We start from the raw sequence: 112357 nt of genomic DNA, 5'->3' as shown, positions 1-112357 counted from the left end.
CCTTCAGCAGATACACGCGGTCAACGAGAACGCCCACCGCTTCCTGGCCCTCTACCAGACGCTCGCCACGGCACTGGTCACCGCGGCTCTCGCTCTCTTCGTCGGCTACCGCAAGTGGAGCGTGCCGCCCGCCACTGCCCGAGGCGGAGTCATCGGGCTACTGACCCTCGTCACCATGGTCGCCGCGTTCACCAGCACGCTCATCGTGGTGGGTGCCCTGGCCTGGCTCGACTTCCGTAACGAAGAGTGTGACATCACCGACGAGATGGTCGGCCCCGGCTTCCGGAAACGACCGCGTCCCGGCAACTTCCTTCGTTGGTACGAGACTTACGTGCTGCTCTTCATCCTCGTCTCGGTGATCACCATGTGGATGCTCGCCGCGTTCCTCCTCCTGCCGGCAATGAGGTGATCGTCCCCGGTGTCAGAGCACGACTACACCAGTACACCCCTGTGGCAGGACACCCTCGCCCCGCGTCCGAGCGGCGACGGCCAGGCCGAACAGCGCGAACGACTGCGGACGTCGTACGTCGAACTGCGTAGGAAGGCTGCTGTACTCCTCAAGGAGAACGAGCGCAGCATGCCCGACTTCACGGTGCACGACATCAGCCATGTCGATGCGCTGTGGGAGACGGCTGATCTCGTTTGCGGACGGCAGGTGACGTTGAATCCTGCCGAGGCGTATGTGCTGGGCTGTGCCTTCGTGCTGCACGATGCGGCGATGGGGGCGGCAGCGTACCGGACAAGTGTGCGCGACGCGCTGGGTGAGAAGCGGTGGCGGGACTTGGTATCGGTGGAGTACTACCACCGGAAGGGATGCTGGCCGGACCAGAGGGCGCTGAACGCGCCGCCCACCGAGATCGCCGATGCCTGTCGGGCAACCGCGATCCGTGAGACGCACGCTGAGCAGGCACGACGTCTGGTGGACCAGCCCTGGCGGTCCAGCACTGGGAACGAGATCTTCCTCATCGAGGAAGTCCAGTTGCGCGAGGTCTACGGCCCGCTGATCGGCGATCTGGCGGCCAGCCACTGGTGGCCGGTAAGCCGACTGGCAGGCGAATTCGGGCACACCATAGGCTCGTTGCCCTGGCAGCCCAGCGAGTGGACCATCGACCCGCTCAAACTGGCCTGCGTGCTCCGGCTGGCCGACGCGACACAAATCGACAGCCGCCGTGCTCCAACCCTGCTGTTTTCCCTACGCAGTCCGAGGGGCACGGCGCGCGAGCACTGGCGGTTCCAGGAACACATCAGCCGCCCGCATCTGCATGGCGATCGGGTGCGGTACACCTCGCTGCGCCCATTCTCCTCGCGGAACGCGACCTCCTGGTGGCTGGCTCTGGGCTATCTGCGCGATATCGATGCCGAGTTGAAGTCGGTTGATTCCCTGCTTCACGACCTCGGCCGGGAACGGCTCGCCGCACGTGCGGTCGCCGGAGTCGACTCTCCCGAGCGCTTCGCAGAACTCTTCCGTGTGCAGGGCTGGCGCCCCATCGACGCGACTGTCAAGGTCACCGACGTCCCCGCCCTGGTCAAGAGCCTGGGAGGGGAGCAGTTGTACGGCGACGAGCCCGAGGTTGCGGTCCGAGAACTGATCCAGAACGCCCAGGATGCTGTCCAGGCCCGCTGCTCCCTCCAACCCGGCTTCACAGACGGGCGCATCGAGGTACGGCTGACCGAGACCGGCGAAAACTGGTGCCTGGAGATCTGCGACAACGGCATCGGCATGGACGAGGAGACCCTCATCCACGGTCTGCTCGACTTCGGTACGAGCGGCTGGAGTTCACCGAAGATCCGCAACGCGCTCCCCGGACTCGCCGACGGCGGCTTCCAGCCTGGCGGCCGGTTCGGTATCGGCTTCTTCTCAGTCTTCCTGCTCGGCGACCGGGTCGAACTGACCACCCGCCGCTACGATTCCTCCACCCAGGACGCCCGCCGCCTCGCCTTCGACGGCCCTACCGCTCGCCCCCTGCTCACTCCGCTACCCACCGCAGACTGGGTCCCGGAGGGCACGACCGTGCGCGTCACGCTCAAGCGCAGTCCCAACGACGTGAAGGGTCTGCTCTACAGGACCGAGGACGACCGGCTCAGCCAACTGGTCCGGCGGCTGGCGCTGGAGAACGCGGTACCCATCCACAGCTGGGAGCCCGGCGCCGCGGCCCCGGACATCCTTGCCCCGTTCTCTCTCGCCGCCGGATCACCGGAGGAGGTCTTCGATCGCCTTTATCCGCCCGATCCCGACAACCGGCGCGTCGGAGAGGAGAAACAACGTCTCCAGTTGCGGGACGAGTTCATCGGGCGGGCCACCGAGCTGCTGGACGACAACGGACGGCGAATCGGACTGGCTACGCTCTGGAAGGACATGTACTACTTGTCCCGGCGCAACTTCCAGGGTGTCGTCACGGTGAACGGCCTGCTCGCCGACGAGTCGATCTCCTTCTCGGGATACCTCGCCGGCCGACCCAGCCGAGCCTCCCGCGATCGTGCAGGCCTCATCGCGAACCAGGATCAGGTCCGGCTGTGGATGCGTCGACAGGAGGAGCAGCTGCGTGGCAATGGGCAGTTCGGGGACGCAGTGCAACTGGAGCTAGCTCACACTCTCAACAACGCGTTCGGCGAACTCACCAGCGACATCGCGTTCGCCCTCACAGCGGAGGGCGTCCTTCGCCCGGCCGACGTAGTTGACTGGGCCGCTGGCAAGAACGAGGTCTTCATGGCCACCGGTCTGCCCCTGGCCTTGCGAAGCAGACCTCCGGAGGTTTACCACTACCTGTCCGGCCAGACGGTACGGCTACCCGACGACTGGATCATGATAAGCGTCTGGGTCCTCAACCCACCGCTGAACGAGGTCTTCCCAGACGTCGCAAACCGTGACCCCGCCTACGAGTACGCACGCAACGACACTGTTCTGACCTGGCAGAAGGAGTGGTGGCGACTGTCCGGCGGCCTCTACGGCGTCTTCCTGCGCGCCCTTTGCCAGACATGGGCGTGCACAGTCGAGTCCCTGCTCGCTCCCGTCGAGCAACGCAACTGGTCCGATGCCCGCCACCTCAACAAGGAGACCCCAGCCTCCATTTCGGGCTACCTCCTTACTCGACCGCCCACCTGAAGACACTGGAGGAGTGCTACAAGGGCAGCGGGGTTCAGCGGAAGTATTCGACCTGAGTCCTCGCTCTCGCGGAGCAGCAACGAGGCGTCACCGCAGGCAAGTTCCACGCACGAGTTGCCGTCAGCGCCACCGGAGAACGACGACTTCTGCCACTCGGTCACGACTCACAACTCCTTCAGCAGGTGGTGAATGAACTCCGTGGACCGAACCGGGTCCAGGGAAGCCTCCTCCACCCTACGGAAGAGCATTCGCATCGAGGCAAGTTGGGCAGCGGCATCAACGAAGGCTGAGCCGTACGGCATGTCCCTGTGGACGGTGTCCAGCGCCGGGACAGAGCCACCCGCATAGATAAGTGCCGTGCTCGCCCCACCGAAGCCATCCACATCAAAAGGAATCAGGCGGACGGTGACATTGGCACGCTCCACCAAGCTCAGAATCTCTTCGAGCTGAGCCCGAGCCACACGACGGTCGGCGACACGGGTGCGCAGCACGGACTCATGCAGAACCGCCGTGTACGGGACCGCCCCTTCTCGTGTAAGCACCAGTCGGCGGGACCCACGATGCTCCACCCTTGGCTCAAGCTCGCTCTCCGGAAGATCCGGACGCCAGTAGGCGAACACAGCTCGGGCGTAGTCCTCGGTCTGGAGCACTCCGGGAACATGCGCGGTGGCGATCTCCTGGATGAATGTGGCGTGGTGCTCCAGTTCGGCCAGGTCCAGGAAAGGAGGTGGCAATACACCTCGATACTGTTCCCACCATCCTCGCGTGCGATCCATCGCCATCGCCGCGAGAGCTTCGATCAACTCCATGTCGGTGCAGGCATAGTGAGCAGCCAGCCTGCGCACGCGTTCGCCGGTGATACCTGCGTTGCCTGCCTCGAACTGACTCATCTGCGCCGGGGCCACGCTCAGCAGCCCCGCCGCCTCTCGGGACGACAAGCCCGCCGTCTCCCGTAGTTTCCGCAGCTCAGCACCGAGGCGCAGCTGGCGAGCGGTCGGCTGAATCCTCGCGGGCATGCGGCTCCAAGTCTCCAACTGTGCGGTCTTAGAACGGTGTTGAACTTCCCCGATCGGGTGTCAGATTACTCGGACGACTTGCGGGCGACAAATATTTAGCCCTACCGTCAGTGACGCGACGCACACCCTGCGGAACGCCGGGACCCCGGAAGCGCACCGCCCCGCCATGCCATGTCGGCCGCGAGAAGCCACCGCCCGCCACCCCGCACCACACGCCAACTCCCAACTCCCCCTCCCTGACCAGGAGTCACGCATGCCCGAACCCGAAGAACCAGCCGCCCAAGTCGCCCCAGCCACCCCGGCCACCCCCTGGGAATACACCCTCACCGTCCCCCAAGACCTCCGCGCCGTCACCGTCAGCCGCCGCACCCTCCGCCTGATCCTCACGATGCACGGACTGATCGGCCTGGTCGACACCGCCGAACTCCTCGCAGCGGAACTGGTGAGCAACGCCGTACGCCACACGAAAGGCCCGGTAATCCTGCGGGTCTCCTGGAAACCCGGCACCCTCCGCGTCGGCGCCTGGGACGCGAACCCCGAACCCCCTCAGCCCCCAAGGGAGTTGGCCAAGCTCCTGGACCTGGAGGAGGGCCGGGGTCTGGGCCTGGTCAAGGCCTGCGCCGACCTGTGGGGCTGGCAGCCGCTGTCGAGGAACGGCAGCAAGGGCAAGTACGTCTGGTGCGAACTGACCACGGCCGCCTGAACGTTCCTTCGCCCCTCGAAAGGGTGAACCCCTCCCGATCGGCCGGACATCTCCGTCCTTGATCCACCTAGGTTGCGCGCATGGTCACATCCGACGTACCGAAAATCCGGAGCACAAGCATGAAGAAGGCCTACCTTGAAGGCCACGCCGAGGGCAGAGTCGAGAATCGCGCCTCGCTGATCCTGCGTGTGCTGGAGAAGCACGGCATCGACGTCCCCCACGACATCCGTGAACGCATCACCTCCTGCACCGACCTCGACACCCTCACCCTCTGGTTCGACCGTTCCCTGACCGCCTCCACGGCCGAAGACCTGTTCGTCGAGACCCCTGAGACCCCGGAGACCCCGGAGGCTCCCCAGCCCCAGCCCGGCACCGATCAGGTCTGACAACTCATCACGCCCCGCAGGGACTCTCTCCCGCTCCTACGCTGCCGAGTCCGCCAACGCGGGCTCACTCCCCAGCGCCGCGCGCGCCGCAGCGACATACGCCAGCCCCTCCCGCGCCGTGCGGGTCACCTGCGCGTACTCCGTCACCGTGCGTGCCATGGTCAGCTGGGCCGCGGCGGCCCGGTGGCATTCGACGGCATTCGTCAGCGCCAGCGTCACCGTCTCGCCGGCGCCCGCCCAGACCCTCGCCTCGGGGACCGTCAGGCTCGCGCCGAGCCGCAGCACCGAGCCGCTCGCCTCGACCTCGGCGTCAAGATCCGACAGGTCGGACCGCTTCCGGTCCCCCTGTGAGCGCCGCAGCGCGAACACCGCGGACCCCGCCCCCGCGATCAACAGCAATGCCAGCACAACGAATCCCATCGTTTCCTCCAGACCTCACGTGGTTCACGGGACGAGCCGATCCGACCCCTGCGCCCATGACACTCCCCGCCACTGTGGGAGACCGTCGATCCATCTGTGTGCTCGCCATGAGCCCTCCATGAGCCCCGGCAATCCATCCGGAATCAGTCCGGACTCCACCCGGGAAACTATGTAGACTCAATCTACGTAGAATTCAGCTACCTACACTCGCCACACCCTCGGCTACCTCGTCGCGGAGTTCCCGGAGGCCCCATGCCCGCCCCTTTCATCGGCCGCCACACCGAGCTGGCACTCCTCCGCAAGCGCCTCGCCCGCGTCTCGGCGGACGCCACCGGCGTCGCCGTGGCCATCCGAGGGCGACGGCAAGTGGGGAAGTCGCGGCTCGTGCAGCAGTTCTGCGACGGCGCCGAGGTGCCGTACGTCTTCTTCACCGCCACCAAGGGCGCCTCCCCCATCGAAGGGATCGCCGGCTTCGTCACGGAACTGCGGGAGTCGTCCCTGCCCGCCGCCCCCGAACTGGTACCGGCCACCGCCCCCACGAACTGGCCGGACGCCTTCCGGACGCTCGCCGCCGTCCTGCCCGCCTCACCCAGCATCGTGGTCCTCGACGAACTGCCCTGGCTCGCCGAGCAGGACCCCGTGTTCGACGGAGCGCTGCAGACCGCGTGGGACCGCTTGCTGGCCGGACGCCCGGTGCTTCTGCTGCTGCTCGGCAGTGATCTGCACATGATGGAGCGGTTCACGGCATACGACCGTCCCTTCTACGGACGCGCCGACAGTCTCGTGCTCGGGCCGCTCGACCCCGCCGAGACCGGAGACGTGCTGGGGCTGGACGCCGCAGACGCCCTCGACGCCCATCTCGTTTCGGGCGGCCTGCCGGGCATCCTGCGCGCCTGGCCGCACGGCACACCGGCGCTCGACTTCGTCAAGGACGAGTGTGCCGACCCCGCCTCCCCCCTCTTCGGAGTCCCGGAGGCGGCGCTCCTGGCCGAGTTCCCGGCACCCGACCAGGCACGCCGGGTCCTGGAGGCCGTGGGGAGCGGAGACCGTACGCACGCGAACATCGCCGCGACCGCGGGCAGTCAGAGCGGCGCACTGCCCTCCGGAATACTGTCCCCGCTGCTCAGACGGCTCACTGTCGAGAAGCGTGTGCTCGCCGCGGACTCGCCGTTGTCCACCAGCCCCGGCAAGCCCGCCCTCTATCGCGTGGCCGACAGCAATCTGCGGCTCTACCTGGCCGCTACCCGATCCGCGCAGGAGCTGTCCCGGCGCGGACGCCCCGACACCGCCTACCGGACCGTGCTCCGGCGCTGGACGGCCTGGCGGGGACGGGCCGTCGAGCCCCTGATCCGTGAGGCGCTGGAGCTGGCCGCGGCCGCTTCCGAGGACTTCCCCTGGCCCGACACGGAGGTCGTCGGCGGCTGGTGGAACCGGCGGTTCGCGCCGGAGATCGACCTGATCGGCGCGGACCGCACCCCCGTGGCCGGGTCCCTGTACTTCGCGGGCTCGGTGAAGTGGCTCGCCTCGCCCTTCGACCAGCAGGACCTGAACGCCCTGCGGACCGGTGCCGCCGAGGTTCCCGGGTTCGGTCCCGGCGGCACCGGCCTCGCGGTCGTGTCCCTCTCCGGCGTCACCCGCGCGGTGTCGGACGACGCCGTCGATCTGGTGTGGGGGGCGAAGGACGTGGTCGCGGCCTGGCGGCCGTAGCTACGACGGCGTGTACGGCTGGAGCTACGACGGCGTGAGCTGCGACGGCGTGAGCTGCGACTCTGTGGCGATGGCGGGACCTACGACGCCGTGGCCGACGGCGAAGCGGAAGCCGACGGGGCCGGTCCGCCGCCCCCGCCCTCCCCGTCGTTCGTCTCGTCCGGCGCCACCGCCAGCGTCAGATGCCCGTGTACGCCCCGCCCGATGTGCCGCCGGTCGTACCTGAGGTAGAGCAGGCCGCCCTCGTGGCCGTTCTGGGGATAGATGCCGTCCTCGGTGAGCGTCGTGCGGGTCGCCGTGTTGGAGACGTACGGCTCCAGTACCGCCGTCGCCAGGACCGACTTCTCGTCGAAGAACAGCTGGCCCGTGTGGCAGGTGTGGCCGCCCTCGTAGCCCGCGTCGGTCCACTCGCCGTCGACGTGGACCTTGACGTGGATGTGGACGCAGCGGCCCTGGTACCAGCCCGGGAAGACCGTCTTGAAGGTGACCTGGCCGTGGCGGTCCGTGTGCCAGGTGCCGCGCAGGAAGCGGTCGGCGTCGGTCGGTTCCTGGTGGCCTCCGCCGCCACCGGGCGGGCCGCCCGTGGGGGTGCCGGTCGGGGTGCCGGTCGGGGTGCCCGACGGCGGCGGGCCCGTGGGGGCCGGGCCGCCACCGCCACCGCTGCTCGCCTCGTAGCCCGAATAGATGCCCGTCGCGTTGCAGTGCCAGATGTCGACGGCCGCGTTCCGCAGCGGTCTGCACGTGTCCGCGTCGATCACCTTGAGGTCGAGGGTGAGCGGGATGCCCTCCTGGTCCTCCGTCACATCACGGCGGATCTTGTCGGCGTCGATGTAGTACGGGCCCTCGGTCAGCTCGGAGGTGAGCGTGTAGCACGCCTCCCCCGAGGCCGTCGGCGCCCCCTTCGGCGCATGCGGACCGCCGCCCTCCTGCGCCGAGGCGTCCACCGACAGCGCTCCGGCGACACCCACCGCCGTCACCGCCACGCCCCCGGCCACCAGGACCGTACGGCGCGCCAACTGTCCCCTGTCCTCGGGGACTTCAGAATCCATGGGGGGTACTTGGGAATCCGTCATGGCCCCGGACGCTAGGTCCGCCCGGCGTGTCATGAATATGAGAATGCGCTGTGAATCCTGTGCACAGGCGAAAGGGCTCGAAACCGATGCCGGTTCCGAGCCCCAACGTTCCAAGTCCCGCCAGTCGCGTACTACTTCGGCTGCGGTTTCCGCACCGACAGGTGCAGTTCGCGCAGTCGCGTCTCGTCCAGCTCCGTCGGCGCGCCCATCATCAGGTCCTGGGCGTTGCCGTTGAGCGGGAAGGAGATCGTCTCGCGGATGTTCGGCTCCTCCGCGAGCAGCATGACGATGCGGTCGACGCCGGGGGCGATCCCGCCGTGCGGCGGGGCGCCGAAGCGGAACGCGCGCAGCATGCCGGCGAACTGCTCCTCGACGGTCTCACGGTCGTAGCCCGCGATCTCGAAGGCCTTGAGCATGATGTCGGGCTCGTGGTTCCGGATCGCGCCGGAGGACAGCTCGACGCCGTTGCAGACGATGTCGTACTGCCAGCCCAGGATGTCCAGCGGGTCCTGGGTCTCCAGGGCCTCCAGGCCGCCCTGGGGCATCGAGAACGGGTTGTGCGAGAAGTCGATCTTCCCGGTCTCCTCGTCCTTCTCGTACATCGGGAAGTCGACGATCCAGCAGAAGCGGAAGACGCCTTCCTCGAAGTGACCGGCTCGCTTGGCGGCCTCGACTCGGACCGCGCCCATGATCTTCGAGACCTCTTCGAACTCGCCCGCGCCGAAGAACACCGCGTGGCCGGCCGCCAGCGACAGGCGCTTGGTCAGCTCCGCGACGTTCCCCTCCGTGAGGAACTTCGCGATCGGGCCCGTCAGCGAGCCGTCCTCGGTCACGCGGACCCAGGCCAGGCCCTTCGCACCGAGGGTGACCGCGAAGTCGCCGAGCTGGTCGAAGAACTTGCGGGACTGCGCCGCTACGTCCGGCACCGCCAGCGCGCGCACGTGCTTGCCGGCGAAGGCCTTGAACTCCGAGCCCTCGAACACGTCGGTGATGTCGACGAGTTCGAGCTTGGCGCGCAGGTCCGGCTTGTCGGAGCCGTACTTCACCATCGACTCGCGGAACGGGATGCGCGGGAACGGGGAGGTGACCGGCTGGCCGCCGCCGAACTCCTCGAACAGCTCCGTCATGAGCTTCTCGATCGGCTGGAAGACGTCTTCCTGCTCCACGAAGCTCATCTCGACGTCGAGCTGGTAGAACTCGCCCGGCGAGCGGTCCGCACGCGCGTCCTCGTCACGGAAGCAGGGCGCGATCTGGAAGTAGCGGTCGAAGCCGGAGATCATCAGCAGCTGCTTGAACTGCTGCGGCGCCTGCGGGAGGGCGTAGAACTTGCCCGGGTTCAGCCGGGACGGGACCACGAAGTCACGGGCGCCCTCGGGGGAGGTCGCGGACAGGATCGGGGTGGCCATCTCGTTGAAGCCGAGGGCGACCATCTTCGAGCGGATCGAGGCGATCACGGAGGACCGCAGCATGATGTTGCGGTGCATGCGCTCGCGGCGCAGGTCCAGGAAGCGGTACTCCAGGCGCCGCTCCTCGTTGACCCCGTCCTCGGTGTTGATCGTGAAGGGGAGCGGGGCGGCGGCGCCCAGCAGCTCGACCTCGCCGACCTCGACCTCGACCTCGCCGGTCGGCAGATCCGGGTTCACGTTGTCCGTGCCGCGGGAGACGACCTTGCCGTCGACGCGGACCGTCGACTCCTTGGTGACCTTGTCGAGGGCCTCGTACGCGGGCGTGCCGGGGCGGGCGACGAGCTGCGTGATGCCGTAGTGGTCGCGCAGATCGATGAACAGGATGCCGCCCAGGTCTCGGCGATTGTGCAGCCAGCCGCTCAGCCGGACGTCGGTGCCGACGTCAGAGGCGCGGAGCTCGCCGCAGGTGTGGGACCTGTACCGATGCATCGTCGTTCATCCAGCCTTCGCGGATCGGGGAGTGTTTCACGTGAAACGTCCGGGGCCGGAGCCCGGACCTCCCAAGGGTACCGGCCACCCATAGATCGCCTCCCCACCATTAACCCGGGACTCCATGGGTGGCACTTATCGATCTCCTCTTCTTAGAGTGGGGCAATGCGCACTGGTGAGCCCCTGCCCGCCGTGGGGGAGGTACTCGCCGCCCTCGCGACCGGTCTGTGGCATTGGGACACCGCTACGGAGCTGGTCACGGTGGACGCCGAGGCCGCACGGCTGCTCGGGCTGCCCGCCGAGCCGACCACCCTCACGGAGGCCCAGGCCCGGGCCCGACTCCACCCCGTCGACTGGAACGAGATCGCCGGGGTCGTCGGCCTGGCCGTCGCCGAGGGCACCCTCGCCGAGGTACGGATCCGGATCATGGACGAGCGGGGCCGGGTGATCCGTGTCGTTCGCAGCCGCTCCAAACCGTCGTACGACGCCCAGAAGCGGTCGTTCGAGCTGATCGGCACCCTTCAGGAGGTCACCGAGCCCACGCCGGGCACACCCGCCGGGCGGACGGCGGTCACCGGTGACTGGCGGCGCTCGCGGGAGGCGTTCCTGCTGGACGCGGGCCGGGCGCTGGCGGAGGCGCGGTCCACGGCGGAGGTGCTGCGGGTCGCGGCGGGCCTGTCGATGCCGGGCTTCTCACCGGACGGCCTCGCCGTGTTCGGCGTATCGGGCGACCGGCTCACGATCATCGGCCATCACGGCCACCAGCCGGGCGACGAGGACCCGTTCTCGCACATGTCGCTGGTGACGGACTACCCGGCCGCCGAGGTCGTACGAACGGGCCGTGCCGTCTATCTGTCCACCCCGGAGCAGTACAAGGCCCGCTACCCGGTCACCTGGCCGCTCGCCCAGCGCTTCCACCGGCAGTCCTGGGCGTTCCTGCCGCTGACCGTCGCCGGACGCACCATGGGCGCCTGGATGGCCGGCTTCACCTACCCGGTCGCCTTCACACCGGACGAGCGGTCCGTCCTCACCACGGTCGCCCGGATGCTCGCGCAGGCCCTGTCCCGGGCCGGTGTCGCCGAGTCCGAGCGGGAACTGACCGACGGACTCCAGCGCTCGATGCTGCCCACGCTGGGCCCGGAGATCCCGGGCATGAGCGTCGCCGCCCGCTACATACCGACCGGCGGCGGGCTCCAGGTCGGCGGCGACTGGTACGACATGATCCCGCTGCCTGGGGGCACCCCCTCTGGGGGAGGCCGCATCGCGCTCGTCATCGGTGACGTGCAGGGCCACGACGTGCGCGCCGCCGGACTGATGGGCCAGCTCCGGATCGCCCTGCGCGCCTACGCCTCCGAAGGTCATCGCCCCGACGCGGTGCTCTCGCGGGCCTCCCGTTTCCTGCACGGCATCACCAACGGCGGCGCGGAGATGACCGACCCGCGCTTCGCGACCTGCCTGTACGTCGAGGCCGACCCGGCGACCGGTGTCCTGGAGATCGCCCGCGCCGGCCACCCCGATCCCGCGATACGCATGGCGGACGGGACGGTGCTGACGCGGCCCACGGCGGGCGGACTGCCGCTCGGCATCGACCCGGACGCCGACTATCCGACGACCACGCTCGCCCTGGAGCCCGGCGAGACCATGCTGATCTGCACCGACGGGCTGATCGAGACCGGCGGCCACGACCTGGAGACGGGCTGGCTGCGCATCCGGACCATCCTGGAGGAGCACAAGGGCGACCTGGAGGAACTGGCCGACGCGCTCGTCCAGGCCGTCCACGGGCCCTCCTCGCACCACACCACCGGCCCACTCGCGGACCGCCGCGAGGACGACATCGCCGTACTCCTGCTGTCCCGGGAGGGCGAGAGCTGCGGCTGCGGCGATACGACGACCATGGCACCGAGGATCCGCCGTACGGTGCTCACCGTCGCGCAGGCCGAGCCCGAGCGGATCGCGGTGGCCCGGCAGCAGCTGCGCGAACTCCTCCACGACTGGACCGGCGCCGACCAGGTCGACTCCGCGGTCCTGCTCGTCTCCGAGATGCTCACCAACGTCCTCGTGCACACCGACGCCGACGCCCTGCTGACCGCCGAGGTGTCCGGCGAACCCGGCAAGCGGCGGATGCGGGTCGAGGTCACGGACGCCGGCGACGACCTCCCGCACAAGCGGCACCCCGGCGAACTGGCGTCCTCCGGGCGGGGGTTGCTCCTGATCGAACTGCTCGCGGAGACCTGGGGCGTGGACCCGAGGGGCGAGGGCAAGAGCATCTGGTTCGAGCTCTACGAGTCCGACGGCGCCGGGGACGGTGTGGGTGATGCCCCGGAGTTCGGCTCCTGGGACGCGTAACGCTCCCGCAGTTCGTGCACGACACCGAAGACGGCGGCGGTCAGCGGCACCGCGAGGAGCATGCCGAGGATTCCGGCCACCGAGGCTCCCGCGGTGATCGCGATCATCACGACCGCCGGGTGCATCTGCACGGTCCGGCTCTGGATCATCGGCTGGAGGACGTGGCCTTCCAGCACCTGCACGGCGAGTACGACCCCAAGAGCCCACAGGGCGACGACGACACCCCGGTCGGCGAGCGCGACCAGCACCGCGACGGCGCCGGAGAGGAAGGCGCCGAGGTAGGGGATGTAGGCCCCGACGAACACGAGCGCGGCCAGGCCGAACGCCCCCGGTACGTCCAGCACGAGCAGGCCGACACCGATGCAGAGGGCGTCGATGAGGGCGATGACGGTCGTCCCGCGCATGAAGCCCTCGACGCCCTCGAAGGCACGGCGGGCCATGGCCTCGACGAGGTCGGCGGTGCCGTGCGGGGCGAGCGAGCGCAGCAGTCCCGTGGCCAGGTGGGAGTCGCGCAGGAAGAAGAAGACGAGCAGCAGGGCCAGGACGGCCATGGCGATGGTCTCGCCGACGACGCTGACCCCGCTGATGACGTTCGAGGCGGCCGTCCCGCCGAACTTGGAGAGCAGTTCCCTGGCGTTGGAGGCGAGGTCGTCCAGCGAGGTCCCGGCGGCTCCGAAATGCCCGGAGACGGAGTTCGCCGCGTCCTTGAGGGAGGCCACGATCTGGTCCCCGGTGTCGATCAGCGCGGCCACGACGATGTACACGGCCCCGCCGACCACGGCGACGACCGCGACACAGGTGATCCCGGCGGCCATGGACCGGTTGACCTTGGCCTTCACCAGCCGCCGGTACAGCGGCCCGAGCAGCGCGGTGCCGAGCAGCGCCAGCAGCACGGGCGTCACGGCGGTCCGCAGCTCGGCGCAGAGCCGGATACCGACGTAGCCGACCCCTGAGACGAGCAGAAGGACGGCGCACCAGGCGGCGAGCCGTCGTACGGGATCGGGGAGGAGCTGCACGGTCCCAGCCGAACACGCATCGGGTGGGCCGTCCCGCCGGGACGACCCACCCGGGTGACGGCGGGTCAGGCCTGCGGCTGGCAGGCGGCCCCTCCCCCGGACTTCCTCACATCCCTACGGCAGATACTGCCGCGCACGTCGGCGTAGAGGCGGGCTCCCGCGATCTTCGGATGGAACGACGTCCTGGCGGGCTTGGGTGATTCGGCGTCCGCCTGGGATCGTCCGTTTTCCACGATGCCGTTCACATGCTTGAGATCGTAGCTGTGTCGATCGTCGATGGATCAACCGCATATTGACTCAGCGCATTTTCGGACGGCCGGGTCCCCGTTCCGTGAATGTGACACTCCCGGTGGGAAGTGTCACATTCGCGGCGACAGCGTCCAGGCGAGGACGGGGCCTTCTGTATGTCCGCTCTTCCGAATATCCGCTCTTCCGAGCCTTACAGCCCGCCCTCGGACATCCCGTGCACGGCCGGGATGGTCCCAAGGCGGCCCTTCTGGAAGTCCTCGAAGGCCTGCTGGAGTTCCTCGCGGGTGTTCATGACGAACGGGCCGTAGTGCGCCATCGGCTCGCGGATCGGCCGGCCGCCGAGGATGACGACCTCCAGGTCCGGAGTGTTCCCGTCCTGCTGCTCGTCCGCGCGGACACTCAGCGAGGAGCCGGCGCCGAAGACGGCCGTCTGCCCCAGGTGGATCGGGCGGCGGTCGGCGCCGACGGAGCCCTTGCCCGCCATGACGTAGACAAGGCCGTTGAAGTCCTCGCGCCACGGCAGGTTCAGTTCCGCACCCGGTGCCACCGTCGCGTGCACCATCGTGATCGGCGTGTGCGTGACGCCGGGGCCCTGGTGGCCGTCCAGCTCACCCGCGATCACGCGCAGCAGCGCGCCGCCGTCCGGAGTCGTCAGCAACTGCACCTGACCACCGCGGATGTCCTGGTAGCGCGGGGGCATCATCTTGTCCTTGGCCGGGAGGTTCACCCACAGCTGGAGGCCGTGGAAGAGACCGCCGGACATGACGAGCTGCTCCGGCGGCGCCTCGATGTGCAGCAGGCCCGCGCCCGCCGTCATCCACTGGGTGTCGCCGTTGGTGATGGTGCCGCCACCGCCGTTGGAGTCCTGGTGGTCGAAGATCCCGTCGATGATGTACGTGACGGTCTCGAAGCCGCGGTGCGGGTGCCAGGGGGTGCCCTTGGGCTCGCCCGGCGCGTACTCCACCTCGCCCATCTGGTCCATCATGATGAACGGGTCGAGGTGGCGGTAGTTGATCCCGGCGAACGCGCGGCGCACCGGGAAGCCCTCACCCTCGAAACCGCTCGGCGCGGTCGTGACGGCGAGCACGGGACGTGCCACGGCGTCGGCCGGCGCGGCCACGCGGGGCAGGGTCAGCGGGTTCTCTACGGTCACTGCAGGCATGTCGGGACCTCCTTGTGCGTCGAGTTTAGTTGAGCATTGAACTTTCTGCTACCCCACAACAGAAGAAGCCCGGAGGGCATTCCCTCCGGACTTCCGCCTGACCCGCCCGCACAGCGGACACATCAGGGGCTCACAGTGCGGCGCCCCGAGCCTCCCACAGCTCCGGGAAGAACCGTTCGCCGGTACGCGCCCGCAGATACGCGGCCCCCGAACTGCCCGCCGTACCCCGACCCGCGCCGATCTGCCGCTCCACGACGCGGACGTGCCGGGTCCGCCACAGCGCCCACCCCTCGTCGTGGCCGAGCAGCCCGTCCACCAGCGCGCCGAGCGGTCCCTCCCCGCGCAGGGCCCCGGCCCGGCCCGCGCGCGGGAGGCCCGCCAGCACCGCGAGGAACCCGTCCCACAGCGTCGGCTCCAGCAGCCGCCGGTCCAGCCGGGCCCGCTCCGCGTCCGTCAGCCAGCGCATCGAGCGGGCGCGGTCCCGGCGGGCCGAGAGCGCCTCTATCTCGTGGAACTGCGCGGACTGCCCGCCGCTGGCCGTGCCGAGCGCGCCCCGGAACGCCTCGAAGTCGTGCGGCGCCATGGTGTCCAGCAGCTCCAGCGCGTCGAGCAGCGCCCGCTCGATCTCGCGGCAGCGGCGCAGCCGGCGCACCGCCACCGCGCTGTCGCCGGCCAGCATCCGGTCGCGGGCGTCCGTGAGTTCGACCAGCAGTTGCTTGAACCACAGCTCGTGCACCTGGTGCACGGTGATGAACAGATGCTCGTCGTGCGCCGCCTCGGCCCGCGGCAGCTGCTGGCCGAGCAGCTGCGGCAGCCGCAGGTAAGCGCCGTAGGTGAGGGGGGTCGTGGTGGTCGGGTTCACGGTGTCTCCTCGCGGCCGTCGCCCAGCCCGTGCGCGGTGAAGTGCTCGCGTGCGCCCGGGAGTTCGAAGACGCCCACGGCCGCGCAGAGCCGGAGCGTGGAGCGGGCGGTGTCGTTCAGGCGGCGGGTGTCCGGGCCCGCCGCGCAGCAGTCGTCGGCGACCCGGCGGGCGGTGGCCGGGTCGAGGCCGGCCAGCCGCAGGGAGGCGCGGACGGGGGCGAGGTCCCAGGTCAGGGCGGCCCGGATCAGTGCGGGCAGGGCGTGGGCGGACGCGATGCGGTCGGCGGTGGACAGGTGGGTCCACACCTCCTTGAAGAGGGCGGAGAAGAAACGGTGGTGGCGGCCCTCGTCGCGGGCGTGGTCGCGCAGCAGGTCGCGGACGACGCGGACCACGGTCGGGTCGCCGGGCACCTCGTTCAGTACGGCGGTGATCAGCGTCTCGAACACCACCGCCTGGAGGAGTCCGGCGAGGGCGGGCGCGCCGGGCAGTGCGCGGTGCGCGGACGCCCGTAACCGCGCGACGAAGCCGCCGTAGTCCTCGTCCGGTATCGCGATGCCGGTCACGGCGGCGATCTGGTCGGCCAGGTCGAGGCTGTAGAGGGCGTGGTAGCCCTCGTCGCAGTAGACCTTGAAGGCGTCCGGGCGCAGCGCGGCGGGCAGGTCGAGCCCGGTGCGGCCGTTGGCCACGGCCTCGGCGGCGGTGTTGACGACCCGGGTTTCGAGGTGGGTGGTCGACAGCAGGAACTGGTAGAGGTGCCGCACGGTCAGCTCGCGCACCCGCTCGGGCGGCAGTTCCCGTAGGGCCTCGTGGGCGGCGTACGGGACCAGGGCGGCCGGGAAGAAGACCCGGCCGCGCTCGGTCTCCTCGTGGAACATGCGGCGCACGCCGGTGCGGACGCCCGCCTGCTCATACCAGCGGTCGAGCGGGCCCGGTGGTGTGTCGTGGGTCGTCATGGGGTGCTCCCTTCTCGGCCTTCTGGGCCTTCTCGGCCTTCTCGGTGAGCAGGCGGCCGAGCCTGGTCAGGGCCTCCTCCACGAGGGCCGCGTCCAGCGAGTGGCAGACGCGGAACCAGCCGGGGCGGGGGGCGTGGAAGGCCTCGCCGGGCAGGATGCTGACGCGGGTGCGGTCGAGGATCTCCCGCCACAGCGCGCGTTCGCCGGCGAAGCCGGGGCGGGGCAGCCAGCCGCCGAGGTCGGCCCAGACCGAGCAGCCCGCCTGCGCGGGGGCGTACGGGATGCCGAAGGCGTCGAGCAGGGCGGCGGCGCGGGCGTACGAGGCGCCGAGGCGGCGGCGGTTCTCGGCGAGGAACGCGTGCACGCGGGCGGGGTCGGCGAGGAGGTCGGTGAGATGGGCCTGGGTGTGGGTGGAGACGGGTGCGAAGTAGGCGAGGGCGCGGGCGGCGGCACGGATCTCCGGGTCCGTGGTGTGCAGGACGCCCGCCTTGAAACCGGGCAGCCCGAAGTCCTTCGCGAACCCCCACACGGTGTGCACGCGCGCGTGCCCGGCAAGTGCCCGCATGCTCGTGAAGGGGCGCGGCCCGAACACCGAGCCCGCGTAGATCTCGTCCGCCACGACGTCCACGCCGTGGTGGGCCGCGACCTCCGCCAACTCCCGCAGCCGCGCGGGCGGATGGACCTCTCCGGTCGGGTTGGCCGGGGACGCCAGCGCCACGGCCCGTACGTCCACGCCGTCACGGCGGGCCTCGGCCAGCGTCCGGTCCACGGCGCGTACGGAGAGCCCGTGGCCGTCCTCCGCGTCCGGCGGGGCGGGCAGCAGCCGGGCGCCCGAGCGGCCCCCGAGGTCCGTGGCGAAGGCTCCGTAGCAGGGCGTGGGCACGACGATCGCCTCGCCCGGGTCGCACAGCGCGGTGGCGACGACGTCGAGGGCGGCGGTCGCCCCGGCCACGACGACCAGGTCCTCGGGGTCGACCGGCCGGTCACCGAGATCCGTGAGGTGCCGCGCGATGTGCGCACGCAGGTCGGGGGTGCCGTACAGGGGCGCGTATCGGGTGTCCCGCGCCGTCAGCGGACGGGGCGGCGGCCCGGTGTGCAGGTCCTGCACCAGCCGGTTCTCCGCGGTACCGAGATTGAGCCAGCCGTCGGGCCGCAGCCGGGGGTGGTACGGCGACGCCTCCGCCCGGAAATGCGCCTCCGCGATGGCGGGCGAACCGTCGACCAGCCGGGCGGCCTGCCGGGAGACCGGGGTCATGGGCCGACTCCGGTGCTGGGGCGGGCGGCGCGGGAGAGGACCGGGTCATCACTCCCCGAGGACCGGGTCATCGCTCCGCCCCGGCACCCTCCGGCACTCCCCCCAGCAACCCCGGCCGTACCCCCAGCCCCATCGACGCGTCGATCACCGCGCCGTGCAGGAGGCCGGCGTCGGGGCCGGTCAGGCGCCAGACCAGGTCGGCGATCTCGTCGGGGTGGATCAGGCGGCCCCGGGGGAGCGTGGCTCGCAGGGCCGCGCGTTCCGGTGGGGTGAGGCCGGCCAGGGTGCTGGCCTCGAACATGGGGGTCTCCACCGCGCCGGGGCAGACGGCGACGACGTCGACGGGGTCGTGGACCAGCTCGGCGGCCAGGTGCCGGGTGAGATAGGCGAGCGCGGCCTTGCTCATGCCGTCCGCGATCCGGAAGCCGGGGAACTGGGCGACGCCCCCGCCGACACTGGCGATGTTGACGATCGTGCCGCGCCCGCGCGCCCGCATGCCCGGCAGCAGCTGTTCACTGAGCCAGAGCGGTCCTACGGCGTTGATCTGCAGGAACGCCGCGTCCTGCGCGTGGCCGGGCCCGGGGACGTAGCGCTCGACGGTCTTCGAGCCGACCGCCGCGTTGTTGACGAGTACGTCGACCGGTCCGGGCAGTTCCGCGACCAGCCGCTCGTGGTCGGCCCACTCGCCCTGGCGGAACTCGAAGGCCCGCGCCGGGTGCCGGCAGCTGTCGGCCAGCTCGGCGACCAGCCGGGCCGCGCGCTCCCGCCCCGAGTGATACGTGAACCAGACGTGGTCGCCACCGCGCGCGAACCGCCGCACGCAGGCCCGCCCGATCCCCGCCGAACCACCCGTGATCAGTACGTTCCGTATGTTCTGTGCGTTCCGTGTCGCCGCCATGCGGGCCCCCGTCGGTGTGCCGCGTCCGCTGTCGTCCGGACCCGCACACTTCCAGCCATCCGGGGCACGCCCCGCGCAACACCGGGAACTCCGCCGACTTCTCGTCGGATCGGGCCCCGGACTTCAGCAACTAGGCCGGCCGCTCAGCCGTACATCCTGCGCATCGCGAACTCCACCATCTGCTCGACCGCCTTCGCGTCGAACACCATCCGGTGCTCGCCCTCCATGTCGACGACGAAGCCGTAGCCCGTCGGCAGCAGGTCGATGACCTCGGCGCCGGTGATGACGAAGTACTTGGACTCCTTGCCGGCGTAGCGGCGCAGTTCCTTCAGCGAGGTGAACATGGGGATCACCGGCTGCTGGGTGTTGTGGAGGGCGAGGAAGCCGGGGTTGTCGCCGCGCGGGCAGTACACCTTGGACGTCGCGAAGACCTGCTGGAAGTCCTCCGCGGCCATCTGCCCGGTGGTGAAGGCGCGCACCGCGTCCGCGAGCGAGGGCGGGGACGGCTCGGGGTAGAGCGGTGGCTGCTGGCCGTAGCCGCCCACGCCACCGGCCATCTGCTGCTGGGGCGGGACGTACCCCTGCTGAGCGCCCACGTTCTGGTCGTAGCCGTACATGCGAGCAAGAGTACTGAGTCACAGATGGAGGGCTTGGGGTTGCTTCTTATTACCGACGGGTAGCATCATCGTAGCTACTGCTTAGTACGAGTGAGTACGAGTCTCGTTCTCCATATCTTTCTACGGAGTCGTCGCCATGGGGCACTACAAGTCGAATCTCCGCGACATCGAGTTCAACCTCTTCGAGGTCCTCGGGCGCGACAAGCTGTACGGGACCGGTCCGTTCGCGGAGATGGACACGGACACCGCGAAGAGCGTCCTGGAGGAGCTGACCCGGCTCGCGGAGAACGAGCTGGCGGAGTCCTTCGCCGACGCCGACCGCAACCCGCCGGTCTTCGACCCGGAGACGAACACCGCGCCGGTACCCGCCTCCTTCAAGAAGAGCTACAAGGCCTTCATGGAGTCGGAGTACTGGCGGCTGGGGCTCCCCGAGGCCATCGGCGGTACGACGGCTCCGCCCTCCCTCATCTGGTCGTACGCGGAGCTGATCCTCGGCGCCAACCCGGCCGTGTGGATGTACTCCTCCGGGCCGGCCTTCGCCGGGATCCTCTACGACGAGGGCAACGACGTACAGAAGAAGATCGCGCGGCTCGCGGTGGAGCGGACCTGGGGTTCGACCATGGTGCTGACCGAGCCCGACGCGGGTTCCGATGTCGGCGCGGGCCGGACGAAGGCGGTCCAGCAGGAGGACGGCTCCTGGCACATCGAGGGCGTCAAGCGCTTCATCACGTCCGGTGAGCACGACATGGAGGAGAACATCCTCCACTACGTGCTCGCGCGGCCGGAGGGCCACGGGCCGGGCACCAAGGGGCTGTCCCTCTTCCTCGTGCCGAAGTTCCTCTTCGACGTCGAGACCGGCGAGCTGGGCGAGCGCAACGGCGTCTACGCCACGAACGTCGAGCACAAGATGGGCCTCAAGGCCTCCAACACCTGCGAGATGACCTTCGGCGACCGCCACCCCGCCAAGGGCTGGCTGATCGGCGACAAGCACGACGGCATCCGCCAGATGTTCCGGATCATCGAGTTCGCCCGCATGATGGTCGGCACGAAGGCCATCTCGACGCTGTCGACCGGCTACCTCAACGCCCTCGAGTACGCCAAGGAGCGCGTCCAGGGTCCCGACCTCGCGCAGTTCATGGACAAGAGCGCGCCGAAGGTCACCATCACGCACCACCCGGACGTGCGCCGCTCGCTGATCACGCAGAAGGCGTACGCCGAGGGCATGCGCGCCCTCGTGCTGTACACCGCGTCGGTCCAGGACGCGATCGCCGTCAAGGAGGCCGAGGGCGAGGACGCGTCCACCGAGCACGCGCTCAACGACCTGCTCCTGCCGATCGTGAAGGGCTACGGCTCCGAGAAGGGCTACGAGCAGCTCGCCCAGTCGCTGCAGACCTTCGGCGGCTCCGGGTTCCTCCAGGAGTACCCGATCGAGCAGTACATCCGCGACGCCAAGATCGACACCCTGTACGAGGGCACCACCGCGATCCAGGGCCAGGACTTCTTCTTCCGGAAGATCGTCCGCAACCAGGGCGCCGCCCTCAACTCCCTCGCCGAGGACATCAAGAAGTTCCTGGCGCTGGGCACCGGCGGCGAGGACCTCGGGGGCGCCCGTGAGCACCTCGCCAAGGCGGCCGTGGAGCTGGAGGCGATCGTCGGCCTGATGCTGACCGACCTCGCGGCGACCGAAGAGGACGTCAAGAACATCTACAAGGTGGGCCTCAACACCACCCGGCTGCTGCTCGCCTCCGGTGACGTCGTCGTCGGCTACCTGCTCCTCAAGGGCGCCGCGATCGCCACCGAGAAACTGGAGACCGCCTCCGCCAAGGACCGCGCGTTCTACACCGGCAAGATCGCGGCTGCGAAGTTCTTCGCGGCCAACGTTCTGCCGGGCGTGACCCTGGCCCGCAAGGTGGCCGAGGGCGTAGAACTGGACCTGATGGAGCTGGACGAGGCAGCCTTCTAGGCGACCGCGAACACGTTCCAGGACAACACAGGTACAGCTTCGCGAATCCCCACATCGCCCTTGTGAGGGCCCGCTCCCACCCCCGGGAGCGGGCCCTCGTACGTCGTTAAGGTGAACCCCATGAGCGCACCCTCCCGCTTCGACCGCGGCCACACCGACGATCTGATGTCCTTCCTGGCAGCGAGTCCCACGCCGTACCACGCCGTGGCGAACAGCGCCGAGCGGCTGGAGAAGGCCGGATTCAGGCAGGTCGCCGAGACGGACGCCTGGGAGGGGACGACCGGCGGCAAGTACGTGCTGCGCGGTGGCGCGATCGTGGCCTGGTTCGTCCCCGAAGGTGCGGCCCCCCACACCCCCTTCCGTATCGTCGGCGCGCACACCGACTCCCCGAACCTGCGGGTCAAGCCGCGCCCCGACACCGGCGCGCACGGCTGGCGCCAGGTCGCCGTCGAGATCTACGGCGGGCCGCTGCTCAACTCCTGGCTCGACCGGGACCTCGGCCTCGCCGGCCGGCTGACCCTGCGGGACGGCTCGACCCGCCTGGTGAACGTGGACCGGCCGCTGCTCAGAGTGCCCCAACTCGCCATCCACCTGGACCGTTCCGTGTCGACGGAGGGGCTCAAGCTGGACAAGCAGCGCCATCTCCAGCCGATCTGGGGCCTGGGCGACGACGTCCGCGACGGCGACCTGATCGCCTTCCTGGAGGAGGAGTCGGGGCTCGCGCCGGGCGAGGTCACCGGCTGGGACCTGATGACGCACTCCGTGGAGGCGCCCGCCTACCTGGGCCGCGACCAGGAGCTGGCCGCCGGTCCGCGCATGGACAACCTGCTGTCCCTGCACGCCGGCGTCGCCGCGCTCGCCGCCGTCGCCGCCCGCGAGAACGTGCCGTACATCCCCGTACTGGCCGGCTTCGACCACGAGGAGAACGGCTCGCAGTCCGACACCGGCGCGGACGGGCCGCTGCTCGGCGGGATCCTGGAGCGGTCGGTGTTCGCGCGCGGCGGGTCGTACGAGGACCGGGCGCGGGCCTTCGCCGGGACCGTCTGTCTGTCCTCCGACACAGGTCACGCGGTGCACCCCAACTACGCGGAGCGGCACGATCCGACGCACCACCCGCGGGTCAACGGCGGGCCGATCCTCAAGGTCAACGTCAACAACCGCTACGCCACGGACGGTTCGGGCCGCTCGGTGTTCGCCGCGGCCTGCGAGAAGGCCGGCGTGCCCTTCCAGTCCTTCGTGTCCAACAACGCCATGCCGTGCGGCACGACGATCGGCCCGATCACCGCGGCCCGGCACGGCATCAAGACCGTCGACATCGGTGTGGCGATCCTCTCCATGCACAGCGCCCGCGAACTCTGCGGCGACCGCGACCCGTTCCTGCTGGCCAACGCGCTGGTGGCGTTTCTGGAGGGCTGACAACTCCCTTGTGACGCACGGGAGTTGTCGGGACACGGCACCCGATCACCCCCTTCGGCGGTGGATTGGGGGGCGTAAAACGCACACGTACCGAATCACCCGCACAGGACATCCACAGACAACCGTGAGCAATCCGTGACGCCAGTCGCATTGTGCGGTTGTGTGAACCTCGTGAAGACTCTGTGCTGTTGAGGGTCCGGGGAGAGGCAGCCCCGGGCCCGTCTCACGATCTTCACAGGGGGGCCGCTGCCGTGCTCGAACCACGGCTGGTGGTACTGATCCCGGCCCACAACGAAGCGGACCGCATCGGTGCCGCCATCGAGGGCCTGTGGCGGCAGACCCGCAAGCCCGACCTGATCGTCGTCGTCACCGACAACTGCACCGACGACACCGCCGCCGTAGCCGCCTCGCACGGCGCCGAGGTCTTCGCCACCCGCGGCAACACCCACAAGAAGGCCGGCGCCCTCAACCAGGCCATCGACTGGGTCCTGCCCCACCTCGACGAACGCGACCTCCTCCTCGTCCAGGACGCGGACACCGTCCTCAACCCCTGGTTCAGCGAGACCGCCGTGGCCACCTTCAACCGCAAGGTCGGCGCCGTAGGAGGAGTCTTCTACGGCGAACCGGGCGGCGGACTCCTCGGCCTGCTCCAGCGCATGGAGTTCCAGCGCTACGCCTGGGAGCTGAACCGCACCGGCGGCAAGGCCCAGGTCCTCACCGGCACCGGCACCATGTTCCGCGCCCGCGTCCTGCGCGAGGTCCGTGACGCCCGGCACTCGGGACTGATCGGCGGCGGCACCGGCTACTACAGCCTCGCCTCCCTCACCGAGGACGACGAGATGACCAAGGCGGTCAAGACCCTCGGCTACCGCGCCATGTCCCCGGCGGGCTGCGCGGTCACCACCGAGGTCATGACCAGCCTCCCCAAACTCTGGCACCAACGCCTCCGCTGGCAGCGCGGCGCCCTGGAGAACCTCCGCGACTACGGCTGGACCAGGGTCACCGCCCGCTACTTCCTCCAGCAGTTCCTGATGGGCTTCGGCGCCCTGTCCTTCCTCGTCTACCTGACCTTCATGGCCACGTACACGACGGTCTACGGCTTCCCCGGCCTCTCCCCGTTCTGGACCGCCATCGGCCTGATCTTCGTGGTCGAGAAGACCGTCTCCGTCCGCCGCGCGGGCCCCCTCGCGGTCCTGGTCGCCGCGCTGATGATCCCCGAGATGCTCTACGACCTCTTCCAGCACGCCGTCTACTTCACCTCGCTGTGGGGGCTGGCCCGCCGCAGCGAGGAGAAGTGGGTGGCCACCTAGCCCACCCCTCACATCACCTCTCACATCACCTCTCACATCACTTCACGTCCGCAAGGAGAAACGTTTATGTACGGAAGAGTTGTCGGCGCCGGAACGACCGGCGCCGGGGGCGCCACGCTGGCCGCGACGGGGCTGTGGCTGAACAGCATGGCGATGATGGTGGCGGCGACGACGCTGGTGGCGGCGGGGATGGCGCTGTACAAGCTGGCGCCGCGGGCGCGTCGCCGATAGGGCGTTGCCGGTGGTCCCCCGTTTCAGGCGTTCTGGCTGTGCTGTTCGTTCAGGTCGTCCATGCCGGCCAGCACGAGGGGGAGACGGTCCGCCGCGCCCTCGGTGAGGCGGACCGGGACACCCCAGTCCTGCTGGTGGACATGGCAGGCGGGGTATGCGTTGGCCGGGTCGTCGAGGACCGGGTGCTCCACGCCGTACCGCTCGACCGCGTCGACGACCGCCTGATGCTCCGCCTCGTGCACGAACTTCGGGGAGTGCACCCCGATGATCACCACCGTGTCCCGGTGCTTCTCCTCCAACTCCCGCGGCTCGTCCAGAACATGCAGGCAGTTGATGCAGCAGAAAGTCCAGAAGTCTACGACGACGCACTTACCCTCGTAGGTCCGCAAAGGAGAGATTTTCGCCGCCCGTGTTCAGCCAGCCGCTCTTGCCGGTGAGCTGGGGGGGCGTGGACGCGGGCGCGTCGGAGAGTCGGGGACGGGAATGCGTCGGTCATGGATCAGAGAGTGCCACCCGCGACTGACAGTCACCCCAGGGGACCTTCACGTCGCGAGATGCCCCACGAAGATCCCGACGAGGATCCGGTCGTCCTGCTCGGGGATCGGCAGGGAGAAGTGCACTCGGTCGCGGTCCCAGAGGCGTTTGCCGTGCCAGTCGCAGCGGTAGGTGCCGCCGCCGTGGTCGACGTTCCGTTGCTCCCATGCCTTGGCGTTCTTCTTCGTGTTGGCGCTCTCGGGAGAGATGTCCAGACCCAGCGCGTCAAACCTGCGCATGACCTGGCTCAGATCGCCGCCGCAGTCGGTCAGTGTCCGGGTGAAGTGATCGTTGAGTGCACCGAGGAGCTTGACCAGCCAGGGCAGGACCTCCGCGTACGAGCCCTTGAAGTGGTGCAGGTTCAGGGAGTCGGCGAAGAGCAGCCGAGGGAAGGCGCCCTCGGTGAAGTCGAGGAAGTGGTCGGCCGGGACGGGTTCGTGGGTGAGTACGCCTCGCCAGAAGCCCGGGGCGTCCTGCGGTTTCCGCAGGACGTGCGTCCTCACCTCGTCGTGGCCCGCCTCCGTCGTCCGTGTGACGGTGAGCCATCCGGACGGCCAGTCCGGTTCATTGGCGTACGGCGCGAGGAGACAGGACATGGCCCGGCCGCCCGCCGCCCTGGCCAGAGCGTGTGCCGTGCCCCAGGACGGCTCGCGCCAGGGGCCGTCGGCCACGCGGACCGGCTGGGGCAGATCCGCCTCGCCGGGTTCCACTCGCCTGCACTTGCCCAGCAGCTTCTGCAGACGGACCCGCTTGTCGCGGGGCAGTCCGCCGTCCGGTGAGTACAGGACGTCGAACAGTGCGACGGACGGGCGGCATTCGGTTTCGTACGCGGGTTCCATGAGAGCTGCCGTGCGGCCATCCGCCAACGGCTCCAATAACTCCGCGAGCAGGTCGAGGGCGTCCGCAAGATCCGAGTCCGTCAACTCCCGCCAGTCGAAGCATTCCTCACCGACGACGACGCGGTAGTCATCGTCGGCCGTGGCATCACCTGTCACGCCGAGCACGAGCGAGCCTCCCCAGGTCGGTCTCGATCTGGTCGAAGAAACCACTCGGCCAGTGGCTGAGCTCGCCCTTGTCGTTGATGGCGATGGGCAGAGTGCGGTCGTGGTCGAAGTAGTGCGTGACCATGTCCTTCGCGGGGATCGAGCCGTCCTGCGCGACTGCGAGGCGAGCGCCATTGAGGACGTGGTCGCTGTGCGTCTCCACGAGCACCTGTACCCCGCTGCCCGCCACGCGCGCGAGGAAGCGGCCCAGCCGGGACTGTCCCGCCGGGTGCAGATGGGCCTCGGGATTCTCCACGATCAGCAGGTCGCCCGGCTCGGTAAGCAGACCGCCGACGATGACAGGAAGCGCGTAAGAGACGCCGAAGCCGGTGTTGGCGGGACGGATCTCCTCCCCGATGAGGCCCGTCTCGCCGAAGCGGATCGTCCCGGCCATGATGCCCGCGGCCAAGCGGGCGGTGATGCGCAGCGGCCGGATGATCTCCGATGCCCATGCCTCGGCCTGGGACCTCAGCTGCGGACCGGCGCCCTCCGGGTGATGCAGCGAGCCCCGCACCTCCCCGCGAGGGCTGCGGGGGCTGATCGCACGGGTCTCGCGCAGCGCAAGCACCTGTGCCGTGAACTCACCGCGCACGCCGACACCGATCCGGTCGGGTTCGTCGGCGGACAGGGCCAGGGTGTCGCGCGGGCCGAGGCGTTCCGCGCACAGATAGGTGAAGGCGGGGTCGGCGACGCCCGGTCCGATACCGGGTACGACCGCCACCGGGAGTCGCCGTACGTCCAGGTGCAGGGCTTGGTCGGCATCGGGCAGGCCGAAGCCGAACACCCAGGACTCACCGCCCGGTCCGCCGAGCCGTACCGTGATCTCAGTCGCGCCGGACGTCCAGTTGAGTACGTCGCGAGCCTCTCCGAGGGCCAGACCGAGCGGCCCGTTCAGGCGGACCGTGCCACCCGCCGTACCGCCGCCCGACATGGCCGCCAGCCGTGCCAGCAGCAGGGACTGGATCACGGTGCTCTTGCCGCCGCCGTTCACTCCGGTGAGGACGGTCAGCGGGCGCAGTTCGAACGACTCCGACTCGAAGCGTTTGAAACCCCGGATGTCCAGGGAGGTGATCACCGGCCGACTCCCGCGTCCGCGACGGCGGCCTTGAAGCGGTAGTCGACGCGGTACCGGTCGGCGGTGGAGGAGGTGATGGCGTTGAGGTAGGTGACATCGACGGTCATCCGCTCGCGCGCGGCCTGCACGATCGCCTTGCGGCGCGCACGCAGATCGTCGGTGGTGAGGGCGGGATCGGCCAGGGCCAGCGACCAGCTCTCGAACATGGCACGGTTGATCGGACGGCGGTAGTCCTCGCCCTGTGGCCACTTGCGGAAGGCGTGTTCTCCGAACACGAGGTAGGCATGGGTCATCGCACGGTCGAAGGCGGCCTCCAGCGCCGCCATCCGCTCGTTCCCGACCTGCTTCGGGTCGTCGAGCAGTTCGGTGGCGTCCATGAGGAACAGTTCCATCATGGGCCGCTCCAGATAGGCCTCGATGCCCTTCAGCCAGAACGCGGCGAAGCGCAGCGCCATCTCCCGGTCGTTCATCCGGATGTGGTTGGTCAGGCGGCCCCCGGTGGCCTTGGCGAAGGCGTCCGTGTGGGTCATCCGGTGCAGGACGTCCCTGCTGCGCGGGCTGCTCATGCAGTGCCGGATCTCCTGCGCGTTCAACGGGGTCCCGCCGGTGTTGATCCGTTTGAAGATCTCGTACGTCACTCCGCGCGGGGTCGTCGGGTCGATCACGTTGACGATCAGCTGGGTGTTGTTGATCCGCCTCTGGAAGGGCACGGGGAGATCGGTGAAACGCAGGTCCTTCAGGTCGTTCAGATGCTCCAGCTTCCCGAGCGCGAAGCCGTTCTCACCGCCCCGGACGAACGCGTGCAGCGTGGAGAGCCGTTGCAGGCCGTCGACGACCCGGAACGACCCGTCCGCGTCCTCCGCGAAGTAGAAGGCCGGCAGCGGGATCTGAAGCAGCAGCGACTCGACGAGCAGGGACTTCTGGTCGGCGCGCCAGACCTGTAGCCGTTGGAAGTCCGGAGCGAGTTCGATGGAGCCCTCGTCGATCTGGTCGAGGATGTTGCGCAGCGAGAACTGGCTGGTGTTCACCCGGATCTGATCGGGGTTCCACGGCCGTTGGATCTGCTCGCTGTCCTCACCCGGGTCCTCGACCTCGATGCCCGTGGCATGTCCGTCGAACACGTCCTCCACCACGTCCGGAGTCGTCTGCGCGCCATCGATTGCCATGCGGTTCATCCTAGGGGCGGCCGATCGAGGGGGTGGGAGCGTTACCCCGATCTCCCCCGCCGTGCTTCGGCGGTACGTGGCGCCGGCCGGCGGCGATGCCGAGGACCTCCGTCAGGGACTCGACCAGGCGGCGGGCGATCCAGCGAAGTTCGTCGGCCGTCAGAGGTGCGTCGTCGTCCACCATCGGCCGGGCGAGGCCCAGGATGACGGCTGCTGTTTCGAGTTGCCGGCGTCGCTGGTCGGAAGGCTGCGGCTGGTCGGTCATGGTGATGCCGGGCGTCGTACGGGCAGGTCTGCGACCGGCTCTGCGGGCAGGTCGAACCACACCGCCTTGCCCTCCGGGTGCGGTTGCCCGCCGTACGGGATGTCCGGGCCGTGCCCCCAGCGGCCTGCGGTGAGGGCGTCCACCAGGTAAAGACCCCGGCCGCCGCCTCGCTCATCCGGTTCAGGCGTCGTCAACTCCCTTATCACCGGTGGGTTCTCGTCCCCGTCGTACACCACGACCCGCAGCCGCCCCTCTTCCACGGCCAGCCACAGCACCGTGCCGTCACCGCCCTTCGCGTGGACGCAGGCGTTGGTGACGAGTTCCGAGGTGCAGAGGATCGCGTCGTCGACCAGGGTGCGGTCCAGCTCCAGCGTGCGCAGGACGGTGGCGACGAAGTCGCGGGCGATGTGGGGGGAGGTTTCGAGGGGTGGACAGATGAGGGTGTACGAGGGCATGGGGTATCAACTCCGGTGGGGCGAGGGTGGTTTGAGCGAGCCCGGCTCGTTCGGGCGGTGGGCGTGCGGGAGTTGCGGATGGGTGACCGTTTGGGCACCCTCCGTGAGTACAGTGACGACAGTAGCCTGAAACGTTGAGTCGTCTCAACGTTTCAGGCAAACTCGGCGTCGACTCACTAGGAGGACAGATGTCCGCACGGCCCGTCCCAACTGCCCGCCAGGCCCGGCTGGGGGCAGAACTGCGCAAGCTGCGCGAGGCGGCGGGCGTCCCGAACCGGCAGGCTGCCGCGCAACTCGACACCAGCCCAACCCAGATCAGCCACATCGAGTCCGGTCGGTTCGGTCTCAGCGAGGAACGACTGCGCAGAATGGCCGAGTTCTACGACTGTGACGATCCCGCACTCGTGGACGCCCTTGTCAAGATGGCGGAGTACCGAACCGGCAACTGGTGGGACGAGTACCGAGGTGTGATGCCCCGCCAGGCTCTTGATCTGGCCGAGCTGGAACACGATGCCACGTACGTCCACGCGTTCGAAATGGTCCACATCCCCGGAGTCCTCCAGACCGAGGACCACGTACGCGCTGCCTCACTGTTCGTGGACCCGGGTCTTCCCAAGGAGGAGCTGGAGACCCGCGTCTCTTTCCGCATGCGCCGACAGCAGGTGCTGGAGTCGGGCACGCCCTACGACATCGTCGTCCACGAAGCAGCACTGCGGATGTGTGTCGGGGGATCCAAGGTTGCCCGCACCCAGCTCGGACACCTCCTCCACGCAGCCGACAGAGAGACAGTCATCCTTCGCGTCATCCCGTTCAGCCCCGAAGGCTTCGCCGGGGCGGGTCTTCCCATGCAGTACTTTGGCGGGGTCGTCCCCCAACTCGACACCGTGCAGATCGACACGTCGCATGGCGCCGAGTTCATCGACGCAACGGCTCGGCTGAATCGCTGCCGAACCCGCTTCGAGAGCATCGACAGCGCAGCACTACCGCACGATGCTTCTCTTGACCTCGTCCAGCGCATCGCCCAGGAACTCTGAAGGAACACCCGTGCCCGAACCCCTCCACTGGCAGAAGTCGTCGTTCTCCACAGGCGACGCCGATAACAACTGCCTGGAGATAGCCGCCGCCCTCACCACCCTCCACCTCCGCGAGAGCGACGACCCCGCCACGCTCCTCGTACCCACCCCCACCGCCCTGAACGCCATGCTCACCGCGCTGAAGGATCAGTTCAAGGTGTGACCCGTCGTCGCGTCCACGTGCGCCGGGATCTCCTCATGCTGGTCGCCCACCGTGAGCGTGCCGGTGGGTTCGAGGAGGAGGATCTCGGTGGGGACCGGGGCATACGGCTTGTGTTCCGTGCCGCGGGGGACCGTGAAGACGGAGCCCTTGGGGAGGACGACCGTGCGCTCCCCCGCCAACCCGCGGAGCGCGATGTGCAGTTCGCCGTCCAGGACCAGGAAGAACTCGTCGGTGTGGTCGTGGGTGTGCCAGAGGTGTTCGCCCTCGACCTTGGCGACGCGGACGTCGTAGTCGTTGACCGTGGTGACGATGCGAGGGCTCCACTGGTCGGTGAAGGAGGCGAGGGCGGCAGAGAGCGCGATGGGTTCCATGAGGTCAGCGTGCGGGGTGTCGTACCCGGCATGCGAGTGCTAGGAATCGCACATGCCGCAAGGATCCTCTCAGCGCCCGCCCACCCGTCCGCACCGGGTCGCCGTGATCGTCGACGAGGGCACCAACCCCTTCGAGGTCGGTGTCGCCACCGAGCTGTTCGGACTGCCCCGGCCCGAACTCGGGCTGTCCGGGCCGCTGTACGAGGTGCTGGTGTGCACGCCCGCGCGTGAGGTGCGGATGAACCACGGGTTCTTCGCCCTCACCGGTGCACACGGTCTCGACGCGGTGGACTCGGCGGACACCCTCGTCGTACCGGGGCGGCCCGACAACGTCGTACCGCGCGGTGGTGACGTCCTCGACGCCATCCGGCGTGCCCACGCGCGCGGGGCCCGTGTCATGAGCCTGTGCACCGGGAGCTTCGCCCTCGCGGAGGCCGGGCTGCTGGACGGGCGCCGGGCCACCACCCATTGGATGTGGGCCGACACCTTCCGCACCCTGCACCCGCGCGTGCGGCTCGAACCGCACGTTCTCTTCGTGGACGACGGCGACATCCTCACCGCCGCCGGCAGCGCCGCCGCGCTCGACCTCGGGCTGCATGTCATACGGCGGGACCACGGCGCCGAGATCGCCAACGCGGTGTCCAGGAGGCTGGTCTTCGCGGCTCATCGGGACGGCGGGCAAAGGCAGTTCGTGGAGCGGCCGTTGCCCGATGTGCCCGACGAGTCGCTCGCGCCGTTGCTCGCGTGGGCGCAGGAGCGGCTGGGCGAGCCCTTGGCAGTGGCCGAGCTGGCCGCCCGCGCGGCCGTCTCCCCCGCGACCCTGCACCGGCGCTTCCGGGCGCAGCTCGGGACGACGCCGTTGGCCTGGCTGACCGGGGAGCGGGTGGCGCTGGCGTGCCGGCTCATCGAGCGCGGGGAGGAACGGCTCGACGTGGTCGCCGCGCGGTGCGGTCTCGGCACCGGGGCGAACCTGCGGGCGCGGCTCCGGCGGGAGACCGGATTGAGCCCGTCGGCCTATCGGCGGCGTTTCGGACCGGCTGCCGGGGAAGCCGTAATGTCATGAGATTCCTCGTACGCGATCGGATCCTCGGCTTCGGTGAGGATTACTGGATCGAGGACCAGAACGGCAACAAGGTGTTCCTGGTCGACGGCAAGGCCATGCGCATCAGGGACACGTTCGAGCTGAAGGACACGCACGGGCGCGTGCTCATCGACATCCACAAGAAGATGCTCGCCCTGCGCGACACGATGGTCATCGAACGGGACGGTGAGCCCCTGGCGACCATCAGACGCAAGCGCTTCTCCCTGCTGCGCAACCACTATCGGGTGTCCCTGGTGGACGGCACCGAACTCGACGTCAGCGGCAAGATCCTCGACCGCGAGTTCGGCGTCGACTACGACGGTGAGCTGCTCGCGCAGATCTCCCGACGCTGGCTGCACATCCGGGAGACGTACGGCGTCGACATCGTCCGGGAGGACGCGGACGCGGCACTGCTGATCGCGGTGGCGGTGTGCGTGATCCACCTGGCGGAGAAGGAGCGGGAGGACTAGCCCACGTCCTGGTCGGCGGCTGCGCGGGCTCGGGTCCGGCGGCGTTCTTTAACGCGGTCCCCGAAGTGGCCGCCCACGACGAACAGCGCGCCGAAAACCGCGCTCGCCGTCCAGCCGGGAGGGGCGTCCTGCATCCTGCCCACGAGCCAGACGAGCACCGTCGCACGGCCCCACGCGATGAGCAGGTCGGTGAGCACGGCCCGGGGGCCGGCGGCCGCCCCGGAGCCGCACTTCGGTGCGGCCGGTGTCCGCCCGGTTCTGCCGCTCAGCTCGCCCGCCCCGGCCGCTCCAGCCCCAGCACCCGGTCCTTCAGCGCCGGGAACTGTTCCCGTGTCGCGGACACCTTCGCCGGGTCGAAGTCCACCGTGAGGATCTCCTCGCCCGCGCCCGCCTCCGCGAGGACCTCGCCCCAGGGATCGACCACGATCGAGTGACCGGCCTGGGGAACTCCGGCGTGTGTACCGGCCGTTCCGCATGCGAGGACGAACGACTGGTTCTCCACGGCGCGGGCCTGGGCGAGGAGGGTCCAGTGGGAGCGGCGGCGTTCGGGCCAGCCGGCGGAGAGGACGAGGGTCTCGGCGCCGGCGTCGACGAGGCCGCGGAAGAGTTCGGGGAAACGGAGGTCGTAGCAGGTGGCAAGACCGAGGGTCGTCGCGGGCAGGGCGACCGTCACCAGTTCGGCGCCCGCGCCCATCAGTACGGCCTCGCCCTTGTCGAAGCCGAAGCGGTGGATCTTGCGGTAGGCGGCGGCCAGTTCACCGGAGGGGGAGAAGACGAGGGACGTGTTGTAGAGGGTGCCTTCAGGGGACCGTTCCGGGATCGAGCCCGCGTGCAGCCAGACGCCCGCGTCGCTCGCCGCCTTGGCCATCGCCTCGTAGGTCGGCCCCTCCAGCGGCTCGGCCTCGCTGTCGAACAGCTCGTAGGCGAACGCGCCCGTGGTCCACAGTTCCGGCAGGACGACGAGGTCGGCGCCGGTCTGCTCGCGGACGAGGGACGCCATCCGGACCCGGCGGGAATCAACCGATTCGCCCTCTTCTACGGCGATCTGGATGAGAGAGGCGCGCACACTACCACCGTCCTGGCATTCGAGCCGTTCACACGGGCCTACGATCGTCACACGAAAGCACTGCCGGGGTGCCTCACAGCAGCGTAACTTAGCGTTTCAAGACACCCGCCGACAGCCACCTCCCGCTGGCAACGCCGCCCGCCACCCGACCTGTACCGACCGCCGAGGGGTCCCGTTCCGTGAGTCTGCATCCCACTCTCCAGCCCTACGCCGACGCCTGGACCCACTCCATCGAAGCGATATCCGAGCTGGTGACCCCGCTCGTGGAGGGAGAGTGGAACCGGCGAACGCCGTGCCCCGGCTGGTCGGTGCGTGACGTGGTCTCCCATGTCATCGGGCTGGACAACGAGATGCTCGGCGACCCGCGCCCCATCCACACCCTCCCGCGCGACCTCTACCACGTCACCAACGAGCACCAGCGGTACATGGAGATGCAGGTCGACGTGCGCCGCCACCACACGGCGCCGGAGATGACGTCGGAGCTGGAGTACACGATCATCCGCCGCAACCGGCAGCTGCGGAACGAGTCGCGGGACCCCGGCAGGATGGTGCGCGGCCATGTCAGCACCGAGATCACGCTTGAGGAGTCCATGCGCACCCACGCGTTCAACGTGTGGGTGCACGAGCAGGACCTCCGCGCCGCCCTCGGCCGCCCCGGAAACCTCGACTCGCCCGGCGCGCACGTCGCCCGTGACGTGCTGCTCGCCGCGCTCCCGAAGGTGGTCGCCGACGACGCGGGCGCACCGCGCAGTTCGGCGGTCGTCTTCGACGTGCACGGTCCGATCGAGTTCCTCCGTACGATCCGCGTCGACATCCAGGGCCGCGGCACCCTCGAAACGGCCCCGGCGCTCGGCCCCGCCGCCACCCTGATCCTCGACTGGGAGACGTACGTCCGGCTGGCCTGCGGACGCGTCCCCCTCGACTCGGTGACGGACCGCGTGAAGGCGGACGGCGATCCGGAGCTGGCGGCGTCGATACTGCGGAACTTCACGGTCACGAAGTGACACGCCCCAGCCCAAGTCGGTCACCGGGGGCGCAAATTCGTTGTCGGTGGTCGGCCGTCCGCGGCTAGCCTCCGCCGCATGTCTGATGTGACGTCCACCAAAACCGAGAACGCCGAGAACGCCGAGCCCGACGACGGTCCGCCCCGCCTCACCCGGCTCACCTTCCACGGTCCCCTCTCCGAGGAGCGCGCGACCCGGATCGTACGGCGGCTGGCCGGTGCGGCGCCCCGGACGGTGCTCGATCTGGGCTGCGGCTGGGGCGAGTTGATGCTCCGGGTGCTGACCGCCGTACCGGAAGCGCGGGGTGTCGGTGTCGATGTGAACGCGCGGGATCTGGACCGCGGGCGGCGCGACGCCGAGGCCCGGGGGCTCGCGGAACGGGTCGCGTTCGTCGAGGAGTCGGCCGTGGGGACGGCGCGCGGGCCTGCCGATGTGGTGCTGTGTCTGAGCGCGAGCCATGCCCTCAGCGCCGAGGAGCCTCCCCGGCACATCGCCGGAGCCCTGCGGGAACTGCGGCGGCTCGTCGCCGACGGGGGACGGGTGCTGCTCGGTGAGGGGTTCTGGCAACGCCCGCCGACTCCGGCCGAGCTGTCCGGCATGTGGCCCGAGGCGCGTGCCGACGAGTACTACGACCTGGCGACGCTCGTCGATCTCGCGGTGGCGGCCGGGTTCCGTCCCGAGTGGGTCGAGACGGCGAACGCGGACGAGTGGGAGGAGTTCGAGGCGGGGTACCAGGCGGACACGGAGGTGTGGCTCGCCGCGCACGGCGACCATCCGCTGGCCGAGGCGACCCGCGAGCGCCTCGACCGGCACCGGGCCCAGTGGATGAGCTACCGGGGCGTGTTGGGGATCGCCTACCTCACCCTCGTACCGGCGTGAGAAGTCGGTGAGAAGGGGCGGGTGGGCAGCACCGGCACGAACCACCCGTCACCCGCTCCACCCCGGCAGGGCTACGCCGGCACGTGCACCGTCTCCACCCGGCTCGCCACCAGCCGTTCGCGCTCGCGGCGGGCCGCGCGGCTGCGGAGCCGGAGGATCTGGCTGACGCCGATCGCCTGGAGGACGAAGACCACCGAGAAGGCGATCGAGTAGTTGTCGTCGGTCGCGTCAAGGAGGACGCCGACCGCGAACAGGGTCGTCATCGAGGCAGTGAAACCGCCCATGTTGGTGATTCCGGAGGCGGTGCCCTGACGCTCCGGCGGGTTGGCCGGGCGGGCGAAGTCGAAGCCGAGCATCGAGGCGGGACCGCAGGAACCGAGCACGGTGCACAGGACGATCAGCAGCCACATCGGCGCGTGCTCGCCGGGGTAGACGAGGACGACCGCCCAGACGAACGCCGTCACGCCGACCGTGCCCAGCGCGAGCGGGAGCCGCGCCGCGTGGTGCCGGGCGACGATCTGGCCGTAGACCAGGCCGACCAGCATGTTGGACAGGACGACGAGGGTGAGGAGTTCGCCGGCGGTGGCGCGGGACAGGCCCTGGGCCTGGACCAGGAAGGGCAGGCCCCACAGGAGCAGGAACACCATCGCGGGGAACTGGGTGGTGAAGTGCACCCAGAGGCCGAGGCGGGTGCCCGGTTCGCGCCAGGAGGCGGCGATCTGGCGGCGGACGTAGGCCGCGCCCCGGTGCGGGAAGGGTTCCGGTTCGTGGCCGTCCGGGTGGTCCTTCAGGAAGAGCAGCAGCAGAACGAGGACGACGACCCCGGCGAGCGCGCTGCCCGCGAAGGCGGCCGTCCAGCCGATGCCGTGCAGCAGGCGGGCGATCACCAGCGTGGAGACGAGATTTCCGGCCATTCCCGCGAGGCCGGCGAGCTGCGCGACCATCGGCCCGCGCCGCGCCGGGAACCAGCGGGTGCCGAGCCGCAGCACGCTGATGAACGTCATCGCGTCGCCGCAGCCGAGCAGCGCGCGGGAGGCGAGGGCGGTGCCGTAGGAGGGGGAGAAGGCGAAGCCGAGCTGGCCGGCGGTGAAGAGCACCACCCCGATGGTCAGCACCTTCTTGGTGCCGAGGCTGTCGACGAGCAGGCCGACGGGTATCTGCATGCCCGCGTAGACCAGCAGTTGGAGGATCGAGAACGTCGACAGCGCCGAGGCGTTGACGTGGAACCGCTCGGCCGCGTCGAGGCCGGCGACCCCGAGGGACGTACGGAAGATGACCGCGACGAAGTAGACCGAGACGCCGATGCCCCACACGGCGACGGCACGGCGGCCACCGGGCGGATCACCGGGCAGGGACAGCGCGGAAGCGGAACTCGAACTGCTACTGCTACTGCTACTGCTACTGCTCATCGGACCTCGCCCCGGGCCAAGTGGGAGAACCAGTCGACGTGCTGGTGCACGATCCCGGCGGCGGCGTCGGCGTCGCCGGTGCGCAGCGCGTCGAGGATCGCCTCGTGCTCGGTGAGCGTCTTGGCGATGCGGTCGGGGTGCGCGTGCATGATGGCGACGCCCATCCGCAGCTGCCGGTCGCGGAGTTGGTCGTAGAGCCGGGAGAGGATCTCGTTGCCGCCGCTGCGGACGATCTCGGCGTGGAAGCAGCGGTCGGTGACGGCGGCGCCGGCCAGGTCCCCGGCGGCGGCCTGCTCCTTCTGTCGCGCGAGGAGTTCTTCGAGGCGGGCGATCAGCGTCGGTGACGCCGGTACGACCTTGCGGACCGCGTGCTGCTCGACCAGCATCCGGGTCTCCACCACGTCCGCGATCTCCTGCGAGGAGACGGGCAGGACGAGGGCGCCCTTCTTCGGGTAGAGCCTGATCAGCCCCTCGACCTGGAGCCGCAGCAGCGCCTCGCGCACGGGTGTCCGTGACACCCCGACCGCCTCGGCCAACTCGCCCTCGGTGAGCAGGGTTCCGCCTTCGTAACGCCGGTCCAGGACCCCCTGTTTCACGTGGGCGTAGACCCGGTCGGCGGCGGGTGGCTGCTTGACGGTGAGGGGGGAGGAGTCGGGACCGACAGCAGACGGAGACAGGGAAGCGGAAGGGGACGGGGACGGCATGAGGACATGATAGATACAACACGTACGCATGAGGGCGGCCGTCCAGGATGCGGACGCCGCACCCGAGGCATATGCGCGGCGCGTTTCACACATTCGGGGAACCCGGCCCAGCAACCGCACAACCTTCTGTGCTACTTACGTGTCACACACGTGCGGCCCTTTCTTTCCCCCCTCCAACTGGGCCGCTCCTCAGGGGCATTCAACGTATTCGGGGTACCTCAGTTGATTACTGCCATTACCGGCATCAAGGGCAGCCGCTTCCGCAGAGCCGCCGCGGTCACCGTGACCGCAGGCGCCGTGCTCGCGACGGGCGCCCTGACCGCGGCACCCGCGCAGGCCGTCACGCAGCCGACGATCGTGGCCGCGGGCGGCTTTGTGATGAACAACGCCACCGGCAAGTCGCTCTACACGAAGGCCGCGGACACCAAGCGGTCGACGGGCTCCACCACGAAGATCATGACCGCGAAGGTCGTGCTCTCCCAGTCGAACCTCAACCTCGACGCCAAGGTCACCATCGCCAAGGCGTACAGCGACTACATCGTCGCCAACACCGCCTCCTCCGCCCACCTGATCGTCGGCGACAAGGTCACCGTCCGCCAGCTCCTCTACGGCCTGATGCTGCCGTCGGGCTGCGACGCGGCCTACGCCCTGGCCGACAAGTTCGGCACGGGTACGACCCGGGCCGCGCGCGTGAAGTCGTTCATCGCGAAGATGAACTCGACCGCGAAGACGCTCGGCATGACGAACACGAAGTTCGACTCGTTCGACGGCATCGGCAACGGCAACAACTACTCGACGCCGCGCGACCTGACGAAGCTCGCCAGCAACGTGATGAAGAACGCCACGTTCAAGACGGTCGTCAAGACGAAGTCGTACACCGCCAAGACGATCACCAAGACCGGCAGCATCCGCACGATGGCTGCCTGGACCAACACGAACACCCTGCTCAGCAGCTACAGCGGCACGATCGGCGTGAAGACCGGCTCCGGCCCCGAGGCCAAGTACTGCCTCGTCTTCGCCGCCACCCGCAACGGCAAGACGGTCATCGGCACGGTCCTCGCGTCGACGTCGGTCACGCAGCGCGCGACGGACGCGACGAAGCTGCTGAACTACGGCTTCGCGACGATCTGACACACCGACACGTTCTTCGGGGGCCTGCCGCATGCCAGCGGCGGGTCCCTTTGTCGTAGCCCTTCGTCGTAGCTAGGACCCGCGTTTCCGAGTCGCGACGAACGTGATGCCGATCCCCGCCGCTCCGTACAGGAGGAACAGCGCGCCCTCGCGGCCCAGGCTCCGGCGCTTCACTTCCTGGGCGAACTTCAGCTGTTCGTACGTACTCGTGCCGGTCGAGCGGCCGGTGGCGGTGTCGTAGGAGAGCGCGCAACGGTCGCCCTTGCGCATGGGCCCCGGCGAGCTCTCGCCCTCCGCGTCCAGATGGAGCCCCGGACAGTCAGGAGCGCCGTTGGCCGCGCCGGCCCGCAACAGCGACAAGGCTCCCCACAGCAGCGGCAACACGAACAGCACGAGTAACACGCCTCGGAATCTCATCGAGTCACCCTGGTGAGCGCGACGAACGCGGCCCAGGTGGCGGGGGTGAGCCGAAGTATCGGCCCGTCCATGTCCTTCGAGTCACGGACGGCGATGGTGGTGGGGATGTTGCGGGCGACTTCGACGCATTCGCCGTGCGCGTCGCCGCTGCTGTACGTGGACTTCGTGAACTCGAACTCGGACAAGGGACCTACATCTCCTTACGGACACTGTCGATGAGGCTGAGGGAGTCCTGCTGCGTCAGCGCCAACCGTGTGATGCGGCTGAAGACCTCGTTGTGACGCGCGGCGTCGGCTTCGCTCTCGAGCCAGACCTTCGTCGAGAAAGTATCCGCCTGTACGAGGTCCAAGGCGCCCGGCTCCGCGAAGGAGACCACGGTGAAGGCACTGGTCATACCGGGATGAGCGCCTGCGGTGAACGGGACCACCTGTACTCGTACGTTGGGCGACTGGGCCGCTCCGAGGAGATGGTCCAACTGGGCCCGCATGATGTCCCGTCCACCGACCAACTGTCGCAACACCCCCTCGTGCAGCACCGCCCACAGTCGCAGGGGGTGTTCGCCGGCCAGCCGCGCCTGACGGGCGATCCTCGCCTCGACGAAGGGGCCGATCTCGTCGGGGTTCTCCCAGGTTCCGTTGCCCACCGCAAGGGCGCGGACGTAGTCCGGTGTCTGCAACAGGCCCGGGATGAAGGTCAATTGCCACATCCGGAGTTCTGTGGCGATGTCCTCCAGAGCCACGTACTCCATCTGCTCCTTCAGCTGGGGGTACTGATTCCACCAGCCCTGGACCTTGCGACGGTCCCGGTCCGCCTTCGCGAGGGCCAGAAGCTTGCGGATCACCGTCTCGTCGGTCTCGCCGTACAGATGACACAGCGCTCTGACATCGGGATCACGCAACGGCACCTGCCCGCGCTCGATCTTGGCCACCTTCGTGACGGACGCCGTCAGCGCCTCGGCGGCGTGCGGCTGGCGCAGATCACACGCCTCCCGCATCCGTAGCAGCTCCCCACCGAGTCGACGCCCCAACACGGTCGTGATCGTCTTCCCCCGGTTGGGGTCCCTGCCTGCCATATCGCGTTCCCTCCCACTGAGTCGCCCCAGTCTGAGACCCGGAACCGAGCAACCACAACTCGGGGACAGCAAGCTTTCTGTCCGATTGGGTTGCTGGCTCACCTTCACAGCGGCTACCGTCAGTGCACAACAAGCCACCCAGCGGCACCAGTTGGGGAAGTGCACCGCGCTGCCCACACCCGGCACAGCACGGCAGAGCCACCCCACCTGACCTCTGTCCCCCATCGCACAAGGAGGTGCGCCCCGGTGACCGACTCCTGTCCTCCCGGACTCCCCAAGCCCAACGGCCCCTACGACCACTACGACGCCGTCACCTACACCCCGTACCCGAGCAACATCCCCCGCGCCCGCAGACACGTCGCCCACCTCACGGCCGCCTGGGGCCACCCCCACTCCGCCGCCGACGCGGCCCTGCTGGCAAGCGAGTTGTGCACGAACGCGTTACTGCACGGGTGCCTCCGCGACCGCCTCTTCCGCGTCGAGACGTCCCTCACCGGCAACGCCCTGCGCGTGGCGGTCACCGACCCGAGGGGCGAGCGACTCCCGTGGCCCCAAACCTCCACCCCCGACGACCAGTTCGGCCGGGGCCTGCTCATCGTCCGTACGCTGGCCGCCCGTTGGTCCGTGGAGAGGCTCACGGTCGGCAAGACGGTCTGGGCGGAGTTGGACATCGTGGGGCCTTGAACGGCCTGGCTCCGGGGCCACTGCGAATCGTAGGATTATTGCAACAGCAAGTGACGTGTGATGCCGACGCGACGGGGGCGGGGATACGGCATGGCAGTGCCCGGAACCGGTACGAACCAGGGCGGCGGCCCCGACCTGCGCGTGACCTCCGCCGACCTCACCAAACTCGCCGGCGACCTCGACGACATGCAGGACCACCTCGACAGGCAGGTCAGACGCATGGACGCGATCGTCGACCGCGTCGAAGCCGGCTGGCGCGGCCCGGCGGCGACGGCGTACCGCGAGTTCCACCGCGCGGCGACCGAGGACGCCGTACGCATCCGCGAAGTGATGAAGCTGCTGGAGCAGGCCGTCCGGATGAGCCGGGACGGCTTCTCCGCGAACGACATCGAGGTGCTGGAGCACATGCGGAGGATCCAGGTCGACATCGGCAGCGAGGTCGACAGGCTGTCGACGCCGAACGTGGAGGCGACGGGCGATACGCCGCCGCCACCGCGCAGCAGCCTCGACTCCTTCTGATCCTTCGATCCTTCCGATGCTTCTGAATGCAAGCCGTCAAATGCCCATCACGCACCCATAGTTGCCGACCAATATCCAGGGGGATCATGTCGACCGGGGCTTCCGCCGACGACCACATAACCGTCTCCTTCGCCACGCTCCACGACCTCACCGCCGAGCTGGAGGACATCCTCAAGCAGCTCAACGGCAAGCTCGACGACCTCTACGACCGCGCCGAACCGGTCGTCCTGTCGTGGAAGGGCGAAGCCCGCGAGGTCTTCGTCGAGAAGCTGGACGAGTGGGACCGCTCCGCGCAGGACCTGCAGGCCGCGCAGAAGTGGCTGCACGCGTACGTCACGACCGGTCACGCGAACTACTCGGCGGCTCATCGGGCGGTGCTGCGGGGCTGGGGAGCGGCCTGATGAGCACCCCGACGTCTCCGGCGAACGGGAAGATCGACGTCACTCCGACCGTCCTGTACGGCGTCTCGACGGGCGTAGCAGGCCAGCAGGACCCTCTTGACCGTGGCATCAAGTCGTTCCTCGACGAACTGGCCCGGTACCCGGACGGCGGCGGGAGGGGCACGGCGATGAAGGACTTCACGACCGCCTACCTGAAAGTCGCCGAGCGCTTTCTCGAGGTCTGGGCGAAGTCCGTGGTGAGCGTGGGGGGAGCCGCTGTCGGCTTCACGTCCACTGCCAACAACTACGCGGCGGCCGACGCGGCCACCCACCCTTCGCCGACAGGACAGCCGACGCATCGGCCGAACCCGCATGTCATCGACAAAGCCCCCGCCTACGGCCCGGTCACCGATTTCAAGTGGGGAGACATCGACGCGGGCCAGGACTTGATGCAGGAGGCCCTCGAAGGTCTGGAAGCCGTGGTCCTGGCTGTCATGCGTCCCCTGCTGGAGCACGAGTGCCGTTGGGGCAAAGCGGCGACGATCCTGCCGTTGCCCAATCATCTGCGCCTGTACTCGATCTCCCAGGCATGGCGCATGCCCCAGACCACGCTCGGCATGGTGGACGGGACGCTGACGGGCCTCGTCGGCAGCATCACCGACCAGACCGACCAGGACTGGTACGACGCGATGCGGACGTTCTGCAGCACGTTGTGGGGGACGTCCGCCTGGGGCCAGAACCGCGAAGGTTACGACTGGGCCAACGACGACGCGAAGAAGAGAGGGACCAGCCACCCCGTCTTTGCCGTTCTCTTCGATACGTGCGATGCCATGGTCGATGCGATCTACAACGTCGCGAAGGCGGCCGAGGACGTCCGGGACGATCTGCACCGGATCTACCGCCAAGCCGTTGTCGACAGTCTCAAGCAACTCGATCCGCGAGATCTGGACATCACAGACGCCAAAAGCCTGGTGAAGGGGTTGTGGGAAGCAGGAAAGGGCTTGGTCGCGGACGTCTCGGTGGGGATCGTGCTGAACATCGACGAGGGCGCCCTGAACGACGCCGTGTCGGCCTACGAGAACCGCCTTCATCGACAGGCCGGCGAAATCAAAGCGTTGCTGCCGGCACTGGATGAGGCGTACACGAGCATACCGACCTTCAACGCCGAAACGGCGAGAGCCGAGGCGTTCGGCGCACGGGCATTGACAGGTTTCAAGGGAAATCCTCTGTATACAGTGCCAGGGGACAGCGAAGCCAATCATGCGTACCCGCTCGACCTGGCGAACCAGGAGGGCATACACGGCAGTCACATCATCGACAAGCACGTGGGTAAGACCGATGCCCAGCTCGCGCAGCGGCTCAGGGATCAGCCGACGATCGACGCCGCCTCCACTTTCTCGGACCTTCCCGCCGCCCAAAAATATACACAGAACGCGATGGAATATGTCGGACCACCTGCAAATTCAGGACAGCAGAATGCGGGCGTGAACAATCAGGAGAAGATCCAGAAGTGGCTTTCCAGGCCACGATCCGATGCCTCTATTTTGACTCTTGATCCGGTCGAGTACAATTCTGTGACCGGGCGTACCATTATAGCTGGCAACCCGCATGCAAGTGCGGCGCAGGATACACATACAGTGAAGGTCGTACTCAAGTACAAGAATGGCCTCCACCCACCCTATGTGGCCTACACATCCATGCCGACGCTTCCATAAGACCACCATGGGAGGATCTGTGACGAGGAAGAATCCGGACCTGCCCGGATGCCAGCAAGGATATTTCGACGAACTCCAATCCTTTGCCGCAGTTGATTCCCGCGGGGAAGCGGACTGGCAGAAAACTGTCGTAGAAATGGTTCGCGGAACCCGTGCACTCCGAGGTGTCGACCGCACGACATTGCTTGACAGCCTTTTGGAGGTTTCCTATGAGGGAGCTCTGGATCTGGCCAGACTGATTTCTGGCGGATCTCTTCTGTACGGTCCCAGCGAATCCGTCCGAACATTGGACACGGAGCGAGACGACTGCTTGCGCGAAACCTTGGGAACTGCCGGGAAAAATGCCCGGTTCTTCACCAATCACGGGCACGCGGAAGATGGCGACCAGGCCGATTTTCTGGTGTCGTCGTTTCACGTCAACTCGCTTGCCGATACAACGATCGACGTCTGCCTCATCGGAGTTTCTGACGAAAATGTCCTGGTTCTCTGGCGTTTCGAGGATGACTAGACACCCCTGGCCACGCCCGAAACCACGAGGACCGGCGTCGCGATGTACAGGCCGTGAAGACTGAGAGCGAGCAACGAATGCGGACCCGTTCTGCCAGCTACCCCGACCACGAAACCGCCCAATGGGCCACCCAACAGGTCGTCACCGCCAACGAGCAGGTCATCCACCGCTGGCTGGCCCAGGCCTCACGCCCCCGCCTGACCATCGAGGCGACGTGGCCGTCCCGCCCCGAACCGGTCGGACGGGTCCTGCTCCAGGCGATGATGCTGGCCGGACGGGACCCCGTCGACGTCCGCGCGGCCCGGGTGATCCTGAAACGGGACGAATCCCGGCCGCACGGCTTCGCCGTCCACGCCACGTTCCCCGTGTACCTGTAGCAACTACCTGTAGCGACCCGATCCGTAGAGGCTGATCCCCGTGCCCCTGAGCCCCCTCGAACACGACCGCCGCTACGGCGAGTCGGACCAGGTGATCCGCGCCTACGCCGGACAGCCGGCGGACGACACCCCGGACAAGGCGAGCGAGGCACTGGTCGCCTACCTCCGCCACACCTGGCACAGCCGACCGTGGGCCCTCGCCGTCGCCGAACGCCAACTTCGCGAGTACGCCGACAACCCTCCCGGCCGACTCCGCCTGCGCCTCGGCGAGTTCTACGCCGTCCCGGACGTAGGGCTCCCCGAGGGCGAGATCCAGCAATGGCTGTACTGCCTCGCCGACCACATCAAACACAGCGTCGAGGAAGGCGAGGTCCCGCCCCCGACCACCCCCGCCACCCACTGGGAATGGCACGCCCGCTTCCCGGAACTCGGCCAGTTCCTGGGCGGTTGGTTCTCGCAGGACATGCCGGACGAGTTCGACGACCACGACGCGGCGATCGACGACTACAGGACCTCGACCGACCCGCAGTTGGCCGCCCGCCTCGTCGGCGAACTCCACGAACTCCTCGCCCTGGACCTCGACGAGTCCGACTACGCCCTCGCCGTCGCCGAGTTGGGCATGGAGGTCGACCCACCGCCGCCGTACTCACCGAGCGGCTGGCTCGCCCTGGTCGCCGACCGGCTGACCGCGCCGCGTGCCGACTACGGGCCCCCGTCGGGCAGCGCCGCGAAGTAGCCCAGCGTGCCGATGAGTTGACGCCCTACCCACTTCGGCGGTCCCGTGCAGTGGATTCGGGTGATCTTCCCCCGCAATTATGAACATCCTTGTATCAGCTGGCATATTCATTCGCCTCCGCCCTACGTTCCCCGGCGGAGGTGGTTCACATGAACGAACCCAGCAAACCACCCGATTCCGCCGAACAGCACGAGGCGCTCGACGTCAACGACTTCGTCTACGCGGCTACCGGGGCCCGCGTCCGAAGGCTGACCATGCCGGACGGAAGCCACTGGTTTCCGGCGGTGGACGTCTGCAAGGAGTTGGGGTACACCACGCCCCGGAAGGCGCTGATCGACCACGTTCCGGAGGAGCATCGAGACAATCTTGAGACAGTGACTGGAAGTCACTGTCTCAGCATTCCCGCAGGTAGGACCTGGCGCCGAGACTTGCAACTCATCGATCTCCAAGGCCTGATCCTGCTCGTCAACGCCTGTACGAAACCCGCCTGCGCCCCCTTCAAGCAGTGGGTCGCCGAGGTGATCGAGACCGTTCAGCGGGAGGGGTCCTACACCTTGGAAGAGGCGGAGGTGCAGCCCGCCGACCCCGGAGCCCCCATCGCGTACGCGATGCCCGAGCAGGTCGCCGAGGCCATCGTCCGACTGGAGGCGCACAACCTTCAGGTGGACGGGGAACTCGCGGTCGCGCAGCGAGAATCGCTGGCGTTGCAAAGGGAGATGCTCGCCGCGCAGCGTGCGACGCTCGTCGCGCAGGAGGCCATCGCCCAGGCCATGGGACGCATCGCGGACCGGCTCGACGTGCTCGCTCTCGACCGTCCTGCGGTCGTCGACACCCCCGCCCTTCAGCCCACCACGGAGTCCGTGCTGGCCGACTGGCGGCAACGGCTGTCCGTCACGGAGGACGTGTGGACGGTGGCCGTGGTGATCGCACCGGTGCTGGTCGAGGAGGGCGAACTGCGTGAGCCGCTCGAATCGATCGCATCGCGTACGGGGCTGACCGTACGCCGCGTCAACGAGTGTCTCCGCCTGCTGCGCCAGCACGCCTGCATCCGCTCGCGCGGCGGGGCGGAGGACGGGGCGCCGGTGTACGTGCTCAACCGGTCCTGAGACCGGCCTGAACACTCCGGAACAGCGGAGGGGGCGGCCGCAAAGCGAAGTTGCGGCCGTCCCCTCCAGGCGTCCTAGGCTACCGAATCGGCGGACATCACGCCCAGGTGATCAACCGCTTCGGCTGCTCCAGAATCGCCGCCACATCCGCCAGCACCTTCGACCCCAACTCCCCGTCCACCAACCGGTGATCGAAGGACAGGGCCAGCGTCGTCACCTGGCGCGGCTTCACCTTGCCCTTGTGGACCCACGGCCGGAGTCTGATCGTGCCGACCGCGAGGATCGCGGACTCGCCGGGGTTGAGGATCGGTGTGCCGGTGTCGATGCCGAAGACGCCGACGTTGGTGATGGTGACCGTGCCGCCCTGCATCGCCGCCGGGGACGTCTTGCCGTCCCGGGCGGTCGACACCAACTCGCCCAGCGCCTGAGCCAGTTGGGGCAGGGTCTTCGCGTGGGCGTCCTTGATGTTCGGCACGATCAGGCCGCGCGGGGTCGCCGCCGCGATGCCGAGGTTGACGTAGTGCTTGAGGACGATCTCCTGGGCGGCATCGTCCCAGGACGCGTTGACGTCCGGGTTGCGCTTGATGGCGACCAGCAGGGCCTTGGCGATCAGCAGGAGCGGGTTGACCCGCAGGCCCTGCATCCCGTACTCGTCGGACCGCTTCAGTTCCTCGACCAGCTTCATCGTCCGCGTCACGTCCACCGTCACGAACTCCGTGACATGCGGCGCCGTGAACGCCGAGCCGACCATCGCCGCGGCCGTCGCCTTGCGGACACCCTTCACCGGGATACGGGTTTCCCGGGTGGTGTCGTATGCCACGGGGGCCGGCGCAAGGGCGACGGGCTCAGGGGCCTGTGCCGGTGCGGGCGCCACCGCCGCGTGCACGTCCTCTCGCGTGATCACGCCGTCCGGGCCCGACGGAGTCACCGTCGCCAGGTCCACGCCCAGGTCCTTCGCCAGCTTGCGCACCGGCGGCTTCGCCAGCGGGCGTGGCTGTACGACCGTCCCACTGGCGTGCCCGTTCAGCTCCGCCTGTACGGCGGTTACCGCCGCCGACGCCTCCTGGGCCGGGATCTCCGCGCCCTTGCGGGGACGGCGCTTCGTGGCGGACGTGGAGACGCCGTAGCCCACCAGCACCGGGGTGCGGGCCGGGGGCTTCGCCTCCTCCGGTACGGGAGCGGCCGGGGTCTCCTCGGGAGCCGCACCGCCCCCGGCAACCGCCACCGCGATGATGGACGTGCCCACCGCCACCGTCGTCCCCTCGGGGAAGCGGAGTTCGCGGACCACGCCGTCGTACGGGATGGGGAGTTCCACCGCCGCCTTCGCCGTCTCCACCTCGCAGACGACCTGGCCGTCGGTGACGGTGTCGCCGGGCTGGACGTACCACTTGAGGATCTCGGCCTCGGTGAGGCCCTCGCCCACGTCCGGCATCTTGAACTCGCGTACGGACGCCTCAGCTTCAGTCATCGTCGTCACGACCCTCTCCCTCAGTACGCCAGAGCGCGGTCGACGGCGTCGAGCACCCGGTCCAGGCTCGGCAGGTACTCCTCCTCCAGGCGGGCCGGCGGGTACGGGGCGTGATAGCCGCCCACGCGCAGCACCGGGGCCTCCAGATGGTAGAAGCAACGCTCCGTGATGCGGGCCGCGATCTCGCCGCCGGAGCCGAAGAACACCGGCGCCTCGTGGACCACGACCAGGCGGCGGGTCTTCTCGACCGAGGCCTGGATCGCGTCGAAGTCCAGCGGGGACACCGAGCGCAGGTCCAGGATCTCCAGCGACCTGCCCTCCTCGGCCGCCGCGTCGGCGACCTCCTGGCAGAGCTTCACCATCGGGCCGTAGGCGGCGAGGGTGAGGTCCGTGCCCTCGCGGACCACGCGGGCCCTGTGGAGGGGGTCGGGGATGGCCTCCGTGTTGACGTCGCCCTTGTCCCAGTAGCGGCGCTTGGGCTCGAAGAAGATCACCGGGTCGTCGCTCTGGATGGCCTGCTGCATCATCCAGTAGGCGTCCGACGAGTTCGAGGGGGTCACGATCTTCAGGCCCGGCACGTGCGCGAACAGGGCTTCCGGGGACTCCGAGTGGTGTTCCACGGCGCCGATGCCGCCGCCGTAGGGGATGCGTACGACGACGGGCATCTTGACCTTGCCCAGGGAGCGCGCGTGCATCTTGGCGAGCTGGGTGACGATCTGGTCGTAGGCCGGGAAGACGAAGCCGTCGAACTGGATCTCCACGACCGGGCGGTAGCCGCGGAGGGCCAGGCCGATGGCCGTGCCGACGATGCCCGATTCGGCGAGCGGGGTGTCGACCACCCTGCGCTCGCCGAAGTCCTTCTGGAGGCCGTCCGTGACGCGGAAGACGCCGCCGAGCTTGCCGACGTCCTCGCCCATGATGAGGACCTTGGGGTCGGACTCCAGGGCGGCGCGCAGCGATTCGTTGATCGCCCTGCCCAGCGGCAGGTTCTTGAAGACCGCGGTCTCCGCCATGTCACTTACCCCCTTCTGCGTCCGCGAACGACGCCTGGTAGGCGGCGAACTGGGCCCTCTCCTCGTCGACGAGCGCGTGCCCGTCCGCGTACACGTGCTCGAAGATGGCGAACCGGTCCGGGTCCGGCATGGCACGGACCGCTTCGCGCACTCGTCTGCCCAACGCCTCGCTCTCCGTCTCGAGTTCCGCGAAAAATCCCTCATCCGCGTGGTTTGAGGCCTCCAGGTACCTGTGCAGGCGCAGGATCGGGTCCTTCGCCTCCCACGACTCGCGCTCCTCGTCGGCCCGGTACTTCGTCGGGTCGTCGGAGGTGGTGTGCGCGCCCATGCGGTACGTGTACGCCTCGACGAGCGTGGGGCCCTCGCCGTTGCGGGCCCGCTCCAGCGCCCACTTGGTGACGGCGAGGCAGGCCAGCACGTCGTTGCCGTCGACGCGGACGCCCGGGAAGCCGTAGCCCTGCGCGCGCTGGTAGAGCGGGACGCGGGTCTGCTTCTCGGTGGGCTCGGAGATGGCCCACTGGTTGTTCTGGCAGAAGAACACCACCGGGGCGTTGTAGACCGCGGAGAAGGTGAACGATTCCGCCACGTCGCCCTGGCTGGAGGCGCCGTCCCCGAAGTACGCGATGACGGCGCTGTCGGCGCCGTCCATGGTCACGCCCATCGCGTAGCCCGTGGCGTGCAGGGTCTGCGAGCCGATGACGATCGTGTACAGGTGGAAGTTGTTCGTGTTGGGGTCCCAGCCGCCGTGGTTGACGCCCCGGAACATGCCCAGCAGGTTGGTCGGGTCGACCCCGCGGCACCAGGCGACGCCGTGCTCGCGGTAGGTCGGGAAGACGTAGTCGTCCTCGCGGGTGGCCCGCCCGGAGCCGATCTGTGCGGCCTCCTGGCCGAGCAGCGAGGCCCACAGGCCCAGCTCGCCCTGGCGCTGCAGGGCGGTGGCCTCGGCGTCGAAGCGGCGGGTGAGCACCATGTCGCGGTACAGGCCGCGGAGCTCTTCGGGGGTGATGCCGGCGACGTACTTGTCGTACGGGGCGGTCTTGGCGTTCTTGACGCGCTTGCCCTCGGGCGTCAGCAGCTGGACGAGGTCGGGGTCGGCGCCCTTGGCCTTGCTTCCGGCGCTGCGTCGCGGCTTGCGCGGGGCAGTGCTCTCCACGGTCACGTGTGCTCCTCCGTCGGTCCGGCTCCCCGGGTTCGCCGGGTGCCAGTGCGGCTCACCTGCGCCCCACGGACGCACAGGGTGGGTGCGGTTCGTCGGGAGCAGGCGTGACAGGTGCCCCGGCGAGCGCCCTGCAACAGGCACGTTACCCAGTGCTCCACAATTCTGTGAAACCCCTCCTGACCTGCGATTTTGCTTGGATTTCCAAGTAAATCGGCAAAGTCGGGAACAAGTCCTGGTCACAGCCTTGCAGGGGGCCGGAACAACGGCACGTTATCCCGCGCACCTCGGGCACGGGAAGAGCCCGTATGTGAGACTTACCGCGTGCCCGGAGACGGAAAAATCAGCGTATTTCTCCTCGACGACCATGAAGTGGTCCGCCGGGGTGTCCACGAGATGCTCTCGGTGGAGGACGACATCGAGGTGGTCGGCGAGGCCGGTACGGCGGCCGACGCACTGGTGCGGATCCCGGCCGTACGCCCCGATGTCGCGATTCTCGACGTACGGCTCCCGGACGGCAGCGGGGTCGAGGTGTGCCGCGAGATCCGCGCCCTGGACGACTCGGTGAAGTGCCTGATGCTGACCTCGTTCGCGGACGACGAGGCTCTCTTCGACGCGATCATGGCGGGCGCCTCCGGGTACGTCCTGAAGGCCATCCGGGGCAACGAACTGCTCAGTGCCGTACGGGACGTGGCCGCCGGGAAGTCGCTGCTCGACCCGGTGGCGACCGCCCGGGTGCTGGAGCGGCTGCGCAACGGCGGCGCCCGCCAGGACGACAAGTTCGACGCGCTCACCGACCAGGAGCGCAGGATCCTCGATCTGATCGGGGAGGGGCTCACCAACAGGGCGATCGGCGAACGGCTGCACCTCGCGGAGAAGACCATCAAGAACTACGTGTCGAGTCTGCTGTCCAAACTCGGCATGGAGCGGCGCTCGCAGGCGGCGGCCTATGTGGCCCGGAGACAGGCACAGAGACAGGTCGAGCAGCAGCGGCATTAGGGACCAAAGACCCTCCTCCAGGAGGCCGTGTACGCCCACAGTGGTCACATGCCCGAGGACGCACAGCTCGCCGTCGACCTGCTCTCCCGTACCGACCACGGCCGGGTGGCCACGACCTTGCGGGCGCTGCCCTTTCTGGCCTTCGCCGGCCACATCGTCCAGGACGGCCGGCTGCTCCTGCGCATGCCCCGGAACCACGGCCATCACCACGCGTGCGTGGGCAGCGTCGTCGCGTACGGCGCCGACAACCTGGACTCGGCCGGGCCGGACGAGGCCCTGTGGTCCGTACAGGTGATCGGCAGGTGCGAGCCGTACGAGCCGACGGCGGACCAGGTCGAACGTTTCGGCCCGACCCGGGACCCGATGGTGTACCTGCGCATCGAACCGCGGCTCAGCACCGTGCACGCGACGGACGGCAGCCTGGAACGGCACTTCGGGCCCACCCTGTGACCGAAAGCGACCACCGACGACCGATCGGTAACTTTCTGTGACAAACCGCAGCTCACGGGCCCGCCCTGTGCCCTAGCATCGGCCGCGTGCCGCGCTTACGTGTACCACCCCCCATGCCCCACGCGCCCCCTCTGAGCGCCCTCCTCCGCCAGTACGCCGCCGGGTCCGCCGTCACCTGCGAACCCGTCGAACAGGGCCTCCTGAACCGCGGCTACCGGCTCCGCACCACCCGGGGCCGCTACTTCCTCAAGCACCACTTCGACCCCGAGACCGCCGACCCGGCGGCGATCGCGCGCCAGCACACCGCGACCCGGCGCCTGGCCGACCTGGGCGTCCCCGTGGCCCCGCCGCTGCCGGGCCGCGACGGCCGTACGGTCGCCGTCGTGGGCGGTCACGCCTACGCCCTGCACCCCTGGATCGACGGCCGCCACCGCCACGGCGGCCAGCTGACCACCGGCCAGTGCGGGCGGCTGGGGGCGCTGCTGGGGGTCGTCCACGCGAGTCTGGAGCGGGTGATGCCGGGGCGGCGGGAGGAGTGCGGACCTGATGCGGGGCGCGCCGACGGGGCGCACACGGCCGACCGCGCGCCGGTCGCACACCGGGGTGCCGACCCCGCCGACACCTTCGCCCTCATCGACGACCTGCTCGGCCACGTCCGCCGGCACCGGCCCGCCGACGCCTTCGACGAACTGGCCCGGCGCCGGCTGCTGGAGCGCCGGGAACTGCTGGAACGGCACGCGGACCGGCGTCCGCCGCGCGGTGCCTCCGTGGGGTGGGTGCACGGCGACTTCCACCCGTTCAACCTGCTCTACAAGGGCGACGCCCCCGCCGCGATCGTCGACTGGGACCGGCTCGGCGTACAGCCCCGCGCCGAGGAGGCCGTACGCGCCGCCGCGATCTTCTTCGTACGGCCCGACGGGGTCCTGGACCTGGCGAAGGTGCGGGCGTACGCGCACGCGTACCGGCGTACGGCGCGCGCCGCCCCCTCCGAACTCGCCGCCGCGGTGCACCGGGTGTGGTGGGAGCGGCTCAACGACTTCTGGATGCTGCGCTGGCACTACGAACGCGGCGACACCCGCGCGGACCCGCAGTTCCCGGCGGCGTCGGCGCTCGCCGTGTGGTGGACCCGGGAGTACGACGCCGTGTGCGAGGCCTTCGCGGAATGAGCCCCCTGGGGGCACCGGAAAACGGCACGCGCGCGTGGACCCCTGTTACGGGGCGCACGCGCGCGTGAATCCGTTGCGGGGCCGGGCCCGGTCAGCCGCCGCCCAGCGTGCCGGCGACAGCGCCGGTACCACCGTCGGTACCGGGGTCACCGGTGTTCGACGGGTTCGCCGAGACCGTCGCGGACGGGGTGGTCGACGGCGTCTCGGAGACCGTCGCGGACGGGGTGCTCGACGGCTTCTCGGTGGCCGACTCGGACGGCGTGTACGAGGGCGTGTGCGACGGCGTGTAGTTCGAACCGGAGCTCGTGCCGCTGTCGTCCGTGTTCGTGTCGGACGGCGAGGCGGTCGTGTCGTCGCTCGGTGTCGCGCTGGACTGGTCGTTCGTGGCGGACTGCGAGGTGGTCGGCGACTGGGTGGTGCCCGAACCGCCGGTGCCGTTGCCGGTTTTGTTCATCGCCAGCGCGACACCCGCCGCGATGGCGATCACCGCGAGGACGGCCAGGATCCACAGCTTGCCCCGGCCGCTGCCGTGGTTGCCGTGCCCCTCGAAGCCGCCGTCGTCGCCGTTGCCGTAGCCGCCCGGCAGGATCGGCTGCGGGATCTGCGTGGTGCCGGAGGAGTCCTGGGGCATCACGGTCGTGCCGGCGAAGCCTCCGGGCGGGGTCCCCTGCGCGTTGGCCACGGTCACGGGGCCGGTGTTCCAGGTGCCGGTGTGGCCGCCCTGGTCGTAGAGCATCTGCAGGCCGTACTGGACCAGCCCGCGCATCTCCTCGGCCGTCTGGAAGCGGTCGTCCGGGTCCTTGGCGAGGGAGCGCATGACGAGGCCGTCGAGCTCCGGCGGGCAGACGCCGTTCGACGTCCGGGACGGCGGGACCGGGATGTCCTGGACGTGCTGGTAGACCACCGACAGCGGGGTCTCGCCGGTGAACGGGGGCCGCAGCGCGAGGAGTTCGTAGAGGAGGCAGCCCGTCGCGTACAGGTCGGAGCGGTGGTCGACGGCCTTGCCGAGCGCCTGCTCCGGGGAGAGGTACTGGGGCGTGCCCATGACCATGCCGGTCTGCGTCATCGTCGTGGACGCCCCGTGCAGGGCGCGCGCGATGCCGAAGTCCATGACCTTGACGGCGCCGTTGTGCGTGATGATCACGTTCGCGGGCTTGATGTCGCGGTGCACGATGCCGTGCTGGTGCGAGTAGGCGAGCGCCTCAAGGACCCCGGAGACGATGATCAGGGCCTGCTCGGGCCCCGGCGCCTCGGCGTTCAGGAGGAGGTCCCGGATCGTCCGGCCCTCGACGATCTCCATCACGATGTACGGCACGGACTGGCCGCCGGTGCCGTAGCCGCCCGTGGACACCGTGTCCTCGCCGGAGTCGTACACGGCGACGATCGCGTGGTGGTTGAGGCCGGCCACGGACTGGGCCTCGCGCGTGAAGCGGGCCTTCGACGTCGGGTCCTCGGCCAGGTCGGAGCGGAGCAGCTTGACCGCGACCGTGCGCCCGAGCCGGACGTCCTCGGCCGCGAAAACCTCGGCCATACCGCCCCGGCCCAGTCTGTGGGTCAGCCGGTACCGGCCGTCGCCGACCAGTCCGCCGTTACCCCACAGCTCCGGTGCGTCCGACATTCCGCCGCCAGCCGTCTCGGGGTCGGACGGGCCCTGAGCGTGCTGCTGTGCCATCAGTCCTCGCCGTCGTTTCTGCCCGCGGTGCGCGCGGTGTTGTCACGGTCTCCGTCGGCCACGCTACAGGCTCAGCGCAAGCCGCCGTTCCGGGATGAGTGCCGGAATCGTCCGGAGACGGACCGGTCATCAAATCGGTACCACGTGGCGTCGTGCAAATTCTGTGTACCGCCGGTACAGCACCTGTAACGCTTCCACGACTCTTCTTTCGCGTACGGTCACGGAACGGGCACCGCGCTTGACGTGTCAGTGCCCTCCGGCAGACTTGGCCGGGAATGGCATTCGATCACCGAGCCGGCGCCGATGGGGGACACGGAACATGAGCCAGGACGGCCCACAGGGCCGGTATACGGGGCGGGCCCTGGCCGGCGGTCGCTACCAGCTGCGCGATCTGCTCGGTGAGGGCGGCATGGCCTCCGTACACCTCGCGTACGACTCGGTGCTCGACCGTCAGGTCGCGATCAAGACACTCCACACCGAACTCGGCCGCGAGCAGGCCTTCCGCGAGCGCTTCCGCCGCGAGGCCCAGGCCGTGGCCAAGCTCACGCACACCAACATCGTCTCGGTCTTCGACACCGGCGAGGACGCCCTCGACGGCACGACGATGCCGTACATCGTCATGGAGTACGTCGAGGGCCGCCCGCTCGGCTCCGTACTCGACGAGGACGTACGGCAGTTCGGCGCGATGCCCGCCGACAAGGCGCTGAAGATCACCGCGGACGTGCTGGCCGCGCTGGACATCAGCCACGAGATGGGCCTGGTGCACCGGGACATCAAGCCGGGCAACGTGATGATGACCAAGCGCGCCGTCGTCAAGGTCATGGACTTCGGCATCGCCCGCGCCATGCAGTCCGGTGTCACCTCGATGACGCAGACCGGCATGGTCGTCGGCACCCCGCAGTACCTCTCGCCGGAGCAGGCCCTCGGCCGGGGCGTGGACGCGCGCAGCGACCTGTACTCGGTCGGCATCATGCTGTTCCAGCTGGTCACCGGGCGGCTGCCGTTCGACGCGGACTCGCCGCTGGCCATCGCGTACGCGCATGTGCAGGAGGAGCCGGTCGCGCCCTCCTCGATCAACCGTTCCCTGCCGCCGGCGGTGGACGCGCTGGTCGCCCGCGCGCTGAAGAAGAACCCGAACGAGCGCTTTCCCAACGCCGAGGCCATGCGCGACGAGTGTCTGCGGGTCGCGTCCTCGCTCCACGCGGCGGCCCCGAGCATCGTCCCGGGCACACCCGTACAGAGCGGCGCCGGCGTCGGCTCCGCGGTGTTCCCGCCGGTCGACCAGGCGACCCCGGCACCCACCGGCCCCGTCCACACGCCGTACCAGCCGGGCCCCTACGGCTCCGCTCCGGCGCCCTCGCCCGCGTACGGCTATCCGCAGCAGCCGGGCTACCAGACGCCGGCCTCGGTCGGGTTCGGACAGCCCGGCATCTCGACCCCGCCGCCGTACAACCTGACCCCGCAGCACCCGACGCCGGCCTCCGGGGGAGGCGGCGGCAGGAGCAACAAACCGGTGATCATCGGCTCGGTCGTCGTGGCCGTTGTCGCGGTCGGCGCGCTGATCGTCGCCCTGTCGCTGAACAACGGCGGCAATAACGACGCGAAGGGCGGCGGAGGCAGCAGCGCCGGCACGAGCGCCTCGACGACGGCGGTGGAGGGCCACCGCGCCGGCGACACGTCGAAGACGATCAAGACGACCGCGTGCACGGAGCCCGACGAGTCGTACAACGACCCCACCAAGATCCAGATCCCGGACTTCCAGTTCAAGTACATCGACTCGGTCAAGTCCTGCCTGCAGGCCGCGGGCTGGAAGGTGAAGGTCAAGAGCGAGGACGAGAACACCTACGGCCAGGGCACGGTCATGGACCAGTTCCCGGCGGCCGGCACGGACGTGGACCCCAAGAGCGTGCCCGAGATCCAGCTGGGTGTGTCGACGGGCAACCCGTCCTGAACCCGTCCCGACCCGTCCTGATCTCAGCCATGTGGAAGGGCCCGGCAGCATCGGCTGCCGGGCCCTTGTGACGTAGGGGGTTCCGCCCCCGTCGGTCGCGGGTCTACAGGGTCGCGGGTCTACAGGTACGGGTGGTCGCAAGTCCTACGGGCCAGTCCTACAGGCGAGTCCTAAGGCAAGTCCTAAGGCGAGTCCTACAGGCGAGTCCTACAGGTACGGGCCGCCCACGCGACCGCCGCCCGGCTGACCGTCGTCGCCGCCGTCGCCGACGCCCGGCGGCAACGCCCGGCGCATCTGCTCCAGCTGCGCCCGCGCGGCCATCTGCTGGGCGAACAGCGTGGTCTGGATCCCGTGGAACAGACCCTCAAGCCAGCCCACCAACTGGGCCTGCGCGATTCGCAGTTCCGCGTCGCTCGGGATCGCCTCGTCCGTGAACGGCAACGACAGCCGCTCCAACTCATCCACCAGCTCCGGCGCCAGACCGTCCTCCAGCTCCTTCACCGAGCTGGCGTGGATCTCCTTGAGCCGCACTCGGCTCGCCTCGTCGAGGGGAGCAGCACGCACCTCCTCCAGGAGCTGCTTGATCATGCTGCCGATCCGCATGACCTTTGCGGGCTGTTCGACCATCTCCGTCACCGGAATCTCGCGGGAGTCCTCGTCCCCGGTCCCACCGAGCGCCATCCCGTCCTGGCCCACGACCAGGATCTGAGGCTTCTCCGGTGACCTTTCGTTCCTCGGCATCTCCATGCGGCCATTCTCTCGCACCCGTACACCTCACCTCCCTGGTGCCCCCCTCCAAGGGTGATCCACCGTTTCCGGTTGGCCGAACCCGGAATGCCGGAAAGACCGGCCGATGTGACGCTTGTTCCGTCGATCTTGCCGCCTCGGCTCGGGAGGGGGTCACGGACATGACTCCATGGCTGCGCACATCGCCCTCGCTGCTACGGGCGACCGGACTACTGCTGGTTTTGGGCACGGGTACGGTCGTGGGGCCGTGCGGGGGTGTCCTCGCGTATGGCGCGGGGGCGGGAGTGGGGATGGGAACAGGGGTTCCTGGGGCCGGCATCGTGGTCGGGGCGGGGGCGGGGGCGGGGGTTCCTGGGGCCGGCATCGTGGTCAGGGCGGGGGCGGGGGCAGGGGTTCCTGGGGCCGGCATCGTGGTCAGGGCGGGGGCGGGGGCAGGGGTTCCTGGGGCCGGCATCGTGGTCAGGGCGGGGGCGGGGGCGGGGGCAGGGGTTCCTGGGGCCGCCACCGCCGTGGCCAGAACGGCTGCTTTCGCACCGGGCGCGGGACGGGGATTCGGCTCGGGCTCGGTTTCTGGCTCGGGCTCGGGCTCGGGCTCGGGCTCGGGCTCGGCTTCTGGCTCGGGCTCCGGCTCCGGCTCGGCTTCTGGCTCGCGCTCGGTTCCTGGCTCTGGCTCGGGATCCGGCTCGGGATCCATCTCCGGCTCGCGCTCTGGCACGGGAGCCGTCTTCGGCTCCGGTCTCGGGCTGCGTTTCGGCTCGGGCCCTGGTTCCGGCTCGGGATCCGGCTCGGGCTCGGGCTCCGGCTCCGGCTCCGATGTCGACCATCTCCCCGCACATCCCTCTGCGCATCCCCCGGCCCACGCACCCGGCCCCGGCCGCGGCCCCGACCTCGGTGAGGCCCTCGCCCTCGCCCCCGCGCCCGCCTCCGCCGATCCGTCCCGGGCGGGGAGCCAGGCGGGCGAGGGTCGGGAACGGCCGGGACGGACAGCGGAGCCCACCGCAGACGAGAGCCAGGACGAAAACGTGGGCAACGGCGAGGACACCGCCGGGCCGGATGCGGACGAAGGCGACGGCGGTGACCGTTCGGACAGTCCCGCTCCCACCGTCTCCGCGTCGCCCCAGGCAGCGGGGCTCGTGCCGTCCACGCCGCCGCTCCAGCCCGCGCACCGGACCGTCGCCCGCGCCGAGGGCACCGCCGAGCCCGTGCTGCGGATCCTGCCGCTGGGCAGCGGCCTGATCCTGATCGGGCTCGGCCTAGGCCTTGCCTTCATCGGCCTCCGCGTACGACGCAGCTAGCGGACGCCGCGTCCGGGTCCGGGTCTGAGTCCAGGTCCAGGTCCAGGTCCAGGTCCAGGTCAAGGTCGAGGGCCAAGGCCAGGTCCAGGGCCAAGGCCAGGTCCAGGGCCGACGGCAGCCGACCGGCCCCTACGACGGCCGGTCCGGGCCTACGGTGCGACGAGCAGCACCTTCCCGATGTGCCCGCTGTCCTCGACCACCTGGTGCGCGGCCCCCGCCTCGCTCATCGGCAGCTCCCGGTCGACGACCGGCCGGATGTGACCGGCCTCGATCAACGGCCACACGTGTTCGCGTACGGCGGCGACGATGGCCGCCTTCTCGCCGAGCGGACGGGCCCGCAGCGAGGTCGCGCTGATCGCGGCCCGCTTGCCGAGGAGGGCGGCGATGTTCAGCTCGGCCTTGATTCCGCCCTGCAGCCCGATGATCGCGAGCCGCCCGTTGACGGCGAGGGCCTGGACGTTGCGGTCCAGGTACTTGGCGCCCATGTTGTCGAGGATGACGTCGGCACCCGCACCGCCGGTGGCCTGCGCGATCTCGGCGACGAAGTCCTGCTCGCGGTAGTTGATGAGGATGTCGGCGCCCAACTCGGCGCAGTAGTCGAGCTTCTCCTTGGTGCCGGCCGTGACGGCGACCTTCGCACCGACGGCCTTGGCGAGCTGGATCGCCATGGTGCCGATACCGCTGGAACCGCCGTGCACGAGGAGTGTCTCGGCGGGGCGGAGGTGGGCGACCATGAACACGTTCGACCAGACCGTGCAGACCACCTCGGGCAGCGCCGCCGCCTGCATGAGGTCGATACCGGTGGGCACGGGCAACAGTTGCCCGGCAGGAACGGCGACCTTCTCGGCATAACCGCCGCCCGCGAGCAGCGCGCACACCTCGTCGCCGACCGACCATCCGGAGACCCCGGGGCCGATCTCGGTGATCCGGCCGGAGCATTCGAGGCCGGGGTAGCGGGACGCGCCGGGCGGCGGGTCGTAGAAGCCCTGGCGCTGCATGATGTCGGCCCGGTTGACGGCGCTGGCCACCACCTCGACCAGGACCTCGCCCTCGCCGGCGACCGGATCGGGGACCTCGTCCCACACCAGCTCCTCGGGCCCACCAGGTTCGGAAATCGTGATCGCATGCATGAGCCCGACGCTACTCCTTGTCGTACGGCCGACCTCAGAGGTGTGTCACTGCGGCAACGGTCGAAGGTACGTCACTCCGGCAACGGCCGGTTGTCCGGCGCTACTTGTGTGCCCGGCGAGACCCGCACGATGGTGATGAGCCGGTCCGTCAGCTGGAGCGTCCCGATGGCCGGGTCGTCGTAGCCGAGCACCCGGTGCCCGCGTACGACGCTCACCACAAGGTCGTCCGTCTCGCGCGGTGTCCTGCCCACCTCGGCCTTTATGACGGGCCGCTCGGTCATGTCGAGGCCGCTGCCCTGCTGGATGAGGTCCTCCATGACCATGCCGGCGGCGGGGCTGAGCACGGACAGGCCGAGGAGGCGGCCGGCCGCGCTGGCGCTGGTGATGACGGCATCGGCGCCGGACTGCTTGAGGAGCGGCGCGTTCTCCTCCTCGCGGACCGCGGCGACGATCTTCGCGCCGCGGTTGAGCTGCCGGGCCGTGAGGGTCACCAGCACGGCGGTGTCGTCGCGTTGCGTCGCGATGATGATCTGCCGCGCCTTGTGCACCTCGGCCCGCTTCAGGACCTCGCTGCGGGTGGCGTCCCCGACGACGCCGACGTACCCGTCACTGCTCGCGGCCTCGATCGCCTTCGCACTGGGGTCGACGACGACGACCTGTTCCTTCTTCAGTCCCGTCGCGCACACGGTCTGGATCGCGGACCGCCCCTTCGTGCCGAAGCCGACGACGACGGTGTGATCCCGCAACGCGGACCTCCGGCGGTTTAAGACACCCGTAAATCTACGACATGCCTGCGTGCAGTGCTTCTGGCCTAACTCGATGTCAGCCAGAAGCACTGCACGCCTAAAACGGGAGCGAGGGATCGGCGCAGCCAACCGTAATGCTCACGGTGAACTTTTTAGTTGCCGGATGGTTGGGTGATGACGATCCGCCAGATCACCGAATTGGCCGCTGAGAACTTCCACGCCAGTTCGTGCATCTTGGCGCGAGGTATCTCGGCGGTGAACACGCCGCTCCCGTCACCGCAATCAGACCCGATGAGGGACTTTCCAGCGGCGATTACGTTGAACTTGGAGGGACCGGCGCATGTCCACATCACCGTTATGGATGAGGCTTTCCCCGCTGACGCCGGAAGCGTGACACCGCCCGCACCATGCCCCGACCCCGTGTACAGCGTCTTCGACCCGACAGGGAGTGACGACTGGACCGGATTGGGAAGGCGGTCCGGGCTCGTCGGGGTCTGCGCCGGAGAGGGGGTCGCGTCGGACCCCGTCGTTGGTTTCGCCGGTGACGACGTCGACCCGTGGGTGGCGGTCGCATGGGAGTGAGAGCCGCCGGAACAGGCCGATACCAGGGCCAGGGCCGACAGGGATGCGGCCAGCAGGGAGCGCTTCATCAGGTCGTCCTCAGCTCACGAGTGGGCGATGTAGGGCGAGAGCGCCGGGAGCTTGGCGGTCCCGTGGTTCGAGACGATCCACTTGCAGCCACCGTTGTAAGAACCGCGCTCCCAGTTGAAGGAGTAGCCCTTCGAACCAAGGGCAAGCCATCCATCCGCCTGGTTCGCCGGAACCTTCCACGCCCCACCGAGGGTGACGGTGGTGGTCTTGGCGTAGGAGATCGAGCCGCTGATGGTCTCCTCGGCGGACGCGATGAGGATCCCCTCGCTGAACTTGGCCGCATACGAGATGGTGCCGGTCCAGGTATGCCCCTGTGCCACCGAGACCGAAAGAAGGATGCCGGACTGCCCGCTGACAGTCTTGGTCTTGTCACCGACGAATGTGCTCTTGACTTTGGAGAAGGAGAAGCCCGGGTCGGGCGGGCAGCCATCCGGGTGGACCGTAGCGTCAACGTCGGCGTCGGCCGGCGCCTGAGGTATCGGGTTCCCGTCTTGGTCGGCGTTGTCGGCATTGACCGTGGTCGGGGTGTCCACTGCAAAGGCAGTGCCCGCTCCTCCTACTCCTACAGCGAGAAAGGCGGTCAGTACAGCGGCTGTGCATGCGCGAGTCAGCGTGGCGTTCATTGGTTCCCTCCGTTTCGCCCCCTCTGGGAGCGACATGGACAGAACAATCATCGAATACCTAGGTGATCGTCAAGAAAAATCGAACATTCTGAGCGAGACTTGAGCTTGGCGATTGACTCGGGGCTACTTTTCACAGCACGCCCCCTTGCGGGTAAGTAAGAAAAATCCCCCACACATTCGGCATAAATCGACCACACACGCGTGGATATATCGCCTTTTCTATTCCCTCTTTACCTGATCAAGGAAATCCAAGGATTGATTCTTGGTTATCTGATGATCGCTACACACTCGATCGTGGCCTAGGCCGCGTCCCTAAACTCTGGGACATACCCGAGGTGGTCGTGGCCCATGTGCGCGATCGGGCGGGGCTCGCTGCGGGGACGGTGCCACAGGCAGACTCCGAGCGGAGTGAGGAGCGCTACCGGACGGCCGTAGGTGAACGACGCTTGGAGCTGAGGTACGGGCCGGGCGAGGCCCGCGCGGTCGCGGAGGCGGCAATGCGGGCGGCGGCGCCGGTGAAGGCCCATACCGCTGACCTGGTGAACATGGCGCTGGACAACGTGCTGCTCTTCGGCGACTACGACACCGCCACCCTCCACATCCCGCCCGGCCCGTATGACAGCGAGCTTCGCCGAGGGGGGCCTTTCAGGCTGCGTGGGGGCGCAGGCGTGCGGCACTGCGTCCCAGTCGGATAGCTCCGGCCAGCGGGATCACCATGGCGATCAGGAATATGCCGATGAGTTCCTCGGCACCGAGGCCGCCGGCGAGAACGAACAGGGCGGCAGCCGCGGGGATCACCAGTAGAGGTGAGAAGGCGCAGAGGATGCCCAGGCGCTTGTCCCGCCTGGTCCATGCTGGAGAGCGCCAGATCCGCACGGAGGCAAGGACGGCCACTACGAGGCCGATGCCGAGGACCTCGAAGAACGGGGCAGCCAAAACCATCATGCCCAGGGTCAGAGTGGTGCGCGCGCTGCTCTGCGGCTGCAGCGGGGTGACGCCGGGTTCTTCGGCGATCGCGGCGGCGGCAATCTCCCGCGGGGTGCCGAGCTGGTCCAGAGCCTGCTGGACCGCCGCGTCATCGGCACCCTGCGGCAGCACAGACTCGATGTGCTCTCGCAGGTCCGCCAACAAGTCACGGCGCCGGTCGCCGGACAACACTGCTGCCTCCCGGTCGACCGAGGCCAGGTAAGCGCGAACCAGCGGGTGGGTCAGGGCGTCGCTCATGATTCAGCTCCAGAAACGAGAAAACGGTCAACAGCATCACGGAAACTGGGCCAGTGCCCGGAGAACTCCGCCAGGGCTTGTCGGCCCTCGTCGGTCAGTTCGTAGTACCTGCGGGACGGGCCACTGGCCGACTCCACCAGGTACGTGGCCGCCAGGCCACTTCTGCGCAGACGAGACAGCAGCGGATACAACGTCCCCTGGCTGGTCGCCATGACCGGCGTATCCGCAAGAGCCTCCAGCAGCTCCACCCCATAGCGTGGCTTGTCAGACAGCAACGCCAGGACGCAGTACTCCAGCACGCCCTTGCGCAGCTGGCTCACACCGCGGGCCTCCACGTGATTGCTTGCTTTGCCAGCTACCATGCAATGCATACTACGTGGCGTGTCAACCCCGGTCCAGAACTGGCGACCTCGCGTAATCCGACCTCGGTCAACTGGCGGACCTGGGGCGGTGGTGTCCTTGTGGCCGCCGAGCATGCCCGGCGGCCGAGGAACAGCCAGCGGGCGTCGGCGTTGGTGGCGGTCATGGTGTTCGGGTGCTGGCCGAGGTGGGCCAGCAGCAGCGAGGCAAGGGGCTCAGGGGCGGGTGAGGGCGGGTCACTGAGGCAGACGAGGGCCTCGCCGTTTCCCTGGAGGACATCGCCGGTGGTGAGCCGGGTGATCCGAGTGAGCGGCTACGCGGCCGAATCTTCTATGCAGCGTGGTTCACCACATCGGCCCGGACCATGCCCCTCCGGCCAGGCACCTTGTGGTACATCCACCAAACCATTGACTCCAGCGATTCAAGCGCCATTCCTCCCGCGTGCGTTCGGTGAGGACTTCGAGGGTGGTGCCGACCAGGACGATCAGGAACAGCACGCGCAGTGGCGTGACGACAAGGATGTTGGTGAGCCGGGCGCCGTCGCTGACCGGGGTGATGTCGCCGTAGCCGGTGGTCGAGAGGGTGACCGTGGCGTAGTACAGCGCGTCGAGGAAGTCGACCGAGCCGTCCGAGTTGTCGTTGTAGCCCTCGTGGTCGGCGTAGACGATCAGCGCGGTGGCGACGAGCAGGCACAGGGCGACGGACAGCCGTTTGGCGACCTGTTGGAAGGGGTGCTCGACCACTTTCTTCGGGAGTTTCACCCGATGGGTCACGAGATGTTCGTCCGCCTGGCGGGCGATCGCATCATGGCCCGATTGTTTCACGTGAAACACACCCCGATCCCGGCGACCGCCCAGGGCAGATCGATGAGTTCCGCCTGCTGCCCCTGCCGCGCCCCACCCGGCGGTACGACCGCCAGCGCGTCGGCCGCCGCGATCCCGCGCAGCATGGCCGGACCGTTGTAGTGCAGCGGGACGGCACAGTCACCGCGCAGCACTGCGGGGACGAGCCGGGTGTCGTACGGGTGCCCGTGCACCGCGTCCTGGAGGGGCAGCGTGTACGGCTCCGGGGCGGGGTGTGCCGACAGGGTCCGCAGCAGCGGTTCGGCGAGGGTGAACAGGCCGGAGATCGCGGCGAGCGGGTTGCCAGGCAGGCCGACGAGATGCTGGTCGTCCTTGATGCGGGCCAGCAGCATGGGGTGACCGGGGCGGACCTTGACGCTGTCGACGAGGAGTTCGGCGCCGATGCCGCGCAGGGTGGGGTGGACGTGGTCGACCGGTCCTGAGGCGGTGCCGCCGGTGGTGACGATGAGGTCGGCGGTGCTGCCTGTGATGGCCTTGTGCAGCGCCTTCGCGTCGTCGCCGAGCCGGCGGACCGCGATGACCTCGGCGCCGAGTGCCCGCAGCCAGGAGGGCAGCATCGGACCGAGCGCGTCCCGGATGAACCCGTCGCGGGGCAGCCCCTCGGTGAGCAACTCGTCGCCCAGGATGAGGACTTCGACGCGGGGGCGGGGTACGGCGGTGAGCGTGTCGTATCCGGCGGCTGCGGCGAGGCCCAGCACCGCGGGGGTCACCAGGGTGCCGCCCGGCAGCAGATGGTCGCCGGTTCGGCACTCCTGGCCACGGGGCCGGATGTCCTGGCCGTGTCCGACGTCCCGGGCCGCATGGAGCCGGCCCTTGTCGTCGGTACGGCCGTGTTCGCTGCGGATGACGGCGGTGGCGTCGGCGGGGACCCGGGCACCGGTCGCGATCCTTACGGCCTCGCCGTCGCTGAGCGGCTCGGACCGCGAGTGCCCGGCGAGCACCCCTTCCTCGCGTACGTCCCAGGGGCCGGGCCCCGCGACCGCCCAGCCGTCCATCGCGGAGGTGTCGAACGAGGGCAGGTCGCTCAGGGCGACGAGCGGCGCGGCCAGGACCAGGCCGAGCGCGGAGTCGAGGGCCACGGAGACGGGGGCGCGGTGGCCGCCGGAGCGGGCGGCGCGTCCGGCGATGGCACGGGCCTCGGGCCAGGGGGTGGCCCGGTGCTGGGAGTCCGGTCTGCGAGGTGCGCCGGGGGTTTGAGGCGTGCCCTGCGACGGGTGCGGGGGCTCGGCCGGGTCGCCGGTGCTGCCTTCGTTCACGAGGGCGAGTACCTCCTCGACGTCGAGGTCCTCGGCGTCCTGGGCGTGCTCGCCGGCGTGAATGCCGCGCGCGGTCATCCGGCGGCGTCCGGACCCGGGGTGTCCGACGAGGTCTGCGACATGGCGTCGGACGTGGCTTCCGGCTTCGCTTCGGACTTCGCTTCGGACTTCGCCTCGGACTTCGCCTCGGACTTCGCCTCGGGGGTGGCCTCCTCGGCCCAGCGCAGTGCGAGGGCCACGGCCTTGCGGGCCGCCTCGGCGACAGCCTCCGGGCCGCCCTTGCCCTGCGCCGCCGCGTAACCGACCAGGAAGGTGGTCAGCGGTGCGGCGGGCCTGGCCACTCCGTGGGCGGCGTCGCGGGCGAGGTCGAGCAGGATGCCGGTGTCGACGTCCAGGTCGATGCCCAGTTCGTCCTTGACTGCGGAAATCCATTCATCCAACACGTGCCCATGCTCCCTGATGCGTGCCCTGGCGGTGGCGAGGTCGTCCCAGGTGTCGCAGTCGAAGGACGCGACGGGGTCGGGGACGCGGGTGAGATCGAGCGCGGCGGTCAGCCGACGCAGGGGCAGCCCGGTGAGGGTGCCGTGCTCCGAGATGAGTGCGGTCAGTTCGCGGCGGAGTGCCGGTGCCCGGTACGCGGCCACGAGCGGCTGGTCGCGTCCGTCGGCGTCGGTGAGCAGTACCCCTTCGGCCTCGCCGGCCCGCAGGGCGGTCAACAGCCGCCGTACGGTGGCCACTTCGAGGAACGGCAGGTCGGCGGAGAGGACCACGACGGCGTCGGCGGTGGTGTGGCGCAGGCCCGCGTCGAGTGCGGCGACCGGGCCCGCGCCGGGCGGGTCCTCGCGGGCCCAGCGCACCGGGCGGGAGGTGGTCCTGGGGTCGGCCACCACGACCGTGGTCCCTGCGTCGGCGCAGGCGGTGAGCACCCGGTCGAGCAGGGCCCGGCCGCCCACGCGCAGACCGGGTTTGTCGGCACCGCCGAGCCGCCGGGCGGCACCGCCCGCGAGCACCACGGCGTCGTAGGCGACGGCGGGCGCGGCGTCGGGGGGCTCGTACGCGGTCACCCCCCGAGTATGCGTCCCGCCCTGATCACAGGGAACTTGTGCGCGCCGCCGTGATCACAGGTTGCGCAGCAGCACCGCCGGCTGTTCCGCACAGTCCGCCACATACCGCAGGAAACCGCCCGCAGTGCCGCCGTCGCACACCCGGTGGTCGAAGGTGAGCGACAGCTGGACGACCTGGCGCACCGCCAACTCGCCCTCGTGCACCCACGGCTTGGGGACGATGCGCCCGACGCCGAGCATGGCCGCCTCGGGGTGGTTGATGATCGGCGTGGAACCGTCGACGCCGAACACCCCGTAGTTGTTGAGCGTGAAGGTCCCGCCGGTGAGGTCCGCGGGCGTCAGTGTCCCGGTCCGGGCCGCGTCGGTCAGCCGCGCGAACTCCGCGCTCAGCGTCTCCGTGTCGCGCGCGTGCGCGTCCTTGACGACGGGTACGACGAGCCCGCGCTCGGTCTGCGCGGCGAAGCCGAGGTGGACCCGGTCGAACCGGACGACCTCCCGCGCGTCCATGTCCACGCTGGAGTTGAGGTCGGGGAACCGGGTCAGCGCGGCCGTGCAGATCCTGGCGAGCAGTGCCAGTACGGAGATCTTGGGTCCACCGGCGGCGTTCATGGCCGCGCGGGTGCGCATCAGTTCCGTCGCGTCGGCGTCCACCCAGCAGGTCGCGTCGGGGATCTCCCGGCGACTGCGGGAGAGCTTGTCGGCCACGGCTCCCCGGATGCCGCGGAGGGGGGTGCGGGTCCCATCGGGCTTGGTGGGGACCGTGGCCGGGGGCAGGAGGGTCGCTTCCTGGGCGATCGCCTCCTGGGCCGCCGCCGCGCGGAGCGCCTGCTCGACGTCCGCCCGCAGGATCAGCCCGTCCCGTCCGGAACCCGTCAACTCCCGCAGTTCCAGGCCGTTCTCCCGCGCGAGCCGTCGTACGAGAGGCGAGATCACGGGTACGGGGCCGTCGCCGCGGCCGGCGTCCTGAGCAGCGGGCGCGTCCGCCACCGACGTCACGACACCCGGCCCCATCCGCCGTACCCTGCGCCGCCGCGCCGGAGGGGCCCCGGTGCCGTAGCCCACCAGCACGTTCCCCGAGCCCTCGGTCTCCACGTCGGTGTCAGCGGCCGGTGCCCCCACCGCCACCGTCAACAGCGGGGCGCCTACGGGCAGTTCGGTGCCCTCCTCGCCGAAGCGGGCCGTGACGACGCCGCCGTAGGGACACGGGACCTCGACCATCGCCTTGGCCGTTTCGACCTCGACGACCGGCTGGTCGATGGCGACGACGTCGCCGACCTGGACCAGCCAGCGCACGATCTCCGCCTCGGTGAGGCCCTCGCCGAGGTCGGGGAGCTTGAACTCCAGGCTGTACATGTCAGAAGCGCGTGCCATCAGTTCTCGGCCTCCCACTGAAGCCGGCCCACGGCGTCCAGGATCCGGTCGACGCCGGGCAGGTGGTGCCGCTCCAGCATCGGCGGCGGATACGGGATGTCGAACCCCGCGACGCGCAGCACCGGTGCCTCCAGGTGGTGGAAGCAGCGCTCCGTGACACGGGCCGCGATCTCCCCGCCCGGGCCGCCGTATCCGCCCGACTCGTGGACGACTAGCGCGCGGCCGGTCCGCCATACGGACGCGCAGACCGTCTCGTCGTCGAAGGGCACCAGGGAGCGCAGGTCGACGACTTCGAGGTCCCAGCCCTCGGCGCGGGCCGCCTCGGCGGCTTCGAGGCAGACGGGGAGGGAGGGGCCGTAGGTGATGAGTGTCGCGCTGCTGCCCGGGCGGCGGACCACGGCACGGCCTATGGGTTCAACGGGTGTGGGCTCGTCGGGGTTCCAGCAGTCCTTGGACCAGTACAGGCGCTTGGGCTCCAGGAAGACGACCGGGTCGTCGGAGGCGATCGCGGCGCGCAGCAGGCCGTAGGCGTCGGCGACCGTGGCGGGGGTGACGACGTGCAGGCCCGGGGTCGCCATGTAGTACGCCTCGGAGGAGTCGCTGTGGTGTTCGACGCCGCCGATGCCGCCGCCGTAGGGGACGCGGACGGTGATCGGGAGGGGCATGGCGCCGCGGGTGCGGTTGCGCATGCGGGAGACGTGGCTGATCAGCTGCTCGAACGCCGGGTAGGCGAACGCGTCGAACTGCATCTCGACGACCGGTCGCAGGCCGTACATCGCCATGCCGACGGCCGTGCCGAGGATGCCGGCCTCGGCGAGGGGGGTGTCGGTGCAGCGGTCCTCGCCGAACTCCTTGGCGAGGCCGTCGGTGACCCGGAAGACCCCGCCGAGGGTGCCGACGTCCTCGCCCATGACGTGCACGGTGGGGTCGGCGGCCATCGCGTCGCGGAGCGCGCGCGTGAGGGCCTGCGCCATGGTGGCGGGCTTGAGGGCGACGGTGGTCATGAGTGCGTCCCCTCCCGCTCGGCCGCCAGCTCCGCCGCCAACTGGTCGCGCTGTTCGCGCAGTTGGGGGGTGGGTTCGGCGTACACATCGGTGAACAGGTCCATGGGGTCGAGCACCGGGTCCTGGTTCATGTGGGCGCGCAGCTCGGCCGCCATGGTGTCGGCGGCGTCGCGGGCGGCCCGGATGCCGTCCTCGTCGATGAGCCCGCGCTCGGTCAGCTCGTGCTCCAGGAGGGCGATCGGGTCGTGGGCGCGCCAGGCCTCGACCTCGGTGTCGCCGCGGTAGCGGGTCGCGTCGTCGGCGTTGGTGTGGGCCTCGATGCGGTAGGTGATGGCCTCGACGAGCGTGGGACCGCCGCCCTCGCGCGCGTGCCGTACGGCGTCGGCGAGAACCTCGTGCACGGCGACCGCGTCGTTGCCGTCGACCAGGCGGCCGGGCATGCCGTAGCCGACGGCCTTGTGGGCCAGCGACGGGGCCGCGGTCTGCTTGGCGAGCGGGACGGAGATCGCGAAGCCGTTGTTCTGGACGAGGAAGACGACCGGGGCCTGCCAGACGGCGGCGAAGTTCAGGGCCTCGTGGAAGTCGCCCTCGCTGGTGCCGCCGTCGCCGACCATGGCGAGCGCGACCACGTCGTCGCCCTTGAGGCGGGCCGCGTGGGCGAGGCCCACGGCGTGCGGCAGCTGGGTGGCGAGGGGGGTGCACAGCGGGGCGACGCGGTGCTCGCGCGGGTCGTAGCCGGTGTGCCAGTCGCCGCGCAGCAGGGTGAGGGCCTGCACGGGGTCGAGGCCGCGGGCGACGGCGGCGAGCGTGTCGCGGTAGCTGGGGAAGAGCCAGTCCTGCTCCCGGAGGACCAGCGCGGCGGCGACTTCGCAGGCCTCCTGGCCGGTGCTGGAGGGGTACACGGCGAGCCGGCCCTGCTTGGTGAGGGCGGTGGCCTGCGCGTTGTACCGGCGGCCGGACACCAGCTGGGCGTACAGCCGACGCAGCAGCTCGGGGTCGGCCTGTGCGGCAGCCGCGGTGCCGAGCACGCGGTACGGCGCGGTGTCGGGCAGCAGCGGCGCGGGGTCCGTGCGCGGCTGCCAGGCGGGCGGCGGTGTGGGCCGGTACGCGCCCCGCTGCTCCATGACCGTCATGACGGCACCTCCTCGTGGGAGTGGCTCGGAGAGGCGCGTCGAAGGTGCGGCGCCTCCCTACCGATTGTTCGGTCGTCGGCACATTTTGGCTACAGGCACCTCCAGGCTGTGGACAAACGGTTCTCCACAACCTCAAATGAACGCAGTACGTCCATGGTAAGGAGGCATGGGGACATGGCACCTGAACAAATGGCCGAAGGCCCGGACGCGGGCAGCGCCCCGTCGGCCCCGCGTCCGCTCGACGCCATTGATCAGGACATCCTCCAGATGCTCCAGGCGGACGGCCGCGCGTCGATAAGGTCGGTCGCCGAACGGGTGCATGTCTCCCGCGCCAACGCCTACGCGCGCATCAACCGGCTCATCGAGGACGGCGTCATCCGCGGCTTCGGCGCCCGGGTCGACCATGAACGCGCGGGTCAGGGCACGTCCGCCTACATCACTCTGAAGATCGTGCAGAACTCCTGGCGCACGGTCCGCGAGCAGCTGCGACTGCTCCCGGGCGCCTCGCACATCGCGCTGGTGGGCGGCGACTTCGACGTCCTGCTGCTGGTGCACACACCGGACAACCGCGCGCTGCGCGAGCTGGTCCTCACCCGGCTCCAGGCGATCCCCGAGGTGCTCAGCTCGCGCACGCTGCTGGTGTTCGAGGAGGAGGACCTGGAGCCCCAGAGCTGACCTAGTGGGCCTGGTTGCGCAGTCCGGAGAACACCAACTGGGCCACCGCGTCGGTCACTTCGCGCTCGCCCATGCCCCGCGCGTCGGGCCGGTACCACTCCACGATGGAGTTGATCATCCCGAAGACGAGCCGGGTCGCGAGCCGTACCTCCACGTCACCGCGCAGGTCGCCGTCGGCCGCCGCGGCCTTCAGCAGGTCGGCCACCCTGTGGTCGAAGTCCCGCCGCCGCTCCAGGGCCCACCGCTCGGTGTCGGTGTTGCCGCGCACCCTCAGCAACAGGGTCACATACGGCAGTTCGGAGGTCAGCACCTCGACCATCCGCCGTACGACGTACTCCAGCCGCTCGACGGCGCGCCCCACGCGCGCGTGCTCCTCGTCGAGGATCCCGAAGAGGCCGTCCAGGGCGCGGCTGACGGCGCGGCGCAGCAGCTCCTCCTTGCCGGTCACGTGGTGGTAGATCGACGACTTGGAGATACCGGCCGCCTTGGCGAGGTGCTCCATGGAGGTGCCGTCGTAGCCGCGCTCGATGAAGACCTGGACGGCGACGTTGAGCAGGGTCTCCGGGGTGTACGTGTCGCGCTTGGCGGTGGTCATGGGGTGCCCTCCCGCTTCTCGGTGGCGTACGCGTGGCGGTAGAGCGCGAGGGACGGGGCGTACCGTCCCGACGGATCACGCAGGTGCAGGTCGTCCAGGAGGTCGTAGGCCCAGCTGCGGCCGAGCCTGCGGCTCCATTCGAACGGACCCAGAGGGTAGTTGACACCGAGGCGCATCGCGGTGTCGATGTCCTCCTCGGTGGCGACGCCCTTGGCGACGGCGTCGTGCGCGAGGTCGACGATCCGGGCCACCGTGCGGGCGACGATCATCCCGGGGACGTCCCCGACGACGCTGACGTTCTTGCCGAGTGCCTGGAAGAGGCCGATCGCCTCGGTGAGGGTCTGCGACGCGGTGTCCTGGGAGGCGGACAGGGCGATGCGGCCGGCCCTGCGGTAGTCGAGGGCGAGGTCGAAGTAGACGACGTCCCGGAACTCGACGGAGGTCTGTCCGTCGGCGAGCGCCAGCTGGCCGCCGCCGGGCAGCACCATCCGGGTGCCGTGGTCCTCTTCCTCCTCGCGGACGACGATGCCCGCCTCGCGGATCAGCGCGACCAGCTCGGCGGCGGGGCCCAGGTCGCCCTCGACGACGACGTAGGCGGGCGCCTGTTCCGGTTCCGCGGTGTGCGGTTCGGGCTGCTCGGCGTCGTCCCCGTGGTCGTACCAGCCGTGCCCGGTCTTGCGGCCGAGGCGGCCGGACTCGACGAGGCGGCGCTGGGCGAGCGAGGGCGTGAAGCGGACGTCCTGGAAGAAGGACTGCCACACGGAGCGCGTGACGGACTCGTTGACGTCCTGGCCGATGAGGTCGGTCAGTTCGAAGGCGCCCATCCTGAAGCCGCCGGACTCGCGCAGGACGGCGTCGATGGTGGCCGGGTCGGCGGCCTGTGCCTCGTAGACCGCGAAGGCCTCGGCGTAGAAGGGCCGGGCGATGCGGTTGACGATGAAGCCCGGGGTGTCGGCGCAGGCGACCGGGGTCTTGCCCCAGGCGCGGGACATCTCGTACGCGCGCGTGGCCGACGTGACGTCGGTGGCGAACCCGGAGACGACCTCGACGAGCGGCAGCAGGGGTGCCGGGTTGAAGAAGTGCAGGCCGACGAACCGGCCGGGGTTGCGCAGGGCGCCGCCGATGGCCGTCACCGACAGGGACGAGGTGTTGGTGGCGAGCAGACAGTCCTCGCCGACGATGTCCTCCAGGTCGCGCATCAGCTGCTGCTTGACGTCCAGTTGCTCCAGGACGGCCTCGACGACCAGGGTGCAGTCCGCCAGGTCGGTCAGGGCCTCGGCGGGCAGGAGACGGGCGCGTGCGGCGTCCCGGTCTGCGGCGGTGAGCCGGTCCTTCTCGACGAGCCGGTCGAGCCGGGCGCAGATCGCGGCTGTCGCTTCCCCGGCCCGTCCCGGTACGGCGTCGTACAGCCGTACGACATGGCCGGCGGTCAGCGCGACCTGGGCGATGCCCTGGCCCATGGTGCCGGTGCCGACGACGGCCACGGGGCTGCTGAGGTCGAGTGCTGTCATGTGCGCGATCCTCCCGCACGGGGTTTTCCACAGATGCGGCGGACCCCCTTGTCCCGACCGATCGTTCGGTTACTCTAACTCTGACCGCCTGTTTCCGCCCCTGATCCCTTCCCTGTTCCTGCCCAGGTCATGAGCTCGCAGACGAGTTCTTGAGATGAGGAGTTGGTCCCGCATGGCCGCCGAACCGACCGCGCACGAACTGATCGCCCGGCACCGGCCCACACTCGACCAAGCGCTGGAAGCCATCCACACGCGCGCGTACTGGTCCCCGCACCCCGAACACCCGAAGGCCTACGGCGAGCACGGCAGCCTGGACGCGGCGGCGGGCAAGGCGGCCTTCGACGCCCTCCTGGGCACCCGCCTCGACCTCGGCCAGCCCGGCACGGACGACTGGGTGGGCGGCGAAGTCTCGCCGTACGGCGTCGAGTTGGGGGTGACGTACCCGCACGCGGACCTCGACGTCCTGCTGCCGGCCATGCGCGCCGGGCAGCGGGCGTGGCGCGACGCGGGCGCCGAGACGCGTGCCGTGGTCTGTATCGAGATCCTCAAGCGGATCAGCGACCGGACGCACGAGTTCGCGCACGCGGTCATGCACACCAGCGGCCAGGCCTTCATGATGGCGTTCCAGGCGGGCGGCCCGCACGCCCAGGACCGCGGCCTGGAGGCGGTGGCGTACGCGTACGCCGAGCAGGTCCGCACGCCCTCCGTCGCGGAGTGGACCAAGCCCCAGGGCAAGCGCGACCCGCTCGTGATGAACAAGGAGTTCACGCCGGTACCGCGCGGGACCGCCCTGGTCATCGGCTGCAACACCTTCCCGACGTGGAACGGCTATCCGGGCCTGTTCGCCTCCCTGGCCACCGGCAACGCGGTCCTGGTGAAGCCCCACCCGCGCGCGGTGCTGCCGCTCGCGCTCACCGTGCGGATCGCGCGCGAGGTCCTCACCGAGGCGGGCTTCGACCCGAACCTGGTGGCGCTGGCCGCCGAGCGTCCCGGCGAGGGCATCGCCAAGACGCTCGCCACCCGCCCCGAGATCCGGATCATCGACTACACGGGCTCGACGGGCTTCGGCGACTGGCTGGAGGCCAACGCCCGCCAGGCGCAGGTCTACACGGAGAAGGCCGGCGTCAACACGGTCGTCGTGGAGTCCACCGACGATTACAAGGGGATGCTGTCCAACCTGGCGTTCTCCCTGTCCCTCTACAGCGGCCAGATGTGCACCACCCCGCAGAACCTGCTGATCCCCCGCGACGGCATCACCACCGACCAGGGCCCCAAGTCCTTCGACGAGGTGGTCGCCGACCTCGCGCGGTCCGTGGACGGTCTCCTCGGCGACGACGCGCGCGCGAACGGTCTGCTCGGCGCGCTCGTCAACCCGGACGTGAAGGCACGCCTGGAGGCAGCCGCCGGGCTCGGTGAAGTCGCCCTCGCCTCACGGGAGATCACCAACCCGGAGTTCCCGGACGCGGTCGTCCGGACCCCGGTGATCGTGAAGCTGGACGGTGCCAAGCCGGACGACGAGGCCGCCTACATGAGCGAGTGCTTCGGGCCGGTCTCCTTCGCCGTCGCGGTCGACTCCGTCGGGGACGCGGTGGAGTTGTTGCGGCGGACGGTGCGGGAGAAGGGGGCGATGACTGTTGGGGCGTACACCACGGACGACGAGGTCGAGAAGGCCGTCGAGGAGGTCTGTCTGGAGGAGGCGGCCCAGTTGTCGCTGAATCTGACGGGTGGGGTGTTCGTCAATCAGACGGCCGCGTTCTCGGACTTCCACGGGTCTGGGGGCAACCCTGCGGCCAACGCTGCGCTGTGTGATGGGGCGTTTGTCGCGAATCGGTTCCGGGTTGTTGAGGTTCGTCGGGACGCCTAAGAGCTCGAGGGTGCGGCTGTTATGCGGCCAAAGGTCCATCGTGGCTTGTCGCGCAGTTCCCCGCGCCCCTAACGGGGCGCTGTAGTGCTCCAGTGATAGAGAGTCATCGCCACACTGGTCGCCAGGTTGTAGCTGGAGACCTGGGGGCGCATCGGCAGGGACACCAAGTGGTCGGTGCGGGCGCGGAGTTCGGTGGACAGTCCGCTGCGTTCGGAGCCGAAGGCGAGGACGGCGTCGTCCGGGAGTTTCAGCGCCCGGATGTCGTCGCCCTCCGGGTCGAGGGCGAACAACGGGCCGGGAGGGAGTTCTTCTACGGTCAGGCGCTCCACGGCTGTCGCGTAGTGCAGGCCCGCCCCGGCGCGCACGACCGTGGGGTGCCAGGGGTCGAGCGTGCCGGTGGTGACCACGCCGGTCGCGCCGAAACCGGCGGCGAGGCGGATCACGGCTCCCGCGTTGCCCAGGTTGCGCGGGTTGTCGAGGACCACGACGGGTGTGGTGCGGGGGGTGTGCGCGAGCTTCTGGAGGTTGGCCTCGCGCGCGGGGCGTACGGCCAGGGCGGCCACGCCTGTCGGGTGGGGGCGCGGCACGAAGGAGCGGTACGTGTCCTCCGGGACCTCCGTCAGCAGCGCGTCCAGGGTGTCCCGTACGTCCGGGGCGAGGTCGGCGGCGAGGGCGAGGGCCGCCCCCCGGTCCGTGGTGACCGCCAGCGGGACCTCGGCCCCGAAGCGCAGCGCGTGCTTGAGGGCGTGGAAGCCGTCGAGCAGCACGGAGGTGTCGGCGAGCCGGTGCCAGGCGGCTGCGGCGGGGTCGGTCATGCCGTGAAGCCTACGTGGCTGGGCTCGGGGTTCTCCGGGGCGCGCGGCTCCCCCGGATCCCCGTCCGGCACCGTAGGGCCGCCCCGCGCGAACAACCGTCCACGCGCGCGTGCCGCCCATCCGCCGAGTCGCCGCAGGAACGACGTCGGCAGGAAGACGGAGTCCGTCGCGATCATGGCCAGGGAGAAGAACGGCAGCCCCAGGAGCACGGCGATCACGGCGTGCTCGGTCATCATCGCGGCCAGCAGGACGTTCTTGACGCGCCGGTTGAAGAGCGTGAACGGGAAGGCGACCTGCACGATCACGGTCCCGTAGGTCACGAGCATGACCATCGTGCCGTTGCCGGCCAGGACGTTCGCGAGGGCGGGCCAGGGCGAGAAGTAGTCGAGGTGGAGCGGGTAGTAGACGGCGGTGCCGTCCTGCCAGCGGGAACCCTGGATCTTGTACCAGCCGGCCGTCGCGTAGATCAGACAGGCCTCGCTCGCGATCACGAACAGGGCGCCGTTGTGGATCACGTTCGCGACGACGTCGAGCAGCACCCGGGGCTCGTACGACTTCGCGTGGCGCCCGACCACCCACCACAGGGCCTGCGCCAGCCAGACGGCCCACAGGAGCGCGGGCACGAACCAGTCGCTGTCGAACCGGCCGGCCGCGGTCACCGCGACCAGCGCCGCACCGAGGACCACCCACAGGACGGGCCCGACCCGGTCGGGAATCCGCTCCCCACGCGCGCGTGCCTCCCGCGTGCGCGCGGCCCGGCGTGCGTCGAGGGACCAGACCTGACCGCAGCGGGTGAACACCAGGTACAGGGACATCAGGTGCAGGACGTTGTCGCCGCCGTCGCCCATGAAGACGCTGCGGTTCTGCAGCGAGAGCACGCCGACCATGAACAGCACGGACATCGTGCGGGTGCGCCAGCCCAGCAGGAGCAGGACGCTCGCCACTACGGCCAGCGCGTACACCGTCTCGAACCAGAACTGCCCGTCCGACCACATCAGGGCCGTGAACGCGCCGTTGTCCGCGATCAGCTGCCGGGCCAGGTCCCAGCTCCACGGCCCGTCGGGGCCGTACAGCTCCTGGCGGTGGGGCAGTTCGCGGAGCAGGAACAGCAGCCAGGTCGCGGCGAAGCCGATCCGGATGACGGCGCTCTGGTAGGGGCCGAAGGCCGACTCGGTGGCGCGGGCTATGCCGCGCGACACGGACAGGGCGAAACCGTTCACCGGACGCCTCCCGCGGCCTCGTCGGCCGGGACCGGCCACCAGGGCAGCAGGCGGTACTGGGGGGTGGTCGACACCTGCTCGTCACTCCACTCGGGCGGGGGCACGTTGGTGGTGCGGGAGCGGACCTGGACACGCTGGACGACGCCGCCCGGCCCGGCCGCGTCGTCCCGGCCGAGGCGCAGCACGACGATGCGCCGCAGATACGTCTCCGCGAGCGTGCCGCGCAGGCCCACCGGGTGGTTGTCGGCGTCGTGCGTGGCGGTGAGGAAGTCCCAGGCGCGGCGCAGTTCGTTCTGCTCGGTGTGGCTCGGCAGCAGGTTGCCGTCGATGGCCGCGCCGTCCTCGGCCGACAGGTCGTACCAGCCGGTCGTACGGGTCGAGCCGGCCGCGGTACGGACATCGGCGCGCACCTGGACCTCGATGTTCTGCTGCAAGGGGTTCGGCGCGAACAGCTTCCAGTTCTGCTCGAACTCCGGGTAGATCCACTCGTCGATCGCCTTGCCGTGCTGCTTCGTCACCGTGTTCGACGGCGCGACATGCAGGAACACCATCCCGAGATGCACGAGCGCGGCCACCGCGACGACCGCGACCGCCAGCGCGGCAACGACCTGATAGCGCAGGGACAGCGCGGCGACTCCGACACGGGCGTCCGCGAGACCGTGGGGCGGCTGGGGCGGTGCCTCGGGCTCGGGGGGAGGCGGGTGCGGTGGCTGCTGGGCGGGCACGTGCGGTCCCTCGGGGGCGGCAGGCACCTGCGGCTCCTCCTCGGGGGCGTTCGAGCGTCCGTCGTTCGCGTCCATTCCTCCCCGTTCCCGATTCCCGTCCGATTCCCGTCCGGCTTCCGGCCGCCCCGCGTCGCACGGAACGGTACTCAGGCGCGGGCCCCGAGCACAGTCCCGTGGCGCACAGCCACGCATGGTGTCCACAACGACTGTCCGCAGGTTATCCACAGCCGTTGACGTCCCGCCTCGGTGCAGATCACCATGAAACGAATGAACCCGACGATCAACAGACAGGGAGCGGCCGATCGACCGTTCCCTTCTTCTAGAACCTGTTCTATCTTGACGCCCCGTCAGATCTCTGCCGGATCAGGTCGTGCGAGAGGGAAGTGACCGTGGACTTCACCTTCAGCGAGGAGCAGCAAGCGGCGGCCGAGGCTGCGGCGGGGGTGTTCGCCGATGTCGCGCCGGACGGCGTGCCCAGCCCGGCGGACACCACGGGCGCCGTCGCCGACGACTTCGACCGCGCGCTGTGGGCCAGACTCGCCGAGGCGGACCTGCTGAGCCTGCTGCTCGACGAGGCGTACGGCGGAGCGGGCCTGGACGCCATAGCCCTGTGCCTGGTGCTGCGGGAGTCCGCGAAGGTGCTGGCCAGGGTGCCGCTCCTGGAGAGCAGCGCGGCGGCGGCGACCGTACAGGCCTACGGCGGCGAGGAGTTGAGGTCCGCCCTGCTCACCCGGGCGGGCCGCGGCGACCTCGTGCTGACCGTCGCCGCGCACGGCCGTACCGGGCACGACCCGGCCGAACTCGCCGTGACGGCACGGCGGGACGGTGACCGATGGGTGCTGGACGGGGTGCAGACCGCGGTGCCGTGGGCGTACAACGCGGACCTGGTCGTCGTACCGGCGCACACGGACGCCGACCGGACCGTCCTCGCGCTGGTCGCCCCGGACCGCGAAGGCGTCGTCCTCGCCGAGCAGATATCCACCACGGGCGAGCGGCTCGCCGAACTGCGCCTGGAATCCGTGCCGATCGCGAGGGTCGACGTCATCGATGCCGACGGTGCCTGGGAGTGGCTGCGCGACCTGCTGACCGCCGGCACCTGCGCGCTGTCCCTCGGGCTCGGCACCGCCGTCCTGCGCATGACCAGTGAATACACCGGCAAGCGCGAGCAGTTCGGGTTTCCCGTGGCGACCTTCCAGGCCGTCGCCGTGCAGGCCGCCGACCGCTACATCGACCTGCGCGCGATGGAGGCCACCCTCTGGCAGGCCGCGTGGCGGATCGCCTCGGCCGCACCGGGCGCGCTGCCCGCCGCCGCGGACCTGGCGGTGGCCAAGATCTGGGCGGCGGAGGGGGTACGACGGATCGTGCAGACCGCGCAGCATCTGCACGGCGGGTTCGGCGCCGACACCGACTATCCCCTGCACCGGTACCACGCCTGGGCCAAGCACCTGGAGCTGTCGCTCGGCCCGGCGGCGGCACACGAGGAGGCGTTGGGGGATCTGCTGGCGGCCCATCCGCTGGGCTAGGCACTCACAAAACCAGGGCCCCGAAAAGAAGCCCTGAGCCCTCCAACGCCTACAGCACGAAGCCCGGCTGGCCCTCGTCCGTCACGACGGGTCGGCCCGCGGCGGCCCACACCTGCATGCCGCCGTCGACGTTCACGGCGTCGATGCCCTGCTGGGCCAGGTACATCGTGACCTGGGCCGAACGCGCGCCGGAGCGGCAGATCACGTGGACCCGGCCGTCCTGCGGCGCCGCCTCGGTCAACTCTCCGTACCGGGCCACGAATTCACTGATGGGGATGTGCAGCGCCCCCGTGGCGTGACCCGCCTGCCACTCGTCGTCCTCGCGCACGTCCAGCAGGAAGTCGCCGTCCTTGAGGTCTCCGACCTCGACCGTGGGCACACCAGCTCCGAAACTCATGCCCCGACGCTACCCGACGTGCCTTCCGACGCGTCCGGCTGCCCGAGCAGGGCCGCCAGCTCGGCCTCCCGCTCGGCGACCTGGGCGAGCAACTGCTCGGCGATCTCGTCGAGGAGACGGTCGGGGTCGTCCGGGGCGATCCGGAGCATGGAGCCGATGGCGCCCTCCTCCAGTTCCCGGGCGACGATGGTGAGGAGTTCCTTGCGGTGGGCGAGCCATTCCAGGCGGGCGTACAGCTCCTCGCTGGGGCTCGGGCCGCGCTCCGCCGGGGCCGGTCCCGCGGCCCACTCCTCGGCCAGCTCACGCAGCAGAGGTGCGTCGCCCCTGCTGTAGGCGGCGTTGACCCGGGTGATGAACTCCTCGCGCCGCTTGCGCTCGTCCTCGTCCTGCGCCAGGTCGGGGTGGGCCTTGCGGGCCAGCTCGCGGTAGAGCTTGCGGGCCTCCTCGCTGGGGCGCACCCGCTGCGGGGGCCGTACCGGCTGGTCCGTGAGCATCGCGGCGGCCTCCGGGAACAGGCCGTCGCCGTCCATCCAGCCGTGGAACAGCTCCTCGACCGCGGGCATCGGCATCACCCGGGCCCGGGCCTCGTCCGCCCTGCGGATGTCCTCGGGGTCGCCGGTGCGCGCGGCGACGACCTCGGCGATCCGGGCGTCCAGCTCGTCGAGCCGGGTGTACATCGGGCCGAGTTTCTGGTGGTGCAGCCGGGAGAAGTTCTCGACCTCGATGCGGAAGGTGTCCACCGCGATCTCGTACTCGATCAACGCCTGCTCGGCGGCCCGTACGGCCCGGTCCAGCCGCTCCTCGGGCCGGGGCGCGGCAGGCTCGCCGCCGTCACCGACGGCACCACCGCCCACCTCCGCTCCGGCGGACGGCACCTCGGCGCCCGCCTGCTCCGGCGCCGGTTCACTGGCGGGCGCGGACTGGGACTGCTCAGCTTCCGGGGTCGTCACCCGACCAGCGTAGGCCACGGCCCGACCGGCGACGGGGCATCGCCTGTGCGGGGCCTTCCGAACGGCGGGTGACCTCACCGGCGAGGGGAGCGGAGGCGAGCGCCCGTCCCCACATCCACGCACCCCGGAGAGGCCGTCCCCGACGCACCGCGGGCGCATGGTCATCCAACAGCCCGATCCGTCGTAGCCGGGTGCGAACGGGACCGCGACCGGCGCCTCGAACTCCTCGCCCCCGCAGGGGCCGCAGCGCCCGCACCGGACGTCGGCGTGCACCAAGAGCGCTAAGGCACCAAGACACCAGGAACACCAGCTCCCCGCACCGCTCGGCTCCCTCGGCCCCCTCGGACCCCGCCGGAACGACCCCACCCGGCGCCCGTCGGCAGCCCCTGTCCGGACCGGCAACCCCTGTCCGAACACCCCCGGAGAAACGACTCCGACGACACCGGCCGCCTACACCCCCATCTCCGCCGCGATCCGCCCCGCCCGCACCGCCCCCACCAACTCCGCGTGGTCCGCCTCGGTCCGGTCCGCGTAGGCGACGGCGAACGTCGCTATCGCCTCGTCCAGTTCGTCCTTCCTGCCGCAGTAGCCGGCGACCAGGCGCGGGTCGGCGCTGTGGGCGTGGGCGCGGGCCAGGAGGGCGCCGGTCATACGGCCGTAGTCGTCGATCTGGTCGGCGGCGAGGGCGGCCGGGTCGACGCTGCCCTTGCGGTTGCGGAACTGCCGTACCTGGAACGGCAGTCCGTCGACCGTCGTCCAGCCGAGCAGGATGTCGCTGACGACCTGCATCCGCTTCTGCCCGAGCACCACCCGGCGCCCCTCGTGCGCGACGGACGGCGCGTCGAACCCGGCGCTCAGCAGATGCGGCACCAGCGCCGAGGGCCGGGCCTCCTTCACCTGGAGGACCAGCGGCTCGCCGCGATGGTCCAGCAGCAGCACGACGTACGACCGCGTGCCCACGCTGCCCGTGCCGACGACACGGAAGGCGACGTCGTGCACCGTGTGCCGGGCGAGCAGCGGGAGGCGGTCCTCGGAGAGCGTGTCGAGATACGCCTCCAGTGACGCCGCCACCGCCGCGGCCTCCTCGTCCGGGATCCGGCGCAGCACCGGCGAGGCGTCGACGAAGCGGCGCCCGCCGTCCTCCGCGAGCTCGGTCGCCCGGGCCGCGAACCGCCCGCTGGTGTTGCCCCGCGCCTTCTCGGAGACCCGCTCCAGTGTGCCGAGCAGGTCACGGGCGTCGGCGTGGGAGACCAACTCCTCGTCCGCGATGGCGTTCCACGCGTCCAGCACCGGGAGTTTCGCCAGCAGCCGCATGGTCCGACGGTAGGAGCCCACCGCGCCGTGCGCCGCCGTACGACAGGTGTCCTCGTCGGCGCCGGCTTCCCGGCCCGCGAGCACCAGCGAGGCGGCGAGCCGCTTGAGGTCCCACTCCCAGGGGCCGTGCACGGTCTCGTCGAAGTCGTTCAGGTCGATGACCAGACCGCCGCGCGCGTCCCCGTACAGGCCGAAGTTGGCCGCGTGGGCGTCGCCGCAGATCTGGGCGCCGATCCGGGTCATGGGGGTGCGGGCCAGGTCGTAGGCCATGAGGCCGGCCGAACCGCGCAGGAACGCGAAGGGGGTGGCCGCCATCCTGCCCACCCGTATCGGGGTGAGCCCGGGGATACGGCCGCGGCCGGACTCCTCGACCGCGGTCACCGCGTCGGGGCGGGAGCCGTCCGGGTCGAACGCGGCGTGTGCGCCGCGCGGGACGCTCTCCCGCAGCGCCTTCCCCTCTTCCTTGGGCGACCCCTCCACGGGCCACGTGGCGAAGCCCCGCACTCCGGGCAGCCTGCGCCCCACACCGATACCGACCTCGGTCATACCGACCGCCTCCCCCGTACACCCGCACGCGCGAACATCAACTCGCGACGACGGTACAGGCGGTGGCGAAAACGCGTCAGGCCCTGTGGACAACTCCGCGCCTGTGGAAAGCCCGTGACGTTCGCCGCCGGGCTAACAGCCGCCCGACTGCCACCCCTCGGGCAGATGCACCTTGGCCCAGTCGCCGAGTTCGCGAAGCGCCGGGGCCAGGGCCTTGCCCGCGTCCGTGAGCCGGTAGGAGACCCGCAGCGGGGGCCCCTCGTCGACCTCGCGGACGAGCAGCCCGGCGGCGCCGAGTTCCGTGAGCCGGTCGGAGAGCATGCGTTCGCTGATGCCCGGGATCGCCCGGCGCAGGTCGGAGAAGTGCAGGGGCTGTCCCATCAGGACGGCCACGATCGGCCCGGTCCAGCGCTTTCCGAACAGCTGGAAGACACGGCTGATGCCCTTGTCGACCTGCCCGCACGTCTCCGCGCCGTGATCCTGCTCGACCGTCATGTGCTTCAGGATACTGCCCTCCCGTATAGGGATGAAAAAAAGTAAGCACCTGTGTTATTCATAGTTGAGTACGAAAGTTCAGCTACTAATCCGGGCGTGGCGACCTTGCCGCGCCCAGCTCGCGCTCGTCCCCTCTTGGAGACCCCCATGGCCACGCTCCTGCACATCGACTCGTCCGTGTTCCCCACCGGCGCCTCCGCCTCCCGCGCCGTGACCGACGCCTTCCGCACATCCTGGGAGGAACAGCACCCGGAGGGCACGGTGATCCACCGCGACCTCTCCGCGAACCCCGTCCCGCACATCACCGCCGACGCCCACACCGCCGGTTTCGCCGACCCGGCCACGCACACCCCCGCGCAGGCGGCCGTGTTCGCCGAGCGCGTGAAGCTCATCGAGGAGCTGGAGCAGGCGGACGCGGTGCTGATCGGCGCCCCGATGTACAACTTCTCGATCCCGTCGACCCTGAAGGCCTGGCTGGACAACGTGATCCTCATGGGCCGCACCGCCGGCACCGAGGACTCGAAGATCAAGGGCACCCCGGTCACCGTGATCGCCAGCCGCGGCGGCGCCTACGGACCCGGTACCCCGCGCGAGGGCTTCGAGTACGTGCAGAACTATCTCCGCGCGGTCCTCGCCGACACCCTCGCCGTGGACCTCGAGTTCATCGTCCCGGAGCTGACCATGGCCCCGCAGAACCCGGCGATGGCCGACCTGGTCCCCCTCTACGAGGCGTCCCGCGAGCGCGCCCTCGACGACGCGGCCACCAAGGCCAAGGAACTGGCGGAACGCCTCGCCGCCTGAGGCAGGCCCGGACCCGTGGTGCAGCCAATCCCCGGGGAGAGTGCCAGGCCTGCTGGGATCCTGTCCATTTCCGGCATGACACCCCGCCTGAGTGAACCTGCGACAACATGGCCCACGAGGGCGAGTGGAGTTTGCACCGTGGGTTGATCACTCTCGGCTGGGATCAGGGCAGAGGCTGGGCGTCGGCAGCGTCTTCCGGGCGTCGGTAGCCGATTTCCTGGAGCATCCAGGCGTTGCCGTCGGGGTCGGCGAAGTCGGCGAGGCTGGCGTAGTCACGCCGTTCGGGGTCGGGCCCCGGCGCCCACTCGCCTTGCCAGGTGTCGACCGGTGACTTGTGCCGGATACCGCCGACCTTGACGCCGCGTTCGGTGAGTTCGCGGTGGGCGGCTTGGATGTCGGTGACGGCCAGGTAGATGGCGCGCGCTGATCCGGGTGGCGTGTCGGTGAGCCCGATACCGATCTGAACCGAGCAGGCCGAGCCCGGCGGTGTCAGCTGTACCACGCGGAAGTCGTCGACCGGGTGGTAGTCGACGTCGAGGACGAAGCCTGCCTTCCGCGTGTAGAACTCCGAGGCCTGGTCGACGTCGCTCACGGACAGGGTGACGACTTCGAGTTTGTAGTCCATCAGGCACCCACCAGGCCGCGGTAGGCGGAGGCGTCCATCAGGACCGCGATGTGTTCGTCCACCATCGAAGGGTCGATCTCGGTCTCGAACATCCACGCCCGGCCGTAGGGGTCGGTGTTGACGAGTTCGGGTGTGCGGCCGAGGTCGTCATTGCTGGCGCTGACCGTGCCGGTGACGGGAGCGATCAGATCGCTGACGCTCTTGACCGACTCGACGTCGCCGCAGGCTTGCCCTGCCTGCACGGCTTCGCCGGGCCTGGGCAGAGTCACGTCGATCACGTCGCCGAGAGCCTGCTGGGCGAAGTCGGTGACTCCCACGCGGGCCACACGGGTGGCCGGGTCCAGGCGGACCCAGAGGTGGTCCTGGCTGTATCGCAGGTCACTTGGAATGCCGGGCATTGTTCCTCCGCTTGCTGATGGTCATGCGATGTCCCACGGGGGCTCGGCCACAGCCCGCTACATGTCCAGGACGATGTCGGTGCTGCCCGGACGGGCGCAGCAGATGAGGACCTCGCCGTCGGGCGGGGGATCCAGTGGGGCCGGGGAGTAGGTGATGTCGCCGGACAGGAGTGGCGTCGTGCAGGTGTGGCAGACGCCGGTGCGGCAGCTCCAGCGGGTGGGTACGTCGCAGGCGTCGGCGAGTTCGAGCAGGCTGCCGTTGCTGTCGGCGAACGGTACGGCGATGCCGCTGCGGGCGAAGGTCACCAGGGGGCCGGTTCCGGGTGGGCCCGGGGGCTGGTGAGGTGCTCGGGCGGGATGGTCTGTGAGGCCGGGGTTGATGGCGCCCAGGGCGCCGAACAACTCGGTGTGGATGTGCGCCGGGTCGACGCCGGTCTGGGAGAGGGCCTCCCGCATGTCGGCCATGAAGGAGGCGGGGCCGCAAAGGTAGGCGGTCGCGTCGGCCGGGAGGGACAGCGCGATGAGCCTGTCCTTCGTGAGACGCCCTGGGGTGGCGTGGGCGCGCTGCCGTTCCTCGGGTGTGGCCGCGCTGTAGAACACGTGCTCGTGCGCGTTCGGCAGTGAGGTGAGCAGGTCGTGTGCCTCGGCGGCGAGGGGGTGTTCCCGGGGACCGCGGGCACCGTGGATCCACCAGACCTCACGCTTGCTGCCCTGCGCGGCCAGCTCGTGCAGCATGGACAGCACCGGCGTGAGGCCGATACCGGCGGAGACGAGGAGGACCGGTCCGCTGCCCTCGGCGTACACGAAGTCGCCCCGGGGCGCGGCGACTTGGAGGACGGCGCCGGGCCGTAGCCGCGTGGTCAGGTAGCCGCTCGCGGTGCCGTGGGGTTCGTGTTTGACGCTGATCCGGTAGGTGCCGGTGTCGGGTGCGGCGGACAGGGAGTAGCTGCGCACGGGGGCGGGGCCGGCCGTGGCGGGGACGCGCAGGGTCAGGTACTGGCCGGCGCGGGCGGCCGGGAGCGGGGTGCCGTCCGGGGCGGTCAGGCGGATCGAGGTGACCGTCGTGCTCTCGGGGACCACGTCCGTCACCCGCAGCGGACGGAAACCGGCCCACGCCGGGCGGTCGGCGGGTTGCGTACTGTCGGCGAGCAGTTCGCGGAACGACCCTTGCCAGCCGGGGCTCAGCGCGGGCACGTCCAGGGCGAGGCGGAGCTTGGCAGGGTCACGGTCGGGCAGGTAGAGCAGCGCGTCGGTGTCGGCCACGCTCAGGGCGCCGGGTCCGGTCGCGGTCCGGACGATCCGGTCGCCGGCCTGGATGAGCCCCTCGCGAATGACCCGCATGTAGAAGCCGGGACGGCCGTGGCTGACCAGCAGGGCGGGCAGCTCGGGTTCGCCGAAGCGCAGGCCGACGCGGTAGCAGGTGACGCGTGGCTGGGTGACCTCGAACTCGGCCTCGCCGATGCGGTACCGGTCGCCGATGCAGACATCGTCGTCGGACAGGCCGTCGACGGTGAGGTTCTCGCCGAACTGGCCGTAGCCGAGGTCGTCGCGGCCGAAGTGCCGCTGCCAGTGCCGGTACGACTGGATCTGGTAGACGAGTACGGCCCGCTGCTCGCCGCCGTGGCCCGCGGTGTCGCCCTGGCCGTCGCCGTCGATGTTGAGCCGCCGGACCATCGCCGGGCCCTGCACCGGGTACTTCCACACACCGGTGTGCACGGTCCCGCCCTGCCAGGGAACGTCCTTCGGCATGCCGACATTCACCGAGACCAGAGATGGCATCGGTTGCTCCTCTCCATGGCGATGGCCTTTCTCGCGGGCGGTCCCGTACCGGTCAGGGCTGGCTGAGGGGGTTCACTTCTTCGAGCGTGAGGTTGCGGTCGACGCCGTGCGACACCACGGTCTGGCCGGGTTCCAGCCGCAGCCGGACGCCGTCGAGACATACCTCGACCCGGTCCGGTTCGAAGGACACCAGCCCGGAGATGCTTCGGACTTCGGTCCAGGCGTCCTCGTACGACCAGGCCGCTCGGTGGGTGCCGGCGATGTCGTAGTAGCTGGCCAGGCCTTTGTAGGGGCAGAACGTCTGGCCTTCGACGGGTACCAGCGCGGAGGCGTCGACATCGGCGCGCGGGACGTACCAGCGGGGTGCGAACCCGGACTCGTACAGGACCAGGGGGCGTACGGTGTCGGCGATGTCCTGGTCGCCGCTGCGGACGACGAGGTGGCGGCTGGTCCTGCGGATGTCGATGCGGTGGTAGTTGTCGGCGGCGTGTCCGACGATCCGCTCGTCCTCTTCGTAGAAGGCGTCCATCGCTCGCCAGGCGAAGGCGACTCGTCCCTTCAGTTCGCCGGCGTGGTCGGCCAGGTCGGTGTGCTGCCAGGCCGCGCGCTGTTTGCTCTGTGTCCCGGCGTGGACGGTGTACCAGGACGTCCGCCCGAGGTCGCGGTGGCTGGTGCTGTGTTCGCTCGGCTGCAGGACGTCGGCGGCGATGTCGCCGAGAGGGAAGTAGGCCACCGGGTAGCGGCCGGGTTCGTGCAGCAGTACGACGTCCTCGCTGTCGGCGATCCATGTGTCACCGAACCGGACGCGCATCCGCCGGCGCAGCGGCTCGGCGAACAGCATCCGTTCGGGCAGCGGATCGGGGACCAGGAACCGACCCACCCCTCCCGGGGCGAGCGGTCCTTGCTGCCAGGAAAGTCCCATCGTTTCGTTCCTTTCGGTTCGGTCCGGGGGTTGAGGCGGCACAGGTGCGAGATCAGGTGAGCGGCTCACCGCCGTCGATGTGGAGGGTCACGCCGGTCAGGAACGGGCTGGTCATGGCGAACAGGACACCGTTCGCGATGTCGTTGGCGGTGCCGATGCGCCGTGCGGGGTTACGGGCACTGATGTCGGCGAAGTAGTCCGCCTTGCCCTGCTCGCCGAGTGCGTCCCAGGCGCCGGTGTCGATCACCCCGGGGGAGATGGCGTTGACCCTGATCGGAGCCAACTCCAGGGCGAGGGAGCGGGCCAGGGTGTCCGCGGCGCCGTTGGTGATGGCCACGGCCATGGTTCCGACCACGATCTTTGTGGCAGCCACGCCGGAGAAGAGGGTGAAGGACCCGGTCTCGCTCATACGGGGTCCCAGGTGCTTGGCCAGCATGAGCGGGCCGATCACCTTGGTGTCGAACGCGAGCCTGACCGCGTCCCGGTCCAGGTCGGCGAGGCGGCCACGAGCACGGGCCGAGGCGGTCGACACGACGTGGTCAACGGTGCCGAGCCGTTCACCGAGGGCGGCGATGGCGGCTTCGTCGGTGAGGTCGACGGTCTCGGTGCTGATCCCGGGTTCGCCGGCGTAGACGGCGGCGAGGGCGTGCTGATCGCGGCCGGCGGCGATGACCCGGGCTCCCGCGTCCCGGGCTGCGAAGGCGACAGCGCGCGCGATCCCGCCACCACGTCCGACGACGAGCACGGTCTCGTTCTTCAGGGGTCCGGTCATGTCAGCACCTTTTCGAGGAATCGGTCGACGCGGCCCGCCGCGGCGTCGAGATGGTTTCGGGCAGGAAGTGGCCGCCGCCCCAGCCCGAGACGGCGGGCGGAGACACCTGGCTGTTGCGCGGGTGGAGTTAGCGGCCGCGGGTACAGCGGGAGGTTGCCGACACAGTCGGCGACCGGCCGTCGCTGCACCGCGTTGTTGCTGGGCAGGGCCACCGAGGCGAAGTCGTGGGACCCGACGTCGGGGCCCGCCGGGCGCTGCTCCGGCGCACCGGGCAGGTATGCCGTCGCATGGCCTTCGGCCCGCCGGACGGGCGTGCGTCCTGGTGGAACGGCCGCTGGTCACGGACGGATTCGTAGCGGTCGTGGTTTGCCGTCATTTCTCCTCCCTTCGCGCCCCGCCCCACGCGACTGTCGCGTCTCTTCCGCAGCCTGCCGCTGTCGGGGCACCGGCCGCATCCGCCACTGGCTGGCCATCGCCGCCGGTGCGTCGGCCACGGGGAACCCGCAGGCCGGCAGGGAAGACCAACGGAGCCGTGGAACGCTGTCCCGGGGCAACCGCCGTACCGTGCGGTGCTACTCAGCCGTCTCCTCGCGCACCCGCTGGTAGTGACGTCGTGCCTTCATCCGGTTGCCGCACACCGCCATCGAGCACCAGCGCGCCTTGTTCGGCTTACTGCGGTCAAGGAGGAACAACCGGCATGCGGGGTTGGCGCACGGCCTGAGCCGACCGGGCTTGTTCTGATGCAGCGCGTTCCACGTCAGTACCGCTTGTACGGCCGCTCGACGCTCCGGTGGTGCCTGAAGGTCCCAGACCAGGCCCTCATCGTCGACGCCGGGGCTGTAGACGACGCCGTCAAGGAGTTCGGACAAGGCGCCGGCGTCGTAGTCGCCGCGGACCACGGCCTGCAGGACTTCGCGGGCCCGCAGGAGATGGCCTCGCTCCTCTTCGGTTCCGCTGCACCCCTGCGCACGCTGCCACGCTTCCGCTCCGGGTGCATTGAGCAGGTCCTGTACCGCGCCGCCTACCACTGGGGTGGTGTTGAGCAGTTCCAGCAGGGTGTCTTCCTGCTCCTGGTCGATCACCATCGGAACTCCGTAACTAGTAAATCCAGTTTTACCGGTTATGGCGAAGGAGGCGGAGCCGTCCCACAAGGTCGCCATAACCACTGTAGCCCACTTTGAAGGTTAGGTACGTGTCGTGCTCCGCGATGGTGATACTCGACCTGGAAGCGGATGACGACCGTTCAGTCGGCGGGGCCGATGGGCAGGACGCGGTCGAGCTGGCTGCGTGAGGTGATGCCGAGCTTCGTGAAGACCTTGCGCAGGTGGTACTGAACGGTGCGCGCGCTGATGAACAGGCGGGTGCCGATCTCGGGGTTCGACAGGCCGTCGCGGGCCATCCTGGCGATCTGGGCCTCCTGGGCGGTCAGTTCCTCGAACCGGGCCGGGGCGGCGCGCTGGTGGGCGGTTCCGCCGGCGGCCCTCAGCTCACGGGCGGCACGCTCGGCGAACGCCGCCATGCCCATGGCCTCCAACATGCCGTGGGCCGTGCGCAGTTGCTCGCGTGCGTCGTTGCGGCGGCGTTCCCGGCGCAGCCATTCGCCGTACACCAGGTGCGCCCGGGCGAGATCGACACGCAGGCGGGTCTTGCTGAAGCGGGCGATCGCGTCGCGGTACAGACGTTCGGCTGTCGCACCTTCGCTCAGCAGGGCGTGCGACCGGGCCGCGGCCCCCAGGACCCAGTTGGTTCCGCTGGCATCGGCCATCTCGGAGAGCCGGCGACAGGCGTCGGTCGCGGCCTCGGGCATCTCGCAGCGTGCGGCGGCCTCGGCCAACTCGACCAGGGGCCAGCACATCCCGGCGGGATCCTTGTGGTACGCGGTGGCACGCAGCCCCGCGGCCAGAGCCTTGTCGTAGTGGCCGAGGCCGTTGTTGAGGGCGGCGCTCGCCCACTCGGTATAGGTGATCCCGATACCCTCGCCGCGCGTGGTCACATCCTCCAGGGTGGCGTCGATCAGGGCGGATCCGCCGGTCTCGTCACCGCGCAGCGCGGCCAGACCGAGGGCCGCGTAGGACGCCAGGCCGCTCCCGGTCGCTTCCTTGACCGCCTGCAGTTCGTCGGTCAGTAGCGCCGCGCCCGGCAGGTCACCGGCGAACAGCAGCATGTAGACACGTGCGGTGAGGGCCAGCGGAAGCTCGCTGAGCGTGCCGGTCTCGCGCGCCGTCCGGACGTACCGGGCCGAGAGCGTCTCCCAACTGTCGTCGTCCCAGAGCCGGATGGCCGTGATGCACGCCAGGTACATGCGGTGCAGTTCCTCTTCGGTGGACATTCCGGCTCCGAAATCGGCCAGTGCCCTGCGCAGGGCCGGTACTCCGGCGGCGTATCCGACATGAAGGGTCGCGGCCGTGCCGTCGAGAAGGAGATCCGGAGCCCGCGGGGCCCGCCGCGGCGGAGGTGCCGTGACGGCGGCCTCGGCCACCTCCGACACATCGCCGCCGGGACCGGCCAGTCGCCCCGCGAAGATCGCGCCGAGCAGCGCGTCCAGGTAGGCGGCGCGGGAGAGGTCCGCGTCGATGGGCCGCAGCCGCTCGGCCGCCTTCACCAGCAGTGCCGGAGCGTCACCGCCCCGGCTGGTGATGAACGCGAGCTGGGCTCGCATCATGTCGACACTTGCCTGCTGGACGTCACTGAGCTGCCCGGCTTCGGCCATGGCCAGCATGTCCCGCGCCACGTCGAGAGCGCCCGCCTGGATCGTGGCCTGCGCGGCGTCCAGCGCCCGACCGGCCCGTTGTGCCGGGTCGAGCGTGAGAATCGCCGACTGCTTCAGGAAGGCGGCTGCCGCGGCCAGGCCGCCGCGTGCCCGGGCCCGCCCGGCCGAGCGTTCGAGCTCGGCGGCTACGTCCTCGTCCGGCCCGGGGGCGGCCTGCGCGCGGTGCCAGGCGCGCCGGTCGGGATCGAGCTGCCGGTCGGTGACTTCGGCCAGCGCCCGATGCGCTTCCCGTCTGTTCTGCGCCGACGCCGAGCGGTAGGCCGCCGAGCGGGCCAGCGGGTGGCGGAACCTCACCCGGGGGCCGATTTCGACCAGGCCGGTTTCGGCAGCCGGCCCGGCCGCGTCGGCGTCGATCCCGAGTCGGCCTGCCGCCCGCCACACCAGCGCCGGGTCACCGGACGGGTCGGCCGCCGCGATCAGCATCAGCCGCCGGGTCTGTTCCGGAAGGACGCCGACGCGATGCAGGAAACTTTCTTCGATGCTGCCGGAGAGTGGTACCAGGGCCGGGAATCCGAACCCGCCGGCCAGCTTTCCGGGCGTCAGTCCCCGTGTCAGTTCCAGCAGGGCCAGTGGATTTCCCCGCGCCTCGAAGACGATCTGGTCCCGAACCCGCGTATCGATCGGTCCGGCGTGCACCGCGTCCAGCAGCGCCCGCGCATCAGCCTCGGGCAGCCCGCCGACGGCCAACTCCGGCACCCCCGCCAGGTCGCCGCCGACGACACGGGCGGCGAAGACCAGGCCGATCGACTCCGCGCCCAGGCGACGGGCGACGAACGCGAGGACCTGTGCCGACGCCTGGTCAAGCCACTGCTGATCGTCGATCAGGCAGATGAGGGGCTGCTGCTCCGCGATCTCGGACAGCAGGCCGAGCACCGCCAGACCGACCAGGAACCGGTCCGGAGCCGACCCTTCGCTCATGCCGAACGCGGTCCGTAGCGCATCGCGCTGCGGCACCGGCAGATGGCCGAGGCGGTCCAGCAGGGGTGCGCACAGCTGATGCAGCCCGGCGAAGGCGAGCTCCATCTCCGACTGGACACCCGCGGCGCGTACGACCCGGCACCCGAGCGCCCGCACGGTCAGGTACTCCAGCAGTGCCGTCTTGCCGATACCCGGTTCGCCGTGCAGGACCAGCGCCCGGCTCCCCCCGGAGCGAACGTCCCCGATCAACCGGTCGAGTCCCCCGCACTCGGCGTGGCGGCCCGTCAGCTCCGCCGCGCGTCTCCAAGCCGGCGGATCCGCAGGTGCATGCACAACTCCAGATTACTCGCGTGCCCCGGCGCACTGGCGGCGGAGGCCAGCCAGTGGCGGATGCGGTCACCGTCCCGTCAGCCGCACCCTTCAACCGAGCCCCGCACCATGACCTGCGGCAGTCATCTGCGGCTTCACGGCCGCCGGGACATCCATTCCCTAACCGTTAAGAACTCCTTGACAGGTTACTTGCGCAGATGGTTGAGTTCTAACCATCAAACATCGAATGACAGGTTAGATATGGGGCGGCTGTCCACAGCCTCCGACCACGACCGACCCGCACCCAGGGAGCGAACCGATGCAGCCGACAAGCGCGACCGCGGCACTGGTGGACGACATGGGCACGGGAATGGACAGGGGCGCGGGCATGGACATGAGTGCGGGCAGGATGTCGATGTCCAGCACGACCACCAGTCCGCTGCGCGCGTTCCTGCGGACCGAGTCGGGCAGCGCCCGGGTCCTCGTCGCGGCGGTCGTCGCGGCCCTCGTCTGGGCCAATGTCGCCGCCGCCGGGTACGAGACTTTCTGGTCGTGGGTGTTCACGGTTCGGTTCGGTCCGCTGTCGGCCGGCCTTGACCTGCGTACCTGGGTGAACAGCGGGCTGATGACGTTGTTCTTCCTGGTCGTCGGTCTGGAGGCGCGACGCGAGTTCGATCTGGGTGAGCTGCGCGAACACCGCCGGCTGACACTGCCGGCCGCGGCCGGGCTGACCGCCATGGCCGTCCCCGTGCTGATCTACCTCGCCGTCAACCACTCCGGTGCGGGTGCGCACGGCTGGGGTGCGGCGATGTCGACGGACACCGCCCTGGCACTGGGCGTCTTCTCGGTGGTCGGCCGAGGCGTGCCCGAACGCGTCCGGACGTTTCTGCTCACCGTGTTCGTCGTCGACGACCTCGTCGCCCTGGTGGTCATCGCCGTTGTCTACAGCAGTCACCTCAAGTTCCCCGCGCTCGCCGTCGCGATCACGGCGTACGCCTTCCTCCTGCTGAGCAGGCGACTGCAGTACCGATGGCGCAAGCCCGTCTTCACCCTTCTCGCCGTGACGATGTGGGCCGCCCTGCTGGCCGGCGGCATCGACCCGGTGGTGGCCGGGCTCGCCATCGGTTTGGCGACCTCGGCCTACGTCCCGAGAAGGGATGCCCTGGAAGAGGCGACGACGCTGGTCCGCCTCTTCCGGGAGCAGCCGTCCCCGGAACTGGCAAGGTCGGCCACACGAGGGCTGACCGGCACGCTGTCGGCCAACGCACGCCTCCAGCACACGTACCACCGGGTGACCAGCTACCTGATCGTGCCGCTGTTCGCGCTGGCCAACGCGGGGATCGTCATCACCCCGCACGTACTCGCCCTGTCGGTCACCGCACCGATCGCCGTGGGGATCTTCCTCGCCTACGTGGTGGGCAAGCCCCTGGCGGTGGTCGGCGCGTCGTGGTCCATCGGCCGCGTCAGCCGTGGCGCCCTGCGCCCCCAGGTCGGCTGGGCCGGTGTACTGGGCAGCGGCACGATCTCCGGCATCGGATTCACCGTCTCGCTGCTGATAGCGGGGCTGGCCTTCACGGGCACCGCGCTGGAGGAGGCGAAACTCGGCGTGCTCGCCGCGGCGCTCGGCGCCTCCGTACTGAGCCTGACCGTCTACTGGCTCATCGGACTGCTGCCCGCCCCGGTCCGCACGCGTGCCCTGCTGGGCACCACACCCGAACTCAGTGACCTGGTCGCTCCCGTGGACCCGACGTGGGACCACATCCACGGACCCGCAGACGCCGCAGTCACGGTCGTCGAGTACGGGGACTTCGAGTGCCCGTGGACACAGATGGTCGCGCCGACAGCACGCAAGCTGCTCGCCGAGAACCCCGACATCCGCTACGTATGGCGGCACTTGCCCCTGCACGACGTGCACCCCTACGCGCAGCTCGCCGCGGAAGCCGCGGAGGCCGCAGCCGCCCAAGGCGCGTTCTGGCAGATGCACGACCTGCTGCTGACCCACCAGGACGACCTTCGGTTCGACGACCTGATCACCTACGCCACCACGCTGGGCCTGGACGTGGAGCGGTTCCGCGACGATCTCGTCCGGCATCCGTACACCGCACGGGTGCACCGGGACATCGACTCGGCAGACCGCAGCGGCGTGGCGGGGACCCCGACATTCTTCATCAACGACCGGCGTCACGACGGACCACAGGACCCCGCGACGCTGACCAGGGTCATCGGCGAGGCACGGGCTCACGCGTCCGTCGAGGACCCCGGTCCCACTGAACCGGAACCAGAACGTCAGCGGAATGCCGGTGATCAGTACCTGGCCCCTCCGAGCCGCATCACGGGTTAGGCCACCGATGGTGAATCGGAAACGCAACCACACAGAACAGCCATGGAGGCCCGAGATGAGCAGCGTCGTCCACCACCGCACCACCACCGTCAACAACCTGGAGGTCTTCTACCGGGAGGCGGGAGACCCGCAGGCCCCCGTCCTCGTGCTGCTGCACGGCTTCCCGAGCAGCTCGCACATGTTCCGCAATCTGATCCCGGCGCTCGCCGACCACTACCGGGTGATCGCCCCTGACTACATAGGCTTCGGGCAGTCCGCCATGCCGACACCGGAGGCGTTCCCCTACACCTTCGACGCCCTCACCGAGATCACGGCCGGTCTGCTGGAACAGCTCGGTGTGGACCGGTTCGCGATGTACGTCCAGGACTACGGCGCCCCCGTCGGGTGGCGTCTGGCACTCAGCGATCCGCAGCGGATCAGGGCCATCGTCACCCAGAACGGCAACGCCTACGTCGACGGCTTCGTCAAGCCCTTCTGGGACGGCCTGTTCGCCTACGCACAGGCTCCGGGTCCCCGGACGGAAGAGCCCGTACGCGGTGCGCTGACCGCGGACGTCACCCGCTGGCAGTACGTGAACGGCGTAGCCGACCCCAGCCTGGTCAGCCCGGACAACTGGGTCCACGACCAGGCCCTGCTGGACCGCCCCGGCAACGACGAGATCCAGCTCAAGCTGTTCCGGGACTATCCCACCAACGTCGATCTCTACCCGGCCGTCCAGCGGTACTTCCGCGAGTCCCAGGTTCCGCTCCTGGCCGTGTGGGGCGCCAATGACGAGATCTTCGGGCCCGACGGCGCGCGGGCGTTCCAGCACGATCTGCCCGACGCCGAGATCCACCTGGTCGAGTCCGGGCACTTCGCGCTGGAAAGCCACCTCGACGTCATCGCCGACCACATCCGCGACTTCCTCGGCCGCGTCCTGGGCTGACCGCGTCCGCTCCGTCGATCCGCATCACCTGCGGGGAAGGAAACGCAAGACATGCGATCCACACCTACGGCCCTGTCCGCGGACGTTCTCGTCCTCGGCTTCGGCAAGGGCGGCAAGACAGCCGCGCACGTGCTCACCGACACCGGGAAGCGCGTCGTCCTCGTCGAGCAGTCCGAGAACATGTACGGCGGCACCTGTCCCAACGTGGGCTGCGTCCCGACGAAGATGCTGGTCCACTACTCCAACGCGAAGCGTCTGGAGGACGACGCGCCGGAGTTCTTCGCGAACTCCGTCGCCGGAGTCCGCGCGCTGACCGCAGCCTTCCGCGCCGGCAACTTCGAGGCACTCGACGGCAAGGACACCGCGACCGTCATCACCGGCGCCGCGAGGTTCCTGGACGCCCACACCGTGGGCGTCGGTGAAGGCGAGGACCGGATCACGATCTCCGCGCCGACCATCCTGATCAACACCGGCTCCGAGCCGATCATCCCCGCGATCCCAGGACTGGCGGACAGCAGGCATCTGGTGACCAGCACCGACCTGATCCAGAAGGACCGCCTGCCCAGTCGCCTTGCCGTCGTCGGCGGCGGCTACCTCGGCCTCGAATTCGCTTCGATCTACCGGCACTTCGGCTCCCGGGTAACAGTGCTTGAGGCAGCCGAGCGCCTGTTGCCGCGCGAGGACGACGACATCGCCCGGGCCGCCACCGGAATCCTCGCCGGAGACGGCGTCCAGATCGTCACCGGGGCCGAGGTCGTCGAAGTCCGTGACAACGGGACCACCTCCACCATCCGCTACGAGAAGGACGGACAGAGCCTGACCGTCGAAGCGGAGGCGGTGCTCCCGGCCACAGGACGGCGCGCCGCGACCTCGGACCTCGGCCTCGATGCCGCCGGCGTTCGCACGACCGCGAGCGGTGCGATCGAGGTCGATGAGTACCTGCGCACCAGCCGGCCGCACATCTTCGCTCTCGGTGACGTCAACGGCGGCGAGCAGTTCACCTACATCTCTCTCGACGACTCCCGCATCGTGCTCGACCAACTGCTCGGCGAGGGCAAGCGCACCACCTCCGACCGTGTCGCCGTACCGCACACCCTGTTCATCACGCCGCCACTCGCAACCGTCGGTCTCACCGAGACACAGGCGCGCGCTCTGGGCCACAACATCAAGGTCTCCCGCGAGAACGTCGCCGATATCGTCGCGATGCCCCGTGCCTACACCGTCGAGGAGACACGCGGGCTGATGAAGTTCGTCGTCGACGCCGACACCGACCTCATCCTCGGCGCCGCGCTGTTGACCATCGACGCGCAGGAGATCATCAACACCGTCGCGCTCGCCATCCGTCACCACATCACGGCGACCGAGCTGCGCGACTCCATCTACACCCACCCCAGCTCCACCGAAGCCTTCAACGAGGTGTTCGACAAAGTCCTGCCTGAGTAGCGCGAGATGGAGGACAGGGTCCAGGGCCCGGATCGAACGCCACTGCGCATGCATCCACGGCGGGGACGAGTCCACACCTTGACCACTGACCCGCCCGCCGGGTCCCCGACCACCCCGACGGGCGCTCCTTCCCCACATCCCGACAGGAGCAGCGACAGGAGCGACGATGAACAGCATCGGATTCCACGAGGGCGAACTGAGGATCCAGCGCCGGGCCGGAGTCGAACACGAAGCAGCGCGTCTGGAAGGCATGCTCAGACCACCGCGGCTGACAGGCGGGGCAGCGGCGTTCCTGGCTCAGCGCGATCTGGCCGTGCTGACGGCTCGGGACCGTGCCGGCCGGCTGTGGACCTCCCCGCTGCTCGGCGCCCCCGGGTTCCTCGAAGGCCGGGAGAACGCCTTGCGGGTGCACAGCTCCCCGACGGAAGGCGATCCGCTCCAGGCTCTTCCCCCCGACCAGGAAGTCGGCCTGCTGACCATCGACTTCGCCATCCGGCGACGCTTCCGCGTCAACGGCACCCTCAGCCGGGCCGACCACCACGGTCTGCTGATCGACGTCGAGCAAGCCTTCGGGAACTGCCCCTCCTACATCCAGCAGAGGGCAACCCGCCCGAGCCCCGGTGCCGCACGCGTCGAGGCGTCAGCGGGCGTCGCACCATGGACGGGGGCCTTCACACCGCAGCAGGCCGAGGTCATCGCGGGGGCCGACACGTTCTTCCTCGGAACCACCCACCCTGCGCGGGGCGTCGACACCTCCCACAAGGGGGGATTCCCGGGCTTCGTCCGGACCGACGGCCCCGACCTGTGGTGGCCCGACTACGCCGGCAACAACATGTTCAACAGCATGGGCAACATAGCCGTCGATCCCACGACCGCGCTGCTGTTCATCGACTTCGCCGACGGAGCGGCCCTGCACCTGTCCGGAACGGCCGAGTTGGAGTGGGCCACCCCCGGCGCTCCCGGTGACGACGACGGCACCGGCCGGCGTGTCCGCTTCCACCCCGAATGCGCCGGCACCACGAGGCTTGCCCTGACAAGCGACCGCGATGTGACCTACTCACCGCACAATCCCGCCTTGCACCAGTGATCGTCCACGCGACCGCTCTCAGGCTTCTGCGGTGACGGCGTCGCGGTGGCGCCGGGCGGCTGCGGGGAAGAGCCCGAAGGCCCGGCGGCCGAGCTTGTCGACCTCTTCCGGCGTAAGAACACCGGAGCTCCGGAGCGCCTGGATGTTGGCTCCCATGCTGCGTTCATTCGAACACGGGACTCCGGCGTCGGCGCCGTAGACGAAGTGGTCGCGGGCCACCATGGTGACCGCCGCGGCCAGATTGGCGTCCGTTCCGGTCGCGGCGGTGTCGAGGTAGAGCCTCGCCAGGTCGGTGCGGATGTCTTCGGCTGTCAGGCCCAGCGGGTTGGGCACCCACGGTTCCGCCCCCAGCAGCCCGAGACGGCCGGAGAGCGCGGGCAGCGACCCGCCGCAGTGGGCGAGCACGACCGTGAGCCGCGGGTACCGGCGGAAGAACCCGGTGTAGAGGAGGTCCACGACGGCCCGGGTGGTCTCTAAGGCCACCTCCACGAGCGCGGCGGGCTGCCGCAGCGGCGGGGCGATGTCGGTGCTCGGATGAATGAACAGGACCGCCTCGCGCCGGTCGAGTTCCTCCCACACGGGCACGAGACGCGGATCCCCGAGCGCGACACCGGAGCGCCGAGTGGTGAGCAGGTAGCCGTCAGGATGTGTTTCCGCATCACCTCGCTCGATCTCGCTGAGCGCCGCCTCCGGGTCGTCGGTGGGCAGGCCGGCGAGCAGCCCGAAGCGGCCGGGGTGGTCCGCGACGAGTTGAGCGCCGTAGTCGTTCCAGGCACGCAGTTCCGGAAGTGCGGGAGCGAGCGGTACGGGACTCAGCATCTGCGTGGCGATGCCCAGCCGGTCCATGACGGCGAGCGCCGCCTCGGGGGTCCAGTGGTACGGCTCGGGCGCGAGGAAGCACACGTCCCTCAACCCGCGCCACTGGGTCTCGCGAGCCCCTGCCGTGGTCGGGGGGCTGAAGTGTGCGTGGATGTCGGCCCAGCCGTTGGCCATGCCCATGATGCGGCCTTCCCTCAGAACTTCTTGCACTTGAGTGCAACATAAGTGATCGCTGCACTCAGGTGCAACAATGTCCGGATGGGACAGACAGGGGATGCGAGGGAAGACGGGAGGACGCGCAACGGGCGGGCCACCCGGGAGCGCGTCTACGAGGCGGCGATCAAGGTGTTCGTCTCTCGCGGCTTCGACAGCGCCACGATGGACGAGATCGCGGCACAGGCCGGGGTGGCTCGGCGTACCGCGTTCAACCACTTCCCCGCGAAGACGGACATCGCCGCCGAATGGGCGGTCCGCCGCGGCGAGATGGCCTTCGCCCTGGTCCGCACAGCGGACCGATCCGACGGGTCGGCGGCGGACCGGGTGCGGGCGTATTTCCACGAACTGGCCCTGATGACAGAGCGCGACTGGGACGAGACCCGGCAGATGACGACCGGATGGCTGCGCGGATACGGCGTACCGCACCACCGCTCGTGGCTCGCCGGAGAACTGCGCGACTGGGTGCGCGACTGGCTCCAGGAACCACCGAGTGACGGATTCACCGAGGGGCTCCCCGACCCCGCCCTCGCGACCGACGTGCTCTACGACGTCTTCCAGGGCGCGCTCCTGCGGCGACTGCCGCAGCCGAAACTGGCGCACGGAGAGTTCTCGACCGAGGCGGACGCAGCCATCGGGCTCGTGCTGGCCGGCATGGCGGGCATGGCGGGCAAAGCAGCGGGGCGAACGCGTCCCAGGTCCGGGAGATGAGGGTCCGCCTGCAATGGGCCAGTTGAGGCCCTGCACCACATCCGACATCCGAGACGCCACCTACGGCGAGGACGCCTCCCAGCCCGGCGGACCCGGTCAAGGTCTGCCACCAGAACGCCATCACCGTCAGCCCGGAAGCCGGCGCCAAGCAGTGGCAGGCCCTGGAGTACTGCGGCCCGGACTGACAGAAGGTCTATCGCCGGCCGGCTGGACACCCACCGGCCACCCGGTGCCAACCGCCCGAACGGCCCGGCACCACCCCAGCACCCCCCGGAAAACAACCCCGAGCACACGAAGCAGGGCCCCGACCGTGAGATACCTCACCGCCGGGGCCCTGCCACGTCCCCGTCCGGGTCGTAGCCCGGCACACCAACGAGAAACGGACTCTCACCGTGACTTCCGTCACTGGTGAGAGCCCGTTTCGTCGGTTTCTCGTTGTGGGGAACCGACGGAACTTGCCGGTCAGGGCCTATGCACCCCTACAAGAAGATCGTTTCCCGCGCTGTAACGTCGGTTTTCCCACCGCCCAGGCCAGAGGCCGGGACAGAGCTTCAGCTTGTGATTTATCCGGTGCGGCGTGGTTTGGTGCCGACCTTGTGGTGAGCCGGTCGGCGGTAGGACTCACCGGTGGCCAGGAGCAGGCCCACCTCGTAGCGGTTCGCGGGGCGGCGATTCTTCGAGCCGGGCGGGCGCCCGGGGCCGGGCCGGGTGGGTTTCGGCACTGCGGCTGGCGTTGAGGTTCTGCCGTGCAGGTGTCGGAACCCGCGCCGTACCCGGGTGGGGGTGAGCCTGTTCGGTTCGGCTGGCTTCTCCCACGGCCGTCGCAAGTCGGTTGCCAGAGAGCGGGCGAGGCGGAGCTGGGTGTAGGCGGTGACGATCAGCCAGGTCCAACGGTCCGCCGCTTCGGCTTCTCGCAGTCTCGGAGCGGTCCAGCCGAATGTCTGCTTGATCATCCTGAAGAAATGCTCGATGTCGAACCTGCGCAGGAATGCCTGCCAGGCCAGATCGGTCTCCGCAGGGCCGGCTGCGGGCCGTGACCACCACAGCCACAGCGGCTTGGGGTCGCCGCCGCTGGGCAAGTGGTCGACCTGGAGGCGGATGACGGTGCCCTCGATGACCGGGAGCTGGCCGGGGTGGTCCCGCCAGGCGGCGCGCCCTTGCAGCTCGGGATGGAGCCGGTCCCAGCTCTGGGCATGCGCGGTGCCGTAGCGAGTGGTCTCGGACTTCGTCTCCGCGTCCGGGGCGCCCCAGGTCCGGCTGTCCTTGAAGATGAACTCGCTCCCGTGCTTGGGCGGCCGCCCGCCAGCAGGGTTGGCCAGAGCGAACTCCGCACGGGTCGGCGCCGGGCGGCGCATCACCCGGTCCGAGCGCAGACGTCCCAGAATCTCCACGGGCAGGTCGCGCAGCAGGTAGGCCAGCCGCATCGTGTCGTAGCCTGCGTCGGCCACGATCAACACCGACGGTTCGCCCGGGCTCCACTGGTCGGCGGCGATCAGGTGTTCGACCAGGTCCCTCAGCTGCGCGGCGGTGACGGCGGCGAGGTCGTCGCCCGGCCGCAGCCGCACCGCGTCCAGCGGGGCGACCCACGAGGTCCGGCCCGATTCCAGGGCAACGACCCACGAGTAGGGCCAGCCCGGGATCATCTGGTGCTTGGCGTCGCCGCGGCCGTAGGTGTGGCAGAACGAGCGGGCGTCGCTCGTGGCAGCATCAGGCCGAAGCCACGGCGAGACGTCCACCGCCAGCACCAGACGGCCGCCGGCAGCACGCGGCAGCGGCAGGCCGACCAGCGCGGTCCGCAGCCGCTCGACATCGAGGCAGCCTCGGTTCAGGGCGCCGTACAGGGCACCGTGCCCGGGCCGGTGCTCAGGTGCGAGCGCCAGGCCGACCAGGGTCTTCACCGGGCCGTCGGTGCACAGCACCGCGTCGGTGAGCTCGAACAGCGCGTCGCGCCGCCCGGTCAGGCAGTCGTAGAAGACCCCCCGGAAGCGTGACAGTTCCGCGAACGGCTCGCACGGCACGCCTTGTTCCACCACACTCATCACTACGGCCTTCGCGTCAAGTCCTGTTCCTCTTAGTCGAGTTCAGGATCAAGCGAAGGCCGTGCCGCTGTCCCGGGAACACCCGGACGAGTGATCACCAGGTCCGCCCGTTCGAGGCCGCTGGATAAATCACAAGTTCAGGGGTGGTGTCGGATCCGGGAGGGGTCGAGGATCTCCAGCCGGTAGGCCGTACGGCAATCGACCGACGTCCCGCAGGTGACAGGGGGACACGACGGCCATGGCGCGTGTCCCTCCGCGACGCAGAGAGGGCCGTCACCGTGGGCATCACAGGCCTGGCGGCAGCTCCGTCCACGCTCATGGCCGACGACCAACTGCAGTACAGCCGTTCGGACGTCGTGGATCCCGATTGCTCGGCGGTGTTCGACTGACCCACCGGTAGAGCCGGGAATACACCTCGCCTCCACTGAGTTCATCTGTCATCATCAGTGTTCAGCAGAAGAACACTCTCAATGATCTCGGAGGTCGCATGCCCACCGTCGTACTCCACCTGCCCGGCGATCTGCTCACCAAGCTCGCCGAAGCAGGTGCGGACGGCACCGTCGAGCTCACCCTCAACGTCAGCACAGGCGACGAACCCGTGGCGCCGGTCGAGACACCGCGGCCGACCGGCCCGCTCGCACCCCTGCTGCATGCAGGGCTCCTGACTCCCGGCACCCGACTCCACCTTCACCAGCCGCGCGCCAACCGCACGGCGACGGCAACGGTCCATGCTGACGGCACTCTGACGGTCGAGGGCAAGCTGACGCCGTTCCGGTCGCCGTCGAAGGCCGCGTTCGCGGTGACGCAGAGTCAGGCGAACGGCTGGATCACGTGGCGTCTGACCGACGGTCGCACCCTGAACGACCTGCGCGACGAGCTCGACCAGAGCGAAGCCTGACCCCTGGAGAGCTTCGCCGCAATGTCCCACCAGACCGCCCGGCCTACGCCGGAGCCCCTCGCTTTCATGGACGAGTCGGAGTCCGACCGGAAAGCGGATCCCGACACCTACCTCCTGGCCGTGACCCTGGTCCAACCACAGACCCTGGATCCCACCCGCGCCACCATGCTGTCCCTACGGGCTCCCGGCCAGCGCAAACTGCACTGGCACAGCGAGTCCTCCCGGCGTCGCGCGTTCGTCATCGAGCGCATCGCTGCACTCGACGCCCAGCACCTGATTGTCGTACGGGACGGCCGCCCAGGCGAAGCGTCCGAGCGTCGTCGTCGCAAGTGCCTCGCGCGCACGGCGTGGGAGCTAGACCTGCGCGGGGTGACGCGGCTCATCGCCGAGAGCCGGGAGGCCAGGCAGAACGGACGCGACATGAAGACGATCGCCTACCTGCGTTCAAACGGCACGATCGGGTCCGCCCTGCGGTTGTTCCACGAGCCCGGCCCGCGCGAGCCGTTGCTGTGGGCTGCCGATTCCGTGGCCGGCGCCTACGTCGCGGCACGCACTGGCACGCCGGGCTACTTCGACACCGTCCGGCATGCGGTCGAGGTCATACGCTTCACCGCCGACGACGGCTGACCGCAGGGTGAGGAAGGCGCGAGCCCGGGACCCCGCCGTCCGGCGGGAACTTCCCGGGCTCACTTCCGGCCACTCCGCGGAGCACCGGCTCCGCTGCCATTGTGGAACACCTCCGCCGTGCAAGGCGAGTGCGGGTCAGTACCTCATCAGCCCCTCGGTCACCCTTCGGATCGGAGCCGGTGCAAGGTTTCGCCTATCTATGGCTCCATGACCGCAGTGCGCACACGTCCCAGGTGAAACGGCGCAGCCTCGCCTGCTCGACAAACGTGGCGGTGTCACCGTAGGAGATGTTCAAGTGCCGTCCGAGGACGACGATGGCCACGCTCCCCGCGCCGGCGGCCTTCAGGGTCGCCGCGGCGGACTGGGCATGGTGGCCGGTGGTCCAGGTGTCGTCGATGAGTAGAACGTTCTCGCCCCAGAGTGCCGCTGAGGTGTAGCGCGCGGGTGATGCGGTACGGCCGAGGGTGAGCGCGTCCGGTGCCGATGTGAGCAGGTCGTGGTGGCGGCCGCTGGTGGCGCCGACCATGTCCGCGACCATGGTGCGCAGGGGATGGTCCGCACGGCCGCTGGTGCTGGGCACGGTGGTGACGACGTCGAAGGCTGGTACGGCGCAGTGGTCCGCCATGCAGGGTTCGTGCAGGGCGAGGAAACGCCACAGGACGGCGGCCAGGCCCATGCGGAAGTACCGCTGCTGAGGGCCTGCGGCGTTCTTGTAGCGCCATAGTTCGTTGGCGTACTGCTCGCCCTTGAGGGCCAGGCTCACCGGAACCACGGCGTCGGCGACGCCCGGGCCGAGGATGCTGTTGGCCTGCTGGCACTGCCAGCAGGTCGGATAGCCGACCTTCGCCGGGCCTCGGCAGATCTGGCAGACGCCCGGGCCGGGCAGCAGGGGGTGGACGAGGAAGTTGGCGTAGTGGTCGGACAGCCCGACGACGGTTGCCACCCGGGTCCGCCTGTTACGCCCAGGTGAGCTCGCCCGTGGCGGGGACGAGAGAGTCGAGTTCGTTAAAGACGTCGTCAGGGCCGTCGATGACGGTTGTGTTGGGCCTGGTCGCGTACTCCCGTGCCCATTCGTGGGTCATGAGAGAGCGCATGAGGAAGACCCGTCGACCGTGCTCCAGGGCGAGGCGGGCCTGCATACGGGCCCCGCTGCGATACGCCGCCTCGACCACCACGGTGGCGAGACTGTAGCCGCTCATCACAGCGTTACGCATGGGGAACGAGACCTTCGAGGGCGGAGCGTCCGGCCAGAACTGGGAGACCAGCAGCCCGCGCTCGGCGATCTCCTGCTGGAGCCGTGCGTTCTGCGCCGGGTAGGAGCGCCGCAGGCCGGTGCCGATGACGGCGACGGTCCGGCCGCCGACTGCGAGAGCGGTTCCGTGCGCGGCGGTGTCGATGCCGGCGGCGAGGCCGCTGACCACTGTGACGCCGCGCTCGGCGAGCCCTCCCGCGATGGCCCGGGCGTGGGCGATGCCCTCCGGAGTCGGAGTGCGAGTGCCGACGACCGCGACCCGGAGATCGTCGCTGACGGGGGTACCGCGCAGGAACAGGAAGGGCGGTCGCTGGTGGACCAGCCTCAGATACAGCGGATAGTCATCGTCCAGGATGGTGACCAGCCGCATGCCTTCCCGCTCCCAGGCAGCGATCTCGGCGGCTACGGGCTCCAGCTCTGTGGCGGGTTCTGTGTCGAAGAGGGCGCCCTGCCCAAAGGCATCGAGCGCGTTCTCCAGTACGTCGCGCGCGCTTCCGACTGTCTCGATCTGGTCGGTGAGTTCGGACCAGGGGCGATCACCGCGTCGCAGGAGTGCGACGAGGGCAGCTCGCTCCAGTTCCTGGTCCATGTCGCAAGTATAGGAAGAGCGTCTGGGCCAGGCAGCGGAACGTGAGGGGGATCCGAGAACTTCTGCCTGGTACTGAGGGTTTTGGCCTGGAACCGGTCTGACAGACGCGAGGCGCAGCCCGGCCTATAACCTGGGCAGGTCGTGGCTGGCAGACGTCAGGGGTGGGATGAGCGCCGAGCGGGAACGCCGGGCTGCGGTGGTCGAATACTGGCGGGCAGTGGAGCTGTTCAGTCCGCAGAAGGTTCCGACTGTGTCGTCGCGGGAGCGGGTCTACGAGGTAGCGGCTGACCGCGCTTTGCCCTGGGAGGACGGTCACCCCGTACGGAGTCTTCCGCTGGATCCCGGGTATGTCTGGCAGCACATCGTCTACGGCGGCTGCTTCGCCCTTGCGGACGTCCGCGACGCCCTGCTGGAGGTCTTCGGCCGGGACGAGGAGGACGTGGACGGGCGGATGGACGGCGATACCGCCCTGTTCGCGCTGACGGTCACCAATGACGGGCGACTGCTGCTGGACTCCCCGGTGTTCTCCGCGTGCGGCTGGGCAACCGGCCGGGCACTGAGTCCCGGGCCGGGCGGCGGGCGGTGGCTGGACGGCTTCGAGGAGGATGTACAACCGTGGCTGGCCCGGGCCGCCGAACTCGGAGAACCGCCTGTACCGGAGACGCCCCGCACAACGGACAGTGCCGAGCCGTTGACCGGCACTGTGCTGCCAGCAGCCACCGACGACGTGAACGGCACGGCGGTACCGCAGGCCGACAGCGAGGAGGGCGAGGAGCAGGCCGGGACGTCGGTGGGTTCCCGGCGCATCAGCGCCAAGGATCTCATCGGTTTCACCCGCGACCTGGCGGCCCGCTGGGGTGTCGAAGACGCGCTGCGCCCCTTTGGACTGCGGATCCGAACGATCGCGGTGCGGGAGGACCGGGCGGAGGACAGCGATCAGCAGGACTTTCTGAACAGCTTCATCGCCGACGACCTGAAGCGCGTGGCCACGGCACTACCCGCGACCGACCCCAGCGCACCGCTTGCGGCGTATCTGACCCCGGACGCGGAGCTGAACACTGCCCGGCGCATTGATCTGCGTGTGCGGCCCGAAGAGGCGCTGGCCGGGGTGGAGCCCCGGGCCACCCCACTGGGCCGCTGGCCTGCGGAGAGCGCGCACCCACTGGCGCTGAGCCAGCAGTTCGCCGTGAACTCCATCAAGGCCGAACTCGTGGGTGGGGGTGGTCTGTTCGCCGTCAACGGGCCACCGGGTACCGGCAAGACCACCATGCTCCGAGACAGCATCGCCGACCTCGTCGTGGAGCGGGCGGTGCGGCTGGCCGGGCTGCAACTGCCATCGGCCGCGTTCTCGCCGACCGTCCACCGGTGGAAGAGTGGCGAATACACCCGCACCGTCACCGAGCTGCTGCCGGAGTTCACCGGCTTCGAGATGGTGGTGGCGTCGGCGAACAACGGAGCGGTGGAGAACATCTCCACCGAGATCCCGGCCCGCGACGCGCTGGGCGCGCAGTGGCGCGAGGACGCCGACTACTTCGCCGAGCAGGCCACCCGGCTACTGAAGGGCGTCCCGGCATGGGGCGCCGTCGCCGCCCGGCTGGGCAGCAAGAAGAACCGCATCGAGTTCGTCAACCGCTTCTGGCACGGCAAGGAGAAAGGCACCGACCAGAACGCGCCCGCTACGGCTCACCGTGCCCGCCCCGGTGCCTGGAGCGACAGCGGCCAAGGGCTGTCCCAGTTGCTGCGTACGTACTCCACGACACCGCAGACCGGTGTGTGGCGCGAGGCCAGGGACCGCTTCCAGACCGCACTGGCCGAGGTACGGCGGCTTCGGGACGAACGGGACGCCGCAGCCGCCGCCCTCCGCGCCCTGCCTGCCGCCCGGACGGCCGTCGAAACCGCGCAGTCGGCCGTCACCGAGGCCGCCGACGCGCTCGCAATACGCCGGGAGGCAGTGTCAGCGGCCGAACAGGCGCTGGCCCTGGCGCGGCAGACCTGCGACAGCGCCGAGGGACGGCGCCGGGAACATGCCGGCCGCCGTCCCGGCTTCTGGATCATCCTGTGCACCTTCGGCCGAGCCGCCCGCGACTGGCACACCGAGGACCAGGCCCTGGCCGTGCGGGAACGAGACGCTCAGGCCGCATGGCAGGAAACCGACTCGGCCGCCCAACGCGCGCGGGCAGCCGCCGACCGGGCCGACATCGAACTCAGCGAACGGCGGCAGAACCTCACGCGCGCAGTTGAGCACATGCAGGCCCTGGACCGTACGGTGTCCGAGGCCCGGACCGCCTGGGGCGCGCACGTCCCGCAAGACACCTGGCTCACGGACGACAGCACCCGGGAGCTGGCCGCCCCCTGGGCCGATCCTCAGATCACCCGTGCCCGCTCCGAGCTGTTCTTCGCCGCGCTCGACCTGCACCAGGCGTTCCTGCGCTGCACCGCCAAGACCATGCGGGCCAATCTCATGGCCGCCATGGACGTGGTCACCGGCGGCGCGCCCGCCACGCTCGGCGAGCCTGCCCGACGCGCCGCCTGGCAGAGCCTGTTCCTGGTCGTCCCCGTGGTGTCGACGACCTTCGCCTCCCTGGACCGCGTGTTCGCCGGGGTCGGCCGCGGGGCGCTGGGCTGGCTGTTCATCGACGAAGCCGGACAGGCCACTCCCCAGATGGCCGTGGGCGCGATGTGGCGCGCCCAGCACACCGTGGTGGTCGGCGACCCCCTGCAGTTGGAGCCGGTCGTGTCCCTGCCCTGGACCGCCCAGCAGGCGCTCCGGCGCGACTACGGCATCGCCGAGGAATGGGTGCCGGGCCGCACCTCCGTCCAGCAACTGGCTGACCGCGGCAACCGCTTCGGCACCACACTGCCCGCCGAACTGCCCGACGGCTCGACCGAGGTCTGGGTCGGCGCGCCACTGCGCGTACACCGCCGCTGCGACAACCCCATGTTCACCATCAGCAACACCATCGCCTACGACGGCCTCATGGTCAACGGCACCCCTGATCGCGGCCCCTACAGCTACCGGCCCGCCAGCTCCTGGGTGGACGTCGTCTCCGCTCAGGCCGAAGGCCACTGGATCCCGGAGGAGGGCCGGGCACTGCGCCAGATCCTGGAACGCCTCGCCGCCACCGCCGGCATCGATCCCGCCAAGCACGTGTACGTCATCAGCCCCTTCCGCGCCGTCGTCGCCGGCGCCCGGCAGGTGTGCCGCGGCCTGCTCCCCATGGACCGGGTCGGCACCGTCCACACCACCCAGGGGAAGGAAGCCGACGTCGTCATCCTGGTCCTCGGCACGGATCCCGCCCGCCCTGGTGCCCGCGCCTGGGCGGCCTCCCGCCCCAACCTCCTCAACGTCGCCGTCAGCCGCGCCAAACGCCGCCTCTTCGTCATCGGCAACCGCGACGCCTGGCGCGACCAACGCCACTTCACCACCCTCGCCGCCGAACTGCCCCACCATGCCTGGCCCCCTGCCAGCACGTGACCGCTTCCGCCGCTGCCTGGGCGTGGGCCCCGGCCCACTGCTGATCGTCTTCAGCTCGACCTGGGCACCGCGTTCCCTCAGCGGGTGGCGGCAGACCCTGATCACCGCTGACTGCATCCTGGGCGACTGCTCCACCGCGTCGCTGGGTAGCCCACTGCATGCCTGCCGTCACCAAGGAGCAGGAATCCCGAAGTCGAACAAACACTCTAGGTGATAATGTCGTCACGCTCGGAGCTGAGCCTTCATCAGATGCTGGCACCTGGAGGGGACATGGCGAAGAAGTGGGAAGCCGATCCCGAAGCGTCCTTCGCGCGACGGCTGGGCAAGTCGTCTCTTGAGCTGGGGCAGACTTCCGGTAATACCGGCTGCCCTGACATGTGGGAGTTAGACAACGGCGATGTCGCGGTCATCGGTGCGGATCTGACCGCTTCCTACGAGGGGCGGCTTCCTGACGACGTACGGGTCGATCCCGGAGAGCGGCTGGTCATCATCCCCCGGGCGACGATCCTCGCGGCCAAGGCAGACATCCCGGATGCGTAGTCCGCTGCACGGTGCGGTGGGAGAGCTTATGGCGCTCAAGGACTACTACGCCGACTTCGAGAAGTACTTCTGGCAGTGCGGCGACCTCGGATTCTGGAAGCTTGAGCGGCAGCAGACATTCAAAGAACCCGGCTACGACAGCTGGGAGGCATTCTGGCGTGGCGACTGGGACGAGTCCCTGAGCTTGCTGGAAGCGGGCCGCGCGGACATGGCGGAGTACCACCGCAAAGTCGAGCAGAACGGCTTCGTGGCCCGTCGAGCTCGGGTGGTCGAGGAACCGCTCAGCGACTACCTGCAGTGGGAGCTCCACGCCCTGCGCATCCGGGACCAGTGCGGGGGCCCCATCCATGTCACCGACGCGGAGCGGGTGGCCCCATACGAGCAGGACGGCCCGCTGCCTGAGATCTCCACTCTCGGAAACCAGGTGATGTACCAGGCGCTCTACGACGAGCAGGGCATCCTGGTAGCTGCGCGTAAGTTCGTCGACCGCCAGCTCGTCCTGCGTTGCCGGGAGCTCATCGTGAGCGTCTACAACGCCGGTGAGCCATTGGCACACTGGTTCGACGGGCATGTAGCGCCCCTTCCGCCCCCGCAGCGCCAAACGCCGAGATGAGAGAAGACATCCCGGGACACGTCAACCGGTTCGACGGCTCGGCTTCGGCGCACACTGTCGTGCAGGCTGGCGAGGTCAGTGGCGGGGTGCATTTTCATCACCAGGTGCCGCTGCCCGCGCCTGTCATCGTGCCGCATCAGTTACGCAGCTCCGTACGTCACTTCGTCAACAGGTCCGAGGAACGGGCCCGCCTCAGCAGTCTTGTGGCGGACCGCCATGACGAGCCGCACGCGGTGCGCGTAGCAGCCATCACCGGGACTGCCGGAGTCGGCAAGACCTCATTGGCACTGTGCTGGGCGCACAGCATCCGGTCGCATTTCCCAGGCGGTGAGCTCTACGCCAATCTGCGGGGCTACACCGCGGGCTCCCCTGCTACACCGCAGGAAGTACTGGGCCGCTTCCTGGAGGACCTCGGCGTCCCCGCCATGCATGTACCAGCCGAACCGGAGCGCCGGGAGACGATGTTCCGGTCGCTGCTCGCCGAGCGCCGCATGCTGCTCGTACTCGACAATGCCGCGGACAGCTCGCAGGTCCGCCCGCTGCTGCCCGCCACCTCCGGTTGCCTCGTCGTGGTGACCAGCCGGGATGACCTGTCCGGCCTGGTCCGCCAGGAGGGCGCACTGCGCCTGGACATCACAACATTCCAAACGACGGACGCCGTAGAACTGCTGCGTGCCGCCACCGCCGATTACCGGACCAGCGACCATCGGGGAGACTTGGCGACGCTGGCCCGACTGTGCGCGGGACTGCCTTTGGCGCTATGTATCGCCGCCGAACGCGCGGCGGGCTGGCCATCCATGCCGCTCGGCGAGCTGATCGACGACCTGCGCGACGAATCGGCCCGGTGGAGCGTTCTGACAGCCGAGGCCGAGGAGGGGTCCAACGCAATGCGCAGCGTTTTCGAGTGGTCTTACCGAGCGCTGTCCGACCCCGCGGCCCGGCTGTTTCGACGGCTCGGCCTGCACCCTGGCAACGAGTTCGGCCTGCCCGCCGCCGTGAGCCTCGCCGGAAGCGATCCAGCCCATGTGCGGGGCCTGTTGGACACACTGGTGCGAGCCCATCTGCTGGAGCGGCGCCCGGGCGGTCGCTACGAGTTCCATGACCTGCTGCGGGCTTATGCAGCAGAGCAGGTCCGGCGGGAGGAGAGCGAGACGGAGCGGGCAGAGATCCTCAGGAGCTGTCTTGGTTGGTACCTCCACACCGCGTACGCGGCACAGTGCGCCATGGCGCCGTTCGACCGCTACGACCTGGACGACCGGATCCCCGCGCCCGCCACGGCCCTCCACTTCGAGAACTACCAGTCAGCGTTCGACTGGTACCGCGCGGAGAGCGCCAACCTCGTCACCGCCACTCGTACCGCCGCCGATGCCGGATTCCCGGAGATCGCGTGGCGATTGGCCGTGGTGTTGCGGGCCGTCTACATGCACCAGAACGCCTTCGACGACTGGGAGGCGACTGCCCGGATCGGCATCGAGGCCGCAGCACGCACCGGAGAGCAGCACGGTGAGGCGGAGGCGCTCGAATCTTTGGGGAAGGCTGCCTTCCAGGCATTGCGGCTTGATGAGGCGGAGGAGCATCACCGCGCCTCGCTCGCCCTTCGCCGACGTATCGGCGACCGCCGTGGCATGGCGGTGTCGGCCAACGCTCTCGGCCTGCTCGGACTGCGTCGGCGACGACTCGATGAGGCCAGGGCGCACCTCACGGACGGCGCCGAGATCTTCTGTGAACTCGGCGACCACCGATGGACGGCATTGGTGCGGAGCAACCTCGCGGAGACGCTGTGCGACCTCGGCCGGGGTGAGGAGGCCTGGACCCTCATCGAGCAGGTGCTGGCCGATTTCCGCGAACTCGGTGACCGCGCGTGCGAGGGCAATGCTCTATGCCTGCTGAGCTGGGCACAGCGCACATCAGGCGAGGCCGAAGCGGCTGCCCGCTCGATCCGCGCCGCCCTGTCGATTGCTGATGACGAGAACAACCAGGTGTGGCAGGGGCATTGGTTGGCCGAGTCGGCACGAGTCGAGCGAGCCCGCGGGAATCCTGAAGAATCCCTCCGCCTCTTCCAGAAGTCGGCCGCCATTCAACAGAAGCTCGGCGACGCATCCCGGGAAGCCACCGCACTGGACGGAGCGGGCGAAGCGTGCCAGTCGCTGGCACGCTTCGAAGAAGCAGCAGAGCTGCACCGCCGCGCTGCGGATACCTACCGCCAACTGGACTCCCCCTGGCAGCTCACCCGTGCCCAGGTACATCTGGCCGACGCGCTGACGTCTTTGGGCGATCACGAATCGGCGCGCGCCGCCCGAGAGGAAGCGCTGCACCTGCTCGGTTCGTTCGACGACCCCAGAGCAATCGCGCTGGCAGAGAAAGTGTCACGGTGCCTGAGTAATGACGACGGCTAGTCGCCAGCTGCTACGGGCTCGGAAGCCGTGATCCATACGGGCGCGTCGGCGCAGTCCAGACGGATTCCGTTGACCGGGGTGAGGCTGGTCCGCAGGACCTTCAAGCGATGGCCGTTGACCGTTGCCGTAGGGCCGAGGCTCGGGCCCATGAAATGGAATGTCCGCACCTGGTTGTGGACTTGACGCGCGGTCATTGTGGTGTCGACTGCGAAGAACTCCGGTTCCAGCAACCCCGCATAACTGATGCCGCTGGCAGACTGCGGTTCGCCTGCCGAAGGGTCTCGCACCCGGTCCAGGGCAATGCTCAGCTGTTCGCGCAGCACTGGGGACAGATCAGTCCACAGGCTCCGGGGAGTCACATCGTCCGGCAGCGGAACGCCGCCTTGCTGGGCCAGCACCGGGCCGGTGTCGAAGGCTTCATCCATACGGTGAACTGTCACGCCCAGGTCCGCGTCGCCATTGCGGATCGCCCAGAGTACTGGGGCCGGGCCGCGGTATTTGGGCAGCAGCGAGGAGTGAATGTTGAGCACGCCGTAGCGCGGGATCTGCAGCACGGCTCGTGGCAGCCGCCACGAGAATCCATAGCAGACGAGCAGGTCAAGGCCGTATCCGCGTAACGAGGCACCCAGCCCTTCCGAACTGCCCGGCAGCAGCAGGTCAACGCCCGCTGGCAGCGCTGCGGTGATCTCTCCTGCGACACGCGCCGCACCCTCGTCCGTGGGCTTACGGGGCCGCATCGAACGGGAGAACGCGTAGACGACCGGTGCATGGCCCGCTACGGCACACGTTTCGTGCAGAGCAGCGAACTCTCCCGTGCCGAAGGAGATCAAGCCGATACGCATGCCGCTCGCCATGGGCAGGAGCCTAGTGGGATGTTCCCCGCTTACGAGCTGCACTTCGACCTTTACCCCCGGTTACGTGCTCCCCTCAGCGGTGCTCAGGCGCGGCGTGGTGTCTTACGGTATGGGCAGCTACAGAGCACGGGGACTACAGGAGAGAGGTTGCGGAGCGGCTTGCAAAACGGTATAGGCATCATCGCCGCGAGCCGCGAGCCGCGAGCCGCGAGCCGCGAGCCGCGAGCCGCGAGCCGCGAGCCGCGAGCCGCGAGCCGCGAGCCGCGAGCCGCGAGCCGCGAGCCG

The 112357-nt window shown here is 69.6% G+C and carries 106 protein-coding genes and 3 pseudogenes (1 of these 109 running past the window's edge); 46 read left to right on the top strand and 63 right to left on the bottom strand.

Annotated features, from left to right (window positions below):
* Positions 1–409: the 3' portion of a hypothetical protein gene (locus tag ACIQBL_RS22160; protein ID WP_401944302.1), read on the top strand. Its footprint begins 77 nt before the window's first position; only the last 409 of its 486 coding nucleotides appear in the window; the start codon falls outside the window, past its left edge; its stop codon occupies positions 407–409.
* Between the two features lie 9 nt (positions 410–418).
* Positions 419–3103, top strand: a complete 2685-nt coding sequence (locus ACIQBL_RS22155; protein WP_401944301.1) for an ATP-binding protein — start codon at positions 419–421, stop codon at positions 3101–3103.
* Here the strand turns inward: ACIQBL_RS22155 and ACIQBL_RS22150 are convergent.
* Positions 3076–3264 (bottom strand): DUF397 domain-containing protein, encoded by a 189-nt coding sequence (locus tag ACIQBL_RS22150; protein ID WP_401944299.1) that lies wholly within the window; start codon positions 3262–3264, stop codon positions 3076–3078. The two genes, ACIQBL_RS22155 and ACIQBL_RS22150, sit on opposite strands and share 28 nt — an antisense overlap.
* A 3-nt stretch (positions 3265–3267) precedes the next feature.
* Positions 3268–4119 (bottom strand): helix-turn-helix domain-containing protein, encoded by an 852-nt coding sequence (locus ACIQBL_RS22145; protein ID WP_401944298.1) that lies wholly within the window; start codon positions 4117–4119, stop codon positions 3268–3270.
* 253 nt (positions 4120–4372) lie between these two features.
* Here ACIQBL_RS22145 and ACIQBL_RS22140 point away from each other — a divergent pair, with 253 nt between their 5' ends.
* On the top strand, positions 4373–4822 hold the full coding sequence (locus ACIQBL_RS22140) for an ATP-binding protein (RefSeq protein ID WP_401944297.1): 450 nt from the start codon (positions 4373–4375) through the stop codon (positions 4820–4822).
* Between the two features lie 119 nt (positions 4823–4941).
* Entirely contained in the window at positions 4942–5208 is a 267-nt protein-coding gene (locus ACIQBL_RS22135) for a hypothetical protein (protein ID WP_401944295.1), read from the top strand.
* A 36-nt stretch (positions 5209–5244) separates the two neighbouring features.
* Here the strand turns inward: ACIQBL_RS22135 and ACIQBL_RS22130 are convergent, their stop codons facing one another.
* Positions 5245–5628, bottom strand: coding sequence for a hypothetical protein (locus ACIQBL_RS22130; RefSeq protein ID WP_401944293.1), 384 nt, complete (start codon positions 5626–5628; stop codon positions 5245–5247).
* Between the two features lie 252 nt (positions 5629–5880).
* Here ACIQBL_RS22130 and ACIQBL_RS22125 point away from each other — a divergent pair, with 252 nt between their 5' ends.
* Positions 5881–7335 (top strand): ATP-binding protein, encoded by a 1455-nt coding sequence (locus ACIQBL_RS22125; protein WP_401944292.1) that lies wholly within the window; start codon positions 5881–5883, stop codon positions 7333–7335.
* Between the two features lie 80 nt (positions 7336–7415).
* Here ACIQBL_RS22125 and ACIQBL_RS22120 read toward each other — a convergent pair whose 3' ends face one another.
* Both ACIQBL_RS22120 and aspS read right to left on the bottom strand, forming a co-directional pair.
* Positions 7416–8384 (bottom strand): intradiol ring-cleavage dioxygenase, encoded by a 969-nt coding sequence (locus tag ACIQBL_RS22120; protein WP_401944290.1) that lies wholly within the window; start codon positions 8382–8384, stop codon positions 7416–7418.
* 155 nt (positions 8385–8539) lie between these two features.
* Entirely contained in the window at positions 8540–10303 is a 1764-nt protein-coding gene (aspS, locus tag ACIQBL_RS22115) for an aspartate--tRNA ligase (protein ID WP_401944288.1), read from the bottom strand.
* Positions 10304–10468: 165 nt separating this feature from the next.
* Between aspS and ACIQBL_RS22110 the strand changes: the two genes are divergently transcribed.
* Positions 10469–12649, top strand: a complete 2181-nt coding sequence (locus ACIQBL_RS22110) for a SpoIIE family protein phosphatase (protein ID WP_401944286.1) — start codon at positions 10469–10471, stop codon at positions 12647–12649.
* Here ACIQBL_RS22110 and ACIQBL_RS22105 read toward each other — a convergent pair.
* The 7 genes from ACIQBL_RS22105 to ACIQBL_RS22075 all read right to left on the bottom strand — a co-directional run bounded on the left by ACIQBL_RS22105 (position 12583) and on the right by ACIQBL_RS22075 (position 19661).
* Positions 12583–13665, bottom strand: a complete 1083-nt coding sequence (locus ACIQBL_RS22105) for an AI-2E family transporter (RefSeq protein WP_401944284.1) — start codon at positions 13663–13665, stop codon at positions 12583–12585. The two genes, ACIQBL_RS22110 and ACIQBL_RS22105, sit on opposite strands and share 67 nt — an antisense overlap.
* 439 nt (positions 13666–14104) lie before the next feature.
* Positions 14105–15076, bottom strand: coding sequence for a pirin family protein (locus ACIQBL_RS22100; RefSeq protein WP_401944282.1), 972 nt, complete (start codon positions 15074–15076; stop codon positions 14105–14107).
* Positions 15077–15206: 130 nt separating this feature from the next.
* Positions 15207–15938: a tryptophan 2,3-dioxygenase family protein gene (locus ACIQBL_RS22095; protein ID WP_401944280.1), complete on the bottom strand. Its 732-nt coding sequence runs from the start codon at positions 15936–15938 to the stop codon at positions 15207–15209.
* Positions 15935–16891: a diiron oxygenase gene (locus tag ACIQBL_RS22090; RefSeq protein ID WP_401944279.1), complete on the bottom strand. Its 957-nt coding sequence runs from the start codon at positions 16889–16891 to the stop codon at positions 15935–15937. The genes ACIQBL_RS22095 and ACIQBL_RS22090 overlap by 4 nt, the downstream gene beginning before the upstream one ends.
* Positions 16845–18146, bottom strand: coding sequence for an aminotransferase class I/II-fold pyridoxal phosphate-dependent enzyme (locus tag ACIQBL_RS22085; RefSeq protein ID WP_401944277.1), 1302 nt, complete (start codon positions 18144–18146; stop codon positions 16845–16847). Before ACIQBL_RS22085 ends, ACIQBL_RS22090 begins: the two co-directional genes overlap by 47 nt.
* A 67-nt stretch (positions 18147–18213) precedes the next feature.
* The gene (locus ACIQBL_RS22080; protein WP_401944275.1) at positions 18214–19044 is read right to left on the bottom strand and encodes an SDR family NAD(P)-dependent oxidoreductase; all 831 of its coding nucleotides are present in this window, start codon (positions 19042–19044) and stop codon (positions 18214–18216) included.
* A gap of 143 nt (positions 19045–19187) precedes the next feature.
* On the bottom strand, positions 19188–19661 hold the full coding sequence (locus ACIQBL_RS22075; RefSeq protein ID WP_019073480.1) for an SseB family protein: 474 nt from the start codon (positions 19659–19661) through the stop codon (positions 19188–19190).
* 136 nt (positions 19662–19797) lie between these two features.
* Between ACIQBL_RS22075 and ACIQBL_RS22070 the strand changes: the two genes are divergently transcribed.
* The 4 genes from ACIQBL_RS22070 (at position 19798) to ACIQBL_RS22055 (ending at position 24581) form a co-directional block, all read left to right on the top strand.
* Positions 19798–21624: an acyl-CoA dehydrogenase gene (locus tag ACIQBL_RS22070; RefSeq protein WP_401944273.1), complete on the top strand. Its 1827-nt coding sequence runs from the start codon at positions 19798–19800 to the stop codon at positions 21622–21624.
* A gap of 120 nt (positions 21625–21744) precedes the next feature.
* Positions 21745–23040: a M18 family aminopeptidase gene (locus tag ACIQBL_RS22065; protein WP_401944271.1), complete on the top strand. Its 1296-nt coding sequence runs from the start codon at positions 21745–21747 to the stop codon at positions 23038–23040.
* Between the two features lie 251 nt (positions 23041–23291).
* Positions 23292–24350, top strand: a complete 1059-nt coding sequence (locus tag ACIQBL_RS22060; protein WP_401944269.1) for a glycosyltransferase family 2 protein — start codon at positions 23292–23294, stop codon at positions 24348–24350.
* Between the two features lie 66 nt (positions 24351–24416).
* A complete protein-coding gene (locus tag ACIQBL_RS22055; RefSeq protein ID WP_019055237.1) occupies positions 24417–24581 on the top strand; it encodes a hypothetical protein in 165 nt (54 codons plus the stop codon).
* A gap of 164 nt (positions 24582–24745) precedes the next feature.
* On the opposite strand, the pseudogene ACIQBL_RS22050 reads toward ACIQBL_RS22055, so the two are convergent.
* The 6 genes and pseudogenes from ACIQBL_RS22050 to ACIQBL_RS22025 all read right to left on the bottom strand — a co-directional run.
* Positions 24746–25077: pseudogene (locus ACIQBL_RS22050) on the bottom strand (alkyl hydroperoxide reductase); the annotation flags it as partial.
* Positions 25078–25123: 46 nt separating this feature from the next.
* The gene (locus ACIQBL_RS22045; RefSeq protein WP_401944267.1) at positions 25124–26119 is read right to left on the bottom strand and encodes a hypothetical protein; all 996 of its coding nucleotides are present in this window, start codon (positions 26117–26119) and stop codon (positions 25124–25126) included.
* A complete protein-coding gene (locus ACIQBL_RS22040) occupies positions 26100–27233 on the bottom strand; it encodes a DUF3696 domain-containing protein (RefSeq protein ID WP_401944265.1) in 1134 nt (377 codons plus the stop codon). The genes ACIQBL_RS22045 and ACIQBL_RS22040 overlap by 20 nt, the downstream gene beginning before the upstream one ends.
* Positions 27230–28399 (bottom strand): DUF262 domain-containing protein, encoded by a 1170-nt coding sequence (locus ACIQBL_RS22035; RefSeq protein ID WP_401944263.1) that lies wholly within the window; start codon positions 28397–28399, stop codon positions 27230–27232. Before ACIQBL_RS22035 ends, ACIQBL_RS22040 begins: the two co-directional genes overlap by 4 nt.
* A gap of 10 nt (positions 28400–28409) precedes the next feature.
* A complete protein-coding gene (locus ACIQBL_RS22030) occupies positions 28410–28664 on the bottom strand; it encodes a hypothetical protein (RefSeq protein ID WP_401944261.1) in 255 nt (84 codons plus the stop codon).
* Positions 28661–29119: an ATP-binding protein gene (locus ACIQBL_RS22025; protein WP_401944259.1), complete on the bottom strand. Its 459-nt coding sequence runs from the start codon at positions 29117–29119 to the stop codon at positions 28661–28663. Before ACIQBL_RS22025 ends, ACIQBL_RS22030 begins: the two co-directional genes overlap by 4 nt.
* Positions 29120–29307: 188 nt before the next feature.
* Here ACIQBL_RS22025 and ACIQBL_RS22020 point away from each other — a divergent pair, with 188 nt between their 5' ends.
* Together ACIQBL_RS22020 and ACIQBL_RS22015 are read left to right on the top strand one after the other, a co-directional pair.
* Positions 29308–30153 (top strand): helix-turn-helix domain-containing protein, encoded by an 846-nt coding sequence (locus ACIQBL_RS22020; RefSeq protein ID WP_401944257.1) that lies wholly within the window; start codon positions 29308–29310, stop codon positions 30151–30153.
* Positions 30154–30163: 10 nt separating this feature from the next.
* Positions 30164–30355: a DUF397 domain-containing protein gene (locus ACIQBL_RS22015; RefSeq protein WP_401944255.1), complete on the top strand. Its 192-nt coding sequence runs from the start codon at positions 30164–30166 to the stop codon at positions 30353–30355.
* Here the strand turns inward: ACIQBL_RS22015 and ACIQBL_RS22010 are convergent.
* Entirely contained in the window at positions 30340–30726 is a 387-nt protein-coding gene (locus ACIQBL_RS22010) for a cupin domain-containing protein (RefSeq protein ID WP_401944253.1), read from the bottom strand. The two genes, ACIQBL_RS22015 and ACIQBL_RS22010, sit on opposite strands and share 16 nt — an antisense overlap.
* 52 nt (positions 30727–30778) lie before the next feature.
* On the opposite strand from ACIQBL_RS22010, the gene ACIQBL_RS22005 reads away from it, so the two are divergent.
* Positions 30779–31789 (top strand): GlxA family transcriptional regulator, encoded by a 1011-nt coding sequence (locus tag ACIQBL_RS22005; RefSeq protein WP_401944251.1) that lies wholly within the window; start codon positions 30779–30781, stop codon positions 31787–31789.
* Positions 31786–32277: an LURP-one-related/scramblase family protein gene (locus ACIQBL_RS22000; RefSeq protein ID WP_043675817.1), complete on the top strand. Its 492-nt coding sequence runs from the start codon at positions 31786–31788 to the stop codon at positions 32275–32277. The genes ACIQBL_RS22005 and ACIQBL_RS22000 overlap by 4 nt, the downstream gene beginning before the upstream one ends.
* On the opposite strand, the gene ACIQBL_RS21995 is transcribed toward ACIQBL_RS22000, so the two are convergent.
* Together ACIQBL_RS21995 and ACIQBL_RS21990 are read right to left on the bottom strand one after the other, a co-directional pair.
* Positions 32274–32474, bottom strand: a complete 201-nt coding sequence (locus tag ACIQBL_RS21995; RefSeq protein WP_401944249.1) for a hypothetical protein — start codon at positions 32472–32474, stop codon at positions 32274–32276. The two genes, ACIQBL_RS22000 and ACIQBL_RS21995, sit on opposite strands and share 4 nt — an antisense overlap.
* A 68-nt stretch (positions 32475–32542) precedes the next feature.
* Entirely contained in the window at positions 32543–33343 is an 801-nt protein-coding gene (locus tag ACIQBL_RS21990; protein ID WP_401944247.1) for a carbon-nitrogen family hydrolase, read from the bottom strand.
* 179 nt (positions 33344–33522) lie between these two features.
* Here ACIQBL_RS21990 and ACIQBL_RS21985 point away from each other — a divergent pair, with 179 nt between their 5' ends.
* Both ACIQBL_RS21985 and ACIQBL_RS21980 read left to right on the top strand, forming a co-directional pair.
* Positions 33523–34347 (top strand): maleylpyruvate isomerase family mycothiol-dependent enzyme, encoded by an 825-nt coding sequence (locus ACIQBL_RS21985; protein ID WP_401944245.1) that lies wholly within the window; start codon positions 33523–33525, stop codon positions 34345–34347.
* A 78-nt stretch (positions 34348–34425) separates the two neighbouring features.
* Positions 34426–35226 carry an SAM-dependent methyltransferase gene (locus ACIQBL_RS21980; protein WP_401944243.1) on the top strand — a complete coding sequence of 267 codons (801 nt, stop codon included), beginning with the start codon at positions 34426–34428 and terminating at the stop codon, positions 35224–35226.
* A 71-nt stretch (positions 35227–35297) separates the two neighbouring features.
* Here ACIQBL_RS21980 and ACIQBL_RS21975 read toward each other — a convergent pair whose 3' ends face one another.
* Together ACIQBL_RS21975 and ACIQBL_RS21970 are read right to left on the bottom strand one after the other, a co-directional pair.
* Complete coding sequence (locus tag ACIQBL_RS21975; protein ID WP_401944241.1) at positions 35298–36635, bottom strand: nitrate/nitrite transporter; 1338 nt, start codon at positions 36633–36635, stop codon at positions 35298–35300.
* Entirely contained in the window at positions 36632–37339 is a 708-nt protein-coding gene (locus ACIQBL_RS21970; RefSeq protein WP_401944239.1) for a GntR family transcriptional regulator, read from the bottom strand. The genes ACIQBL_RS21975 and ACIQBL_RS21970 overlap by 4 nt, the downstream gene beginning before the upstream one ends.
* 222 nt (positions 37340–37561) lie before the next feature.
* Here ACIQBL_RS21970 and ACIQBL_RS21965 point away from each other — a divergent pair, with 222 nt between their 5' ends.
* Positions 37562–38470 carry a D-alanyl-D-alanine carboxypeptidase family protein gene (locus ACIQBL_RS21965; protein WP_401944237.1) on the top strand — a complete coding sequence of 303 codons (909 nt, stop codon included), beginning with the start codon at positions 37562–37564 and terminating at the stop codon, positions 38468–38470.
* A gap of 72 nt (positions 38471–38542) precedes the next feature.
* On the opposite strand, the gene ACIQBL_RS21960 is transcribed toward ACIQBL_RS21965, so the two are convergent.
* The 3 genes from ACIQBL_RS21960 to ACIQBL_RS21950 are packed head-to-tail and all read right to left on the bottom strand — an operon-like array spanning position 38543 to position 39959.
* Positions 38543–38872, bottom strand: coding sequence for a hypothetical protein (locus ACIQBL_RS21960; RefSeq protein WP_401944235.1), 330 nt, complete (start codon positions 38870–38872; stop codon positions 38543–38545).
* A gap of 11 nt (positions 38873–38883) precedes the next feature.
* Positions 38884–39072, bottom strand: a complete 189-nt coding sequence (locus ACIQBL_RS21955; RefSeq protein ID WP_401944233.1) for a DUF397 domain-containing protein — start codon at positions 39070–39072, stop codon at positions 38884–38886.
* Positions 39073–39077: 5 nt separating this feature from the next.
* Positions 39078–39959 carry a helix-turn-helix domain-containing protein gene (locus ACIQBL_RS21950; RefSeq protein WP_401944231.1) on the bottom strand — a complete coding sequence of 294 codons (882 nt, stop codon included), beginning with the start codon at positions 39957–39959 and terminating at the stop codon, positions 39078–39080.
* A 246-nt stretch (positions 39960–40205) separates the two neighbouring features.
* Between ACIQBL_RS21950 and ACIQBL_RS21945 the strand changes: the two genes are divergently transcribed.
* The 8 genes from ACIQBL_RS21945 (at position 40206) to ACIQBL_RS21910 (ending at position 45984) form a co-directional block, all read left to right on the top strand.
* A complete protein-coding gene (locus ACIQBL_RS21945) occupies positions 40206–40643 on the top strand; it encodes an ATP-binding protein (RefSeq protein ID WP_401944229.1) in 438 nt (145 codons plus the stop codon).
* 90 nt (positions 40644–40733) lie between these two features.
* Positions 40734–41162: a WXG100 family type VII secretion target gene (locus ACIQBL_RS21940; RefSeq protein WP_401944227.1), complete on the top strand. Its 429-nt coding sequence runs from the start codon at positions 40734–40736 to the stop codon at positions 41160–41162.
* Positions 41163–41248: 86 nt separating this feature from the next.
* Positions 41249–41563 (top strand): WXG100 family type VII secretion target, encoded by a 315-nt coding sequence (locus tag ACIQBL_RS21935; protein WP_401944225.1) that lies wholly within the window; start codon positions 41249–41251, stop codon positions 41561–41563.
* A complete protein-coding gene (locus ACIQBL_RS21930; RefSeq protein ID WP_401944223.1) occupies positions 41563–43257 on the top strand; it encodes an RNase A-like domain-containing protein in 1695 nt (564 codons plus the stop codon). The genes ACIQBL_RS21935 and ACIQBL_RS21930 overlap by 1 nt, the downstream gene beginning before the upstream one ends.
* A gap of 19 nt (positions 43258–43276) precedes the next feature.
* Positions 43277–43765: a hypothetical protein gene (locus ACIQBL_RS21925; RefSeq protein WP_401944221.1), complete on the top strand. Its 489-nt coding sequence runs from the start codon at positions 43277–43279 to the stop codon at positions 43763–43765.
* A 77-nt stretch (positions 43766–43842) separates the two neighbouring features.
* Positions 43843–44142, top strand: a complete 300-nt coding sequence (locus ACIQBL_RS21920; RefSeq protein ID WP_401944219.1) for an RNase A-like domain-containing protein — start codon at positions 43843–43845, stop codon at positions 44140–44142.
* A gap of 40 nt (positions 44143–44182) precedes the next feature.
* Positions 44183–44878 carry a contact-dependent growth inhibition system immunity protein gene (locus tag ACIQBL_RS21915; protein ID WP_401944217.1) on the top strand — a complete coding sequence of 232 codons (696 nt, stop codon included), beginning with the start codon at positions 44183–44185 and terminating at the stop codon, positions 44876–44878.
* Positions 44879–45027: 149 nt separating this feature from the next.
* A complete protein-coding gene (locus ACIQBL_RS21910) occupies positions 45028–45984 on the top strand; it encodes a Bro-N domain-containing protein (protein ID WP_401944215.1) in 957 nt (318 codons plus the stop codon).
* 97 nt (positions 45985–46081) lie between these two features.
* Here ACIQBL_RS21910 and ACIQBL_RS21905 read toward each other — a convergent pair whose 3' ends face one another.
* From ACIQBL_RS21905 to pdhA (ACIQBL_RS21895), 3 genes are read right to left on the bottom strand one after another with little or no spacing between them, the layout of a single operon-like run.
* Entirely contained in the window at positions 46082–47461 is a 1380-nt protein-coding gene (locus ACIQBL_RS21905) for a dihydrolipoamide acetyltransferase family protein (protein WP_401944213.1), read from the bottom strand.
* 11 nt (positions 47462–47472) lie between these two features.
* Positions 47473–48465 carry an alpha-ketoacid dehydrogenase subunit beta gene (locus ACIQBL_RS21900; RefSeq protein ID WP_401944211.1) on the bottom strand — a complete coding sequence of 331 codons (993 nt, stop codon included), beginning with the start codon at positions 48463–48465 and terminating at the stop codon, positions 47473–47475.
* 1 nt (position 48466) lies between these two features.
* Positions 48467–49624 carry a pyruvate dehydrogenase (acetyl-transferring) E1 component subunit alpha gene (gene pdhA / locus ACIQBL_RS21895; RefSeq protein WP_401944209.1) on the bottom strand — a complete coding sequence of 386 codons (1158 nt, stop codon included), beginning with the start codon at positions 49622–49624 and terminating at the stop codon, positions 48467–48469.
* Positions 49625–49945: 321 nt separating this feature from the next.
* Between pdhA (ACIQBL_RS21895) and ACIQBL_RS21890 the strand changes: the two genes are divergently transcribed.
* From ACIQBL_RS21890 to ACIQBL_RS21880, 3 genes are all read left to right on the top strand, one after another.
* Positions 49946–50620, top strand: coding sequence for a response regulator (locus ACIQBL_RS21890; RefSeq protein WP_401944207.1), 675 nt, complete (start codon positions 49946–49948; stop codon positions 50618–50620).
* A gap of 48 nt (positions 50621–50668) precedes the next feature.
* A complete protein-coding gene (locus ACIQBL_RS21885; RefSeq protein WP_401944205.1) occupies positions 50669–51070 on the top strand; it encodes a pyridoxamine 5'-phosphate oxidase family protein in 402 nt (133 codons plus the stop codon).
* A 113-nt stretch (positions 51071–51183) separates the two neighbouring features.
* Positions 51184–52236 (top strand): phosphotransferase, encoded by a 1053-nt coding sequence (locus tag ACIQBL_RS21880; protein WP_401944203.1) that lies wholly within the window; start codon positions 51184–51186, stop codon positions 52234–52236.
* A gap of 91 nt (positions 52237–52327) precedes the next feature.
* On the opposite strand, the gene ACIQBL_RS21875 is transcribed toward ACIQBL_RS21880, so the two are convergent.
* Complete coding sequence (locus ACIQBL_RS21875; RefSeq protein WP_401944201.1) at positions 52328–53908, bottom strand: protein kinase; 1581 nt, start codon at positions 53906–53908, stop codon at positions 52328–52330.
* A gap of 319 nt (positions 53909–54227) precedes the next feature.
* Here ACIQBL_RS21875 and ACIQBL_RS21870 point away from each other — a divergent pair, with 319 nt between their 5' ends.
* Complete coding sequence (locus ACIQBL_RS21870) at positions 54228–55859, top strand: protein kinase (protein ID WP_401944199.1); 1632 nt, start codon at positions 54228–54230, stop codon at positions 55857–55859.
* A gap of 207 nt (positions 55860–56066) precedes the next feature.
* Here the strand turns inward: ACIQBL_RS21870 and ACIQBL_RS21865 are convergent, their stop codons facing one another.
* A complete protein-coding gene (locus ACIQBL_RS21865; protein WP_401944197.1) occupies positions 56067–56606 on the bottom strand; it encodes a bacterial proteasome activator family protein in 540 nt (179 codons plus the stop codon).
* Between the two features lie 1022 nt (positions 56607–57628).
* Between ACIQBL_RS21865 and ACIQBL_RS21860 the strand changes: the two genes are divergently transcribed.
* Positions 57629–57901 carry a hypothetical protein gene (locus ACIQBL_RS21860; protein WP_401944195.1) on the top strand — a complete coding sequence of 91 codons (273 nt, stop codon included), beginning with the start codon at positions 57629–57631 and terminating at the stop codon, positions 57899–57901.
* Positions 57902–58050: 149 nt separating this feature from the next.
* Here ACIQBL_RS21860 and ACIQBL_RS21855 read toward each other — a convergent pair whose 3' ends face one another.
* Both ACIQBL_RS21855 and ACIQBL_RS21850 read right to left on the bottom strand, forming a co-directional pair.
* Entirely contained in the window at positions 58051–59031 is a 981-nt protein-coding gene (locus tag ACIQBL_RS21855) for an NAD(P)H-quinone oxidoreductase (protein ID WP_401944193.1), read from the bottom strand.
* A gap of 71 nt (positions 59032–59102) precedes the next feature.
* Positions 59103–59798, bottom strand: a pseudogene (locus ACIQBL_RS21850) (potassium channel family protein); the annotation flags it as partial.
* A gap of 153 nt (positions 59799–59951) precedes the next feature.
* Between ACIQBL_RS21850 and ACIQBL_RS21845 the strand changes: the two are divergent.
* Positions 59952–60359, top strand: a complete 408-nt coding sequence (locus ACIQBL_RS21845) for a hypothetical protein (RefSeq protein WP_401944191.1) — start codon at positions 59952–59954, stop codon at positions 60357–60359.
* An 83-nt stretch (positions 60360–60442) separates the two neighbouring features.
* Here ACIQBL_RS21845 and ACIQBL_RS21840 read toward each other — a convergent pair whose 3' ends face one another.
* The 9 genes and pseudogenes from ACIQBL_RS21840 to pdhA (ACIQBL_RS21800) all read right to left on the bottom strand — a co-directional run bounded on the left by ACIQBL_RS21840 (position 60443) and on the right by pdhA (ACIQBL_RS21800) (position 69326).
* On the bottom strand, positions 60443–61051 hold the full coding sequence (locus tag ACIQBL_RS21840) for a hypothetical protein (RefSeq protein WP_401944189.1): 609 nt from the start codon (positions 61049–61051) through the stop codon (positions 60443–60445).
* A gap of 645 nt (positions 61052–61696) precedes the next feature.
* Positions 61697–62275 (bottom strand): HAAS signaling domain-containing protein, encoded by a 579-nt coding sequence (locus ACIQBL_RS21835; RefSeq protein WP_200716877.1) that lies wholly within the window; start codon positions 62273–62275, stop codon positions 61697–61699.
* Positions 62272–62637, bottom strand: a complete 366-nt coding sequence (locus ACIQBL_RS21830; RefSeq protein WP_200716878.1) for a PadR family transcriptional regulator — start codon at positions 62635–62637, stop codon at positions 62272–62274. The genes ACIQBL_RS21835 and ACIQBL_RS21830 overlap by 4 nt, the downstream gene beginning before the upstream one ends.
* Before the next feature lie 411 nt (positions 62638–63048).
* Positions 63049–63459 (bottom strand): annotated as a pseudogene (locus ACIQBL_RS21825) (potassium channel family protein); the annotation flags it as partial.
* Positions 63456–64832: a molybdopterin molybdotransferase MoeA gene (locus ACIQBL_RS21820; protein WP_401944186.1), complete on the bottom strand. Its 1377-nt coding sequence runs from the start codon at positions 64830–64832 to the stop codon at positions 63456–63458. The gene ACIQBL_RS21820 and the pseudogene ACIQBL_RS21825, both read right to left, overlap by 4 nt.
* Positions 64829–65818 (bottom strand): NTP transferase domain-containing protein, encoded by a 990-nt coding sequence (locus ACIQBL_RS21815; protein ID WP_401944184.1) that lies wholly within the window; start codon positions 65816–65818, stop codon positions 64829–64831. The genes ACIQBL_RS21820 and ACIQBL_RS21815 overlap by 4 nt, the downstream gene beginning before the upstream one ends.
* Positions 65819–65872: 54 nt before the next feature.
* On the bottom strand, positions 65873–67189 hold the full coding sequence (locus tag ACIQBL_RS21810; RefSeq protein ID WP_401944182.1) for a dihydrolipoamide acetyltransferase family protein: 1317 nt from the start codon (positions 67187–67189) through the stop codon (positions 65873–65875).
* Complete coding sequence (locus tag ACIQBL_RS21805; RefSeq protein WP_401944180.1) at positions 67189–68193, bottom strand: alpha-ketoacid dehydrogenase subunit beta; 1005 nt, start codon at positions 68191–68193, stop codon at positions 67189–67191. The genes ACIQBL_RS21810 and ACIQBL_RS21805 overlap by 1 nt, the downstream gene beginning before the upstream one ends.
* Positions 68190–69326 carry a pyruvate dehydrogenase (acetyl-transferring) E1 component subunit alpha gene (pdhA, locus tag ACIQBL_RS21800; RefSeq protein ID WP_401944178.1) on the bottom strand — a complete coding sequence of 379 codons (1137 nt, stop codon included), beginning with the start codon at positions 69324–69326 and terminating at the stop codon, positions 68190–68192. The genes ACIQBL_RS21805 and pdhA (ACIQBL_RS21800) overlap by 4 nt, the downstream gene beginning before the upstream one ends.
* Positions 69327–69500: 174 nt before the next feature.
* Between pdhA (ACIQBL_RS21800) and ACIQBL_RS21795 the strand changes: the two genes are divergently transcribed.
* Positions 69501–70001 carry an Lrp/AsnC family transcriptional regulator gene (locus ACIQBL_RS21795; RefSeq protein WP_401944176.1) on the top strand — a complete coding sequence of 167 codons (501 nt, stop codon included), beginning with the start codon at positions 69501–69503 and terminating at the stop codon, positions 69999–70001.
* Between the two features lies 1 nt (position 70002).
* Here the strand turns inward: ACIQBL_RS21795 and ACIQBL_RS21790 are convergent, their stop codons facing one another.
* Together ACIQBL_RS21790 and ACIQBL_RS21785 are read right to left on the bottom strand one after the other, a co-directional pair.
* Positions 70003–70596, bottom strand: coding sequence for a TetR/AcrR family transcriptional regulator (locus ACIQBL_RS21790; protein WP_401944174.1), 594 nt, complete (start codon positions 70594–70596; stop codon positions 70003–70005).
* Positions 70593–72107: a 3-hydroxyacyl-CoA dehydrogenase gene (locus tag ACIQBL_RS21785; protein ID WP_401944172.1), complete on the bottom strand. Its 1515-nt coding sequence runs from the start codon at positions 72105–72107 to the stop codon at positions 70593–70595. Before ACIQBL_RS21785 ends, ACIQBL_RS21790 begins: the two co-directional genes overlap by 4 nt.
* Before the next feature lie 172 nt (positions 72108–72279).
* Between ACIQBL_RS21785 and paaN the strand changes: the two genes are divergently transcribed.
* Positions 72280–73971, top strand: a complete 1692-nt coding sequence (paaN, locus tag ACIQBL_RS21780) for a phenylacetic acid degradation protein PaaN (protein WP_401944170.1) — start codon at positions 72280–72282, stop codon at positions 73969–73971.
* A gap of 68 nt (positions 73972–74039) precedes the next feature.
* Here the strand turns inward: paaN and ACIQBL_RS21775 are convergent, their stop codons facing one another.
* Genes ACIQBL_RS21775 through ACIQBL_RS21765 form a run of 3 tightly spaced genes read right to left on the bottom strand, consistent with a single transcriptional unit; the run spans position 74040 to position 76806 of the window.
* Positions 74040–74786 carry a TrmH family RNA methyltransferase gene (locus ACIQBL_RS21775; RefSeq protein ID WP_401944168.1) on the bottom strand — a complete coding sequence of 249 codons (747 nt, stop codon included), beginning with the start codon at positions 74784–74786 and terminating at the stop codon, positions 74040–74042.
* Positions 74783–76006, bottom strand: coding sequence for an HTTM domain-containing protein (locus tag ACIQBL_RS21770; protein WP_401944166.1), 1224 nt, complete (start codon positions 76004–76006; stop codon positions 74783–74785). Before ACIQBL_RS21770 ends, ACIQBL_RS21775 begins: the two co-directional genes overlap by 4 nt.
* A complete protein-coding gene (locus ACIQBL_RS21765) occupies positions 76003–76806 on the bottom strand; it encodes a DUF5819 family protein (RefSeq protein ID WP_401944164.1) in 804 nt (267 codons plus the stop codon). Before ACIQBL_RS21765 ends, ACIQBL_RS21770 begins: the two co-directional genes overlap by 4 nt.
* Before the next feature lie 314 nt (positions 76807–77120).
* Here ACIQBL_RS21765 and ACIQBL_RS21760 point away from each other — a divergent pair, with 314 nt between their 5' ends.
* A complete protein-coding gene (locus ACIQBL_RS21760; RefSeq protein WP_401944162.1) occupies positions 77121–78254 on the top strand; it encodes an acyl-CoA dehydrogenase family protein in 1134 nt (377 codons plus the stop codon).
* 49 nt (positions 78255–78303) lie between these two features.
* On the opposite strand, the gene ACIQBL_RS21755 is transcribed toward ACIQBL_RS21760, so the two are convergent.
* The 4 genes from ACIQBL_RS21755 to ACIQBL_RS21740 form a co-directional block, all read right to left on the bottom strand.
* Positions 78304–78633 (bottom strand): rhodanese-like domain-containing protein, encoded by a 330-nt coding sequence (locus ACIQBL_RS21755; protein WP_401945056.1) that lies wholly within the window; start codon positions 78631–78633, stop codon positions 78304–78306.
* Positions 78634–78647: 14 nt separating this feature from the next.
* Positions 78648–79601, bottom strand: coding sequence for a J domain-containing protein (locus ACIQBL_RS21750; protein WP_401944160.1), 954 nt, complete (start codon positions 79599–79601; stop codon positions 78648–78650).
* Between the two features lie 450 nt (positions 79602–80051).
* Complete coding sequence (locus tag ACIQBL_RS21745; RefSeq protein WP_401944158.1) at positions 80052–81461, bottom strand: DUF2252 domain-containing protein; 1410 nt, start codon at positions 81459–81461, stop codon at positions 80052–80054.
* A gap of 132 nt (positions 81462–81593) precedes the next feature.
* Positions 81594–81956, bottom strand: a complete 363-nt coding sequence (locus ACIQBL_RS21740) for a winged helix-turn-helix transcriptional regulator (protein WP_401944156.1) — start codon at positions 81954–81956, stop codon at positions 81594–81596.
* A 147-nt stretch (positions 81957–82103) separates the two neighbouring features.
* Between ACIQBL_RS21740 and ACIQBL_RS21735 the strand changes: the two genes are divergently transcribed.
* Positions 82104–82757, top strand: a complete 654-nt coding sequence (locus tag ACIQBL_RS21735) for an FMN-dependent NADH-azoreductase (protein ID WP_401944154.1) — start codon at positions 82104–82106, stop codon at positions 82755–82757.
* Between the two features lie 163 nt (positions 82758–82920).
* Here ACIQBL_RS21735 and ACIQBL_RS21730 read toward each other — a convergent pair whose 3' ends face one another.
* The 7 genes from ACIQBL_RS21730 to ACIQBL_RS21700 form a co-directional block, all read right to left on the bottom strand.
* Positions 82921–83382 (bottom strand): VOC family protein, encoded by a 462-nt coding sequence (locus ACIQBL_RS21730; protein WP_401944152.1) that lies wholly within the window; start codon positions 83380–83382, stop codon positions 82921–82923.
* Positions 83382–83780, bottom strand: a complete 399-nt coding sequence (gene gcvH / locus ACIQBL_RS21725) for a glycine cleavage system protein GcvH (RefSeq protein ID WP_401944150.1) — start codon at positions 83778–83780, stop codon at positions 83382–83384. Before gcvH ends, ACIQBL_RS21730 begins: the two co-directional genes overlap by 1 nt.
* A gap of 57 nt (positions 83781–83837) precedes the next feature.
* On the bottom strand, positions 83838–85559 hold the full coding sequence (locus ACIQBL_RS21720) for an MOSC domain-containing protein (protein ID WP_401944148.1): 1722 nt from the start codon (positions 85557–85559) through the stop codon (positions 83838–83840).
* Between the two features lie 52 nt (positions 85560–85611).
* Positions 85612–86481, bottom strand: coding sequence for a DUF427 domain-containing protein (locus ACIQBL_RS21715; protein WP_401944146.1), 870 nt, complete (start codon positions 86479–86481; stop codon positions 85612–85614).
* A gap of 52 nt (positions 86482–86533) precedes the next feature.
* Positions 86534–87253, bottom strand: a complete 720-nt coding sequence (locus ACIQBL_RS21710; RefSeq protein WP_401944144.1) for an SDR family oxidoreductase — start codon at positions 87251–87253, stop codon at positions 86534–86536.
* A 572-nt stretch (positions 87254–87825) separates the two neighbouring features.
* Positions 87826–88338: a CGNR zinc finger domain-containing protein gene (locus ACIQBL_RS21705; RefSeq protein ID WP_401944142.1), complete on the bottom strand. Its 513-nt coding sequence runs from the start codon at positions 88336–88338 to the stop codon at positions 87826–87828.
* A gap of 158 nt (positions 88339–88496) precedes the next feature.
* Entirely contained in the window at positions 88497–91274 is a 2778-nt protein-coding gene (locus ACIQBL_RS21700; RefSeq protein WP_401944140.1) for an ATP-binding protein, read from the bottom strand.
* Positions 91275–91569: 295 nt separating this feature from the next.
* Between ACIQBL_RS21700 and ACIQBL_RS21695 the strand changes: the two genes are divergently transcribed.
* From ACIQBL_RS21695 to ACIQBL_RS21680, 4 genes are all read left to right on the top strand, one after another.
* A complete protein-coding gene (locus ACIQBL_RS21695) occupies positions 91570–93591 on the top strand; it encodes a Na+/H+ antiporter NhaA (RefSeq protein WP_401944138.1) in 2022 nt (673 codons plus the stop codon).
* Positions 93592–93646: 55 nt separating this feature from the next.
* Complete coding sequence (locus ACIQBL_RS21690; RefSeq protein WP_401944136.1) at positions 93647–94516, top strand: alpha/beta fold hydrolase; 870 nt, start codon at positions 93647–93649, stop codon at positions 94514–94516.
* A 51-nt stretch (positions 94517–94567) separates the two neighbouring features.
* On the top strand, positions 94568–95959 hold the full coding sequence (locus ACIQBL_RS21685; protein WP_401944134.1) for a dihydrolipoyl dehydrogenase family protein: 1392 nt from the start codon (positions 94568–94570) through the stop codon (positions 95957–95959).
* Between the two features lie 166 nt (positions 95960–96125).
* On the top strand, positions 96126–97046 hold the full coding sequence (locus ACIQBL_RS21680; RefSeq protein ID WP_401944132.1) for a pyridoxamine 5'-phosphate oxidase family protein: 921 nt from the start codon (positions 96126–96128) through the stop codon (positions 97044–97046).
* A gap of 18 nt (positions 97047–97064) precedes the next feature.
* Here the strand turns inward: ACIQBL_RS21680 and ACIQBL_RS21675 are convergent, their stop codons facing one another.
* Positions 97065–98045 carry an amidohydrolase family protein gene (locus tag ACIQBL_RS21675; protein WP_401944130.1) on the bottom strand — a complete coding sequence of 327 codons (981 nt, stop codon included), beginning with the start codon at positions 98043–98045 and terminating at the stop codon, positions 97065–97067.
* A gap of 78 nt (positions 98046–98123) precedes the next feature.
* On the opposite strand from ACIQBL_RS21675, the gene ACIQBL_RS21670 reads away from it, so the two are divergent.
* Positions 98124–98789, top strand: a complete 666-nt coding sequence (locus tag ACIQBL_RS21670; protein ID WP_401944128.1) for a TetR/AcrR family transcriptional regulator — start codon at positions 98124–98126, stop codon at positions 98787–98789.
* 563 nt (positions 98790–99352) lie between these two features.
* Here ACIQBL_RS21670 and ACIQBL_RS21665 read toward each other — a convergent pair.
* Positions 99353–100828, bottom strand: coding sequence for an NF041680 family putative transposase (locus ACIQBL_RS21665; RefSeq protein WP_401944126.1), 1476 nt, complete (start codon positions 100826–100828; stop codon positions 99353–99355).
* A gap of 487 nt (positions 100829–101315) precedes the next feature.
* On the opposite strand from ACIQBL_RS21665, the gene ACIQBL_RS21660 reads away from it, so the two are divergent.
* Entirely contained in the window at positions 101316–101726 is a 411-nt protein-coding gene (locus ACIQBL_RS21660) for a DUF4357 domain-containing protein (RefSeq protein WP_401944124.1), read from the top strand.
* A 21-nt stretch (positions 101727–101747) separates the two neighbouring features.
* Positions 101748–102353 carry a hypothetical protein gene (locus ACIQBL_RS21655; RefSeq protein WP_401944122.1) on the top strand — a complete coding sequence of 202 codons (606 nt, stop codon included), beginning with the start codon at positions 101748–101750 and terminating at the stop codon, positions 102351–102353.
* 193 nt (positions 102354–102546) lie between these two features.
* Here the strand turns inward: ACIQBL_RS21655 and ACIQBL_RS21650 are convergent, their stop codons facing one another.
* Positions 102547–103296: a hypothetical protein gene (locus tag ACIQBL_RS21650; protein WP_401944120.1), complete on the bottom strand. Its 750-nt coding sequence runs from the start codon at positions 103294–103296 to the stop codon at positions 102547–102549.
* A 13-nt stretch (positions 103297–103309) separates the two neighbouring features.
* Positions 103310–104194 carry a DNA-processing protein DprA gene (locus tag ACIQBL_RS21645; protein ID WP_401944119.1) on the bottom strand — a complete coding sequence of 295 codons (885 nt, stop codon included), beginning with the start codon at positions 104192–104194 and terminating at the stop codon, positions 103310–103312.
* Between the two features lie 166 nt (positions 104195–104360).
* On the opposite strand from ACIQBL_RS21645, the gene ACIQBL_RS21640 reads away from it, so the two are divergent.
* The 4 genes from ACIQBL_RS21640 (at position 104361) to ACIQBL_RS21625 (ending at position 111218) form a co-directional block, all read left to right on the top strand.
* Entirely contained in the window at positions 104361–107669 is a 3309-nt protein-coding gene (locus ACIQBL_RS21640; RefSeq protein WP_401944117.1) for a DEAD/DEAH box helicase, read from the top strand.
* A gap of 270 nt (positions 107670–107939) precedes the next feature.
* Positions 107940–108209: a hypothetical protein gene (locus ACIQBL_RS21635; protein WP_307627757.1), complete on the top strand. Its 270-nt coding sequence runs from the start codon at positions 107940–107942 to the stop codon at positions 108207–108209.
* A 28-nt stretch (positions 108210–108237) separates the two neighbouring features.
* The gene (locus ACIQBL_RS21630) at positions 108238–108822 is read left to right on the top strand and encodes a DUF6879 family protein (RefSeq protein ID WP_401944115.1); all 585 of its coding nucleotides are present in this window, start codon (positions 108238–108240) and stop codon (positions 108820–108822) included.
* A complete protein-coding gene (locus ACIQBL_RS21625; protein WP_401944114.1) occupies positions 108819–111218 on the top strand; it encodes an ATP-binding protein in 2400 nt (799 codons plus the stop codon). The genes ACIQBL_RS21630 and ACIQBL_RS21625 overlap by 4 nt, the downstream gene beginning before the upstream one ends.
* On the opposite strand, the gene ACIQBL_RS21620 is transcribed toward ACIQBL_RS21625, so the two are convergent.
* Positions 111215–112072: a methionyl-tRNA formyltransferase gene (locus ACIQBL_RS21620; RefSeq protein ID WP_401944112.1), complete on the bottom strand. Its 858-nt coding sequence runs from the start codon at positions 112070–112072 to the stop codon at positions 111215–111217. The genes ACIQBL_RS21625 and ACIQBL_RS21620 overlap by 4 nt on opposite strands.
* Positions 112073–112357 lie beyond the last annotated feature (285 nt).

Source organism: Streptomyces sp. NPDC088350 (assembly GCF_044753545.1).
GTDB lineage: Bacteria > Actinomycetota > Actinomycetes > Streptomycetales > Streptomycetaceae > Streptomyces.
This window is presented reverse-complemented; position numbering and strand designations above follow the sequence as displayed.

Coding starts and splice junctions, on each gene's coding strand:
- ACIQBL_RS22125 (WP_401944292.1), top strand. CDS start 5,881: ATGCCCGCCCCTTTCATCGGCCGCCACACCGAGCTGGCACTCCTCCGC.
- ACIQBL_RS21935 (WP_401944225.1), top strand. CDS start 41,249: ATGTCGACCGGGGCTTCCGCCGACGACCACATAACCGTCTCCTTCGCC.
- ACIQBL_RS22130 (WP_401944293.1), bottom strand. CDS start 5,628: ATGGGATTCGTTGTGCTGGCATTGCTGTTGATCGCGGGGGCGGGGTCC.
- paaN (WP_401944170.1), top strand. CDS start 72,280: ATGGCCGCCGAACCGACCGCGCACGAACTGATCGCCCGGCACCGGCCC.
- ACIQBL_RS21680 (WP_401944132.1), top strand. CDS start 96,126: ATGAACAGCATCGGATTCCACGAGGGCGAACTGAGGATCCAGCGCCGG.
- ACIQBL_RS21705 (WP_401944142.1), bottom strand. CDS start 88,338: ATGGTGATCGACCAGGAGCAGGAAGACACCCTGCTGGAACTGCTCAAC.
- ACIQBL_RS22070 (WP_401944273.1), top strand. CDS start 19,798: ATGGGGCACTACAAGTCGAATCTCCGCGACATCGAGTTCAACCTCTTC.
- ACIQBL_RS21655 (WP_401944122.1), top strand. CDS start 101,748: ATGTCCCACCAGACCGCCCGGCCTACGCCGGAGCCCCTCGCTTTCATG.
- ACIQBL_RS21870 (WP_401944199.1), top strand. CDS start 54,228: ATGAGCCAGGACGGCCCACAGGGCCGGTATACGGGGCGGGCCCTGGCC.
- aspS (WP_401944288.1), bottom strand. CDS start 10,303: ATGCATCGGTACAGGTCCCACACCTGCGGCGAGCTCCGCGCCTCTGAC.
- ACIQBL_RS22085 (WP_401944277.1), bottom strand. CDS start 18,146: ATGACCCCGGTCTCCCGGCAGGCCGCCCGGCTGGTCGACGGTTCGCCC.
- ACIQBL_RS22120 (WP_401944290.1), bottom strand. CDS start 8,384: ATGGATTCTGAAGTCCCCGAGGACAGGGGACAGTTGGCGCGCCGTACG.
- ACIQBL_RS21875 (WP_401944201.1), bottom strand. CDS start 53,908: ATGGCACAGCAGCACGCTCAGGGCCCGTCCGACCCCGAGACGGCTGGC.
- ACIQBL_RS21885 (WP_401944205.1), top strand. CDS start 50,669: ATGCCCGAGGACGCACAGCTCGCCGTCGACCTGCTCTCCCGTACCGAC.
- ACIQBL_RS22090 (WP_401944279.1), bottom strand. CDS start 16,891: ATGACGACCCACGACACACCACCGGGCCCGCTCGACCGCTGGTATGAG.
- ACIQBL_RS22135 (WP_401944295.1), top strand. CDS start 4,942: ATGAAGAAGGCCTACCTTGAAGGCCACGCCGAGGGCAGAGTCGAGAAT.
- ACIQBL_RS21785 (WP_401944172.1), bottom strand. CDS start 72,107: ATGACAGCACTCGACCTCAGCAGCCCCGTGGCCGTCGTCGGCACCGGC.
- ACIQBL_RS22110 (WP_401944286.1), top strand. CDS start 10,469: ATGCGCACTGGTGAGCCCCTGCCCGCCGTGGGGGAGGTACTCGCCGCC.
- ACIQBL_RS21740 (WP_401944156.1), bottom strand. CDS start 81,956: ATGACGGTCGAGCAGGATCACGGCGCGGAGACGTGCGGGCAGGTCGAC.
- ACIQBL_RS21670 (WP_401944128.1), top strand. CDS start 98,124: ATGGGACAGACAGGGGATGCGAGGGAAGACGGGAGGACGCGCAACGGG.
- ACIQBL_RS22000 (WP_043675817.1), top strand. CDS start 31,786: ATGAGATTCCTCGTACGCGATCGGATCCTCGGCTTCGGTGAGGATTAC.
- ACIQBL_RS21845 (WP_401944191.1), top strand. CDS start 59,952: ATGACGATCCGCCAGATCACCGAATTGGCCGCTGAGAACTTCCACGCC.
- ACIQBL_RS22035 (WP_401944263.1), bottom strand. CDS start 28,399: ATGGCAATCGATGGCGCGCAGACGACTCCGGACGTGGTGGAGGACGTG.
- ACIQBL_RS22080 (WP_401944275.1), bottom strand. CDS start 19,044: ATGGCGGCGACACGGAACGCACAGAACATACGGAACGTACTGATCACG.
- ACIQBL_RS21720 (WP_401944148.1), bottom strand. CDS start 85,559: ATGCCATCTCTGGTCTCGGTGAATGTCGGCATGCCGAAGGACGTTCCC.
- ACIQBL_RS22055 (WP_019055237.1), top strand. CDS start 24,417: ATGTACGGAAGAGTTGTCGGCGCCGGAACGACCGGCGCCGGGGGCGCC.
- ACIQBL_RS21690 (WP_401944136.1), top strand. CDS start 93,647: ATGAGCAGCGTCGTCCACCACCGCACCACCACCGTCAACAACCTGGAG.
- ACIQBL_RS21685 (WP_401944134.1), top strand. CDS start 94,568: ATGCGATCCACACCTACGGCCCTGTCCGCGGACGTTCTCGTCCTCGGC.
- ACIQBL_RS21715 (WP_401944146.1), bottom strand. CDS start 86,481: ATGGGACTTTCCTGGCAGCAAGGACCGCTCGCCCCGGGAGGGGTGGGT.
- ACIQBL_RS21810 (WP_401944182.1), bottom strand. CDS start 67,189: ATGGCACGCGCTTCTGACATGTACAGCCTGGAGTTCAAGCTCCCCGAC.
- ACIQBL_RS21930 (WP_401944223.1), top strand. CDS start 41,563: ATGAGCACCCCGACGTCTCCGGCGAACGGGAAGATCGACGTCACTCCG.
- ACIQBL_RS21980 (WP_401944243.1), top strand. CDS start 34,426: ATGTCTGATGTGACGTCCACCAAAACCGAGAACGCCGAGAACGCCGAG.
- ACIQBL_RS21900 (WP_401944211.1), bottom strand. CDS start 48,465: ATGGCGGAGACCGCGGTCTTCAAGAACCTGCCGCTGGGCAGGGCGATC.
- ACIQBL_RS22065 (WP_401944271.1), top strand. CDS start 21,745: ATGAGCGCACCCTCCCGCTTCGACCGCGGCCACACCGACGATCTGATG.
- ACIQBL_RS21675 (WP_401944130.1), bottom strand. CDS start 98,045: ATGGGCATGGCCAACGGCTGGGCCGACATCCACGCACACTTCAGCCCC.
- ACIQBL_RS21940 (WP_401944227.1), top strand. CDS start 40,734: ATGGCAGTGCCCGGAACCGGTACGAACCAGGGCGGCGGCCCCGACCTG.
- ACIQBL_RS21835 (WP_200716877.1), bottom strand. CDS start 62,275: ATGAGCGACGCCCTGACCCACCCGCTGGTTCGCGCTTACCTGGCCTCG.
- ACIQBL_RS21730 (WP_401944152.1), bottom strand. CDS start 83,382: ATGGACTACAAACTCGAAGTCGTCACCCTGTCCGTGAGCGACGTCGAC.
- ACIQBL_RS21975 (WP_401944241.1), bottom strand. CDS start 36,635: ATGAGCAGTAGCAGTAGCAGTAGCAGTAGCAGTTCGAGTTCCGCTTCC.
- ACIQBL_RS22030 (WP_401944261.1), bottom strand. CDS start 28,664: ATGACCGACCAGCCGCAGCCTTCCGACCAGCGACGCCGGCAACTCGAA.
- ACIQBL_RS21765 (WP_401944164.1), bottom strand. CDS start 76,806: ATGGACGCGAACGACGGACGCTCGAACGCCCCCGAGGAGGAGCCGCAG.
- ACIQBL_RS21790 (WP_401944174.1), bottom strand. CDS start 70,596: ATGACCACCGCCAAGCGCGACACGTACACCCCGGAGACCCTGCTCAAC.
- ACIQBL_RS22005 (WP_401944251.1), top strand. CDS start 30,779: ATGCCGCAAGGATCCTCTCAGCGCCCGCCCACCCGTCCGCACCGGGTC.
- ACIQBL_RS21660 (WP_401944124.1), top strand. CDS start 101,316: ATGCCCACCGTCGTACTCCACCTGCCCGGCGATCTGCTCACCAAGCTC.
- ACIQBL_RS22145 (WP_401944298.1), bottom strand. CDS start 4,119: ATGCCCGCGAGGATTCAGCCGACCGCTCGCCAGCTGCGCCTCGGTGCT.
- ACIQBL_RS21630 (WP_401944115.1), top strand. CDS start 108,238: ATGGCGCTCAAGGACTACTACGCCGACTTCGAGAAGTACTTCTGGCAG.
- ACIQBL_RS21710 (WP_401944144.1), bottom strand. CDS start 87,253: ATGACCGGACCCCTGAAGAACGAGACCGTGCTCGTCGTCGGACGTGGT.
- ACIQBL_RS21735 (WP_401944154.1), top strand. CDS start 82,104: ATGGCCACGCTCCTGCACATCGACTCGTCCGTGTTCCCCACCGGCGCC.
- gcvH (WP_401944150.1), bottom strand. CDS start 83,780: ATGCCCGGCATTCCAAGTGACCTGCGATACAGCCAGGACCACCTCTGG.
- ACIQBL_RS21880 (WP_401944203.1), top strand. CDS start 51,184: ATGCCCCACGCGCCCCCTCTGAGCGCCCTCCTCCGCCAGTACGCCGCC.
- ACIQBL_RS21625 (WP_401944114.1), top strand. CDS start 108,819: ATGAGAGAAGACATCCCGGGACACGTCAACCGGTTCGACGGCTCGGCT.
- ACIQBL_RS21855 (WP_401944193.1), bottom strand. CDS start 59,031: ATGCATGCGATCACGATTTCCGAACCTGGTGGGCCCGAGGAGCTGGTG.
- ACIQBL_RS22020 (WP_401944257.1), top strand. CDS start 29,308: ATGTCCGCACGGCCCGTCCCAACTGCCCGCCAGGCCCGGCTGGGGGCA.
- ACIQBL_RS21970 (WP_401944239.1), bottom strand. CDS start 37,339: ATGCCGTCCCCGTCCCCTTCCGCTTCCCTGTCTCCGTCTGCTGTCGGT.
- ACIQBL_RS21775 (WP_401944168.1), bottom strand. CDS start 74,786: ATGACCGACCCCGCCGCAGCCGCCTGGCACCGGCTCGCCGACACCTCC.
- ACIQBL_RS21910 (WP_401944215.1), top strand. CDS start 45,028: ATGAACGAACCCAGCAAACCACCCGATTCCGCCGAACAGCACGAGGCG.
- ACIQBL_RS22010 (WP_401944253.1), bottom strand. CDS start 30,726: ATGGAACCCATCGCGCTCTCTGCCGCCCTCGCCTCCTTCACCGACCAG.
- ACIQBL_RS21635 (WP_307627757.1), top strand. CDS start 107,940: ATGGCGAAGAAGTGGGAAGCCGATCCCGAAGCGTCCTTCGCGCGACGG.
- ACIQBL_RS21620 (WP_401944112.1), bottom strand. CDS start 112,072: ATGGCGAGCGGCATGCGTATCGGCTTGATCTCCTTCGGCACGGGAGAG.
- ACIQBL_RS21645 (WP_401944119.1), bottom strand. CDS start 104,194: ATGGACCAGGAACTGGAGCGAGCTGCCCTCGTCGCACTCCTGCGACGC.
- ACIQBL_RS21745 (WP_401944158.1), bottom strand. CDS start 81,461: ATGACCGAGGTCGGTATCGGTGTGGGGCGCAGGCTGCCCGGAGTGCGG.
- ACIQBL_RS22025 (WP_401944259.1), bottom strand. CDS start 29,119: ATGCCCTCGTACACCCTCATCTGTCCACCCCTCGAAACCTCCCCCCAC.
- ACIQBL_RS21695 (WP_401944138.1), top strand. CDS start 91,570: ATGCAGCCGACAAGCGCGACCGCGGCACTGGTGGACGACATGGGCACG.
- ACIQBL_RS21805 (WP_401944180.1), bottom strand. CDS start 68,193: ATGACCACCGTCGCCCTCAAGCCCGCCACCATGGCGCAGGCCCTCACG.
- ACIQBL_RS21950 (WP_401944231.1), bottom strand. CDS start 39,959: ATGGCAGGCAGGGACCCCAACCGGGGGAAGACGATCACGACCGTGTTG.
- ACIQBL_RS21865 (WP_401944197.1), bottom strand. CDS start 56,606: ATGGAGATGCCGAGGAACGAAAGGTCACCGGAGAAGCCTCAGATCCTG.
- ACIQBL_RS22100 (WP_401944282.1), bottom strand. CDS start 15,076: ATGCCTGCAGTGACCGTAGAGAACCCGCTGACCCTGCCCCGCGTGGCC.
- ACIQBL_RS21795 (WP_401944176.1), top strand. CDS start 69,501: ATGGCACCTGAACAAATGGCCGAAGGCCCGGACGCGGGCAGCGCCCCG.
- ACIQBL_RS22140 (WP_401944297.1), top strand. CDS start 4,373: ATGCCCGAACCCGAAGAACCAGCCGCCCAAGTCGCCCCAGCCACCCCG.
- ACIQBL_RS21820 (WP_401944186.1), bottom strand. CDS start 64,832: ATGACCGCGCGCGGCATTCACGCCGGCGAGCACGCCCAGGACGCCGAG.
- ACIQBL_RS22075 (WP_019073480.1), bottom strand. CDS start 19,661: ATGTACGGCTACGACCAGAACGTGGGCGCTCAGCAGGGGTACGTCCCG.
- ACIQBL_RS21830 (WP_200716878.1), bottom strand. CDS start 62,637: ATGGTAGCTGGCAAAGCAAGCAATCACGTGGAGGCCCGCGGTGTGAGC.
- pdhA (WP_401944178.1), bottom strand. CDS start 69,326: ATGACGGTCATGGAGCAGCGGGGCGCGTACCGGCCCACACCGCCGCCC.
- ACIQBL_RS21640 (WP_401944117.1), top strand. CDS start 104,361: ATGAGCGCCGAGCGGGAACGCCGGGCTGCGGTGGTCGAATACTGGCGG.
- ACIQBL_RS21840 (WP_401944189.1), bottom strand. CDS start 61,051: ATGAACGCCACGCTGACTCGCGCATGCACAGCCGCTGTACTGACCGCC.
- ACIQBL_RS21920 (WP_401944219.1), top strand. CDS start 43,843: ATGCGGACCCGTTCTGCCAGCTACCCCGACCACGAAACCGCCCAATGG.
- ACIQBL_RS21665 (WP_401944126.1), bottom strand. CDS start 100,828: ATGAGTGTGGTGGAACAAGGCGTGCCGTGCGAGCCGTTCGCGGAACTG.